At 61.5% G+C, this 111258-nt stretch carries 112 protein-coding genes, 2 tRNA genes and 1 other RNA gene (2 of these 115 running past the window's edge); 58 read left to right on the top strand and 57 right to left on the bottom strand.

The window, feature by feature from the left end:
• The 3 genes in view from KBW81_RS08225 to KBW81_RS08215 are tightly spaced (at most 30 nt apart) and all read right to left on the bottom strand, a layout consistent with a single transcriptional unit that may run on beyond the window.
• Window positions 1-342: the 5' portion of a phosphotransferase family protein gene (locus KBW81_RS08225; RefSeq protein ID WP_254248962.1), read on the bottom strand. 681 nt of this gene lie to the left of the window's left edge; the window shows 342 of its 1023 coding nt (coding positions 1-342); the start codon lies at window positions 340-342; the stop codon falls past the left edge of the window.
• Complete coding sequence (locus tag KBW81_RS08220) at window positions 343-1575, bottom strand: acyl-CoA dehydrogenase family protein (protein WP_254248961.1); 1233 nt, start codon at window positions 1573-1575, stop codon at window positions 343-345.
• 30 nt (window positions 1576-1605) lie between these two features.
• Window positions 1606-2076, bottom strand: a complete 471-nt coding sequence (locus KBW81_RS08215) for a MaoC family dehydratase (protein ID WP_254248960.1) — start codon at window positions 2074-2076, stop codon at window positions 1606-1608.
• A 123-nt stretch (window positions 2077-2199) separates the two neighbouring features.
• Between KBW81_RS08215 and gndA the strand changes: the two genes are divergently transcribed.
• The gene (gndA, locus tag KBW81_RS08210; protein ID WP_254248959.1) at window positions 2200-3600 is read left to right on the top strand and encodes an NADP-dependent phosphogluconate dehydrogenase; all 1401 of its coding nucleotides are present in this window, start codon (window positions 2200-2202) and stop codon (window positions 3598-3600) included.
• 11 nt (window positions 3601-3611) lie between these two features.
• Here the strand turns inward: gndA and KBW81_RS08205 are convergent, their stop codons facing one another.
• From KBW81_RS08205 to KBW81_RS08150, 12 genes are all read right to left on the bottom strand, one after another.
• Window positions 3612-4793 (bottom strand): M24 family metallopeptidase, encoded by a 1182-nt coding sequence (locus tag KBW81_RS08205; protein WP_254248958.1) that lies wholly within the window; start codon window positions 4791-4793, stop codon window positions 3612-3614.
• Window positions 4794-4831: 38 nt separating this feature from the next.
• The gene (phoB, locus tag KBW81_RS08200; protein WP_090191192.1) at window positions 4832-5518 is read right to left on the bottom strand and encodes a phosphate regulon transcriptional regulator PhoB; all 687 of its coding nucleotides are present in this window, start codon (window positions 5516-5518) and stop codon (window positions 4832-4834) included.
• A 4-nt stretch (window positions 5519-5522) separates the two neighbouring features.
• Window positions 5523-6233 (bottom strand): phosphate signaling complex protein PhoU, encoded by a 711-nt coding sequence (gene phoU, locus KBW81_RS08195; RefSeq protein WP_090191193.1) that lies wholly within the window; start codon window positions 6231-6233, stop codon window positions 5523-5525.
• A gap of 12 nt (window positions 6234-6245) precedes the next feature.
• Entirely contained in the window at window positions 6246-7046 is an 801-nt protein-coding gene (gene pstB / locus KBW81_RS08190) for a phosphate ABC transporter ATP-binding protein PstB (protein WP_090191195.1), read from the bottom strand.
• Between the two features lie 10 nt (window positions 7047-7056).
• Window positions 7057-8412 (bottom strand): phosphate ABC transporter permease PstA, encoded by a 1356-nt coding sequence (pstA, locus tag KBW81_RS08185; RefSeq protein ID WP_090191197.1) that lies wholly within the window; start codon window positions 8410-8412, stop codon window positions 7057-7059.
• Window positions 8409-9869 (bottom strand): phosphate ABC transporter permease subunit PstC, encoded by a 1461-nt coding sequence (gene pstC / locus KBW81_RS08180; protein WP_254248957.1) that lies wholly within the window; start codon window positions 9867-9869, stop codon window positions 8409-8411. Before pstC ends, pstA begins: the two co-directional genes overlap by 4 nt.
• Window positions 9870-9938: 69 nt before the next feature.
• The gene (locus KBW81_RS08175) at window positions 9939-10967 is read right to left on the bottom strand and encodes a substrate-binding domain-containing protein (protein ID WP_090191200.1); all 1029 of its coding nucleotides are present in this window, start codon (window positions 10965-10967) and stop codon (window positions 9939-9941) included.
• 228 nt (window positions 10968-11195) lie between these two features.
• The gene (locus tag KBW81_RS08170; protein ID WP_367305328.1) at window positions 11196-12224 is read right to left on the bottom strand and encodes an ATP-binding protein; all 1029 of its coding nucleotides are present in this window, start codon (window positions 12222-12224) and stop codon (window positions 11196-11198) included.
• Window positions 12225-12233: 9 nt separating this feature from the next.
• Window positions 12234-13430, bottom strand: coding sequence for a trans-sulfuration enzyme family protein (locus KBW81_RS08165; RefSeq protein WP_090191203.1), 1197 nt, complete (start codon window positions 13428-13430; stop codon window positions 12234-12236).
• Window positions 13430-13951, bottom strand: coding sequence for a gamma carbonic anhydrase family protein (locus tag KBW81_RS08160; protein ID WP_254248956.1), 522 nt, complete (start codon window positions 13949-13951; stop codon window positions 13430-13432). The genes KBW81_RS08165 and KBW81_RS08160 overlap by 1 nt, the downstream gene beginning before the upstream one ends.
• Complete coding sequence (gmk, locus tag KBW81_RS08155) at window positions 13948-14589, bottom strand: guanylate kinase (RefSeq protein WP_090191205.1); 642 nt, start codon at window positions 14587-14589, stop codon at window positions 13948-13950. The genes KBW81_RS08160 and gmk overlap by 4 nt, the downstream gene beginning before the upstream one ends.
• Before the next feature lie 4 nt (window positions 14590-14593).
• Window positions 14594-15481: a YicC/YloC family endoribonuclease gene (locus KBW81_RS08150; RefSeq protein ID WP_090191207.1), complete on the bottom strand. Its 888-nt coding sequence runs from the start codon at window positions 15479-15481 to the stop codon at window positions 14594-14596.
• Window positions 15482-15666: 185 nt separating this feature from the next.
• Between KBW81_RS08150 and KBW81_RS08145 the strand changes: the two genes are divergently transcribed.
• Window positions 15667-16347 carry a PAS domain-containing protein gene (locus KBW81_RS08145; protein WP_254248955.1) on the top strand — a complete coding sequence of 227 codons (681 nt, stop codon included), beginning with the start codon at window positions 15667-15669 and terminating at the stop codon, window positions 16345-16347.
• A 643-nt stretch (window positions 16348-16990) separates the two neighbouring features.
• Here the strand turns inward: KBW81_RS08145 and KBW81_RS08140 are convergent.
• Window positions 16991-18361 carry a class II 3-deoxy-7-phosphoheptulonate synthase gene (locus KBW81_RS08140; protein WP_090191210.1) on the bottom strand — a complete coding sequence of 457 codons (1371 nt, stop codon included), beginning with the start codon at window positions 18359-18361 and terminating at the stop codon, window positions 16991-16993.
• A gap of 192 nt (window positions 18362-18553) precedes the next feature.
• Here KBW81_RS08140 and KBW81_RS08135 point away from each other — a divergent pair, with 192 nt between their 5' ends.
• The 16 genes from KBW81_RS08135 (at window position 18554) to KBW81_RS08060 (ending at window position 31430) form a co-directional block, all read left to right on the top strand.
• Window positions 18554-19555, top strand: coding sequence for a GlxA family transcriptional regulator (locus tag KBW81_RS08135; protein WP_090191244.1), 1002 nt, complete (start codon window positions 18554-18556; stop codon window positions 19553-19555).
• Between the two features lie 117 nt (window positions 19556-19672).
• Window positions 19673-20869: an ABC transporter substrate-binding protein gene (locus tag KBW81_RS08130; RefSeq protein ID WP_254248954.1), complete on the top strand. Its 1197-nt coding sequence runs from the start codon at window positions 19673-19675 to the stop codon at window positions 20867-20869.
• A gap of 84 nt (window positions 20870-20953) precedes the next feature.
• Window positions 20954-21739: an ABC transporter ATP-binding protein gene (locus KBW81_RS08125; protein ID WP_254248953.1), complete on the top strand. Its 786-nt coding sequence runs from the start codon at window positions 20954-20956 to the stop codon at window positions 21737-21739.
• Window positions 21740-21854: 115 nt separating this feature from the next.
• Window positions 21855-22676 carry an ABC transporter ATP-binding protein gene (locus KBW81_RS08120; protein ID WP_175499398.1) on the top strand — a complete coding sequence of 274 codons (822 nt, stop codon included), beginning with the start codon at window positions 21855-21857 and terminating at the stop codon, window positions 22674-22676.
• A gap of 31 nt (window positions 22677-22707) precedes the next feature.
• A complete protein-coding gene (locus KBW81_RS08115) occupies window positions 22708-23718 on the top strand; it encodes a branched-chain amino acid ABC transporter permease (protein WP_090191214.1) in 1011 nt (336 codons plus the stop codon).
• A complete protein-coding gene (locus KBW81_RS08110; RefSeq protein WP_254248952.1) occupies window positions 23715-25049 on the top strand; it encodes a branched-chain amino acid ABC transporter permease in 1335 nt (444 codons plus the stop codon). Before KBW81_RS08115 ends, KBW81_RS08110 begins: the two co-directional genes overlap by 4 nt.
• A 79-nt stretch (window positions 25050-25128) precedes the next feature.
• Window positions 25129-25791 (top strand): phosphatidylserine decarboxylase, encoded by a 663-nt coding sequence (locus tag KBW81_RS08105; RefSeq protein ID WP_254248951.1) that lies wholly within the window; start codon window positions 25129-25131, stop codon window positions 25789-25791.
• Window positions 25792-25795: 4 nt separating this feature from the next.
• Entirely contained in the window at window positions 25796-26521 is a 726-nt protein-coding gene (gene pssA / locus KBW81_RS08100; RefSeq protein WP_090191217.1) for a CDP-diacylglycerol--serine O-phosphatidyltransferase, read from the top strand.
• A gap of 26 nt (window positions 26522-26547) precedes the next feature.
• Window positions 26548-27165, top strand: a complete 618-nt coding sequence (locus KBW81_RS08095) for a class I SAM-dependent methyltransferase (RefSeq protein ID WP_254248950.1) — start codon at window positions 26548-26550, stop codon at window positions 27163-27165.
• Between the two features lie 17 nt (window positions 27166-27182).
• Window positions 27183-27534, top strand: a transfer-messenger RNA (tmRNA) gene (gene ssrA, locus KBW81_RS08090).
• Window positions 27535-27638: 104 nt separating this feature from the next.
• Window positions 27639-28373 (top strand): phytochelatin synthase family protein, encoded by a 735-nt coding sequence (locus KBW81_RS08085; protein WP_254248949.1) that lies wholly within the window; start codon window positions 27639-27641, stop codon window positions 28371-28373.
• Window positions 28374-28390: 17 nt separating this feature from the next.
• On the top strand, window positions 28391-29041 hold the full coding sequence (locus tag KBW81_RS08080; RefSeq protein ID WP_254248948.1) for a DUF1194 domain-containing protein: 651 nt from the start codon (window positions 28391-28393) through the stop codon (window positions 29039-29041).
• Between the two features lie 67 nt (window positions 29042-29108).
• Window positions 29109-29582, top strand: a complete 474-nt coding sequence (locus tag KBW81_RS08075; protein WP_090191222.1) for an SspB family protein — start codon at window positions 29109-29111, stop codon at window positions 29580-29582.
• 36 nt (window positions 29583-29618) lie between these two features.
• A complete protein-coding gene (gene fumC, locus KBW81_RS08070; protein ID WP_090191223.1) occupies window positions 29619-31010 on the top strand; it encodes a class II fumarate hydratase in 1392 nt (463 codons plus the stop codon).
• A 10-nt stretch (window positions 31011-31020) separates the two neighbouring features.
• Window positions 31021-31203, top strand: a complete 183-nt coding sequence (locus KBW81_RS08065; protein WP_254248947.1) for a DUF4169 family protein — start codon at window positions 31021-31023, stop codon at window positions 31201-31203.
• Window positions 31200-31430 carry a ribbon-helix-helix domain-containing protein gene (locus tag KBW81_RS08060; RefSeq protein WP_254248946.1) on the top strand — a complete coding sequence of 77 codons (231 nt, stop codon included), beginning with the start codon at window positions 31200-31202 and terminating at the stop codon, window positions 31428-31430. Before KBW81_RS08065 ends, KBW81_RS08060 begins: the two co-directional genes overlap by 4 nt.
• Here KBW81_RS08060 and KBW81_RS08055 read toward each other — a convergent pair.
• The 3 genes from KBW81_RS08055 to KBW81_RS08045 are packed head-to-tail and all read right to left on the bottom strand — an operon-like array spanning window position 31427 to window position 34806.
• The gene (locus KBW81_RS08055; protein WP_254248945.1) at window positions 31427-32776 is read right to left on the bottom strand and encodes a cytochrome P450; all 1350 of its coding nucleotides are present in this window, start codon (window positions 32774-32776) and stop codon (window positions 31427-31429) included. The two genes, KBW81_RS08060 and KBW81_RS08055, sit on opposite strands and share 4 nt — an antisense overlap.
• Window positions 32773-34011, bottom strand: coding sequence for a hypothetical protein (locus tag KBW81_RS08050; protein WP_254248944.1), 1239 nt, complete (start codon window positions 34009-34011; stop codon window positions 32773-32775). The genes KBW81_RS08055 and KBW81_RS08050 overlap by 4 nt, the downstream gene beginning before the upstream one ends.
• Before the next feature lie 39 nt (window positions 34012-34050).
• Window positions 34051-34806 (bottom strand): cytochrome c biogenesis CcdA family protein, encoded by a 756-nt coding sequence (locus KBW81_RS08045; protein ID WP_090191230.1) that lies wholly within the window; start codon window positions 34804-34806, stop codon window positions 34051-34053.
• Between the two features lie 112 nt (window positions 34807-34918).
• Here KBW81_RS08045 and KBW81_RS08040 point away from each other — a divergent pair, with 112 nt between their 5' ends.
• On the top strand, window positions 34919-35146 hold the full coding sequence (locus KBW81_RS08040) for a sulfurtransferase TusA family protein (protein ID WP_254248943.1): 228 nt from the start codon (window positions 34919-34921) through the stop codon (window positions 35144-35146).
• A 76-nt stretch (window positions 35147-35222) separates the two neighbouring features.
• On the opposite strand, the gene KBW81_RS08035 is transcribed toward KBW81_RS08040, so the two are convergent.
• From KBW81_RS08035 to purC, 6 genes are all read right to left on the bottom strand, one after another.
• Window positions 35223-38093 carry an Rne/Rng family ribonuclease gene (locus tag KBW81_RS08035; protein WP_254249020.1) on the bottom strand — a complete coding sequence of 957 codons (2871 nt, stop codon included), beginning with the start codon at window positions 38091-38093 and terminating at the stop codon, window positions 35223-35225.
• 476 nt (window positions 38094-38569) lie between these two features.
• Window positions 38570-39901, bottom strand: a complete 1332-nt coding sequence (locus KBW81_RS08030) for a sigma-54-dependent transcriptional regulator (RefSeq protein WP_090191233.1) — start codon at window positions 39899-39901, stop codon at window positions 38570-38572.
• Window positions 39902-39912: 11 nt separating this feature from the next.
• Window positions 39913-41673 carry a sensor histidine kinase gene (locus tag KBW81_RS08025; protein WP_254248942.1) on the bottom strand — a complete coding sequence of 587 codons (1761 nt, stop codon included), beginning with the start codon at window positions 41671-41673 and terminating at the stop codon, window positions 39913-39915.
• A gap of 43 nt (window positions 41674-41716) precedes the next feature.
• Window positions 41717-42382: a phosphoribosylformylglycinamidine synthase subunit PurQ gene (gene purQ, locus KBW81_RS08020; protein ID WP_090191236.1), complete on the bottom strand. Its 666-nt coding sequence runs from the start codon at window positions 42380-42382 to the stop codon at window positions 41717-41719.
• A 102-nt stretch (window positions 42383-42484) separates the two neighbouring features.
• Window positions 42485-42715, bottom strand: coding sequence for a phosphoribosylformylglycinamidine synthase subunit PurS (purS, locus tag KBW81_RS08015; protein WP_090191238.1), 231 nt, complete (start codon window positions 42713-42715; stop codon window positions 42485-42487).
• A gap of 14 nt (window positions 42716-42729) precedes the next feature.
• On the bottom strand, window positions 42730-43491 hold the full coding sequence (gene purC / locus KBW81_RS08010) for a phosphoribosylaminoimidazolesuccinocarboxamide synthase (RefSeq protein ID WP_090191239.1): 762 nt from the start codon (window positions 43489-43491) through the stop codon (window positions 42730-42732).
• A gap of 134 nt (window positions 43492-43625) precedes the next feature.
• Here purC and KBW81_RS08005 point away from each other — a divergent pair, with 134 nt between their 5' ends.
• From KBW81_RS08005 to bmt, 3 genes are all read left to right on the top strand, one after another.
• On the top strand, window positions 43626-43940 hold the full coding sequence (locus tag KBW81_RS08005) for a DUF1476 domain-containing protein (RefSeq protein ID WP_254248941.1): 315 nt from the start codon (window positions 43626-43628) through the stop codon (window positions 43938-43940).
• Window positions 43941-44042: 102 nt separating this feature from the next.
• Entirely contained in the window at window positions 44043-45980 is a 1938-nt protein-coding gene (locus KBW81_RS08000) for a phosphatidylglycerol lysyltransferase domain-containing protein (protein ID WP_254248940.1), read from the top strand.
• Window positions 45889-46860 carry a betaine--homocysteine S-methyltransferase gene (bmt, locus tag KBW81_RS07995; protein ID WP_254249019.1) on the top strand — a complete coding sequence of 324 codons (972 nt, stop codon included), beginning with the start codon at window positions 45889-45891 and terminating at the stop codon, window positions 46858-46860. The genes KBW81_RS08000 and bmt overlap by 92 nt, the downstream gene beginning before the upstream one ends.
• Before the next feature lie 116 nt (window positions 46861-46976).
• Here the strand turns inward: bmt and KBW81_RS07990 are convergent, their stop codons facing one another.
• The gene (locus tag KBW81_RS07990) at window positions 46977-48056 is read right to left on the bottom strand and encodes a PA0069 family radical SAM protein (RefSeq protein ID WP_302059360.1); all 1080 of its coding nucleotides are present in this window, start codon (window positions 48054-48056) and stop codon (window positions 46977-46979) included.
• A gap of 145 nt (window positions 48057-48201) precedes the next feature.
• Between KBW81_RS07990 and KBW81_RS07985 the strand changes: the two genes are divergently transcribed.
• From KBW81_RS07985 to KBW81_RS07975, 3 genes are all read left to right on the top strand, one after another.
• Window positions 48202-48903, top strand: a complete 702-nt coding sequence (locus tag KBW81_RS07985; protein WP_090191670.1) for a corrinoid protein — start codon at window positions 48202-48204, stop codon at window positions 48901-48903.
• Between the two features lie 81 nt (window positions 48904-48984).
• Window positions 48985-49140: a hypothetical protein gene (locus KBW81_RS07980; RefSeq protein WP_175499455.1), complete on the top strand. Its 156-nt coding sequence runs from the start codon at window positions 48985-48987 to the stop codon at window positions 49138-49140.
• A 13-nt stretch (window positions 49141-49153) separates the two neighbouring features.
• Complete coding sequence (locus KBW81_RS07975; protein ID WP_254248938.1) at window positions 49154-49780, top strand: DUF1638 domain-containing protein; 627 nt, start codon at window positions 49154-49156, stop codon at window positions 49778-49780.
• A gap of 89 nt (window positions 49781-49869) precedes the next feature.
• Here KBW81_RS07975 and KBW81_RS07970 read toward each other — a convergent pair whose 3' ends face one another.
• The 4 genes from KBW81_RS07970 to purM form a co-directional block, all read right to left on the bottom strand.
• Window positions 49870-50277 carry a SufE family protein gene (locus KBW81_RS07970; RefSeq protein ID WP_090191673.1) on the bottom strand — a complete coding sequence of 136 codons (408 nt, stop codon included), beginning with the start codon at window positions 50275-50277 and terminating at the stop codon, window positions 49870-49872.
• Window positions 50278-50307: 30 nt separating this feature from the next.
• Window positions 50308-51465 carry a ribonuclease D gene (rnd, locus tag KBW81_RS07965; RefSeq protein WP_254248937.1) on the bottom strand — a complete coding sequence of 386 codons (1158 nt, stop codon included), beginning with the start codon at window positions 51463-51465 and terminating at the stop codon, window positions 50308-50310.
• A gap of 72 nt (window positions 51466-51537) precedes the next feature.
• Window positions 51538-52089: a phosphoribosylglycinamide formyltransferase gene (purN, locus tag KBW81_RS07960; RefSeq protein ID WP_254249018.1), complete on the bottom strand. Its 552-nt coding sequence runs from the start codon at window positions 52087-52089 to the stop codon at window positions 51538-51540.
• Between the two features lie 38 nt (window positions 52090-52127).
• On the bottom strand, window positions 52128-53168 hold the full coding sequence (gene purM, locus KBW81_RS07955; RefSeq protein WP_254248936.1) for a phosphoribosylformylglycinamidine cyclo-ligase: 1041 nt from the start codon (window positions 53166-53168) through the stop codon (window positions 52128-52130).
• A gap of 160 nt (window positions 53169-53328) precedes the next feature.
• Between purM and KBW81_RS07950 the strand changes: the two genes are divergently transcribed.
• The 5 genes from KBW81_RS07950 (at window position 53329) to KBW81_RS07930 (ending at window position 57666) form a co-directional block, all read left to right on the top strand.
• Window positions 53329-53580, top strand: coding sequence for a hypothetical protein (locus tag KBW81_RS07950; protein WP_254248935.1), 252 nt, complete (start codon window positions 53329-53331; stop codon window positions 53578-53580).
• Window positions 53581-53619: 39 nt separating this feature from the next.
• Window positions 53620-53695 (top strand) — tRNA-Ile (locus KBW81_RS07945).
• A gap of 487 nt (window positions 53696-54182) precedes the next feature.
• Complete coding sequence (locus KBW81_RS07940) at window positions 54183-54569, top strand: DUF302 domain-containing protein (protein WP_254248934.1); 387 nt, start codon at window positions 54183-54185, stop codon at window positions 54567-54569.
• Between the two features lie 2 nt (window positions 54570-54571).
• A complete protein-coding gene (locus tag KBW81_RS07935) occupies window positions 54572-55246 on the top strand; it encodes a TVP38/TMEM64 family protein (protein WP_254248933.1) in 675 nt (224 codons plus the stop codon).
• 86 nt (window positions 55247-55332) lie between these two features.
• On the top strand, window positions 55333-57666 hold the full coding sequence (locus tag KBW81_RS07930; RefSeq protein WP_254248932.1) for a heavy metal translocating P-type ATPase: 2334 nt from the start codon (window positions 55333-55335) through the stop codon (window positions 57664-57666).
• Between the two features lie 112 nt (window positions 57667-57778).
• Here KBW81_RS07930 and KBW81_RS07925 read toward each other — a convergent pair whose 3' ends face one another.
• From KBW81_RS07925 to KBW81_RS07915, 3 genes are read right to left on the bottom strand one after another with little or no spacing between them, the layout of a single operon-like run.
• Window positions 57779-59098: an MFS transporter gene (locus tag KBW81_RS07925; RefSeq protein WP_254248931.1), complete on the bottom strand. Its 1320-nt coding sequence runs from the start codon at window positions 59096-59098 to the stop codon at window positions 57779-57781.
• 15 nt (window positions 59099-59113) lie between these two features.
• Window positions 59114-59449 (bottom strand): YnfA family protein, encoded by a 336-nt coding sequence (locus KBW81_RS07920; RefSeq protein WP_254248930.1) that lies wholly within the window; start codon window positions 59447-59449, stop codon window positions 59114-59116.
• Window position 59450: 1 nt separating this feature from the next.
• Window positions 59451-59888, bottom strand: coding sequence for a MerR family transcriptional regulator (locus tag KBW81_RS07915; protein ID WP_254248929.1), 438 nt, complete (start codon window positions 59886-59888; stop codon window positions 59451-59453).
• A 94-nt stretch (window positions 59889-59982) separates the two neighbouring features.
• Between KBW81_RS07915 and KBW81_RS07910 the strand changes: the two genes are divergently transcribed.
• Window positions 59983-62208: a heavy metal translocating P-type ATPase gene (locus tag KBW81_RS07910; protein WP_254248928.1), complete on the top strand. Its 2226-nt coding sequence runs from the start codon at window positions 59983-59985 to the stop codon at window positions 62206-62208.
• A 109-nt stretch (window positions 62209-62317) separates the two neighbouring features.
• Here the strand turns inward: KBW81_RS07910 and KBW81_RS07905 are convergent, their stop codons facing one another.
• The 3 genes from KBW81_RS07905 to KBW81_RS07895 are packed head-to-tail and all read right to left on the bottom strand — an operon-like array spanning window position 62318 to window position 65034.
• A complete protein-coding gene (locus tag KBW81_RS07905; RefSeq protein ID WP_254248927.1) occupies window positions 62318-63025 on the bottom strand; it encodes a VIT1/CCC1 transporter family protein in 708 nt (235 codons plus the stop codon).
• A gap of 27 nt (window positions 63026-63052) precedes the next feature.
• A complete protein-coding gene (locus KBW81_RS07900) occupies window positions 63053-64378 on the bottom strand; it encodes a histidine kinase dimerization/phospho-acceptor domain-containing protein (RefSeq protein ID WP_254248926.1) in 1326 nt (441 codons plus the stop codon).
• On the bottom strand, window positions 64375-65034 hold the full coding sequence (locus tag KBW81_RS07895; protein WP_254248925.1) for a response regulator transcription factor: 660 nt from the start codon (window positions 65032-65034) through the stop codon (window positions 64375-64377). Before KBW81_RS07895 ends, KBW81_RS07900 begins: the two co-directional genes overlap by 4 nt.
• 152 nt (window positions 65035-65186) lie before the next feature.
• On the opposite strand from KBW81_RS07895, the gene KBW81_RS07890 reads away from it, so the two are divergent.
• From KBW81_RS07890 to KBW81_RS07870, 5 genes are all read left to right on the top strand, one after another.
• Window positions 65187-65504, top strand: coding sequence for a PepSY domain-containing protein (locus KBW81_RS07890; protein WP_254248924.1), 318 nt, complete (start codon window positions 65187-65189; stop codon window positions 65502-65504).
• 76 nt (window positions 65505-65580) lie between these two features.
• Window positions 65581-65952: a hypothetical protein gene (locus KBW81_RS07885; protein WP_254248923.1), complete on the top strand. Its 372-nt coding sequence runs from the start codon at window positions 65581-65583 to the stop codon at window positions 65950-65952.
• An 11-nt stretch (window positions 65953-65963) separates the two neighbouring features.
• Window positions 65964-66440, top strand: a complete 477-nt coding sequence (locus tag KBW81_RS07880) for a DUF2271 domain-containing protein (RefSeq protein WP_254248922.1) — start codon at window positions 65964-65966, stop codon at window positions 66438-66440.
• 14 nt (window positions 66441-66454) lie between these two features.
• Window positions 66455-68656 carry a PepSY domain-containing protein gene (locus KBW81_RS07875; protein WP_254248921.1) on the top strand — a complete coding sequence of 734 codons (2202 nt, stop codon included), beginning with the start codon at window positions 66455-66457 and terminating at the stop codon, window positions 68654-68656.
• The gene (locus KBW81_RS07870; protein WP_254248920.1) at window positions 68637-69584 is read left to right on the top strand and encodes an FAD:protein FMN transferase; all 948 of its coding nucleotides are present in this window, start codon (window positions 68637-68639) and stop codon (window positions 69582-69584) included. Before KBW81_RS07875 ends, KBW81_RS07870 begins: the two co-directional genes overlap by 20 nt.
• A gap of 284 nt (window positions 69585-69868) precedes the next feature.
• Here KBW81_RS07870 and KBW81_RS07865 read toward each other — a convergent pair.
• The 9 genes from KBW81_RS07865 to iscR all read right to left on the bottom strand — a co-directional run bounded on the left by KBW81_RS07865 (window position 69869) and on the right by iscR (window position 77536).
• Window positions 69869-69945: transfer RNA gene (locus tag KBW81_RS07865), tRNA-Arg, on the bottom strand.
• 52 nt (window positions 69946-69997) lie between these two features.
• Window positions 69998-71218, bottom strand: a complete 1221-nt coding sequence (locus tag KBW81_RS07860; RefSeq protein ID WP_254248919.1) for a cysteine desulfurase — start codon at window positions 71216-71218, stop codon at window positions 69998-70000.
• A complete protein-coding gene (locus KBW81_RS07855; protein WP_254248918.1) occupies window positions 71219-71800 on the bottom strand; it encodes a hypothetical protein in 582 nt (193 codons plus the stop codon).
• A complete protein-coding gene (locus KBW81_RS07850; protein WP_090185264.1) occupies window positions 71797-72294 on the bottom strand; it encodes a hypothetical protein in 498 nt (165 codons plus the stop codon). The genes KBW81_RS07855 and KBW81_RS07850 overlap by 4 nt, the downstream gene beginning before the upstream one ends.
• Window positions 72294-73574 (bottom strand): SufB/SufD family protein, encoded by a 1281-nt coding sequence (locus KBW81_RS07845; RefSeq protein WP_090185261.1) that lies wholly within the window; start codon window positions 73572-73574, stop codon window positions 72294-72296. The genes KBW81_RS07850 and KBW81_RS07845 overlap by 1 nt, the downstream gene beginning before the upstream one ends.
• The gene (sufC, locus tag KBW81_RS07840) at window positions 73574-74329 is read right to left on the bottom strand and encodes a Fe-S cluster assembly ATPase SufC (protein ID WP_090185259.1); all 756 of its coding nucleotides are present in this window, start codon (window positions 74327-74329) and stop codon (window positions 73574-73576) included. The genes KBW81_RS07845 and sufC overlap by 1 nt, the downstream gene beginning before the upstream one ends.
• Before the next feature lie 57 nt (window positions 74330-74386).
• Window positions 74387-75904, bottom strand: a complete 1518-nt coding sequence (sufB, locus tag KBW81_RS07835) for a Fe-S cluster assembly protein SufB (protein WP_090185256.1) — start codon at window positions 75902-75904, stop codon at window positions 74387-74389.
• Between the two features lie 21 nt (window positions 75905-75925).
• Window positions 75926-76960, bottom strand: a complete 1035-nt coding sequence (locus KBW81_RS07830; RefSeq protein ID WP_254248917.1) for a cysteine desulfurase family protein — start codon at window positions 76958-76960, stop codon at window positions 75926-75928.
• 105 nt (window positions 76961-77065) lie between these two features.
• The gene (gene iscR, locus KBW81_RS07825; RefSeq protein ID WP_090185253.1) at window positions 77066-77536 is read right to left on the bottom strand and encodes a Fe-S cluster assembly transcriptional regulator IscR; all 471 of its coding nucleotides are present in this window, start codon (window positions 77534-77536) and stop codon (window positions 77066-77068) included.
• A gap of 221 nt (window positions 77537-77757) precedes the next feature.
• Here iscR and KBW81_RS07820 point away from each other — a divergent pair, with 221 nt between their 5' ends.
• The 9 genes from KBW81_RS07820 to KBW81_RS07780 all read left to right on the top strand — a co-directional run bounded on the left by KBW81_RS07820 (window position 77758) and on the right by KBW81_RS07780 (window position 84444).
• Window positions 77758-78411 (top strand): alpha/beta hydrolase, encoded by a 654-nt coding sequence (locus KBW81_RS07820; RefSeq protein WP_090185250.1) that lies wholly within the window; start codon window positions 77758-77760, stop codon window positions 78409-78411.
• Window positions 78412-78415: 4 nt separating this feature from the next.
• Window positions 78416-78634, top strand: coding sequence for a hypothetical protein (locus tag KBW81_RS07815; RefSeq protein WP_254248916.1), 219 nt, complete (start codon window positions 78416-78418; stop codon window positions 78632-78634).
• A 112-nt stretch (window positions 78635-78746) separates the two neighbouring features.
• Window positions 78747-79898: an HD domain-containing protein gene (locus tag KBW81_RS07810; protein ID WP_254248915.1), complete on the top strand. Its 1152-nt coding sequence runs from the start codon at window positions 78747-78749 to the stop codon at window positions 79896-79898.
• A gap of 108 nt (window positions 79899-80006) precedes the next feature.
• Window positions 80007-80846, top strand: a complete 840-nt coding sequence (locus tag KBW81_RS07805) for a CPBP family intramembrane glutamic endopeptidase (protein ID WP_254248914.1) — start codon at window positions 80007-80009, stop codon at window positions 80844-80846.
• A gap of 63 nt (window positions 80847-80909) precedes the next feature.
• Window positions 80910-83129 carry a DEAD/DEAH box helicase gene (locus KBW81_RS07800; RefSeq protein ID WP_254248913.1) on the top strand — a complete coding sequence of 740 codons (2220 nt, stop codon included), beginning with the start codon at window positions 80910-80912 and terminating at the stop codon, window positions 83127-83129.
• Between the two features lie 162 nt (window positions 83130-83291).
• Window positions 83292-83447 carry a hypothetical protein gene (locus KBW81_RS07795; RefSeq protein ID WP_175499133.1) on the top strand — a complete coding sequence of 52 codons (156 nt, stop codon included), beginning with the start codon at window positions 83292-83294 and terminating at the stop codon, window positions 83445-83447.
• A 69-nt stretch (window positions 83448-83516) separates the two neighbouring features.
• Window positions 83517-83837 (top strand): TfoX/Sxy family protein, encoded by a 321-nt coding sequence (locus KBW81_RS07790; protein WP_090185241.1) that lies wholly within the window; start codon window positions 83517-83519, stop codon window positions 83835-83837.
• A 62-nt stretch (window positions 83838-83899) separates the two neighbouring features.
• A complete protein-coding gene (locus tag KBW81_RS07785) occupies window positions 83900-84073 on the top strand; it encodes a YqaE/Pmp3 family membrane protein (RefSeq protein ID WP_090185229.1) in 174 nt (57 codons plus the stop codon).
• Window positions 84070-84444 carry a DUF4112 domain-containing protein gene (locus KBW81_RS07780; RefSeq protein WP_254248912.1) on the top strand — a complete coding sequence of 125 codons (375 nt, stop codon included), beginning with the start codon at window positions 84070-84072 and terminating at the stop codon, window positions 84442-84444. Before KBW81_RS07785 ends, KBW81_RS07780 begins: the two co-directional genes overlap by 4 nt.
• A gap of 52 nt (window positions 84445-84496) precedes the next feature.
• Here KBW81_RS07780 and ndk read toward each other — a convergent pair whose 3' ends face one another.
• Window positions 84497-84919, bottom strand: a complete 423-nt coding sequence (ndk, locus tag KBW81_RS07775; protein WP_090185224.1) for a nucleoside-diphosphate kinase — start codon at window positions 84917-84919, stop codon at window positions 84497-84499.
• 162 nt (window positions 84920-85081) lie between these two features.
• On the opposite strand from ndk, the gene KBW81_RS07770 reads away from it, so the two are divergent.
• The 4 genes from KBW81_RS07770 to KBW81_RS07755 all read left to right on the top strand — a co-directional run bounded on the left by KBW81_RS07770 (window position 85082) and on the right by KBW81_RS07755 (window position 89795).
• Complete coding sequence (locus KBW81_RS07770; protein ID WP_254248911.1) at window positions 85082-86521, top strand: alanine/glycine:cation symporter family protein; 1440 nt, start codon at window positions 85082-85084, stop codon at window positions 86519-86521.
• Window positions 86522-86563: 42 nt separating this feature from the next.
• A complete protein-coding gene (locus KBW81_RS07765; protein WP_090185218.1) occupies window positions 86564-88417 on the top strand; it encodes an ABC-F family ATP-binding cassette domain-containing protein in 1854 nt (617 codons plus the stop codon).
• 155 nt (window positions 88418-88572) lie between these two features.
• Window positions 88573-89199: a MarC family protein gene (locus tag KBW81_RS07760; protein ID WP_254248910.1), complete on the top strand. Its 627-nt coding sequence runs from the start codon at window positions 88573-88575 to the stop codon at window positions 89197-89199.
• A gap of 17 nt (window positions 89200-89216) precedes the next feature.
• Window positions 89217-89795, top strand: a complete 579-nt coding sequence (locus tag KBW81_RS07755; RefSeq protein WP_254248909.1) for a retropepsin-like aspartic protease family protein — start codon at window positions 89217-89219, stop codon at window positions 89793-89795.
• Between the two features lie 129 nt (window positions 89796-89924).
• Here KBW81_RS07755 and KBW81_RS07750 read toward each other — a convergent pair whose 3' ends face one another.
• Both KBW81_RS07750 and KBW81_RS07745 read right to left on the bottom strand, forming a co-directional pair.
• Window positions 89925-90380, bottom strand: a complete 456-nt coding sequence (locus KBW81_RS07750) for a DNA polymerase III subunit chi (RefSeq protein WP_254248908.1) — start codon at window positions 90378-90380, stop codon at window positions 89925-89927.
• Window positions 90381-91847, bottom strand: a complete 1467-nt coding sequence (locus KBW81_RS07745) for a leucyl aminopeptidase (RefSeq protein WP_254248907.1) — start codon at window positions 91845-91847, stop codon at window positions 90381-90383.
• A 130-nt stretch (window positions 91848-91977) separates the two neighbouring features.
• Here KBW81_RS07745 and lptF point away from each other — a divergent pair, with 130 nt between their 5' ends.
• From lptF to rsmA, 6 genes are read left to right on the top strand one after another with little or no spacing between them, the layout of a single operon-like run.
• Window positions 91978-93108 (top strand): LPS export ABC transporter permease LptF, encoded by a 1131-nt coding sequence (gene lptF, locus KBW81_RS07740; protein WP_254248906.1) that lies wholly within the window; start codon window positions 91978-91980, stop codon window positions 93106-93108.
• A complete protein-coding gene (gene lptG / locus KBW81_RS07735) occupies window positions 93105-94199 on the top strand; it encodes an LPS export ABC transporter permease LptG (protein WP_254248905.1) in 1095 nt (364 codons plus the stop codon). Before lptF ends, lptG begins: the two co-directional genes overlap by 4 nt.
• Window positions 94199-96304: an LPS-assembly protein LptD gene (locus KBW81_RS07730; protein ID WP_254248904.1), complete on the top strand. Its 2106-nt coding sequence runs from the start codon at window positions 94199-94201 to the stop codon at window positions 96302-96304. The genes lptG and KBW81_RS07730 overlap by 1 nt, the downstream gene beginning before the upstream one ends.
• A gap of 39 nt (window positions 96305-96343) precedes the next feature.
• Window positions 96344-97528, top strand: coding sequence for a peptidylprolyl isomerase (locus tag KBW81_RS07725; protein ID WP_254248903.1), 1185 nt, complete (start codon window positions 96344-96346; stop codon window positions 97526-97528).
• A complete protein-coding gene (gene pdxA / locus KBW81_RS07720) occupies window positions 97525-98544 on the top strand; it encodes a 4-hydroxythreonine-4-phosphate dehydrogenase PdxA (RefSeq protein WP_254248902.1) in 1020 nt (339 codons plus the stop codon). Before KBW81_RS07725 ends, pdxA begins: the two co-directional genes overlap by 4 nt.
• A gap of 17 nt (window positions 98545-98561) precedes the next feature.
• A complete protein-coding gene (gene rsmA, locus KBW81_RS07715; RefSeq protein WP_254248901.1) occupies window positions 98562-99404 on the top strand; it encodes a 16S rRNA (adenine(1518)-N(6)/adenine(1519)-N(6))-dimethyltransferase RsmA in 843 nt (280 codons plus the stop codon).
• A 210-nt stretch (window positions 99405-99614) separates the two neighbouring features.
• On the opposite strand, the gene KBW81_RS07710 is transcribed toward rsmA, so the two are convergent.
• From KBW81_RS07710 to KBW81_RS07690, 5 genes are all read right to left on the bottom strand, one after another.
• Window positions 99615-100271 carry a DUF4167 domain-containing protein gene (locus tag KBW81_RS07710; protein ID WP_254248900.1) on the bottom strand — a complete coding sequence of 219 codons (657 nt, stop codon included), beginning with the start codon at window positions 100269-100271 and terminating at the stop codon, window positions 99615-99617.
• A 189-nt stretch (window positions 100272-100460) separates the two neighbouring features.
• Window positions 100461-101318: a peptide chain release factor N(5)-glutamine methyltransferase gene (prmC, locus tag KBW81_RS07705; RefSeq protein WP_254248899.1), complete on the bottom strand. Its 858-nt coding sequence runs from the start codon at window positions 101316-101318 to the stop codon at window positions 100461-100463.
• A complete protein-coding gene (prfA, locus tag KBW81_RS07700; protein WP_090185188.1) occupies window positions 101315-102370 on the bottom strand; it encodes a peptide chain release factor 1 in 1056 nt (351 codons plus the stop codon). The genes prmC and prfA overlap by 4 nt, the downstream gene beginning before the upstream one ends.
• Before the next feature lie 61 nt (window positions 102371-102431).
• Window positions 102432-102884 (bottom strand): DUF1499 domain-containing protein, encoded by a 453-nt coding sequence (locus KBW81_RS07695; RefSeq protein ID WP_254248898.1) that lies wholly within the window; start codon window positions 102882-102884, stop codon window positions 102432-102434.
• A gap of 81 nt (window positions 102885-102965) precedes the next feature.
• Window positions 102966-104117, bottom strand: coding sequence for a M20 aminoacylase family protein (locus KBW81_RS07690; RefSeq protein ID WP_254248897.1), 1152 nt, complete (start codon window positions 104115-104117; stop codon window positions 102966-102968).
• A 60-nt stretch (window positions 104118-104177) separates the two neighbouring features.
• Here KBW81_RS07690 and mazG point away from each other — a divergent pair, with 60 nt between their 5' ends.
• Both mazG and KBW81_RS07680 read left to right on the top strand, forming a co-directional pair.
• A complete protein-coding gene (gene mazG / locus KBW81_RS07685) occupies window positions 104178-105026 on the top strand; it encodes a nucleoside triphosphate pyrophosphohydrolase (RefSeq protein ID WP_254248896.1) in 849 nt (282 codons plus the stop codon).
• Window positions 105027-105077: 51 nt separating this feature from the next.
• A complete protein-coding gene (locus KBW81_RS07680) occupies window positions 105078-106082 on the top strand; it encodes a Fe(3+) ABC transporter substrate-binding protein (protein ID WP_254248895.1) in 1005 nt (334 codons plus the stop codon).
• Window positions 106083-106184: 102 nt separating this feature from the next.
• Here the strand turns inward: KBW81_RS07680 and KBW81_RS07675 are convergent, their stop codons facing one another.
• The 3 genes from KBW81_RS07675 to KBW81_RS07665 all read right to left on the bottom strand — a co-directional run bounded on the left by KBW81_RS07675 (window position 106185) and on the right by KBW81_RS07665 (window position 109693).
• Window positions 106185-106883: a haloacid dehalogenase type II gene (locus tag KBW81_RS07675; protein ID WP_254248894.1), complete on the bottom strand. Its 699-nt coding sequence runs from the start codon at window positions 106881-106883 to the stop codon at window positions 106185-106187.
• Between the two features lie 112 nt (window positions 106884-106995).
• Window positions 106996-108807: an ABC-F family ATP-binding cassette domain-containing protein gene (locus KBW81_RS07670; RefSeq protein WP_254248893.1), complete on the bottom strand. Its 1812-nt coding sequence runs from the start codon at window positions 108805-108807 to the stop codon at window positions 106996-106998.
• Window positions 108808-108955: 148 nt separating this feature from the next.
• The gene (locus KBW81_RS07665; RefSeq protein WP_090185364.1) at window positions 108956-109693 is read right to left on the bottom strand and encodes an RNA methyltransferase; all 738 of its coding nucleotides are present in this window, start codon (window positions 109691-109693) and stop codon (window positions 108956-108958) included.
• A 156-nt stretch (window positions 109694-109849) separates the two neighbouring features.
• Between KBW81_RS07665 and KBW81_RS07660 the strand changes: the two genes are divergently transcribed.
• Window positions 109850-110473 (top strand): thiamine phosphate synthase, encoded by a 624-nt coding sequence (locus KBW81_RS07660; RefSeq protein WP_254248892.1) that lies wholly within the window; start codon window positions 109850-109852, stop codon window positions 110471-110473.
• Between the two features lie 6 nt (window positions 110474-110479).
• On the opposite strand, the gene olsA is transcribed toward KBW81_RS07660, so the two are convergent.
• On the bottom strand, window positions 110480-111258 hold the 3' portion of the coding sequence (gene olsA / locus KBW81_RS07655) for a lyso-ornithine lipid O-acyltransferase (RefSeq protein ID WP_254248891.1). 16 nt of this gene lie beyond the right edge of the window; only the last 779 of its 795 coding nucleotides appear in the window; its start codon lies beyond the right edge, outside the window — the gene reads right to left on this strand; the stop codon is at window positions 110480-110482.

Here is a 111258-nt window from a genome sequence, read left to right as displayed (position 1 = left end):
ACGCGGGTCGTCAAAGCTGCGACCATCCACGTGGTCCATCAGATAGAACGGCGCGCCAATGACGCTCACGTCCTCGCACAGCAGGTGCATCTGCGGCACCGGAACGCCCGTCCCCTGCAACGCCTTTTGCACTGCAAATTCACGTTCAACCGCATGGGCTGATTTCAGCAGAACGCCCCCCGGTTTGCGGCGCAAGACATAAGACCCCGCTGAGGTATCCAGACGGAACGTCGGGTTGGACTGGCCGACTGCAAAGCGGTGCACCGTGACATCGCCGCCGAGCCCCGGCAGACGGTTATCAACCCAATCGGCGACGGCGGCTACATTAAGATCATCTGCCATCTATTTGGTGTCCTTCACATATTTCTTTAACTCTGCCCGCGCGACCTGCCTGCGGTGTACCGCATCGGGCCCATCGGCAAAGCGCAGCGTGCGCAGTTGCGTCCACATCCACGCCAGCGGTGTATCCTGCGACACGCCCATGCCGCCGTGCATTTGCATCGCCTCGTCCACCACGCGCAAAGCCATCAGCGGCGCTGCGACCTTGATCATGCTGATCCAAGGCTGCGCGGCCCGGGTGCCGGCAGTGTCCATCATCCACGCCGCTTTCAGGCACAGCAGCCGCGTCGCCTCTATCTGGATGCGGGCGTCGGCGATGATGTCAAAGTTCGCGCCCAGTTCTGCCAGCGGTTTGCCAAAGGCGCGGCGGCTCACAGCGCGTTCGCACAGCAGTTCCAGCGCCCGCTCTGCTTGACCAATCGCCCGCATGCAGTGGTGAATGCGCCCCGGCCCAAGACGGCCCTGCGCAACCTCGAACCCGCGTCCCTGCCCCAGCACCATTTGATCCGCTGGCACCCGTACGTCCTTGAATTCCAAATGCATATGCCCGTGCGGCGCGTCGTCATGGCCAAAGACCTGCATGGGCCGCAAGATGCGCAGACCGGGCGTGTCCATATCCATCAGGAACATTGAATGACGCTGATGTTTGGCAGCCTCTGGATCGGTCTGGGCCATCACGATGACCAGCTTGCAGCGCGGATCGCCTGCGCCGGAAATCCACCATTTCTCTCCGTTTAGGACATAGTCATCGCCGTCCCGCACCGCTTGCAATGCGATATTCGTGGCATCGGATGATGCGATATCGGGTTCCGTCATTGCGTAGGCAGAGCGAATTTCCCCAGCCAGCAAAGGCTTTAGCCAGCGTTCTTTATGTGCCGCGCTGCCGTAGCGTTCCAGCACTTCCATGTTGCCGGTGTCGGGGGCGTTGCAATTGAACACCTCGGCCGCGAGGGTCGATTTGCCCATTTCCTCGGCCAGATAGGCGTATTCGACGGTCGTCAGCCCGTATCCGGCGTCGCTGCCGGTCAGCCAAAAGTTCCACAAGCCGCGGTCCCGCGCGGTCTGCTTCAACCCCTCCATGATCGCGATTTGCCGGTCTGTCAGGGCAAAGCGGCCATCCGGATGCTTGCCGACTTCAGCGGCAAATTCCGCCTCGACCGGGGCGATCTGCGCGGCGATCATGTCCTTGATCGCGGCGATCAGGGGCGCGGCGCGGTCGCTGATCCCTAGGTCCATAACATGCTCCATCCCATTGTCATATTTATACTATTCCGCATCGACCAGATGCAGATGTATCCACTGCGCGACAAGCGCGGGCTTGTCTTGGCCCCGGATGATAACCTCCACATCCCACGTCACCTTGACCTGCCCCGGCTTGTCCGTGTCGACCGCCTGCACCTGCAAATCTGCGCGCACCTCGCTTCCTGCGGGCACTGGCGCAATAAACCGCAGCCGATCAAACCCATAGTTGATGCTAAGCCGCAGTCCGGCAAGCGGCGGCAGCGCCTGTTCGGCCATGACGCTAAGTAACGACAGCGTCAGAAACCCGTGCGCGACCGTGGTGCCAAAGGGGCCGTCCTTGGCGCGTTCTGGGTCGGTATGAATGAACTGATGGTCCTTTGTCAGCGCGGCAAAGGCGTCGATCATCGGCTGGTCAATCAGGTGCCAGCCTGACTGAAACGCTCGGCTTCCGGCCTGTGCGCGCAGCTGCGCAATCGTGATATGCGGCGTGGTCATCCGGGCCCTCTGATTGGCGTGGACCTGCACCTTATGCCGCTGCTGGCCGGGGGCAACCCTTGCGATATTGTTTCCCCGCCCCCTGCGCGGTAAACCCACCGCAACATTGGATTGGAGCGGTACATGAGCAAGAGTGAAATCGGCCTTTTGGGGCTTGGTACGATGGGCGCGGCGCTTGCGCTGAACATCGCGGACAACGGATTCGACATCGCCGTTTACAACCGTACCGCGCGCGTCACGCAGGATTTCAAAGCCACCGCTGGCGATCTGGCCCCGCGCATTACCGCGACTGAAACGCTGGAAGACTTCGTCGCCAGCCTCAAGTCGCCCCGCGCGATTATCCTGATGGTGCCTGCTGGCGATGCCGTTGACCAACAGATCGCGGCGCTGCGCCCGCTGCTGGATGACAACGACCTGATCATCGACGCTGGCAACGCCAATTTTCACGACACTAACCGCCGGGCCGAGGCGGCAGGCGATAAGCCTTTCCTTGGCATCGGTGTATCGGGCGGCGAAGAAGGCGCGCGCTTTGGCCCGTCGATCATGGGCGGCGGCAACAAGGCGTCTTGGGACCGGGTCGCCCATATCCTGACCGCGATTTCCGCCAAGCACGACGGCACACCCTGCGCCACCTGGATGGGCGAGCAAGGCGCAGGCCACTTCGTCAAAGCTGTGCACAACGGTATCGAATATGCCGATATGCAAATGATTGCAGAGGTTTATGGCATCCTGCGCGATGGTATGGGGCTAGACAACGCCGCGATCGCTGCCGTCTTTGACCGCTGGAATACTGGCCCGCTGGCGTCTTACCTGATCGAAATCTCGGCCCGCGTGGCAGAAGCCAAGGACACGGACACAGGCCGCCCGTTGCTGGATATCATCACCGATGCCGCTGGCCAAAAAGGCACCGGCCGCTGGACCGCGATCGAGGCGCAGCACCTTGGTGCCCCCGTCCCCGCGATCGAGGCTGCCGTCGCCGCCCGCAACCTGTCTGCCGCGCGCAATCTGCGCCAGACGGGCGAAGACATCTTTGGCGCCGCCCCGCAGGCACTGGACGGTGCTTTGACAGTCGACCAGCTGGAACAGGCGCTGATTGCCGGCAAGATCATCTGCTACGCGCAGGGCTTTACCATGATCAGCGGCGCGTCAGAGCAGTTTGGCTGGAACCTGCCGCTGCCAGAAATCGCCAAGGTCTGGCGTGCTGGCTGCATTATCCGGTCGGTGATGCTGGACGATATGGCGACGGCTCTTTCCGAAGATCCGGACAAAAACCTGATGTTTGCCAACACCTTCGCAGGCAACCTTAAGGCAACGCATGGCGCATTGCGCGCTGTTGTTGCGCAGGCCGCGCTGCATGGTCTGGCGGTTCCCGCGCTGTCATCAGGCCTTGCGTATTTCGACACCATGCGCACCCACCGCGGCACGGCGAACATGCTGCAAGGCCAGCGCGACTACTTTGGTCGTCACGGGTTCGAGCGACTGGACCGCGAAGGCAAAGGCTTTCACGGGCCTTGGGCAGACTAAGGCGAGCCTGTCTAAGGTTTGACCACCAAGCCGGGCGGCGTCGTCGTCAGACGTTCGCACCCGGTGCCCGTGATCAGGATCGGCTCTGTCATTTCGATCCCGCCGTCATCAAGCCAAAGCGCAGGCATGAAATGAAACGTCATGCCCGCCTTTAAAGCTGTCTTATCGCCCGCCCGCAGGGACATGGTGCGCTCTCCCCAGTCCGGCGGATAGGACATGCCGATGGCATAGCCGACGCGGCTGTCTTTGTGAAAACCGTGCTGGGCCAGCGTGCCGTTAAACACACGGGCCAAATCCTCGCAGCGCAGACCCGGGGCGGCCATGCCAAGGACGGCCTGCGTTGCATCCGCGACGGCGGCTTCGGCCTTGCGATACGTGTCGGGCACATGGCCAAGGAACAAGGTCCGCGACTGCGGGCACTGGTAGCGCCTGTAAGCGCCTGCAATCTCAAAGAAAGTAGGCACATCGCGCAGCAGCGGGCTGTCGTCCCATGTCAAATGCGGCGCGGTGGCGTCGCGGCCGGACGGTGCCATTGGCACGATCGCCGGGTAGTCGCCCCAGTGGCCCTCCGCCCCCTCGATCCCGGTCGCCATGATCTGTGCGACCAGCATGTTTTTCGGCATGCCCGCCTCTGCCACCTCTGCGATGTGCTGATGCATCCGGGTCACGATAGCGCCCGCGCGGCGCAGATAGGTGACCTCTGTCGGTGATTTTACGGCGCGGCACCAGTTCACAAGGGCGGTGGCATCGACCGCGTCCACGTGGGGTAAGTGGTTTAAGATCGTCTTGTAAGCAGCTGCGGTAAAGTAATAATTGTCGAATTCAAACCCAACGCGCCCACGATCCCAGCCGCAGGCTTTGATCAGCGCGCAAAGGTCCAGCATCGCGTGTTTGTCCGGGTTCTGGACATAGCTGTCGTCGTAGCCGTGGATCGCTGTGTCCGGCATCCAGACGGTGCGCAGCGCGCCTGCGGCGTCCATGCCGCGGCCCCACCACCGCGGCGGCCCGTCTGGGCCGACCAAGACGCCTTGATGCACATAGAACGACCAGCCGTCATAGCCGGTCAGCCAGCCCATGTTGCTGGGGTCCGTGATGAAAAGGACGTCCAGACCGGCGCGGTCCATTGCTGCCCGCACGCGGCCCAAGCGGTCCGCGTATTCGGCAGCGTCAAAGGCGGGGTTCGGGTGGGTCATAGATTACTATGATCCCGCCCTGCCCGTTCTGGCAACGATTATCCGAGCGCGTAGCCCGCGCCGCGCACCGTGCGCACAGGATCGCTGCCGCCGCAGGCAGTAAGCGCCTTTCGCAGGCGCCCGACGTGCACATCGACGGTGCGCGTGTCGACATAGATGTCGCGGCCCCAGACCCGGTCCAGCAGTTGATCACGCGACCACACCCGGCCCGGCTTTTCCATAAAGGTGGACAGCAGGCGAAATTCTGTCGGGCCGAGTTTTAGCGCACTACCGTCACGGCTGACGCGGTGGGTTTCGGCGTCCAGCAGGATGTCGTCAAACGCCAGCACCTGCCCCACAGTCGTTGGCCGCACGCGGCGCAGCTGGCTGCGCACGCGGGCCATCAGTTCGGTCACGGAATAGGGCTTGGTGACATAATCGTCCGCGCCGGTTTCCAAGCCGCGCACCTTGTCGACCTCTTCGGACCGGGCCGACAGCATGATGATCGCAATGCCGCGTGTGGCGGGGTCGACCTTGAGCCTGCGGCACACCTCGATGCCCGTCACGCGGGGCAGCATCCAGTCCAGCACGATGACGTCGGGCGGATCCTCTGAGACCATCAAAAGCCCCTCCTCGCCGTCTTCGGCGCGGGTGACGCGAAAGCCTTCGGCCTCTAGGTTATAGGCTAAAACCTCGCGTTGCGCTTCTTCGTCTTCGACGATCAGAACGTGGGGTTGGGATGCCATCGGTTCACTCCGGGTGAGTCATATAGGCGGTTTTGTCGCTTTTCGGGCGCGCCTCTTCGGGCATTTCGCCGGTGATCAGATAGATCACCTGCTCTGCCATATTGGTGGTCAGATCGCCCATGCGTTCGATGTTTTTCGCCATAAAATGCAGGTGCATACAGGCGGTGATGTTGCGCGGGTCTTCCATCATAAAGGTCAGGAATTCGCGGAACAGAGCGTTGTACATCTGGTCAACGTCTTGGTCGTGCTGGCGCACATCCTCGGCCATCTGCACGTCGCCTTTGACGTAGGCATCAAGGGTGTCTTTCAGCATGCCCTGCACTTCGCGGGCCATGCGGCGCAAGGACGCCTCTGCCCCGGCGATGGGCGACATGTCGACAAGAACGGACGTCCGCTTGGCCATGTTTTTCGCATAATCGCCAATGCGTTCCAGCGATGCCGCCAGACGCAGCACGGTAAGCAGCGAGCGCAGGTCTTTGGATACAGGGGCCCGCAGCGCGATTGTGCGGGCAGCGGCTTCGCTGATTTCCAGCTCCAGCGCGTCGATCACTTTGTCACCGGCGCGGACCTTTTGCGCCAGTTCCAGATCGCGTGTGGCAAGGCTTTCGGCGGCCTGCAGGATCGCGTCCTCGACCAGTCCGCCCATTTTCAGGATCAGCGTGGTGATCGCATCAAGATCGCGATCATACGCCGAGGAGATGTGTTGTTCGTGCATGTCAGCCGCTCCTTACCCGATCCGGCCCGAGATATAGCTCTCGGTGCGGGGGTCTTCTGGGTTGGTGAAAATCTTGTCGGTTTCGCCGTATTCCACCATGTCGCCAAGGTGAAAGAACGCGGTCTTTTGGCTGACGCGCGCCGCCTGCTGCATAGAGTGCGTGACGATGACGACGGAATAGTTCTGGCGCAGCTCGTCGATCAATTCCTCGACCTGCGCGGTGGCGATGGGGTCTAGGGCAGAGCAAGGCTCGTCCATCAACAGCACTTCGGGTTCTGTCGCCACAGCGCGGGCGATGCACAGACGCTGCTGCTGGCCGCCGGACAATCCGGTGCCGGGTTCATGCAGGCGGTCCTTGACCTCTTCCCAGATGGCGCCGCGGCGCAGGGCGCGCTCTACGATCTCGTCCAGGTCGGTCTTGTTGCGGGACATGCCGTGGATTTTCGGACCGTACGCCACGTTGTCATAGATCGACTTGGGGAACGGGTTCGGCTTTTGAAACACCATGCCGACCTTGGCGCGCAGCTGCACGGGATCGACGCGGGGATCAGTGATGTCTTCGCCGTCGATCAGGATGTTGCCGGTCACGCGGGCGATGTCGATGGTGTCGTTCATGCGGTTGATGCACCGCAGGAACGTTGATTTGCCGCAGCCCGACGGGCCGATAAAGGCGGTGACGGTCTTGTCTGCAATTTCCACGCTGACGTTTTTGATGGCGTGCTTTTCGCCATAATATACGTTCACGTCGCGGGCAGAGATCTTGATGTCTTGGGTTCCGGTCATGGCCCTATCCATATGATACATATCTTCCATTTCAGCACCCTTACCAGCGGCGTTCAAAGCGGCGGCGCAGAATGATCGCCACCGTATTCATAATCAGCAAGAACACCAACAACGTGATGATGGCCCCCTGCGCACGTTCGACGAAGGCGGGGTCAGCGCGCTGCGTCCAGTTGTAGACCTGCACCGGCAGGGCCGCGGCGGGGTCGAACAGACCCTCTGGCGGCGCACCCGGGAAGTCGCGCACGAAGGCAACCATGCCGATCAGCAGCAAGGGCGCGGTTTCACCGAGCGCCTGCGCCAGACCAAGGATCGTGCCGGTCAGGATACCGGGCAGCGCCAAGGGCAGGACGTGGTGGAACACGGTCTGCATCTTGGACGCGCCAATGCCAAGCGCGGCAGAGCGGATCGACGGCGGCACGGATTTCAGCGAGGCCCGCGTTGCGATGATAATCGTCGGCAGCGTCATCAGGGTCAGCACAAGGCCGCCCACGATGGGCGCGGATTTGGGCAGGCCTGCAAAGTTGATGAAAATCGCAAGGCCAAGGATACCGAACACAATCGACGGCACAGCGGCAAGGTTGGCGATGTTGACCTCGATGATATCGGTCCAGCGGTTCTTGGGCGCGAATTCCTCTAGGTAGATACTGGCCGCGACGCCGATGGGCAGCGCCAGAACCAGCACAACCATCATCATGTAAAGCGAGCCGATGATCGCGACGCCCAGACCTGCCGCCTCGGGCCGGTTTTCCGATGCGTCGGCGTTGGTCAGAAAGTCCCAGTTGAACTTGGTGCGCAGCACGCCCGCGTCTTTGAGCTGGTCGGCCAGTTGCAACTGCTCTGGCGTCACGTTGCTGTCCAGTTCGGCCGAGGCCATGGTCACGCGGCCTTTGAAATAGCCGTCGATGCGCCCGCCAGCGAGGAAGTCGAACGACACGGTGTCGCCGATTTCCTCTGGGTTGGCCAAAACATAGCGGCGCAGCTGGGCCGACCCTTCGGGAGAGATCAGCTCTGCCGCGGTCTTGGGTGTCATGCCTTCGACGCCGATGTTGTCTTTCTCGAACACCGTCTCGAACGCCTGTTGGATCAGCGGCGCGTAGCCAAAGGTCGATACCTTGGCGATATCCTCGATCGCGCCGGTGCCTTTTTTGTCCAGCTTGGCGGGGTCCAGATAGATGTCCATCGTGATGAACGTCTGGCGGAACGCGGACGATCCGTTGATCAGCACAGAGGCCAGCAAAGTCACCAACGCCAGCACCGCGATCCCGATGGCCAGCACGCCATAAAGGCGAAAGCGTTTTTCAGCGGCGTTGCGTTTCTTGGTGCGGGCGTCTTGCACCATCAGCGATGTTTTCTTGCGCGGGCCGGGGGCCGCGCCTGTGGTGTTCAGGTCGGTCATTCGTACTGCTCCCGGTATTTGCGCACGATAACCAGTGCGATGATATTCAGCCCCAGCGTCACGACGAACAGCGACAGGCCAAGGGCAAAGGCAACAAGGGTTTCAGGGGATGCAAATTCCGTATCGCCGGTCAGCTGGCTGACGATTTTCACGGTAATCGTTGTCATCGCCTCGAAGGGGTTGGCGCTGATCTTGGCCGCGGCCCCTGCCCCCAACACGACGATCATCGTCTCGCCAATGGCGCGGCTGGCGGCCAGCAGGATCGCACCGACGATGCCGGGCAGCGCGGCAGGCAGGATCACCTTGCGCACGGTTTCCGAATGGGTCGCGCCCAGCCCCGACGATCCGTCGCGCATAGCCTGCGGCACGGCGTTGATGACGTCATCGGACAGCGACGACACGAAGGGGATCAGCATGATGCCCATGACGACGCCAGCGGTCATGACGGAAGAGGACGAATTGCCAAGGCCCAAGGGCTGCGCAAAGTAATCGCGCAGCAAGGGGCCGACGGTGACAAGGGCGAACAGACCGTAGACGATGGTCGGGATACCGGCCAGCACCTCGATCGCGGGTTTCACAAAGGACCGCACCAACGGGCTTGCGTATTCCGCCGTATAGATCGCCGCCATCAGGCCAATCGGCACCGCAAACAGCAGCGCGATAAAGGACACGTACAGCGTGCCCCACAGCAGCGGCAGGATGCCAAGGTCAGAGCCGCCACGGAACTGCGGGTTCCACGTCATGGAGAAGAAGAAGTCTTTCGCCGGATACATCTGAAAGAAGTGATAGGTTTCGAACACCAGCGACAGCACGATGCCCACGGTGGTCAGGATCGCGATGCTGGAACAGGCGATCAGCAGCAGCTTGATCGCGTATTCCGACACGTTGCGGGCGCGGTATTCCGGGTTGATGCGGGTATAGGCATAAGCCGCCCCGGCCAGACTGGCGATGATGACCAGCACCGACCGGATCAGGTTCATCGTCGCTGTGGTGCCGCGATAGCTTTTGGCGGCCTCGAACACGCTGCGGTTCACGTCCGACCCCAGCGCCACGCCGACACCGGCCAGCAGCTTGCGCACGTCGACTTCTTGCGCGTCCATGGTAGCGATGTCAGCCTCGCTTTGGCCGCCGATGGCGACCAGCGTGTCGATGCCGCCTGAAATGCGGCGCACATCGGCCATCACCAGATCGCGCGAACTGCCCGCTGCGATATCAGCGGTGTCAATCAGACCAGAGGTGCGGTTTTCAACATAAAAAGGTTGCGCCAGCATCCAGACCACCAGCAACAGCAAGGCGGGGGCGGCAGCGAAAATAAAGACGGTTTGCCCGTAATAGCCGGGCAGCGAATGCAGCTTGCGCGGGTCGCCCCCTGCAGTGGCCAGTGCGCGGCGCCGTCCCACGACAAAGCCAGCAAAGGCGATCAGGACGACGATAAGAAAGACAAGACCGGCGCTCATGGCTGTTCCATTCGTTAGGCAGAAAAACGGGCGCCGCCAGAACTGGCCGCGCCCGCAGGTTTCGTTAGATTATTCCAGCGGACCCATTGGGGTCTCGGCTGCGACCATTTCCTGAACCATGGCCAGCTCTGGATCGGACACCAGACCGTAGGCCGCCAGCGGGCCATCGGGGCCAGCCATGTCATCGGACACGAAGAATTCGACGTATTCTTTCAGGCCGGGGATCACGCCCAGGTGTGCGTTCTTGACGTAAAAGTACAGCGGACGGGACACAGGGTAGTCGCCGGATGCTACAGATTCGGTCGTTGGGACAACGCCGTCCATCGTTGCGACCTGCAACTTGTCGGTGTTGTTTTCGTAGAAGGACAGACCGAACACGCCGACAGCTTCGGGGTTGGCCGCCAGACGGGCCAGTGTTTCGGTGTAGTCGCCGTCGATGTCCACGGACACGCCGTCAGTGCGCAGCATGTTGCAGCCGTCTTCGTCGCCAGCAGCCTCAAACGCTGCGGCAGCGCCAGTGGCTTCACAGCCAGCCGCGATGACCTTTTCGTCGAACACTTCACGGGTGCCGTGCTTGGTGCCCGGGATGAAGGCCAGGATGTCCTGCGCGGGCAGCTCGGCGTTCACGTCGGACCATGCAGCGTTCGGGTTCGCAACCAGTGCGCCATCAACCATGACCTGAGCGGCCAGAGCGTTGTACCAATCGGACGGCGTGAAAGCGAAAGCCGGGCCGTTGATGTCGGATGCAAAAACGATACCGTCATAGCCGAAACGGACTTCCATGACTTCGGTCACGCCGTTTGCGGTGCAGGTGTCGATGTCCGACTGCTTGATCCGAGAGGAGCTGTTGGCGATGTCGATGGTGTTTTCGCCCACGCCTTCGCACAGCGCTTTGCGGCCAGCGCCAGAGCCGCCGCCTTCGACAACGGGTGTCGGGAAATCAAAGTTCTCGCCAAATGCTTCGGCAACGATGGTGGCATAGGGCAGCACGGTGGAGGAACCGGCAATCTGTACGTTATCGCGGGACTGGGCGACGCCAGCAGTGGCAGTGACGGCAGTGATCGCAAAGGCAGAGGTCGCGATTTTCATGAAAGACATTTGTTGCTCCTGTCAAACTTCATGGGCTGCACCTTTTTGCGCAGCCGCTGCCGATCACCTAGGACCCGGCGACTACGCTTTTGTGACACTATTGTAAAAGTTATATGACAGCCGGAAAGCTGACGTTTCGTCAGCTATATAGTGTATGGGCATTTCGGCATGCGCATATCTAGTCAGCCCCGCAAGCGCAGGGGGATGAAATTCACAAATCGTTAAGGAATCAGCGGGTTATGACTGGGGCAGTATGACAGTGAACGTCGTGCCCTGCCCCAAAGCGCTTTTAATCAGCAACCGGCCCCGGTGGCGATTAATGATGTGTTTCACAATCGCAAGGCCAAGACCGGTGCCGCCAAGCGCCCGGCTGCGGTGCGTATCGACGCGGTAGAATCGCTCTGTCAGGCGCGGAATGTGATGCTGGGCGATTCCCGGGCCCCGGTCCTGCACATGCACAGCGATGCCTTTGGCATGCAGCGCATTATGCTGTGCGGGCGCATCCAGCGTGACCGTTAGGGTGCCGCCGGTGCCGCCATATTTCACAGCGTTTTCGATCAGGTTGCCAAAGACCTGCCGCAGCTGGTTCGTATCCCCCAACACGCTGGCCCCAGCGGTGTCATCGGTCAGGGTTACCTTCACCTGCGCCGCTGCAATCACCGGTTCCAGATCCGCCAGTGTCGCGGCCACCAGCGCGCCAATGGCGATGGCCTGAATAGGACGCTGACGCTCGCCTTCTTCCACGCGGGATAGCGACAGCAGGTCATCGACCAACTGGGTCATCCGCGCGCTTTCCCGTTCCATGATGCCAAGGAACCGCTCGCGGGCGGCGGCGTCATTGCGGGCGGCTCCGCGCAGGGTTTCGATAAAGCCCTGCAAGGCGGTCAAAGGCGTGCGCAATTCGTGGCTGACGTTGGCCACGAAATCGCGGCGGAACTGGCTGACCTCTTCTGCAGCGGTGCGATCCTCGAACGTCAGAACGATACGCCCTGCGTCGGGAATCACATGCACCGCCCAAGTCGTATCCCGCGCCCCGTCCCGGCCCAGCCAGCGCGTCTGCACCGCTTGGCCCGTGCGCATCGCGGTTTCAATCGCCTCGAGCGTTACAGGTTGACGCAGCGCGCTGATGAAATGTCGCCCCTTGATATGTTCGCCCAGCACTGCCGCCAGCGCCGGGCTAAGCCCTGCGACGATCTGGTTTTCGTCAATCAGCATCACTGGAAACGGCAGGGCGGATACGGGGATGGTGGCGGCAGTCATTGGCATGGTCGGGCCTTACGCGCCTTTGCTGGCGGCGGCGACGGCGGCGCCAAGTTCGCTGATCAGCAGATCCGCATCCTCGACCCCGACGGACACGCGGAAAAACCCTTCGGTGATCCCCAGCGCGGCGCGGCCTTCTGGCGTCAGGCCGCGGTGCGACGATGACGGCGGGTGCGACAGCGTGGTGCCGATGTCGCCCAGCGTCGGGGCAAAGGCGATATCAGGGGCCGCGCGGGTCAGCAGGTTCGCCGCCTCGCGCCCGCCATGCAGGGCAAAGGACACCATATTGCCGCCCTGCCCGCCCAGCAGCGCCACAGCGCGGTTGTGGTCCGGGTGATCGGAGCGGGTCGGATACAGCACCTTTGCCACGCCCGGCATATCCGCCAACGCATCGGCCAGCCTGCGCGCGTTATCCTGCGCCGCGCGGTGGCGCAGGTGGAACGAATGCAGGCCGCGTTCCGCCAGCCAGCAATCGAACGGGCTGGGCGTCAGGCCCCATGTGACATTGGCATCGTTGATCTGGCGGCGCAGGTCCGGGTCTTGCGTTGCGACATAACCCAGCGTGGCGTCCGAATGGCCGGCCAGCAGCTTGGTCACCGAATGCACGGTAATATCCGCGCCAGCGGCCAGCGGCAGGTATGCGGCAGGCGTGGTAAAGGTGTTGTCGACGACGACCAGAATGCCGCGCGCCTTGGCCATGGCGATGATGCCTTCCATATCCGCGACGCGGATGGTGGGGTTGGACACGACTTCGACAAGGATCATGCGGGTGTTGGGACGGATCGCCGCCTCCATCGCGCTGGCATCCGTGGGATCAGCCAAGGATGTCTCAATCCCCAAGCGCGGCAGGTCTTGCGCCATCAGACGCAGACTGCGGCCATACAGCTGATCGCCGCCCAGCACGTGATCGCCCGCCTTCAGCAGGCCCAGAAACACCGCGCCAATCGCCGACATGCCAGAGCCGGTGATGATCCCGCCGCCGGACGCCGGATCGACGCCTTCAAGCATGTCGATCTTTTCGGCCAGCACTTCTGCGTTAGGATGTCCTTCACGCGCATAGGTGTAGCCAGATGCGTCCGCATATTGCGCATCCAGCGCGTCGGGATCGGGGCTGCTGTACACGACGGACGGCTGCAGTGGCGTCACAACAGGACGCGACACGGACGTCGGCCAGCCGGTGCGGCGGACGATAGACTTCAAAGGGGCTTTCATCAGATTTCTTTCAAATCGCGGGCAAAACGCGCCGCATTTTCACTGTAATGAATGGCAGACGCACGCAGGCCGTCAATCGCCCGCTGGTCAAGGTCGCGCACCACCTTGCCCGGCGCGCCCATGACAAGGCTGCCGTCTGGGATGACTTTGCCTTCGGTGATCAGCGCGCCTGCGCCAATCAGGCAGTTTTCGCCAATCACCGCGCCGTTCAGCACCGTCGCGCCCATGCCGATCAGGCTGTTTGCACCAATGTTGCAGCCGTGCAGCATGGCCTTGTGGCCAATGGTGCAGCCCGCGCCAATGGTCAGCGGAAAGCCCATGTCGGTGTGCAGCACGCAGTTTTCCTGAATGTTGCTACCAGCACCGACCTGTATCAGCTCGTTATCGCCGCGCAGCACGGCACCGAACCAAACGCTACTGCCCGGCTCTAGCCGGACGCGGCCCATGACTTGCGCATTGGGGGCAACCCAAGCGTCATCGGCCAGCGACGGTGTCAGTTCGCCTAGGGCATAGATGGTCATTCGCCGCGCTCCTCAAATTCGCTTTGCAGGGTCCGGACGTGGTCCAGCAGGTCGGGTTGCTGCGCGCGGCGCAGACGTTCGGCGCTGATGATGGTGCGCAGTTTGTCTTCGGTCGCGTCCAGATCATCGTTCACAAGGACATAGTCGTAACCGTCCCAATGGCTGATCTCGTCCCAGCTTTTCTGCATCCGCTTGGTGATGGTTTCTGCGTCATCCTGCCCGCGCCCGACAAGGCGGCGGTGCAGTTCGGTGATCGACGGCGGCAGGATAAAGATCGACAAAACAGCGTCTTGCAGGTCGGAGTTGCTGATCTGCTGCGCGCCTTGCCAGTCCACGTCAAACAGCACATCGCGCCCCGCCTCGATCGCCTTTTGCACGGGCGCTTTGGGGCTGCCGTAGTAATTGCCGAACACCCGCGCATGTTCCAGCATGCCGCGATCATCGACCAGTTTGCGAAAGGCCGGCTCGTCTACGAAATGATAGTCGGTACCATCTACTTCGCCTGCCCGCGGTGCGCGGGTCGTGGCCGAGACGGAAAAGGACAGCGTGTCATCCCAGGCCATCAGGCGTTTCGCCAAGGTCGATTTGCCAGCGCCGGACGGCGACGACAGGATCACTAAAAGGCCGCGTCTTGCCAAGGGGTTACTCCACGTTTTGAATCTGTTCGCGCATCTGGTCGACGACCAGTTTCAGCGCAAGGCCAACCTGCGTCAGCTCCACGTCCTGCGACTTGGCGCAGAGCGTATTGACCTCTCGGTTGAACTCTTGCGCCAGAAAATCAAGGCGGCGGCCAGCGGGGCCGTCGTCTTCGATGATGTCCCAAGCGGCGGCGACATGCGCCTTGAGGCGGTCAAGCTCTTCGGTCACGTCCTGCTTGGTGGCCAGCAGCGCCAGTTCCTGCACCAGCCGCGCATCGTCGGCGGCGGTGACTTCCATGATTTTGGCATAGGCATCGCGCAGGGCGGTCCGGACCTTGGGCTTACGTGCCTCGGCCAGCGCATGTGCTTGGTCGATCAGCGCGCGGGTGCGGTCCAATTGGTCGGCGATGATATGCTGCAGCGCGGCCCCTTCATGGGCGCGCATTGCGGTGAAATCCGCCAGCAACGGACCAATGTCGGTGGTCAGCGCCGCGTGCAGGTCCGGATCGCTATTGGCCGATGCCGCCTGCCCCAAAACACCCCGCGCCGATAGCACGTCAGCCGCCGTCGGCTGGCCCAGCGTCACACCCGCAGCAAAGGCGCGTTCTTGTACCAGATCAAGGGCTTGCAGGACGCGGTCAAGCTGCGCCTCGTCGATGTTCAGCGCAGCCGCGCCATCGATGCGCGTCACCTTTAGGGTCACGGTCACGGTGCCCCGGTGCAGCGCCTTTCCCAGCGCTGTGCGCAGGGTCTGGTCCAGCTTGTCCATGCCGTCCGGCAGGCGCGTGCGGATATCCAGACCGCGCCCGTTCACACTGCGCAGATCCCAGTGCCAGCTGGCGGTATCGGACTGGCCGGTGCGGCTGGCATAAGCCGTCATCGAATGGGTCATTGCACTATCCCTGATTACACCGTCCCACCTAAGAGAATTCCAGCCGTGGGGGCAAGAGGCGGGCGGCGCCTTGAGCAGATTAACCCGTTAAGACTTTCTTAAGTGATTTTGCTTAGTTCAAAGTTTAATATTCTCTTAACGACATCGTCCACCCGCCGCATCAGCCGCACGGACCGGGTCACAATATGAAAGAGAGTTCTATGTTCAACGTCATCGACTTGCCCCGCCGCAACACATCGTCCCGCGTCCACACGCAGGTCGCGGCCCCCGGCCATCGCCTGCCAGAGGCAGAGCGCGCTGTGCTGAAGTTGCTGGAAGACGATTGGCGTCAGATTTGTAGTGGAGAGATCGTCCCGTCGCATGCGCAGCTTGACCCGCACGCCCTGCACAATGCGCTGCCTCATGCGTTCCTATTGCACCGCACGGCACCCGGCGCGGTGCGCATCCGGGTCGCTGGCCAGCGGCTGCATGATCTGCTGCGGATGGACCCGCGCGGTATGTCGTTCGGATCATTCTTTAGCGCCGCCGCGCGCGATACCGTGATGGATATCGTCGACACCGCCTTTGACGGCCCCGCAATCGTTGGCTTGCCGATGACCGCATCACGCGGGCTGGGCCGCAAACCGATGCAGGCAGAGCTGCTGCTGCTGCCGATGATGGACGCGCAGGGTCAGGTCACGCGCATGATGGGTGCGCTGGTCGCGGCTGGCCCGCTCAGCAATCGCCCCTATCGCTTTGATATCGCTGGCGATGCTGTGCTGCGTCACGACACGCTGAACCTGCCTTTCGTCGAACGCCGCGGCATCCGCGCCCGGCCTATTCCAACGGACAAGCCTAGTTTGCGGCTGGTGGTCGACAACGGGTAAGGCCAGCCTGCGCTGAAAAACGACCGGTTTCGGGCCTTAGCGCCTGTTTGCGGTCGGACAAAACCAAGTGCTGCAAGTGCAGATGATAAAACGCCTGCAGCCGCTAATTCGCTGAAATACACCTTGTGGTTGTGGTCTATATTTGCAATTCAGCACGTGGCTGTTGCTGAATTGAACGTCAGTCACGACACGCATTAAAGCCTACGTTTTCATTATTTTCTTTACGTCGCATCGAAAAATTCAATTCATTGATGGCTTTAACGCCAAATTATATTTGAGGGACCCATGGGACTGTTTTCATCGTGTAAGCGCGAGTGGTCAGGTTCGAGCCGTATTGCCGGGCTCAGCGGGCTTAGCCAAGTTTACGAACATACCTGCACAAAATGCGGAAAGAAGGGGCTTTGTAGTCCTGTCGTCGTGGATTCGGGGGTCGATTCGTATCAGCAATGCTCTGTTTGCAAACAGGTCACGGCCTAAGCGGGACGTCTTTTGAAATTAGACTGACTTTGACGTAAGCACCCGCCGTACTTACCATAGCCCGCTTTCTTACTTTAGATATTTCCAAAACCCCTTTTCACATTTCCGCAGCGCAAACAAAAAAGGCACCCCGCAGGGTGCCTTTTTCAGTTCTATGGCAGCAAGATTAGCTTGCCTTGGCTTGCGCCAGTTTCTCGCGGCGCTGACCCAGCTCTTCTGCGACCAGAAACGCCAGTTCCAGCGATTGGCTGGCGTTCAGGCGCGGATCGCAAGCGGTGTGATAACGGCTGGACAGGTCTTCGTCTGTAACAGCGCGCACGCCGCCGGTGCATTCGGTCACGTCTTTGCCGGTCATCTCGAAATGCACGCCGCCGGGCACGGTGCCTTCGGCGTTGTGGATGTCAAAGAATTCGCGGACTTCGCGCAGCACGGATTCGAACGGCCGGGTCTTGTAACCGGTCGACGATTTGATCGTGTTGCCGTGCATCGGATCGCAGGACCAGACGACCTTTGCGCCCTCTTCTTCCACGGCCTTGATCAGGCGCGGCAGGTGATCGCCAACTTGTCCGGCACCGAAGCGCGCGATCAAGGTCAGGCGGCCCGCCTCGTTTTCGGGGTTCAGCGTGTTCATCAGCGCCTTCAGGTGGCCAGATGTCATGCTGGGACCGCACTTTAGACCGATGGGGTTCATCACGCCTTTGCAGAATTCGACATGCGCGCCGTCGGGCTGACGGGTGCGATCGCCGATCCAGATCATGTGACCAGAGCCAGCCAGCCACTTGCCAGAGGTGCTGTCGATCCGCGTTAGCGCCTCTTCATACTCCAGCAGCAGCGCTTCGTGCGAGGTGTAGAACTCGACCGTTTGCAGCTCGTGGTTGGTCTCGGTGCTCAGGCCTGCGGCTTCCATGAAGTCGAGGGTATCGCTGATCCGGTTCGCCAGATCGCGGTACTTTTCAGCCTCTGGCTTATCGGTAAAGCCCAGCGTCCAAGCGTGAACTTTGTGCACGTCCGCATAACCACCGGTCGAGAATGCGCGCAGCAGGTTCAGCGAGGCCGCTGCCTGCAGATACGCCTGTTCCATCCGCGCCGGATCGGGGATGCGGGATTCGGGGGTGAAATCGAACCCGTTAATGATGTCACCGCGGTAGCTGGGCAGCTCTACGCCGTCCACAACCTCGGTCGGGGCGGAACGCGGCTTGGCCATTTGGCCTGCCATCCGGCCCAGTTTCACCACAGGCACCTTGGCACCGTAAGTCAGAACCATCGCCATCTGCAGCATCACCTTAAAGGTGTCGCGGATGCCGTCAGCGCTGAACTCAGAGAAGCTTTCGGCGCAATCGCCGCCTTGCAGCAGGAACGCTTCGCCCCGGCTGACCTTGCCCAGATGCGCCTTCAGGCGGCGCGCTTCGCCCGCAAAAACCAGCGGCGGATAACTGGACAGCTTCCCCTCGACCAGGCCAAGTGCGGCTGCGTCGGTATAATCAGGCATCTGAACCCGCGGCTTGTTGCGCCAGTCCGATTTTTTCCAGTCCGTCATCGTGCGTCTCCTGCTCTTCGCATTGCGAGGGGCGCTTATAGTCGCAACAGGCCACGGGGCCAATGGCAAATCTGGAAACCTTTGGGGGTCAAATGCGTCATAATATGTCGCGAAAAACAGATCTGATGACGATTGGCCCTTGCCGGGGCGCTGGGAAACCTTTTGGGTTTTCTTAACCTTACCGGAGACACCATGCAGGCCGCGCCCCAGATCCTTGATATTCGACACAGCGGCACGCCGCGGCGCTTTGTATTCGTGCTGCTGGATCAGTTCACCATGCTGTGCTTTTCCGCGGCCATCGAAAGCCTGCGCATTGCCAACCGGACCGCCGGGCGCAAACTGTATGACTGGACCATCGTTGGCGAAGGCGGCGTGTCTGCGACCTGTTCGAACGGCTGCACCTTTCAGCTGGACAGCGACCTGATCGAGCTGGACCGCGAAGACACGGTCATGCTGTGCGGCGGCGTTGATATTGCCGAAGCTACGACGCGTAAGATGTTGAATTGGCTACGAAGAGAAGCGCGCCGCGGGATTACCGTCGCGGGCCTGTGCACCGCCGGTTACACCATGGCCCGCGCCGGTTTGCTGAACGGGAAACGCGCAACGATCCATTGGGAAAATCAAGACAGCTTTCTTGAAGAATTCGAAGACGTTGACCTGACCAAGTCGATCTTTGTCATCGACGGAAACCGGATTACAACGGCGGGCGGCACGGCCTCGATTGACCTTATGTTAAAAATTGTCGCCGATGATCACGGCGAGGATCTGGCCAATGCTGTCGCCGATATCTTGATCTATTCGTCGATCCGCACCGACCAAGACACGCAGCGGTTGTCGATTCCCACCCGGATTGGCGTGCGGCACCCAAAACTGTCCCGCGTGATCCAGCTGATGGAAAACAATATCGAGGACCCGATCAGCCCCGCCACCTTGGCGCAAGAGGTCGGCATGTCGACCCGCCAACTGGAACGGCTGTTCCGCCGCTATCTGTCCCGCAGCCCTAAGCGTTATTACATGGAACTGCGCTTGTCCAAGGCGCGTAACCTGTTGATGCAAACGGATATGACGGTGATCAACGTGGCGCTGGCCTGCGGATTCGCCTCGCCCTCGCATTTCTCAAAGTGTTACCGCGCCCATTACGACACAACGCCCTACCGCGAACGCGGCAGCCACGGCGGTCGCACGCCGGTTTAACCTTTTGCAGGGCGAACGACGCGTGAATTGCGCAAATCCCGCACGAAGGCCGCTTCACAATCTGTTTACGCCTGCTAATCTGCGCGTCAGAACAAAAAACCAACTGGGAGAGTTAAGATGAACAAATTGTTGTTGGCCACTGCGGCCACTGCACTGATGTCGGGCGCGGCCTTCGCCGAATCCCACACCGGCGACGTCAAAATCGGGATCGAGCTGGGCTTTACCGGTCCGCTGGAATCCATCACCCCCGCAATGGCTGCTGGCGCAGAGCTGGCGATTGCTGAAGTCAACGCTGCTGGCACCCTGCTAGACAACGCGACTGTCACTGTCGTGCGCGCCGATTCCACCTGCGTTGACGCTGGTGCCGCAACTGCCGCTGCCGAAGGTCTGGTCACAGGCGACAAGGTCAACGCGATCATGGGCGCTGACTGTTCCGGCGTGACCGGCGCGGTTCTGCAGAACGTCGCACGCCCCAATGGCATCGTGATGATCTCGCCCTCCGCGACATCGCCTGCTTTGTCCGCTGCTGAAGACGACGGCCTGTTCTTCCGCGTGGCACCGTCCGACGCGCGTCAGGGCGAAGTCATGACCGACGTTCTGGTTGAGCGCGGCGTCAAATCCGTCGCTGTGACCTACACCAACAACGACTACGGCAAGGGTCTGGCCGATGCATTCCAAGCGTCCTTTGAGGCTGCTGGCGGCGAAGTGACGATTTCCGCAGCGCATGAAGATGGCAAAGGCGATTATTCGTCCGAAGTCGCAGCCCTTGCAGCTGCTGGCGGTGAAGCGCTGGTCGTGGCCGGTTACACCGACCAAGGCGGCAAAGGCGTGATCCAGAACGCTGTCGACACCGGCGCGTTTGAAACCTTCGTTCTGCCCGACGGCATGGTTGGCCAGCAGTTGGTTGACGATATCGGCGATGCACTGAACGGCTCTTTCGGTCAGCTGCCCGGCACTGACAGCTCTGGCGCGGAAACGTTCCTGGCGATGGCAACCGAGGCTGGCTTTGACGGCACCGGCGCTTACGCGCCTGAGTCCTATGACGCCGCTGCATTGATCATGCTGGCAATGGAAGCTGCTGGGTCCAACCAGTCCGCTGACTTCAAGGACAAGGTCATGGACGTCGCCAACGCACCCGGCACCGAGATTTTCCCGGGCGAGCTGGCCAAGGCGATCGAATTGCTGAAAGCGGGCGAAGATATCGACTATGTCGGTGCGACTGCAGTCGAGCTGATCGGCTCTGGCGAATCCGCTGGTAACTTCCGCGAGATTGAAGTCAAAGACGGCGCAATCGAGACCGTTAAGTACCGCTAAACGCGGACTATTGCGGCGCGAGAGCAATCTCGCGCCGTTTTCATTTGTTATATCTGCGGCCATGCCGCGCCGCCGGGGACCTGCATGATTGTTGTTGAAAATCTGGTGAAAACCTTTGGTGGTTTTCGCGCCGTGGATGGGGCGAGCCTGAGCATCGCCGAGGGCTCTATCACCGGTCTGATCGGTCCAAATGGCGCAGGAAAAACCACGCTTTTCAACGTGATCGCGGGCGTTCTTCAACCAACGTCTGGCCGCGTGGCGATGCAGGGCCACGATATCACCGGCCTTGCGCCGCATGATCTGTTCCACCGCGGTTTGCTGCGGACCTTTCAGATCGCCCATGAATTTCCGTCGATGTCTTGCCGCGAGAACCTGATGATGGTCCCGGGCGGGCAATCGGGCGAAACCTTGTGGAACACCTGGTTTGGCCGCAAGCGGATCGCAGACGAGGAACGCGCGCTGAGGGCCAAGGCCGACGAAGTGCTTGATTTCCTGACCGTATCGCATCTGGCCGACCATAAGGCGGGTCAAATCTCTGGCGGGCAGAAAAAGCTGCTGGAACTGGGCCGCACCATGATGGTCGACGCCAAGATCGTGTTTCTGGACGAGGTTGGCGCTGGCGTGAACCGCACGCTGCTGAACACCATCGGCGATGCGATCATTCGCCTGAACAAAGAGCGCGGCTATACTTTTGTTGTGATTGAGCACGACATGGATTTCATCGAACGCCTGTGTGATCCAGTGATCTGCATGGCCGAAGGCAAGGTTTTGGCGCAAGGCACATTGGCCGAGATCAAAGCCAACGAGCAGGTGATCGAGGCCTATTTGGGCACCGGTCTGAAGAATAAAGATCAGGTGGCAACCGTATGATAAACCTACGTTTGTTGCTGGCGGTGTCAGGGGGCTGTCTGCCCCCTCTGCGCGTGCGCGCATTCACCCCCGAAGGTATTTGTGACCAGAAGAAGACCCGGATGGGGGATATGGCATGACGGATAATCCTTATCGGGATGATCGCGGAAATAATGATCGCTCGATCACCAAATCGGGTGGCGGCGTGGCGCAACCTGTGACGTCTGGACAAAGCAGCCCCGCGCCGGGCACGCCGTTTCTGATTGGCGATGCGATGACGGGTGGTTACGGCAAGGGGCCGGATATCCTGCACAGCTGCACCATCGCGGTCGAGCCGGGCGAGATTGCGGTCATTGTCGGCCCCAACGGCGCTGGTAAGTCCACGGCGATGAAGGCGATGTTCGGGATGCTGGATGTCAGGTCCGGCCGCGTGATGCTGGACGGCGAAGATATCACGGCCCTGTCCCCGCAGCAGCGGGTGGTCAAGGGCATGGGCTTTGTCCCGCAGACGCATAACATTTTTACGTCGATGACGGTGGAAGAGAACCTAGAGATGGGTGCCTTTATCCGCCGCGACGATTTTCGCGATACGATGGCGCAGATCTATGACCTGTTTCCGATCCTGAAGGAAAAGCGCCTTCAGCCCGCAGGCGAGCTTTCGGGCGGTCAGCGCCAGCAGGTCGCCGTTGGCCGCGCGCTGATGACCAAGCCGAAAGTGCTGATGCTGGACGAGCCAACCGCTGGCGTCAGCCCCATCGTCATGGATGAGCTGTTTGACCGCATCATCGAGGTTGCGCGCACCGGTATCCCGATCCTGATGGTGGAACAGAACGCCCGGCAAGCGCTTGAAATTGCAGATAAAGCCTATGTTCTGGTACAGGGCGCGAATGCCCATACCGGGACGGGGAAAGAGCTGCTTGCGAACCCAGAGGTTCGCCGCAGCTTTCTGGGGGGATGACAATGTTTGACCATTTGACCAAGGACCAGCCATGGAATTTCTAAACGGACTGGTGTTCCTGACCAACTTCGTCATCGTCCCTGCCCTTGCTTATGGCGCGCAGCTTGCCATTGGCGCGCTTGGCGTCACGCTGGTCTATGCGATCTTGCGGTTTTCCAACTTTGCCCATGGCGACACCATGGCCTTTGGCACGGCGGTCACGATCAAGGTGACGGCGGTGTTGGTGGCGATGGGGATCACGCTGGGGCCGTTGCCGACAGCGCTGCTGGCGATGCCGGTGGGGATTTTGGCGACCGGGCTTTTGGTGCTGGGCACCGACTGGCTCATTTATAAGTTCTACCGCCAGCAAAAGGCCAAGCCGGTGATCCTTGTGATCGTGTCGCTGGGTGTGATGTTCGTGATGAACGGGCTGACCCGGGTCTTTATCGGCGTGCGCGATATTCAGTTTGCTGATGGTGCGCGTTTCCTAATGACGGTCCGCCAGTTCAAGGACTGGACCGGGCTGGATGAAGGTCTTGCCATCAAGACCACGCAGGCGATCACGCTGGTGACGGCGGCCATTACCGTGGCGGCGTTGTTCTGGTTCCTGAACAAGACCCGCACTGGCAAATCCATGCGCGCCTTTTCCGATAACGAGGATCTGGCATTGCTGTCCGGCATCGACCCCGACCGCGTCGTGCGCGTCACATGGTTGATTGTGGCGGCGCTGGCGACGATTGCGGGCGTTTTGTACGGTCTTGATAAGTCGTTCAAAGCCTTTACCTATTTCCAGCTGCTTTTGCCGATTTTCGCAGCGGCCATTGTGGGCGGCATCGGCAACCCGGTGGGCGCGATTGCGGGCGGTTTCCTGATCGCCTTTGCCGAAGTCACCGTGACCTATCCGCTGAAAAAGGTACTGACCTACTGGCTGCCGGACGGGATGGGGCCGGATGGCCTCGTGCAGCTGCTGTCTGGTGACTACAAATTCGCGGTCAGTTTCATGATCTTGCTGATCGTGTTGCTGTTCAAACCGACCGGCCTGTTCAAGGGGCAAAACATATGACCGATACACTGCGTACCAGCCTTTTTGCGGTTTTCGTCGCCCTGCTGATTCTGGGCACCGGGTTTTTGGATAACTGGAACCTTGCGCTGGTCATCCTGAACTATGGCCTGATTTCCGCGATCATGGCGCTGGGGGTGAACCTGCAGTGGGGCCTTGCGGGTCTGTTTAACGTGGGCGTCATGGGCTTTGTCGCGCTTGGTGGCCTTGCCTCTGTTCTGATCACGATGCCTCCCGTGACCGAGGCGTGGGCCGCTGGCGGCGGGCGTGTGTTGCTGGGGCTTGCGATTGGAGCGGCGGCGATTGCCGTGCTGGTCACGCTTTACAAGCGTATGGCCAAGGGCCGGACGCGCAATCTGGTGATGATCGTGCTGAGCATCGCGGGCTTTTTCGCCTTTCGCACCGTGTTCGACGGCGGCGTGTCAGCCATTGAAAGCGTGAACCCGTCGCTGTCCGGCTATTTGGGCGGCCTGAACTTTGGCGGCGACGCCGGCCGCGATTGGTGGTGGATGCCGATCATCGCTTGGCCCATCGGCGGCTTGCTTGCCGCGGGTGCGGCTTGGGCGATTGGCAAGGTGGCGCTAGGGCTGCGGTCTGACTATCTGGCCATCGCGACCCTTGGTATCGCCGAGATTATTGTCGCTGTCCTGAAGAACGAAAACTGGATGTCGCGCGGCGTGTTGAACGTCACCGGCCTGCCCCGTCCTGTCCCGTACGAGACGGATTTGCAGGTCGATCCCGCCTTCGTCGCGGCGGCAAACGATCTGGGCATTGATGCGACCACAGCATCAACGCTCGCGGTCAAACTGCTGTATGCGGGCCTGTTTTCCGTGTTCCTGATTGTGCTGCTGCTGCTGGCGCAGCGCGCGCTGCACAGCCCTTGGGGCCGCATGATGCGCGCGATCCGCGATAATGAAGTCGCAGCAGAGGCGATGGGAAAGGACGTGACCCGCCGGCATTTGCAGATTTTCATCATCGGCTCGGCCATTTGCGGGCTTGCGGGCGCGATGATGACGACGCTGGACGGGCAGATGACGCCTGCCGCCTATCAGCCGCTGCGCTTTACCTTTCTGGTCTGGGTGATGGTGATTGTCGGCGGGTCCGGCAACAACATCGGCTCTGTGCTGGGGGGCATGTTGATCTGGTGGCTTTGGGTGGCTGTGGGTGAATATGGCCCCGATCTGATGATCTGGGCGACCTCTGCCCTGCATGCCGATAGCGCGCTGAAGGCAAGCCTGATCGATTCCGCGCCGCAGATGCGGTTCTTGGTGATGGGCACTGTTTTGCTGCTGATTTTGCGCTTTAGCCCGCGCGGGATTTTGCCCGAAAAATAGACGCAGGGCGTCAATCGCCTTGCGTTCGCGCGCCCTGCCCCTATGACGGATGCGACCGTTAAGGGGCAGGAGCGACGCGATGGACATGGCCAGCACTTTCATCAAACCGATGCATCCAGAGGGGCGCAAGTTTGTCGCGATCTTTGCGGTGATCGCCTTGATCCTATTCGTGATTTGGGAACCGCTGGGCTGGTTGGGCGTGTTGATGACCGTCTGGTGCTATTACTTTTTCCGTGACCCAGAGCGTGTGACGCCGGACCGTCCTGACCTTGTGATCAGCCCCGCTGACGGCATCATTTCCCTGATTGAACCCGCTGTCCCACCAGCAGAGCTGGGCATGGCCGACACGCCCCTGACCCGCGTCAGCGTGTTTATGAACGTGTTCAACTGCCACGTGAACCGCGCGCCTGTGGGCGGCACGGTGCAGGCCATCGCGTACCGGCCCGGCAAGTTCTTTAACGCATCCCTTGATAAGGCCAGCGTCGATAACGAGCGGAACTCTGTCCGCATCACGATGGCCGACGGGCGCGACATCGCCGTTGTGCAGATTGCTGGCCTTGTGGCACGGCGCATCGTCTGTTTCACCAAGCCGAACGAAGTTCTGGCGCCGGGCGAACGGTTTGGTCTGATCCGCTTTGGCTCTCGGCTTGATGTCTATCTGCCGGAGGGCGTGGCGCCGATGGTCGCCATCGGCCAAACCATGGTTGCCGGTGAAACTGTCATCGCCGATCTGAAGGCCTGAGGTTATGGCCCGCGCCCCGCGCCGCGACGTCGCCCTGCTGCAACTGTTGCCGAATGCGCTGACGCTGACGGCGATTGGTGCCGGGCTGTCGGCGATCCGGGCTGCGGTCGAGCATGACTTTAAGACCGCCGCCTTGCTGCTGCTGTTTGCCGCCTTGCTGGACGGGGTGGACGGGCGCCTTGCACGAATGCTGGGCAGTCATTCCAAGGTCGGGGCAGAGCTGGACAGCTTGGCCGACTTCGTCAACTTCGGCGTCGCCGCGCCGTTGATGCTCTATTTCTGGGCGCTGCAGGACTATCGCAAGATCGGCTGGATCGCGGTGCTGATCTTTGCGGTCTGCTGTGTGCTCCGGCTGGCGCGGTTCAATGTGGATGCGAAATCCGGGGACGCGGTAAAAACCTCTGACGATTTCATCGGGGTGCCATCGCCTGCGGGCGCGATGCTGGTCCTGCTGCCGATGTTCACGTCCTTCGCGTTTGCCGACGCAGCCTTGCTGCCGGACCCGTTGCTTTGCGTCTATATGGCGGCGATCGGGCTTTTGATGATCAGCGGCATTCGCACGTCATCGTTTAAATCGCTGCGCATCGCGCCGGGCAATATCCGCTATGTTTTGCTGGGGGCCGTCGTGCTGATTGCCGCCGTGCTGACCTATCCTTGGATTACCTTGGTCGCCCTGTGCGCGGCTTATATCGTCGGCGTCGTCTGGGGCAGTTTGCGCCGCCCCGGCTGATTTTCAACTGCGCTTATGGGATCATTATGGATATCTCTGCTGTCGAAAAAAGCTATGCCCGCTGGGCCCCAGTCTATGATCGTACCTTTGGCGCGCTGACCACGATCGGCCGCAAGCGCACCGTTGGCTATATCTGCGAACGCGGCGGCGACGTGCTAGAAGTCGGGGTTGGCACGGGCCTAGCGCTGCCGCTGTATGACGACCGCGTCAGCGTCACGGGGATCGATTACAGCACCGATATGCTGGCCAAGGCCCGGGCGCGCATCGCGGGTGCAGGGCTGTCCCACGTCAAAGAGCTGCGCCAGATGGACGCGCGTACGCTAGATTTCCCTGACAACAGCTTTGACACGATTGCGGCCATGCATGTGCTGTCCGTCGTGCCAGAGCCAGAGCGCGTGATGACCGAGATCGCACGCGTGTGCAAACCCGGCGGGCAGGTTGTGATTGCGAACCATTTCCAGCGCGACAAAGGATTTCTGGCCGGGGTCGAACGGATCTTTGCCCCGCTTGAAAACCTGCTGGGCTGGCATTCGGATTTCCGGATGCAGACGGTGCTGTCGGATACGCGCCTGTCCGTGCTGACGCAGCACGCGCTGCCACCGCTGGGGATGATGACGTTTTTGGTGCTGCAGAAGGCCGTGTAAGCAAAAGGCGACCCGCGCCCCTTGCCACCGCCCGCATAGGCCCCTATCTGTAAGGTGTCCTTCGGGACTATGGACATAAACGCGCTCGTAATAAGCGGATCGGACCCGGGGGCGGTACCCGGCGTCTCCACCAACACTCTGGTCATTTGCCAGCGATGGGGACGAAATAGGATCGACGAACGTCTAAAGGGGTTATGCTTTGGCTCGGTGAGTTACCACCGTTATCGGTACAAAAAAGCTAGTTGCAAATGACAACAAAGCACCGATGGCCCTCGCAGCGTAAGCTGTGCGGAATATCGAAACCTTAAGCCCTGCGGTTTTGCGACCGTAGGCGGGGTCCGCAGGTACCTGGCAACAGAAACCTGCACCTACCCCCCCCTCCACTTCATTTTTGCCCGCCATTATCTGGCTTCCGCGTGCGATGCTGCAGGTCTAGCCTGCTGGTAAAATCGCCAGTTGTGAAAGGGTCATCAATGCGTCTGGTTCTTCCTCTTATCCTGCTTGCTGCGCCGCTTGCCGCGCAGGATGCCGCGCCAAAGCTGGGGCCAAACGCGGTGCCAATCACATCGGACAATGCCTATTTGCGCAGCGCGGATGCCCCCGATTATTGGGCCTTTGCGCCATTCGTGAAGCCGCAGTTCACCACCTCTGCCTGTTCTATCGCCACCGTGACTGCCGCGCTGAACGGGCTGACCGGCCTTGCGCCACATGCCGAAGACATGGTGATGACGCAGCAAGCCCTGCTAGAGCTGACAGACGATGCCACATGGTCTGCCTTATCAGCCGAAGGCGGCGACGGCGTCATGTTTCAGCAGTTGGTGGACTACACCAAGCTGGCGCTGACCAAGACGGGCATGGACCGCACCGTCACCGCATTGCATCCCGCCGAAGTCACGCCAGAGACGACCGAACAAGTCCGCGCCATGCTGGCCGCGAATGAAGCCAGCGCCGACAACGCGCTGCTGGTGTATTTCAACCAAGGCGTCGTGACAGGTGATTGGGACGGCCCGCACATCGCATTGATCGGGGCATATGACGCGGAAAAGGACGCGGTTCTGATCCTTGAAGTCGATCAGGAATGGTACATCCCTTATTGGACGCCCGTTTCCGTATTGATGGACGCGATGGTCAAACCGACCAGCGCCGAACATGGCCCGCTGACAGGTGAAACCGGCGGGTTCGTGATGATCGAAGCCGCCGCCGTGTGATGGGTAGGGTGACGGGTTTGCGCGGCAGTTTGGCGCTGTGTCTGGCCCTGCTGCCGTCCCTGCCCGCCAAGGCTTGCGACGTCGCGCTGTTGCTCGCGATTGACGTGTCGAACTCTGTCGATTCTGCTGAATATCGCCTGCAAGTTGACGGTCTGGCCGATGCGCTGACCGATCCTGCGATCATCGACGCGCTGGTGGCGGGCAATAGCGCAATCAGCGTGGTGCAGTGGTCTGGCATCGACCGGCAAAGCGTCACCCTGCCGTGGAACCGTATCGCCACCGCCCGCGATGTGGCCGCCTTGTCGCAATCCGCCCGCCTGATGCCCCGCGCCTATACCCTGTCCGGCACCGCCCCGGCCGAGGCGATTTTGTTTTCGCTGGCCAACTTCGGCCCCGTGGCCGATTGCAGGCGCCGCGTCATTGATATTTCCGGCGATGGCACGCCAAATATCGGCGCAGATGTGGCGTCAGCGCGCCAGCAGGCGCAGCGGGACGGGATCACAATCAATGCCATCGCCATCGAATCCATGGGCCTTGCCATCACAAATTTCTATGCGCGCCAAGTCATTACCCGCGACGGCTTTGTCGTGACTGCACGGCGGCACCGCGATTACCCGCGTGCGATCCGCGCCAAGATCCTAAGAGAGCTGACAAAGGCCATCAGCTGACCGTCTGCCCTTTCATCCCGCCAAGATTTGGGTATTGTACCGCCGAACGGACAAAGGAAGACACGGCATGTCGCGGACTATCGACTATGGAAACCTGATGCACCGCGCCATGCGGAGTCTGATCCAAAACGTGTTGACGGACATCCAGAAGACCGGACAACTGCCCGGCGCGCACCATTTTTTCATCACCTTCGACACCCAGCACCCGGATGTCGAAATCGCCGATTGGCTGTCTGACCGCTATCCGGGAGAGATGACAATCGTGATCCAGCACTGGTTCGACAACCTTGAAGTCACCGACGAAGGGTTTTCGATCACGCTGAACTTTGGCAACGCGCCAGAGCCGCTGTATATCCCCTATGACGCGATCAAAACCTTCGTCGATCCATCGGTCGAATTCGGTCTGCGGTTCGAAACCCAGCCCGAAGACGGCGATGATGACGACGGCGCAGAGGCGCCCATGGACGAGATGGTCGAGCCTGAAGAAGACGCGCCCCGCAAGGACGCCGAAGTCGTCAGCCTTGATAAATTCCGCAAATAAGCGGGCAATTCCTAAAATAACAGCCGGGACAGACCTATGACCGATCAACGCTCCGAATCTGACAGCTTCGGCCCTATTGACGTGCCAGCAGACCGCTATTGGGGCGCGCAGACCCAGCGCAGCCTGCTAAACTTTCCCATCGGTTGGGAAAAGCAGCCCGTCGCCATCGTGCGCGGCCTTGGCGTGATCAAGCAGGCTTGCGCCACCGCCAATATGGCGCGCGGCAAGCTGGACGCGAAGGTCGGTGATGCCATCGTCGCCGCCGCAAAAGAGGTTGTCGCCGGCAAGCTGGACGATCATTTCCCGCTCGTGGTCTGGCAGACGGGCTCTGGCACGCAGTCGAACATGAACGCGAACGAGGTGATTTCGAACCGCGCGATTGAAATGCTGGGCGGCACGATTGGGTCCAAGGATCCGGTGCACCCGAACGATCACTGCAACATGGGTCAGTCGTCTAACGACACCTTCCCAACCGCAATGCACATCGCCGTGGCGCGCACCGCCCATGACGTGACCCTGCCCGCGCTGGAACACCTGCACGCCGCGCTGCAAGCCAAGGTCGAAGAGTTCAGCGATATCATTAAGATCGGCCGCACCCACACCATGGACGCGACGCCGCTGACACTGGGCCAGGAATTTTCCGGCTACACCCACCAAGTCGCCATGGGCATCCGCCGCATCAAGGCCGCGCTGCCTGCGATTTATGAGCTGGCCCAAGGCGGCACTGCCGTCGGTACCGGTCTGAACACCCCCGTTGGTTGGGGCGAAACCGTCGCCGCCGAAATCGCTGACATCACCGGCCTGCCCTTCGTCACCGCGCCGAACAAGTTCGAGGCGCTGGCCGCCCATGACGGTCTGGTCGAGATTTCAGGCGCTTTGAAAGTCGTCGCCTCGTCCCTGTATAAAATCGCCTGCGACATCCGTTTCCTCGGCTCTGGCCCGCGCTGCGGTCTGGGCGAGCTGATCTTGCCAGAAAACGAGCCGGGCTCGTCCATCATGCCGGGCAAAGTGAACCCGACGCAGGTCGAGGCGATCACGCAGGTCTGCGCCCATGTCATGGGCAACGACGCCGCGGTCGGTTTTGCAGGCAGCCAGGGCCATTTCGAGCTGAACGTGATGAAGCCGATGATGGCCTATAACGTGCTGCAATCGCTGCAATTGCTGGGCGACGCGTCGATGGCGTTTACCGACAACTGCGTCGTGGGCATCAAGGCCGACCGCACCCGGATTGAAAAGCTGATGCGCGAATCGCTGATGCTGGTGACCGCGCTGGCGCCGACCATCGGCTACGACAACGCCACCACGGTCGCGAAAACCGCGCATAAAAACGGCACCACGTTGAAGGAAGAGGCGATTGCCTTGGGCTTTGTTGACGCCGAAACGTTTGACCGCGTTGTGCGCCCCGAAGACATGATCGGCCCGAAGTGAACGGCCCAAAATGAACGCCAACACACCGATCAACCTGAACAAGGTGCGCAAGGCCCGCGACAGGGCCACTGAGAAGGCAGAAGCCGACGCAAACGCGGTCAAATATGGCCGCAGCAAGGCTGAACGCATGCTTGACGCTGCCCGCGCTGACAAGGCGCGGACCGCGCTCGATCAGGCTAAGTTCGAAGAATGAAACCCCCGGTGCCCGCCCGCCCGGTCAAGCACTCCTTGACCTTAAGCGGGCACCGGACCTCTGTCTCGCTCGAAGATGCGTTCTGGCAGGCGTTCCGCGCCATGGCGGATCGCGACGGGTTGACGATCAATGCGCTGGCCGCGCAGATCGACGCGGATCGCGGCGATATCGGTCTTGCTTCTGCCATCCGGGTGCATGTGCTGCGCGATGCGCAACGGCGCGATTAACGCGGGCTGATCCGCAGCCACATGCCATTTGCCGTGCGTACGGTCAGATGGGCGACGGGCACGGGCGGGCGGTCTGGCACCAGTTCGAACCGATAAGCCGCCAACATTTGCGCCAATAAAACAACGCCTTCAATCATCGCAAAGCCTGCGCCGGTGCAGACCCGCGGTCCGGCTGAAAACGGCATATAAGCCGTGCGCTGCCCTGTTTTGCCGTTCTCGGTCTGCCAGCGGGTTGGGTCGAAATCGTCAGGCCTGTCCCATATCCGTTCGTGCCGGTGCAGGTGCCACGGCGACAGCACGACCTGCGCGCCGGGTTTGACGTCGCGCTTGCGAAACACTTCTGACCGCGTGGTTTCGCGCACCATCATCGGCACGGGGGGATACAGCCGCAGGCTTTCGCGGAACACGTCGCGGGTAGCTTTCAGCGTCGAAAGTCCGGCAAATTCGCCGTCCCACGCTTGCGCCTCTTCTGCGAGCTTCTCCTGCCACTCTGGATGCATCGCCAGTAAATACAGTGTCCACGCTAGCGCAGCGGCGCTGGTTTCGTGTCCGGCCAGAAAGAAGATCGCGACCTGATCGACCATCTGCGGCACATCAAAAGTGTCGCCCGTATCAGGATCAGCCGTCGTCATAATCTTGGTCGCCAGATCATCCGGCGCGGTGCCATCCGCAATCTGCGCCAGCCGCGCGGCGGTCATGTCGGTGATCAAACTGCGGATCAGCCGCGCCGTCGCCCGCGTGTCGCGGCGAAAAAACCGCGGCATCCAGCGCGGGCCCGGGATGAAGGCGGCAAGGTTCAGGATCGGCTGGGTGCGCTGGTAGGTCTTGAAGGCGTCGAACACACGGGTCGCAATCTGGTCTTCGATCGGGACGGAAAACAGCGTGCGAAAGATCACGTCAGCTGCGGCGTGGCTCGTCTCTGGCTCTATATCGCGCGGGGTGCCGTCGGCCAGTGGGGCCATGCGGGTGACCGCCGCCGCCCCCGCCGCCTTGATCGCCGGAAAGGTATCGCGCAGCCGCCCGCCCGCAAAGGCGGGGTCAATAATGCGGCGTTGTTGCTTCCACAAATCGCCGTTGGTTAGGAAAACCGAGTCCCCCAGCAAGGGGCGCAGCCCTGCGCCGATCCGGTCCGATTTGGGGAAATTATCGGGGCGTTCGTTCAGCACCAGCCGGATCAGCTCTGGATCATTCACCATATAGCTGCGGAAAAACGGGGTGCGAAACTCTGCCATCCACGCGCGATACAGCTTGGCGGGCTGCGCCGACAGAATATCTGCGCGGAACAGTTTGAGGTAGCGAAACAGCGATACCTTGTCCGGCCGCGCCGGGGGTTTCGCCGGAATCACGGGGCCATATCCGTGTATTTCGACGCTGGCACATCGATGCGAGAGGCCGAGGGCGCGCGGCCCTTATAACGATCGCCCAAGGTCAGCGGCCCTGCGGTGATGCGGAAATAGTCATAGTCGCCGGGCCTATCAAAGGCGCAGAGGTACTGAAAATGCAGACGGAAGAACTTCCAGCGCAATTCTTGCCAGCGTGCGGGCGACAAGGTTTTCGTAAAGGCGGCAGAGATGACCAGCGGCCAGCGCTTGTCCTTTGGCGCGACGCCAGACACCTCGACCGGATCGCACAGGGCAAAGGCGCAGCCGTCGCCGGGCGCTGTGACGTCGACCCACGGCATGTCCACGCGGGACAGATCGTGCAAATCGCGGCGCAGGCGCGTGGCGCCGCGCAGGAATGACACCATCGGCACCACCTGCCCCAGCGACAGGAACGACAACGCCGGACCATCCGTTGGCACCCGGCCCGCGCGGTGCAGATCGGCAAGGATCGACACGCCGAGGTGCGCGCCGGATGAATGACCGACGACCAGCACTTCGTCCACGTCGGTCGCCAAGGCCGCTGCAATCTGGTCCGCGAACGCGGCCATGCGCTCTTCAAGTGCTGGCGGGTTGGCCCCGTTCCAGCGGGCGGAATAGGCGTAGTCGTGCATCAGGTAATAGGCGAAAAACTTGCCGTCCTTGCGCTTGAACCAGCGCAAGACCCAGACGGCGACCCCTGCCCAAACGGCGTAGGACACCAGCGTCAAAATACTGCCCAGCAGGCCGGACACGGGGATCAGGCCCAGCAGTTTCGCGGCCAAGCCGCCCAGCAAGATCGCTACTAAAAGCTGCACAAGCAACATGCCCACGGGATAAAGCGCCGCAATTACGGGCCCTTTGCGCAGCCACATCAGCCGCCGCAGCGTGCCGCTGGCAATATAGGTGAAGGCCGTGCGCAGCAGTTGGCCGTAGGTCGCGGGGATCGAATGGGACATGCTGCTGCTCACGATGTCGGACCAGACCAGCACGTCGACCTCTGCCTTCACCTGCGCACCGTCCATTCCGGCAGCGACGCGCCAGCCATAGGTCTTGCCGCGCGGCTTGGGGGTCAGCGTCAGGTCATAGCCGCTGATCGCCGCCTGCGCGGTGCCTTCGGTGCGGTAAAGCTCGCGGTAGCGGCGGGGATGAATCGGGTCATAGCCGGGGATGTAGAACACCCGCCGGCGGCGTACGGTTTGCTGATCTTCATGCTCGGTCATGCGCGCACCCTAGCGGGGAATGCGGGCGAAATTAAGCCGTTATCCGATCGCACCCAGCGCTGGAAACCGTTCCAGCAGCCAAAAACTGAAGGCGCTGAATTGGCCCGTGACCATCATCAGCCCGACCGTCCACAGCAGCAGGCCAGAGGTGCGTTCAATCCGCGCCATATGCCGCTTCATCCAGGCCATCGGCCCCTTCAGGCGCGGGAAAAATGCAGCGACTGCTAGGAACGGCAGACCCAGCCCCAGCGCATACATCGCCAGCAAAAGCGTGCCACGCCCGACGTCGCCCTCTGACGCAGCAAGTCCCAGAATCGTGCCAAGGATCGGGCCAAGGCAAGGCGTCCAGCCAAAGGCGAAAGCAAGGCCAAGTACGTAGGCGCCAAACGCGCTGCCACCGTTATCGCCGGTTGCGACTCGCGCTTCGCGGTCTAGGAACCCAATCCGGAACACGCCGATAAAATGCGCGCCAAAGATCATGACGACGACGCCTGCGATGGGCACGAACCAGCCCTGCCATTGCAGCAAAGCCCGCCCCAGCGTCGAAAACGCCATGCCCAGCAGTAGGAACACCGTCGATAGCCCCAGCACAAACATGAATGCGGCCACCATTACCCGCCTGCGCGCGGCGGCGGTCTCGTCCAACTCGGTCACTGACACGCCGCCCATATAGGCCAGATACGGCGGCACGATCGGCAGCACGCAGGGCGATAGGAACGACAACAAGCCGGCGACAAGGGCGATGGCCATGGCGGGCACAAGGCTCGCGTCCATTAAGGCGATATTTTCGAACATGGGACCTCTTTGCGCGTGTTGGGATAGGCTTAGGCCATCGCGGCCCCCGCGTCACGCCGCGCGGTGTCACGAGGGCGTTTACAAAATGACACATCCGCCCTAGCGATAGGGCATGGATTATGATGCTGAACTCGACGCCACCGGGCTGCTGTGCCCCCTGCCCGTTCTTAAGGCGCGCAAACGCCTGTCTGCACTGGCCAGCGGCCAAGTGCTGCGGATGTGCGCGACCGATCCCGCCGCGATTATTGACGTGCCGCACTACTGCTTTGAGGCGGGCCATACGCTGGCCCTGACGCAGGATGAAGGCGACGTTCAGGTGTATTTTATCCGCAAGGCGTAAGCGGCCAGCGCCCTAATCAATAGCAAAAAGGCGGACCTTGCGGCCCGCCTTTTTCATGTCTTGGGGTGCGCTGACCTTAACGGCCCAGCGACCACCAGCCGCGCTTTTTCGGCTTATCTTCTGCCTCTGGTGCCTCGGCTTCTGGCGCAGGCGTTGGTTCCGGCGCAGGTGCTGGCGTTGCCACAGGCTCTGGCGCTGCAATCGGATCAGACTTCACCTCTGGCGCAGCTTGCGCTGCGGGTGCCGGGGTTGCCTCGACCGGGGCTGCTGGCGCAGGCGTTTCAGCCACTGGCGCGTCGGCAACCGGTGCTTCAGCCACAGGCGCATCAGCCGTCACAGCAGGTACGTCCGTTGGTGCATCGACCTCCTCTGATGCGGCCTCAACCTTGGGCTTGCGCGCGCGGCTACGGCGGGCTGGCTTTGGCTTTTCCGCAGGCGCGTCGGCATCTGCCTCTGCGTCTGCCGGAGCCTCTGCGCCTTCGGCAACCTCTGCTTTGGGCTTGCGGCGGCTACGGGTCCGCTTTGGCTTTTCTGCTGGTGCCTCTGCGTCAGCGTCTGCTGCCGGTGCGCCTGCTACAGCATCAGCGGCTGCTGCCTCTGCGGGTGCTTCGGCGTCCGTTGCAACAGCGTCAGCCTTGGGCTTGCGGCGGCTACGGGTGCGCTTGGGCTTTTCGGCGGGCGCATCGGTGACGGCTTCTGCCTGAGCTGCAACAGCGGGGGCGTCCGATTCGGCATCATCGGCTGCGTCATCGTCCTGATCGGAGTCGGCGTCGTCGTTGCCGTTCTCGTTCTGATCGCCGTTTTCACCATTCTCGCCGTTCTGGCCGCCCTTGCGCCGCCGACGACGACGCCGCTTTTTACGAGGCTGGCCATCGGCGTCTTCTTCGCTCGCGGCCGAGGTTTCGCTGTTTTGCTGCGCAGGCGCTTCTTCGACTGCGACAACAACCTCTTCTTCGACCTCGTCAAAGACCTGCTCGTCCGCCAAATCCTTAGCGTCCATCACGGGTGCGACGAAGGGCAATGCCTCAGGGACAACCCGCGTCGCGGTCTTGAACTTGTCGATCGCGAAATCAGGCGACACCAGCGTCAGGTCACATTCGACGCGTACGGACATGCCATACTGCGCCTCAATCCCGGCGACGTGGTCACGCTTGCCGTTCATCAGCACGTTGGCGATGGACACCGGCGCACGCACCAAGACTTCTTTGGAACGGCCGCGTGTGCCCTCTTCTTCGATCTGGCGCAGGATGTTCAGCACGACGTTGTCGTCGGACCGCAGCAGGCCAGTGCCATGGCAATGGCTACACGGCTGCGTCGTCGCCTCTAGCATACCGGGGCGCAGACGCTGACGCGACATTTCCAGCAGACCGAACCCAGAGATCCGGCCGACCTGAATACGTGCGCGGTCGGTTTTCAGCGCGTCCTTGAACCGCTTTTCCACCGCGACGTTGTTGCGACGTTCATCCATGTCGATGAAGTCGATGACGATCAGACCCGCCAAGTCACGCAGACGCGCTTGGCGTGCCACTTCGTCAGCAGCCTCTAGGTTGGTTTTCAGCGCGGTTTGTTCGATCGAGCCTTCTTTTGTGGCCCGGCCAGAGTTGACGTCCACGGCGACCAGCGCCTCGGTCACGCCGATGACGATATAACCGCCAGAGGGCAGCTGCACCGTCGGGTTAAACATGCCCGACAGATAGCTTTCGCACTGGTAGCGGGCGAACAGCGGCATCTGTTCAGCGTATTGCTTCACGTGCTTGGCGTGGGATGGCATGATCATCCGCATGAAGTCTTTCGCGTTGCGATAGCCTTCTTCGCCAGCGACGATGACTTCGTCGATGTCCTTGGAATACAGATCGCGGATCGTCCGCTTGATCAGATCGCCCTCTTCATAAATTTTCGCGGGGGCGATGGATTTCAGCGTCAGCTCGCGGATGGTTTCCCACATGCGCTGCAGATATTCATAGTCGCGCTTGATCTCGTTGCGGGTACGCTGGCTGCCAGCGGTGCGGATGATCAGACCGGCGCCTTCGGGCACCAGCATCTCGCCTGCGATTTCCTTCAGCTTTTTGCGGTCGGCCACGTTGGTGATCTTGCGGGAAATACCGCCGCCACGTGCGGTGTTCGGCATCAGGACGCAGTAACGGCCAGCCAGCGACAGGTATGTCGTCAGCGCCGCGCCTTTGTTGCCGCGCTCTTCTTTGACGACCTGTACCAGCATGATCTGGCGGACTTTGACGACCTCTTGGATCTTGTAACGCTTGGGGCGCGGCTTGCGCACGGGGCGCACGTCGTCGCTGTCGTCAGCGCTGTCGACATTTTCGATCTCGGATGGCTGATCATCGTTGTCGTCAGCGTTGTCAGCCTGATCGTCGTCATGCACTTCATCGCTGGCAGGGGTGTCGACGGGAGTCTCTGCGACCAGTTCCATCGGGCTGGACCCCTCTTCGGGATCGTCCAGGTCAATGGTTTCCATGCCCGCGATGTCGCGGGTGGCGGTCGCATCATCAGATGCGGTGTTGGCAGCACGGCCACGGGTCCGGCGCGTGCGGCGCACACGCGGCTTGGGCGAAGCGTCGTCCGCGTCAGTGTCAGCACTGGCCTCAGAGGCGTCCGCGTCTGCGTCGTCCTCTTCCTCAGCCTTTTGGCTGGCGGCATAGGCTTTTTCTTCGGCGATCAGTGCCAGACGGTCAGCGACCGGGATCTGATAGTAATCGGGGTGAATTTCCGAGAACGCGAGGAAGCCGTGGCGATTGCCGCCGTAGTCCACAAACGCGGCCTGTAACGACGGTTCGACCCGCGTTACTTTGGCTAGATAGATGTTTCCAGCAAGCTGACGCTTGAACTGGCTTTCAAAATCAAATTCTTCGACTTTGTTTCCGTCGACCACAACAACGCGGGTTTCTTCCGCGTGGGTGGCATCGATTAGCATTTTCTTCATGTTGTCCATTCGCATGACGCGGCAATTCGGCCCCGGGGGGCGCAGCAGTGCGGCTGTCATGTCTGATTAAGGCGATGGGTGCGCAGGCCACGACAATGCCCCTTGGGGCGTCTGTCTGGTGGTCACTGTTCTGCGCGCCTCGCATCGCGGTCCTTGTCTGACCCACGTGACGCGGGCCTGTTTAATGCCCGGTCACAATAATAAACATGCGAGCCAAGGGCGTTCTTTTGACCGTTTCGGGTCATAGTCAGCTGACCCTGTCCACCGGCTTTTGCCGCGCGGGATAGGATCAGAGAATCTCACCGGGATTTTGCGCATATCGTCATGCCAACCGCCCGTAGAACATACATAGGGGGTTATGGTGTCATAAGACAATCACAAAGTGCGTGCAGCCTTGGCGGCTGGGGGGGGACCGCGCCCTTAAACGCAAGAACGCCGCGCCCCACTACGGGACACGGCGTTATCGCTAACACGGTGCTGCGTGCTTACAGATAGTCAGAGCGGGACAGCGTGTATTTCGCCATCTTCTCGTTCAAGGTCCGGCGCGGCAGGCACAGTTCTTCCATCACCGCAGTGATAGAGCCTTTGTGCCGGCGCATGGTGTTGTCGATCAACATCCGCTCGAACGCCTCGACGAATTCCTTCAGCGGCTTGCCTTCGGTGGTCATCGCCGGGCGGCTGTCGTCGCTGTCGGCCATCAGCAAGGATGCGATGGATCCCGTGCCGCGCCGGTTCTGCAATACGGCGCGTTCGGCGACATTGATCAACTGGCGCACGTTGCCCGGCCAAGGCGCCTGCAACAGCTGCGCCGCCTCTTGGGCGGACACTTCTGGCGCGTCGCAGCCGTATTCTTCGGCGAACTGGTCAGACAGACGGGTGAACAGCGTCAGGATATCCTCTCCGCGCTGGCGCAGCGGCGGCACGACAATGCGCAGGGCGCTGATGCGGTAATACAGGTCTGGCCGCAGCACGGATTCGCAGGTCTTGTCTTGTTCCTGCAGGTTACAGATTGCGACAATGCGGGTTTCGGCGGGCGTGCCTTGGTCGTTGATTGCTGTCAAAAGCCGCGCTTGCAGCGTCTGGCTCAGGCTCTCGATATCCTCCAGCACCAGTGTGCCGCCGCGGGCTTCTTCAATCGCGGGGATCGGCTCTTCCTCGCCCGCAGGGCCGAATAGGCGGCGGGTCAAGGTTGCCTCGTCAAAGGCGGCGCAGGCGACCAGGACGAACTTTTTCGTGGCCCGCGCACCAACGGCATGCAGGGCGTGGGCGACCAGCGTTTTGCCGGTGCCGGTTTCGCCTTCGATCAGGACGTGACCATCGGCCTGCCCCAGATCAAGGATGTCTTCTTTCAGCCGTTCCATCGGGGCGGACTGGCCCATCAATTTCTTGATCAGCGCTGATCCGTCGGACAATTCCTTGCGCAGCGCGCGGTTGTCCAGCGTCAGGCGCCGAGCGTTGCAGGCTTTCTTTGCCAGTTCTGTCATGCGGTCCGGGTTGAACGGCTTTTCCAGAAAATCGAAGGCACCGACGCGCATCGCCTCGACCGCCATGGGCACATCGCCGTGGCCTGTGATCATGATGACAGGCAGCGCCGAATCGACGCCGCGCAGCTTTTTCAGGAACTGCATGCCGTCCATGCCGGGCATTTTCACGTCGCTGACGACAATGCCGGGGAAATCCGCACCAACCACGCGCAGCGCTTCTTCGGCGCTGGCATAGGCTTCGGTTTCGAATCCTGACAGGGCCAGCCATTGGCTGATCGACTGCCGCATATCCTTTTCGTCATCCACGATGGCGATTTTCATGGCTTTGCTCATGGATCTGATCCTTATTCCGCGGCTTTTGCCGCTGTCTTGAGGCGGGGCAACTGTACCTCGAACACGGCACCGCCGCCTGCCCCGTTCCGCGCGGTCATACGTCCGCCCAGATCGTTCACGATGCCCGACGAAATCGCAAGGCCAAGGCCTACGCCGTCGCCGGGCTGTTTGGTTGTGTAAAACGGCTCGAACAGCGAATCGAGGTCGTCGATCCCGCTGCCATTATCGCGCACGGTCAGCGTCACCGTTTCACCCAGTGCCAAAATAACGTCGATGCGCGGGTCGGCCACTGTTTTTGTGGCGTCAATCGCGTTGCGCAGCAGGTTAATGATGACCTGTTCCAACCGCAGGCGGTCGCCAAAGATCATCGCCGGCTCGCCCGGTAGCGTGCGGCTGATTTCAACATAGCGGTTTTTCAGCTGCGGTTCCATCATCGACAGCGCAGATGACACAGCGGCGCGGGTGTCGACCTCTTCAAACGCGTCAGAGCCTTTGCGGGCATAGGATTTCAACTGCCGCGTGATCGCGCCCATCCGGTCGATCAGGTCGTCAATGCGTTGAAACGACGACAAGGTTTCCTCTGGCCGCTTGCGCTGCAGCAGCAGGCGCGCGCCCGCCAGATAGGTCTTCATCGCGGCCAGTGGCTGGTTCAGCTCGTGGCTGACGGCGGCTGACATCTCGCCCAAGGCGGCGAGTTTTGACGTTTGCGCCATGGTCTGTTCGGCGACCTCAAGGTTGCGCTCTACCTGCTTACGCGCTGCGATTTCGCGTTGCAGCGCAGCGTTCAAGGCGCGCAGTTCGGCAGATTCGCGTTCAAAGACGGCGACCCGGTTGGTGGCCTTGCGGGACGCGAACCAGAACATCATCGCCAAAAAGATCGCGAATCCCATGACTTCTAGCGCCAGCACGCCGTTCACCCGTTCGCGCACCGACGAATAGGCGGTGTAGCTGACCATGCGCCAACCTTGGAACGGCACGCGCGCCTCGCGGCGCAGCACGGCCTCACCGCGCAAATAGGCATCGATGGGCAGCGCGGCCCAGTCTTGCGTGGCGCGCAATGCAACCTCGATCGCGGTCGGCGGGGTTTGACGGCGCAGGGCCTCTGCCTCGTCCAGGCCGCGCCAGCGCTGTTCGGTGGTCAGGATAATATTGCCTGTGCTGTCAGTGACATAGACCGCATCGGACACACTGGCCCAGCTGCGTTCCAGCTTGGCCAGATCGACGGCAACCTGAATGACGCCCATGGTCGAGCCGTTCTGATCGATCCGCCGGGAATAGACGAAACTATAGCCGCCCTGAGGCGACTCGCCGAGGGTAAACACCGTCGCATTACTGCGCAGCGCGTTCACAAAAGACGTGTCAGATCGGTGCTGTTCCCCCAGCCGGTTCCGGTCCGTCGCCGCGACCGCACGCCCGTCCTTATCCAGCAACATCAAGGACGCCGCGCCAATTTCATCAACGAACGACAGCAGCCGCTGCGTCGACAGCGCATAGTTATTGGCCGACAGGGCCTGAATTAGATCAGGGTCACGGGCCAAAAGTTGCGGCACAATGGAATTGCGCTGCAGCTCGCTCATCAAGTTGGCGACATAAAAGGTCAGGCGGACTTCGGCCCGGTTCCGGGTCGTTTCCGTGAAGCGCTGGGTGAGCAGCAGATTCGTGGTATAAATCGTCACCATGCCCAGCAGGCACACCACAATGACGCTGAGCCGCAAAAGCCAACGGCCCTGCCGCAGCGTGCCGGTCTGTGTGGTGAATTCCGCGTGGCTCATTAGCTTTAGATAGGCTGGGTGCACGCGCCCGGCAAGCCAGCGATCACGCGTCGGCGAGTTGCTGCACAAGCCCGCGGAACAAGGCCAGACCGTCGGTATTGCCGGTGGCCGCGTCAACCGCCCGTTCGGGGTGCGGCATCATTCCCAGCACACGGCGATTCTCGCTTAATACGCCAGCGATCGCATTGCGGCTGCCGTTGAAGTTATCGGCATAGGTGAATGCGATGCGGTCTTGGTCGCGAAGCTGGTCCAGCACCGCATCTTCGGCGGTGTAGTTGCCGTCGTGGTGCGCTACGGGCAGTGTGATCGTCGCGCCAGCGGTATAGCCGCCGGTAAAGCCGCTATCAGAGGTCGCAACCGTCAAGGGTGTGGATTTACAGACAAATTTCAGCGCCGCATTACGCATGAGTGCGCCGGGCAGCAGGCCGGTTTCGGTCAGCACCTGAAAGCCGTTGCAGACCCCCAGCGCATAACCGCCCCGTTCCACATGCCGCTTAAGCGCCTGCGAGACGGGCGAATTCGCCGCAATTGCGCCGCAGCGCAGATAGTCACCAAAGGAAAACCCGCCCGGCACCGCGACCAGATCGACATCGCCGATCTCTGCATCCTTGTGCCAGACCATCGTCACATCGGCCCCAACCTTGCGCAGGGCCACAGCCATGTCGCGGTCACAGTTCGATCCGGGGAAAACAAGGACGGCAGCCTTCATGCGGGTAGCTCCTGAGAAGTGTTTTTCGAACCGCAGCAACGCCTTGCGCGCGGTATTTTAAAGCGACCGGCAGGCTGTGTGCCGCGCCGGTCGCCCCTAAGCTTACAGAATTTCGATCCGGTAGGATTCGATGACCGTATTGGCCAGCAGCGCTTCGCACATCTCTTTGATGCGCGCCTCGGTGGTGCCGTCGGCCAGATCCAGTGCGATCACTTTGCCCTGACGGACGCCGTTGACGCCCTCAAAGCCCATCGCACCCAGTGCGTGACGCACGGCTTCGCCCTGCGGGTCCAGCACGCCGTCTTTCAGCATCACATGAACATTGGCTTTCATGATGTTGATATCCTTTAGTTAATCAGCGTGGGCTTGGGCCGGTGAGTCACATTGCTGGGCAGAACGCCCAAACGCCGCGCGACTTCGGTGTAAGCGTCAGCGAGGTTGCCAAGGTCTTGGCGGAACACGTCTTTGTCCAGCTTCTGGCCGGTTTCAATGTCCCACAGACGGCAGCAATCTGGGCTGATCTCGTCTGCGACGACAAGGCGGGGGAATTCGTTGTCCCACACGCGGCCGATTTCGATCTTGAAATCGATCAGCTTGATACCGACGCCGTACATCACGCCCGACATGAAATCGTTCACCCGCAAGGCCATAGAGACGATATCGTCCATGTCCTGCTGGCTCGCCCAACCAAAGGCGATGATGTATTCCTCTGGCACCAGCGGGTCGCCCAGCTTGTCGTCTTTATAGGAAAACTCGACAATGGGGCGCGGCAGGGCGGCGCCCTCTTCCATGCCCAAACGCTTGGCCATCGATCCGGCGGCAAAGTTGCGCACGATGACTTCCAGCGGAATAATCTCGACCTGGCGGATCAACTGCTCGCGCATGTTTAGGCGGCGAATGAAATGCGTCGGGATGCCGATGTTGCCAAGGCCGACCATGAAATACTCGGACAGGCGGTTATTCAACACGCCTTTGCCCTCGATCACGTCCTTTTTGGCACCATTGCCAGCGGTCGCGTCGTCCTTAAAATACTGGACATAGGTCCCCGGCTCTGGACCCTCGTACAGGATCTTTGCCTTGCCTTCGTAGATCAATTTGCGGCGTGCCATGAAAAGCCTCACGTCTGGGGGCGGCCCCGTTGGCGGGCCACCGCTCTGCGCCTCTTACGCCAAGCCCCCCTTGCGGGCAAGTCGCGCGGACCCCATAGTTTGCCTAACGGAACCCGCAGACAGGATTTTGCCCGATGACGAGCATGAAAGACCGCGAAAACGCCTTTGAAAATAAATTCGCCCATGACGCAGAGATGCAGTTCAAGGCCGAAGCCCGCCGCAACAAGCTGCTTGGCCTGTGGGCCGCAGACCTGATGGGCAAATCTGGCGATGACGCGATGACCTACGCCAAAGAGGTGATCAAGTCCGACTTTGAAGAGGCCGGCGACGAGGACGTGTTTCGCAAGGTCCACGGCGATCTGGGCGACAAAGTGTCAGAGGCCGATTTGCGCGCCAAAATGGCAGAGCTGACGATCGAAGCCAAAGCGCAGCTGATCGACGAAGTCTAAAATTAACGCATCAAGACCGGGAGGGGGCCGCGCGCAGCGGATCTTTACCCGGTCTTTATTCCTTACCGTCTAAGCCTTCTGACAACTGGTCAGAGGTGTTTTATGCGGCGTGGATCAACGACCGCCCGTGCGCGGGCTTTGCGGCTGTTGGTGCCTACGGCAGGCTTCGGCATTGCGATCTGGGCCTATCTGCAACTGCCGCCCGGCGCGGCTATGACAGCGTTCGCTGGCTTGCCTGATATCCCGCTCTGGCGCTGGGGGCTTGCGCTGGCCCTGACAGGCCTGAGCTATGTGGTCGTCGGCCAGCTAGAATCGCTTTGGCACGTGGCCCTGCGTGTGAATTCACAGCCCTATACGGCGCGGCGCACGGGCCGCATTGCGATTGCGATTGGGCAATGCGTCGGGATGGCCAGCGTTGTGGCCGGATTGGTGCGCTGGCACCTCTTGCGCGGTGTGGCGCAGACTGGCGATGTGGCGCGCGTGTCTTTGGCGGTCTCGCTGTCCTTTACACTTTGCATGTCAGTTTCGGCGCTGCTGGCGCTGTGGTGGATCGCCTTGGCGGCGTTTCCCGCGCTCTCTTGGCCCATGGTGCCTGTGGTCGCGGCGGTGATGGGGCTGGCTTTGTGGCGCTATGGTCCCAAGCTGTGGGCGCAGCGCCGATTGGCCGCTGGGGTGATGATCTGGACTCATGCCGATCTGCTTTGCGCGGGCCTTGCCTTTGCGGTGTTCCTGCCCGGTGACTTGCCGCTTTTGCAGGTCTTAGCGGTGTTCACCTTAGCTTTCGGTGCGGGGCTCGCGACGCATGTGCCAATGGGAATCGGGGCGTTTGATCTGATTGTCATCGCCTTCCTGCCCGCGCCCACAGCTGCGCTTCTACCCGCATTACTCGCGTTTCGCCTGACCTATTTCGTCGTTCCCGGTGCCGTTGGCCTTTATGCGCTGACCCGGCCGCAAGCGCTGCCCGGTCGCAGCACCCTGCGGCAGTTTCTGCACAGCCATGCCCCCGCATTATGGAGCTTGGCCGACCAAGGGGCCTCTGTCTGGCGCGACGCTAGCGGCGCTGCCCTTGTCGGCCATACCCCCGTCGCCCGCGTCATTATTGGCGAGCCGTCAGGTGCCCTGCCCCATGCCCTGCGCCGCATAGCCCGTTACAAATGCAGCGCCCGCACCGCCGCCAGCCTGCGCAAGCGCGGTTGGTCCACCATGCGCATCGCGACAGAAGCATGGATCGATCCGAGCACTTGGACTTTGGATGGCCCCGAAAAATCCACCCTGCGGCGCAAATTGCGACAGGCGCAGACTAGCAGCGTGAGCGTGCGCCAAATCGACCCGCGCGATATGCCCCGCGACCTGACCCGCGTGGCGCAGGCCTGGGCCCGTGCCAGCGGGGGCGAGCGCGGTTTTTCCATGGGCCGCTTCACCCTCTCCTTGCTAGATGCGCAGGCCGTCTTTGCTATCTTCACCGATGGCACCCTACACGGTTTTGTGACCTTTCAAACCGGCCCCCAAGACTGGTGCCTTGACCTGATCCGCCACGACGGCACCCTGCCCGCAGGCGCTGTACCTGCCGCGATGATTGCGGGATTTGCGGCGGCCAAAGACGCGGGCGTGGCAGAGGTCACCCTTGCCGCCACGATCGCCCAAACCGGCCCCTTCGGCTGGCTTGGCCGCCGCCACGCGGGCCTTGCGCAATTCAAACGCAGCTTTGGCCCGCAGTGGCGCCCGCTTTACCACGCGGCCCCGGGACCGCTGCGGTTTTTCTGGACCGCATCCGCCGTGTTGTGGTCCGTCCAGCGCCCCCTTGCGCGCCTGACAACTTGGGTCCGGCAATTGTCTTTTACCCCGCTTCGTGCGACGGAAGGGACCAATGTCCGCACCGGACCCACGCCAAAGACTGAGGCCACACATGACAAACGCATTCGCCCAACTTCTCGCCGCGCGCGACTGGATCCTCGCCGATGGCGCAACCGGGACCAACCTGTTCAATATGGGGCTTTCTTCCGGCGACGCGCCAGAGATGTGGAACGTCGAACATCCTGACCGGATCGCAAAGCTGTACCAGGGTGCCGTCGATGCCGGCTCTGACCTGTTCCTCACGAACACCTTTGGCGGCAATGCCTCGCGTCTGAAACTGCATGACGCCCAAGGCCGCGTGATGGAGCTGAACAAAGCCGCCGCTGAAATCGGCCGCGAAGTCGCCGACAAATCCGGCCGCACTGTGATTGTGGCCGGCTCTGTTGGACCAACCGGCGACATCATGGCCCCCATGGGCTCCCTCACCCACGAAATCGCAGTCGAAATGTTCCACGAACAAGCTGAAGGCCTCAAGGCCGGCGGCGCCGATGTCCTGTGGGTCGAAACTATCTCTGCGTTCGAGGAATATGCCGCTGCCGCCGAGGCGTTCAAACTGGCAGATATGCCATGGTGTGGCACGATGTCCTTTGACACCGCTGGGCGCACCATGATGGGCGTCACCTCGCGCGACATGGTAAAGTCCGTCGGCAAGCTTGACTACAAACCGCTCGGCTTCGGCGCCAACTGCGGGACCGGTGCCTCCGACCTGCTGCGCACGATCCTTGGCATGGCCGACGCGGAACCCGATCTGCCTCTCATCTCCAAGGGCAATGCTGGCATCCCGAAATACCACGACGGCCATATCCACTATGACGGCACGCCAGAACTGATGGCCGACTACGCCGAACTGGCCCGCAATTGCGGCGCTAAAATCATCGGCGGCTGCTGCGGCACCACGCCAGAGCATCTGCGCGCCATGCGCGAAGCACTGGAAACCCGCCCCAATGGTGACCGTCCCAGCCTCGACGATATCACCTCCGCTTTGGGGACATTCTCGTCCGAATCTGACGGCACCGACGGCAACGGCCCCGTCCGCGCCGCCCGCCGCGGCAAACGTCGCGGCTGATCGCCCGCAGGACCCGGCGGCAGGACCAACCCCTGCCGCCACCTCTCTGTTTTAAAAATATCCCCGCCGGAGGCTCGGCCGTCAGGCCGACGGCCACCTTTGCCCAGCACAGCAGATCAAAGAAGCGATAGCTGATCACCCGGCTGCGGCGGCACCGCAAATAGGTCCGTGCGCAAAGGCACGAGCGTGCGGTCCAGCCCCAACCGCCGCGTCGCCAGCACGAAACGCTGCCGCAGCAAACGTGCCCATTCGCCCTGCCCGCTCATCCGCGTTCCAAACGCAGGATCGTAATCCAGTCCGCCGTGCAATTCGCGCACCCGCCCCATGATCCGCGCCGCCCGGTCCGGATAGGCTTCTTGCAGCCAATCGCGAAACAAGCCCGATACCTCACGCGGTAAGCGCAAGACGATGGATGACGCCGCCACGGCCCCCGCCTGCGCCGCCGCTTGCAAGATGGCTTCTAATTCGTGATCCGTCAGTGCCGGAACGACTGGCGATACCATGACCCGTACATCAATACCCGCATCGCTCAGCGCCCGGATTGCGCGCAACCGCACCGATGGTAAGGGCACGCGCGGTTCCATCGCGCGGGATGTAGCCGGGTCCAGCGTCGTGACTGAAATCCCGACCCGCACCAAGCCCTTCGCCGCCATCGGCCTCAGAATATCAATGTCGCGGGTGATCAGTGCACCCTTGGTGATGATCGCAACCGGGTGATTAAAATCCGACAACACCTGCAAGAGGCCGCGCATAATCTTACGGTCTCGTTCGATCGGCTGATACGGATCTGTGTTGGTGCCAATCGCGATCGTGCGCGGCACATAGCGTTTGGCCCGCAACTCGCGCTGCAGCACCGCGGGCGCATCTGGCCGGGCAATCAGCCGCGTTTCAAAATCAAGCCCCGGCGACAGCCCCAAATAGGCGTGGCTGGGCCGGGCGTAGCAATAAATGCACCCATGCTCGCAGCCGCGATATGGGTTAATCGACCGATCAAATGACAAATCAGGCGACCGGTTCTGCGTAATGACGGTGCGCGGCACTTCCTCGGTGACTTGCGTGCGCAGCACGGGAAGTTCGTCATCATTGGCCCAGCCGTCATCCACCCCCTCACGGGTGTGGGTGTCAAACCGGACGTCCGGGTTATCCATCGCCGCCCGGCCGCGCCGGCGAAATTGTGGCCTTACTTCGTATTCCATGCCAAAAAATAAAACAAACAGTGAACATGAGCAAGCGTAGGTCGGTCTCATTCGCGGACATGTCGCAAATTATCGCGTGTCGCTCTGGGCAAAGGCGCATGACGAAACTACAATTGGATCAAAGCTGTGCCATAAGGATCACCCCATGTCGGACGACGACGAAATCATCCTCGCAGACCTGAACGACGAAGACCTCGTCGCCCAGATGTTCGACGACCTTTACGACGGCATGAAAGAAGAGATCGAGGAGGGCGTTAACATCCTCATCGGTCGCGGGTGGGAACCCTACCGCGTGCTCACCGAAGCGCTTGTCGGCGGCATGACCATCGTGGGTGCCGACTTCCGCGACGGCATCCTGTTTGTGCCCGAAGTGCTGCTGGCTGCCAACGCAATGAAGGGCGGCATGGCCATCCTGAAACCACTGCTGGCCGAAACCGGCGCGCCAACTATCGGCAAGATGGTTATCGGCACGGTCAAAGGTGACATCCACGACATCGGCAAAAACCTTGTCGGCATGATGATGGAAGGCGCCGGCTTTGAAGTCGTCGACCTTGGCATCAACAACGCCGTTGATGGGTATATCGACGCGCTGATCGCGGAAAAGGCTGACATCCTTGGGATGTCCGCGCTGCTGACGACCACGATGCCCTACATGAAGGTCGTGATCGATACGCTGATCGAAAAAGGCATGCGCGAGGATTACATCGTTCTGGTCGGCGGTGCCCCCCTGAACGAGGAATTTGGCAAGGCCATTGGTGCCGACGCTTACTGCCGCGATGCGGCGGTTGCGGTCGAAACCGCCAAGACCTGGATGGCCCGTAAGCATAATCGTGCGAGCGCAGGCTAGCCTGGTTTAAGAATGCCGTCGATTTGACTGGACGTAACGGACTTCTTCCTAGACCTGTTAGGGACTGGGAGGGAGTTTACCATGCGTACTGGACCATTCCTACTTTTGATCGCGACCGTCATGTGCCTTGCCGCCCTGACCATTTGGCTTGCCCAAATGTCCGGAGCCTTGGCCTTGCTGCCTGCCATCGGCACTGTGGGGCTGATCCTCACGGTCCTGATTCGCCGGGTGCAATAGCGGCGACTGCGCCATGAGCGATCTTGACGCCCAACTGACAGACGCCGGCTTGCAACCGTCCGGCGGCGGCAAGGTTTTGCTGCTTGCCTGCGGTGCGCTTGCCCACGAAATCCTAGCCCTGCGTGCCGCAAACGGCTGGGATCACCTTGATCTGCAATGCCTGCCCGCGATCTATCACAACCACCCCGAACGCATTACCCCCGCGATTCGCGCTGCGGTCGCGGCGCATAAAGACAGCTACCAACGCATCTTTGTCGTCTACGCCGATTGCGGCACCGGGGGGCTATTACAAGCCGCCTGCGCCGAGATGGGAGTGGAGATGATTTCCGGCCCGCATTGTTACAGCTTTTTCATGGGGAATGAGGCGTTTGCGGCGGCGGATGACATGACCGCCTTCTACCTGACCGACTTTCTTGCGCGCCAATTCGACGCCTTCGTCTGGCGCCCCCTTGGCCTCGACCGTCATCCGCAATTGCTGGATACTTATTTCGGTAACTACACCAGCCTGATCTATCTGGCCCAGACTGACGATGCCGCCCTCACCGAAAAGGCCCGTCAAATCGCAGCGCGCATGGGCCTCACATTCATTCACCGCCGCACGGGCTACGGCGATCTGACCAGCGCTTTGGCGCAGGCCTAACCCTTCTTCTGGTCAAAAATACCTCGGGGTGTGGGGCAGCGCCCCACCATCCGAATTTACACCGTAAATTCGGACGCAAACGCCCACTATTAACCTGCAGCAGAGACCAAACGAATCCGGTCCACCATGGCCCGTAGCCCGTTTGAGCGCTGCGCCGACAAATGATCCGTCAGCCCCAGCCGCCCCAGTTCTGCCGGGGCATCAATCTGTCCGACCTGCGCCATGGGCACACCGTCATACAGCGCCCCCAAAATCGCCACTAGCCCGCGCACAATCATCGCATCGCTATCGCCACGAAAATGGAACACGCCGTCCTCTGGCAGCGGCACCAGCCACACTTGGCTAGAGCAGCCGTCGACCTTCGTCGCTGGCACTTTGAACGCATCGTCCAGCGCTGGCATCGCTTTGCCCATGTCGATGACATGGCGATAGCGGTCTTCCCAATCGTCTAGAAAGTCGAAGGTTTCCACAATCTCTTCAAAGGCTTCGGTCGCCATTAAGGCTCTCCTGTCTGTCAGTTTTGTGGATTAACGCGGCACCGTCACAACACGTTGGCCATCGACCGCCAGCGCCACCTTGCCCTGCGTCAGCAGCAGCGCATCGCGGCCGAACACCTCGTTGCGCCAGCCTTTGAGCGCAGCAATGTCGCGCTGTCCGGCTGCCAGCAGGTCCAGATCGGCAGAGGACGCGATCAGCTTTTGCGCCACATCTTCCTGATCCGATTTTGCCTTGAGTAGGACGCGCAGCATGTCGGCAATCGCCGGGTTCACCTGCAACTTTTCGCGGCTCAGGTCGGGCTTGGGCAGCTTGTCGTTCGGCATGGCAAGACCATCCTTTACCGCCTTCAAAATACCGTCCGCAATCTCGCCGCGCCGCGCTTCACGCAGCAACAGGCGCATCCGGCCAAGGTCAGCCTCGGTTGCGGGCTTGGCGCTGGCCACTTCGACCAATGCGTCATCTTTGTACACGCGGCTTCGCGGCACGTCCCGTTCCTGCGCATAGGTTTCGCGGAACCGCGCGAGTTCGCGCACAATGCTTAGGAACCGGCCAGAGTTCGTGCGGGTCTTCACCTTCTCCCACGCCGTATCGGGATCGGTCTGATAGGTGGCAGGATCGTTCAGTACCGCCATCTCTTCGTTGACCCATTTCTGGCGGCCAGTGCTGCGCAGACGGTCCGACAAATATTCATAGATATCGCGCAGATAGGTGACATCGCCCACGGCATATGTCTTTTGCGCATCCGTCAGCGGGCGGCGGGACCAGTCGGTAAAGCGGCTCGACTTATCGACACCATCTTTGCAAATTTTGCGCACTAGCGTCTCGTATCCGGCTTGATCGCCAAAGCCGCAAACCATCGCCGCGACCTGCGTGTCAAACAACGGGCTGGGAATCAGTTGGGCATCGACCCAAAAAATCTCAAGGTCTTGGCGCGCGGCATGGAACACCTTGACCACGCCTTCGTCGCGAAACAGCTCGTACAGCGGCTCGAGTGATAGACCTTCGGCCAAAGGATCGACCAAGACTTCGTCATGGCCGTCCTCGTCCTGCCAGGCCAGCTGCACAAGGCACAGCTTGGCGTAATAGGTCCGTTCACGCAGAAACTCTGTATCAACAGTCACATAGGGGCGTTTGGCGGCTGCGGCGCAAAAAGTGGCCAGCGCCTCGGTCGTGGTAATGGTCTGCATGAGTGCCTTGTCAATCAGGGCCGCGGCAGCGCGGACACCCCCTGATAAGCGATCACGCAGGCGTTGAAAACCCTAGCCTTCTAGCATGACTGGCGTGCGGTCGCCCGCCAGATAACGGCGCAGCACAGCTGGATAAAGCTGATGCTCGAGCGGCAGCAGCCGCTCTGCCAAAGACTGCGGCGTATCGCCCGCCCGCACGTCCATCCGCGCCTGCCCAAGGATCGGCCCATCGTCCAGATCGGCGGTCACCTCGTGCACGCTGCAGCCGTGCTGCGCATCGCCTGCTTCTAGTGCGCGCGCGTGCGTATGTAGGCCCTTATATTTCGGCAAAAGCGACGGGTGGATGTTCAACATCCGCCCCGCCCATTTCGCCGTAAAGCTGGGCGTCAGGATCCGCATGAAGCCTGCCAGCGCAATCATCTCGATGCCGGCCTCTTCCAAAACCACTTGAAGTTCGGCCTCGAACCCCTCGCGATCTTTGGGAAAATCGCGGTGATCCACCACGGCGGTCGGGATGCGCAGCGCATTCGCCTTTAGCAAACCGCCAGCGCCCGGATCATTCGCAATCACCAGTTTCGCGCGCCCCGGATGATCGCCTACCATGTCTTTGGCCAGCGCGACCATATTGGACCCGCCGCCAGAGATCAGAATGCCGACCCGTTTCACTTCAGATCGCCCGTGTACCGCACGCCAGCGCCGTTCGCGACATGGCCAAGACGGTGGACCGTCTCGCCTGCTTCGGACAGCAGCGCAGTCAGCGCATCGGCGCGGTCAGCTGATACGACCAGCACCATGCCGATACCTGCGTTAAACGTCTTGAGCATTTCAGCCGTGGCGATATTGCCGACCTGCGCCATCCAGCCAAACACGGGCGGCAGCGACCAAGAGGTCAAATCAATTTCGCAGCCCAGATCATCCGGCAACACGCGCGGCAGGTTTTCTGTCAAACCGCCACCCGTGATATGCGCCAAGGCATGCACGCCGCCCGCCCGCACCGCAGCCAGCGCGGGTTTGACATACAGGCGTGTCGGCGTCAGCAAAGCCGTGCCCAAGGGCGCATCAGCAAAAGGCGCCGCGTCGTCCCATGACAGGCCGGACGCCTCTACAATGCGCCGCACCAGGGAATAGCCGTTGGAATGCACACCGTCGCTGGCCAGGCCAAGCAAGACATCGCCCGCGGCCACACCGCTTGGCAAATCTGCCCCGCGCTCCATCGCGCCGACAGCAAAACCAGCCAGGTCAAAGTCGCCGCCATGATACATGCCCGGCATCTCGGCGGTTTCGCCGCCGATAAGGGCACAGCCAGAGGCTTCACAGCCCGCCGCGATGCCTTCGATAATGCGGGTGGCCGAGTCCAGCTCCAGCTTGCCTGTCGCGAAATAATCCAGGAAAAACAGCGGCTCTGCGCCTTGGCAGACCAGATCGTTGACGCACATGGCGACCAGATCGATCCCGATCGTGTCCACATTGCCCGTATCAATCGCAATCCGCAGCTTGGTGCCAACACCGTCGGTGGCCGCCACAAGGATCGGGTCAATATAGCCCGCACCCTTCAGGTCAAACAGCGCGCCAAAGCCGCCAAGCCCGGCCATTGTGCCAGAACGCTGCGTGCGTTTGGCCGCTGGCTTGATCCGTTCCACGAGTGCGTTACCTGCGTCGATATCCACACCGGCGGCGGCGTAGGTCAATCCATCTGTCGTCATTTTGCGATCCCCGCGTCTGCCCAGTCCCTGACCCCCGCGCGATACCCCAAGCCGCGCTTTGGTGCAACGCCGCAACACGCCCTTGCAATGCGCGAAATTCCGCCGATGTGATGCAACCTTTTCGCGGCTGCGCAGTTATACTCACATGATGATACAGCGCATGATCCCCCTCCTCGCCCTTTTGGCCTCTCCTGCTGCGGCGGAAATTGTCCCTATGGACTTTTCCCCGATGGAGGACGGCCCCTGGATCGAATTGCCCGAAGGGGCCGCCTTTAACACCGCGCCGCCCACGTATGACGACATCATCGCGATGTCGGACCTTGACGGCGACCCCAGCGTGACCACCGCGAAAGAGCATGAAATGATCGCTTTGCTCAGCCAAGTCCTTGGCGCGTCTCCGATCACCAACTGACTTGACCCCGCCCGCCCATCCGCTATGCCTGCACGCGGCGGGCCTGTAGCTCAACGGTTAGAGCAGAGCGCTCATAACGCTTTGGTTGCGGGTTCAAATCCTGCCGGGCCTACCAACCGCCATCCCAATAGCACTACAACGAATCCAAAGGGCCAAGGCCCTTCATTCTTCTGGTCAAAAATACCTCGGGGGTTTGGGGGCTGGCCCCCAATGCAACACCTGCAAAGTACATCTCCCCTGCGCGTTTAGAAATCAACACCCCTGCGCCGCGAAAATATGGCGCGGCAGCTTGATCGACATCAACATCGGATCGCCTTGACCCGATTATAGTGATGATCTTCCGCGCGGACAGTTTTGACTGTGACCTGAGGGGGCGGTTTATCCGTCGCGTCCAGCCGGCCAAGGCAACCCGCGACGACGATTATCCGCAGACGCGGGATCGCGGTACCTTTGAAAGGATAATGCGATGATGCACGATTATGGAATGGGCTACGGCACGGGATATGGCCTGATCTGGACGATATTGCTGGTCGTGATCGCTGGCGTCGCGATTGTGGCACTGCTGAAATACATCAAGAAATAATACCCGAAGGAGAAACGCTATGACCTACACAATCAATCGGACCATCACCGGATCAGACTTTGAAGAGGTGGATGCCCGCACGCGTAAGGCGCTTTCTGATGCGGGGTTTGGCATCCTGACGGAAATCGACGTCGCTGCGACAATGCACAAGAAGCTGGACATCGACATGGACGCTTATCGCATCCTCGGGGCCTGCAACCCGCAGATGGCCTATCAGGCGATCCAGATCGAGCCGCGCGTGGGGGCCATGCTGCCATGCAACGTCATCCTGCGTGCGACAGAGACCGGTATCGAGGTCAGCGCCATCGACCCCGTCATGTCGATGCAGGCGATCGATAACGCAGACCTACACGCCGTTGCGGGCAAGGTCCGCGACCTTCTAAAAGCTGCGGTCGCGGCGATCTAATCATGCGCATCCGTGCCGGTCTTGTGGCCGTCGTTATGATTGGGGCGGTCGTCGCACTGTGTGTCTGGTGGTTCGCGCCGTCCATTCTGACCGACGCAAAGCGGCTGATGGACCGCGATACACTGATGGCGTTTGTGGCGCAGGCCGGGCTTTGGGGCCCGGTGCTGATTGTCAGCTTAATGGTGGTCGCAGTGGTGGCCAGCCCGCTGCCCAGTGCGCCCATCGCACTGGCGGCGGGCGCGGCTTACGGGCATCTTTGGGGCACCGTTCAGGTTGTTCTGGGGGCAGAGCTGGGTGCGCTGATTGCCTTTGGCCTTGCCCGGGTGCTGGGGCGCGATGCGCTGCGCCACATGTTCGGCGACAAGGTTGACGCAGGATTGCTCGGCTCGCAAAATGCCCTCATGGCAACGGTCTTTGCCAGTCGTTTGATGCCTTTTGTGTCTTTTGACCTGATCAGTTACGCGGCAGGCCTAAGTGGTCTGCAGCCTTGGCGCTTTGCCGTCGCAACATTGGCGGGCATCGTTCCCGCCAGTTTCGTGCTTGTGTATTTGGGCGGCGAGGCTGCAAGCGGCGACATGGGCCGGGCCACTTGGGCTGTTCTGGGACTTGGGCTTTTCACCGGATTACCCCTGCTTTGGGTCGCAACCAAACGGGGCGCGCAAGGCGACCGGACCTGACGATCGCGATCTGACCATACGGATTTGAAATCTGGCAGCGGATGGCCTGCGCAAGCCATCACAACACAGCAGAAAGTTGGCACCACATGGACCACGCGCATGATATGACGAAAGAGCCTGCCCCAGCGGGGGCGGACACGGCGACGGACCCGGTCTGCGGCATGACGGTCACCATCAAGCCAAAGGGACGGTCAGAGACGTATCAGGACCAGACGTTCCATTTCTGCTCTGACAAATGCCAAACAAAGTTCAAGGGCGATCCTTGGTTTTATGCCAGTGGCCGGGCTGCGGACAAACCCAAGGTTGTCGTCGCCGGCACGCAGTATACCTGCCCGATGCACCCCGAAATCGTCCGCGATGCGCCGGGGGCCTGCCCGCTGTGCGGCATGGCGCTGGAACCGATGACGCCCACGGATGAACCTTCGCACGAGCTGGTAGATTTCACCCGCAGGCTCTGGATCTCGGTCGCGGCAGCGGTGCCGCTGATTGTGTTGACGATGGGCGGTATGGTCGGCCTGCCGATCCGCGACTGGCTGGGGCATCAAATCGCGGCCTATTTGGAATTTCTGCTGGCGACCCCAATCGTGCTGTGGGCGGCATTGCCATTCTTCCAGCGCGGCTGGGATTCCGTCGTCAACCGCAGTCCGAACATGTGGACCCTCATCTCGCTTGGCGTCGGGTCCGCCTATACCTATTCGTTGTTCGCCACCTTCCTGCCGGGGGTGTTTCCCGCGATCTATCGCACGGATGGCGGGGTCGGCACCTATTTCGAGGCGTCTGTCGTCATCGTCGCCTTGATCTTTGTCGGTCAGGTGCTGGAATTGCGCGCCCGTGAACGCACCGGCGACGCGATCCGTGCCCTGCTTGATCTGGCACCGAAAACCGCCCGGCGCATCACGCCGGACGGCGACGAATACGACGCCCCGCTGGAAAACGTCATGGCCGGCGACCTGCTGCGCGTGCGGCCGGGGGAAGCGGTGCCGGTCGATGGCGAGGTCACGGACGGCCATTCGTCCTTTGACGAAAGCATGATCACCGGCGAAGCGCTGCCGGTCGAAAAGGCCAAGGGCGACACCGTCACGGGCGGGACGATCAACAAGACCGGCACAATCGCGATGAAGGCGACCAAGGTCGGCGCGGATACCGTGCTGTCCAAGATCGTCGAGATGGTGTCGAACGCCAAACGGTCCCGCGCGCCGATTCAGGGTCTGGCTGATCGGGTTTCGGCCATTTTCGTGCCAACTGTCGTGGGTGTGGCGCTGCTGGCCTTTGCCGGGTGGTTCATCTGGGGGCCGAACCCGGGGTTCGTCCATGCCATTGCCGCAGCTGTGTCGGTGCTGATTATCGCCTGCCCTTGCGCCTTAGGGCTCGCCACGCCGATCTCGATCACGACGGCGGCGGGACGCGGGGCGCAGGCGGGTGTGCTGATCAAGGACGCCGAGGCGCTGGAACGCATGGCGCGGGTCGACACCGTGATCGTGGACAAGACCGGCACGCTGACTATGGGTAAGCCCGAACTGACAGATGTTGTGGCCTTTGACGGCGCGACGCAGGACATCGTGCTGTCGCTTGCGGCCGCGTTAGAGCACGCATCAGAGCATCCTTTGGCAGAGGCCATCGTCGCCGGGGCCAAGGCCCGCGGGATCACGCCGTGGACCGCCACCGATTTCGAAGCGGTGACAGGCAAAGGCGTGAAAGGAACCGTCGACGGTCAGGCCATCGCCTTTGGGAATAGCGCGATGATGCAGTCCCTTGGGCTGGACACCGATGCGGCGACCGCCGCCGCCGAGGCGTTGCAAGAAGACGGCAAGACCGCGATGTTCCTTGCGCGCGACGGTGTGCTGATCGGGATCGTGGCCGTGGCGGACCCGATCAAAGACACGACCGCAGCGGCCCTACGCAGCCTGCACGATTTGGGCCTGCGGGTCATCATGGCCACGGGCGACAATGCCCGCACGGCGCAGGTCGTGGCCGACCGCCTTGGCATCGACGAAGTGCGCGCTGGCGTGCTGCCCGAAGACAAAAAGGCGCTGGTTGACCGCCTGCGCAGCGAAGGGCGCTTTATCGCCATGGCTGGCGACGGTGTGAACGATGCCCCCGCACTGGCCGCTGCCGATGTGGGAATCGCCATGGGGACCGGCGCTGATGTCGCGATGGAAAGTGCCGGGATCACGTTGCTGGGCGGCGATTTGACCGGCATCGTGCGGGCACGAAAGCTGGCAGTGGCGACCCTACGCAACATCAAGCAGAACCTGTTCTTTGCCTTTGCCTACAACGCCATCGGTATCCCGATCGCGGCGGGTCTGCTTTATCCCGTGTTCGGCGTCCTGCTGTCACCGATGATTGCTGCCGCCGCCATGAGCCTGTCTTCGGTTTCCGTCATCTCGAACGCCCTGCGTTTGCGCCGGGTCAAGCTGTGAGCGGGGCGCGGCACCGGGCGCGGCGGCCCGTGCCGCACAAGGCGCGCGGGATGACGACGCTGAACGTGCAAGCCTTCGCCTGAGGGCTGCCCCTTGCGCGGTACTTGCCGCGTCAGGTCATGCGCGACCAGTGCGGGTGCAGATCATCCACCGTCACGGGATGCGCGTGACGGTGCCCCGTGTCTGCATCCCGCAGATGTGGATGGTCTGCCGGCAGATCGTCGTGCCGATGCACAACGGGACCCTCTGCCGCTGCGGGCCACAGGATCACGGCCAGCACAACCGACGCGGCGGCGATCACGGACAGCACCGCAAATGTCGGTCCCATGCCGACCCGTGCCCCAAGCCAGCCCGCCAGCGGATAGGTGATTAACCAGCAGCCGTGCGACAGCGCGAACTGGGCGGCAAAAAGCGCGGGTCGATCCTCTGCCATAGCGGATCGCCGCAAAAGGCGCCCCGACGGCGTTTGGACCACCGCATAGCCAAGGCCCAGAATGACCCACAGCGCTACGATGCCGCCAAACCCCGCCGCTATCAGGATGGGTCCCGCAATCAGGCCCGCCGTCAGCACAATCGCGCCGCCCAGCATCACCGGACGGTCGGGGACCCGGTCCAGCAGGCGCGGCAAGGTCAGCGCGGCCAGCATCGACCCTCCCCCAAAGGCCGCCAGCGCCAAGGCGACTTGGCTTTGCCCCAAGCCCAGATCGGCCTGCACGATCACCACCGTATTGACGATTACCATCGCGCCAGCCGCTGCAACGCCAAGGTTCAGCGCCAGCAAGCCGCGCAGGCGGGGCGTCGCCAGATACAGCCGGATGCCGCGGGTCGTGCGGCTCCAGATACTGCGGGCGACCTCTGGCGCGGGACTTGGCAACGTCACCGATACCACCAGCGCGGCAGAGGCGAGGAAGCCGATCACCGTGCCGCCAAACAGCGCCGGAAAGCTGACCAGCGTCAGCAAGGCGGCTGCAAGCATGGGCGAGATCAGGTTTTCCAAATCATAGGCCAGCCGCGACAGCGACAACGCGCGGGTATAGTCCCGCTCATCCGGCAGCACATCCGGGATCGTCGCCTGAAACGTCGGCGTGAAACCAGCCGACGCAGCCTGCAAGGCAAAGATCAGCACATAGACCTGCCAAACCTCGGTCACGAAAGGCAAGGCAAGCGCGACCGCCGCGCGGATCAGATCCAGCGCGACCAGCATGCGGCGGCGCGGTAACCGTTCTGCAAAGGCTGCGGCGATGGGGGCCAAGACGACGTATGCCACCATCTTGATCGCAAGCGCCGTGCCCAGCACCACCCCGGCATCCGCCCCCGCCAGATCATAGGCCAACAGACCCAGCGCAACCGTCGCAAGGCCAGTGCCCAGCAAGGCGATGACCTGCGCGGCAAAAAGGTGGCGATAGGTCCGATTGGCGAAAATTTGCAGCATAACTTGTTTCGTCCTTTAGGTGGCGCGCGGCGCAAGCAAGATAATCCCGGCGCCGATCAGGCAAACGATAGCACCCGTGACATCCCATGTATCGGGCCGCCGTCCCTCTATCACCCAAAGCCAGACCAGCGAGGCCGCGATATAAACCCCGCCATAGGCCGCAAACGCACGTCCGGCGGCATCGGACGGCGATAGGGTCAGCAACCCTGCAAAGACCGCAAGGGACATCAGGCCGGGCAACAGCCAATAGGCCGAAGCGCCTTGCCGCATCCAGGCCCAGACCGCAAAACATCCGGCAATTTCGGCCAAGGCCGCGATGGCATAGATCGCAAGGGTGGGAAACGCTGTCATCCTAAACGCCCTGCCCCGTCCGGGCCTGATGGTCCTGCGCACAAAGACAATGATCGCTAAGCACCTCGATGACGCGGCAATCGGCGATGGTCCCTTTGGCGCATTGCGTGATCATGCGTTCCAATTCTGCCTGCAAGGCGGTCAGCCGCGTGATGCGCTCTTTGACCGCGACCAGTTGCTGTGTCGCGATCACGTCGGCCGCTGCGCAGGACTGGCTTGGGCTATCCGACAGACTCAGCAGGTCGCGGATCGCGTCTAGCGGAAAGCCAAGGTCGCGTGCATGGCGGATGAACGCCAGCCGTTCGCGCGCTTTCGCCCCGTACAGGCGCTGGTTCCCGGCGCTGCGTTCAGGCTCTGGCAGCAGTCCGATTTGTTCGTAATAACGAATGGTCGGCACCTTCACACCCGCCGCCTGCCCCAGTTTTCCGATCGTCAGCATAAGAAACCTCTTGAAGCTATAGTCACTAGAGACATTAGGTTGGTCGCTGAAGTGATACAAGCACCCGCATTCGCGGCACGAAAGGCGTAATCAAATGAGCAATGTGACCAGCTGCGAATGGACCGTGACCGGCATGGACTGCGCGTCCTGCGCAGGCAAGGTCAGAGGCGCAGTAGAACGTCTGCCGGGGGTCACTCAGGTCGACGTGGCCCTGATGGCCGAACGTCTGCGTCTGACGCTGGACGAGGCGCAGACCCCCCGTGACGGCGTGGTGGCTGCGGTGCAAAGACTGGGCTTTGGCATCGCCCCCAAAGGTCAGGCGGCCCCCCGCAGGGGCTTTGTCATGCCAGACGGTGCCTTTCCCGCGCCCGCAACTGGCGCGGATCACCTTGCGCCTGACGGTGCCCAAACCGGTCCGGCCACGGCGACGAGCACGGTGCGTCCTGACCCGTCATGGTATCAGACCGCCAAGGGGCGACTGGTGATCGGCACTGGTCTTTTGCTGGTTGTCGCTTGGGCGGTGAAACTACTTGCGGCGCCCCAGATCGCACAGGGGGCCTTTGTGATCGCCACGCTAATCGGCATCGCGCCGATTGCCCGGCGCGCGGTGAACGCGGCGCGGGCCTTTATGCCGTTCACCATTGAAATGCTGATGACCATCGCCGCCACCGGTGCGCTGTTCATCGGTGCCGCAGAAGAGGCGGCGCTGGTCGTGTTCCTATTCGCTGTGGGCGAAGTGCTGGAAGGCGTTGCCGCAAACAAGGCGCGGGGCGGGATCAGGGCGCTGGCGCAACTGGTGCCGAAAACGGCCCTGCTAGAGGTTTCGGGCCGCACGCGCGAAGTGCCCGCCGAAAGCCTGATGATCGGCCAGATCGTGCTGGTCCGTCCCGGCGACCGGGTGCCAGCGGATGGCGAGGTGATTGAGGGCGTGTCCGGTGTCGATGAAAGCCCCGTTACCGGTGAAAGCGTGCCGAATCTAAAAGAGCCCGGCCAAGCGGTCTTTGCCGGGTCTATCAACACCGAAGCGGCCCTGCGGGTGCGCGTGACTAAGGCCGCAGAGGACAACACGATCGCCCGCATCGTGCGTCTGGTCGAGGAAGCAGAAAGCGCCCGCGCCCCGACCGAACGGTTCATCGACCGGTTCAGCCGCGTCTATATGCCCGCCGTGGTGGGCGCCGCGTTGTTGGTGGCCATCGTGCCGCCATTGGCCTTTGCGCAGCCGTGGGACACTTGGGTCTACCGTGCCTTGGCGCTTTTGCTGATCGGTTGCCCCTGCGCGCTGGTCATCTCGGTTCCGGCGTCCATCGCGTCGGCGCTGTCAGCGGGCGCGCGGCACGGTATCCTGATGAAGGGCGGCGCTGTGATCGAGGCTGCGGCGCGCACGACCCATGTCGCCTTTGACAAGACGGGAACGCTGACGGTCGGGTCCCCGCGCATCACCGACATCGTGCCAATGACCGGAACGCAGCAGGATGTTCTGGCGCTTGGCGCAGGGATCGAGGCGGGCGCAAGTCATCCGCTGGCGCAGGCGATCCTGACCCGCGCCGCTGCGGATGGCATCACGCCCCTCGCCGCGACTGCCGCCCGCGCATTGCCCGGCAAAGGGGCCGAGGCCATCGTCGGCGATGCTTTGGCGTGGATCGGATCGCCGCGTTTTGCCGCTGACTCTGGCGTGCTGAACGCCAAGGCGCGCAGCACGGCCACCGCATTAGAGGAGGCCGGAAAGACGGTCGTCGCGGTCTTTCGGGCGGACCTATTGGTCGGCCTTGTGGCCCTGCGCGACGAACCCCGCCCCGAGGCCAGCGACGCCGTGCGCCAGCTCAGGGCGCTTGGTATCGCCGCTGTGATGCTGACCGGCGACAACAGCCGCACCGCCGCCGCAATATCGCAAACGCTTGGGATCGATCACCGCGCTGACCTGATGCCAGAAGACAAGGTCACGGCGATCCGCGCGCTGGCGGCCCAAGGGCGCGTGATGATGGTCGGCGACGGGATCAACGACGCGCCTGCGCTTGCCTCGGCCCATGTGGGCGTGGCGATGGGGTCCGGCACCGACGTGGCGCTAGAAACCGCCGATGCCGCGATGCTCCGCAACCGGGTGACGGATGTTGCGGGCACAATCCGGCTGGCCCGGGCCACGATGGCGAACATTCATCAGAACGTGACAATCGCGCTTGGGCTGAAGGGCGTGTTCCTGATCACGACCGTTCTGGGCATGACGGGCCTGTGGCTCGCGATCCTTGCCGATACAGGCGCGACGGTCCTTGTCACGCTGAACGCCCTGCGCTTGCTGACCTTTGATCCGGACAAAGAGCGGTAGGCGGCCGGCTTAGGCAATGCCCCGAGCCGGCTGCCAAGCCGCATCAATTTCCGCATCGGCCGCAATGCAGCGCCTGTCTGGTGTCTGAACGCGGCCGATCAGTAAAAGCTTAGACGCTGACCCCAAACAGGCTTCCGACGCCTGCGGTAATTGCCATCGCCGCTGCGCCCCAGAACAGGACCCGTGCGGTCGCGCGTGGTTTTGGCGCGCCGCCGACGTGCGCGCCAATTGCGCCAAGGCCTGCGAGACAAATCAGTGTCGTGATGACGACCACCGGAATGATCTTGTCGCTTGGTGCCAAAATCGCAGCGGCAAGCGGCAATGCTGCGGCGACGGTGAACGTCAGACCCGAGGCGATGGCCGCTTGTAGCGGGTTGGCGGTGTGGACTTCGGATAGTCCAAGCTCGTCGCGGACATGCGCGCCAAGCGCGTCTTTTTCGGTCAGTTCACGCGCAACCAAAGCGGCTGTTTCCTTCGTCAGCCCGCGCGTTTCATAGATCGAGGCAAGCTCGGCCTCTTCTGCTTCGGGCGTATCGATCAGCGCCTGTTTTTCGCGGGCAATATCTGCGCGTTCAACATCGGACTGCGAACTGACCGACACATATTCGCCTGCGGCCATCGACATCGCACCTGCGGCAAGGCCCGCCGCCCCGGCCACCAAAATGGCAGTGGGGTTCGGGTCTGCTGCGGCCACACCGACGATCAAGGACGACACCGAGACGATGCCGTCATTTGCGCCCAAAACGGCAGCCCGCAACCAACCAGCGCGATTGATATAGTGCAGTTCGACATGGGCAGATTCGTAGGGCGCGTTCATGGAATTCTCCAACTGTTGAAACGATGGTCAGGCGGTGTGCCCAAGCTTGATTGATGCGCGGAAACCGCGATTTGTGTCTGAAAGGGGCGAGACGATTTTCAATGTCGACGAGGTCCGTTCTGCAATTTTTTGCACGATCGCAAGCCCAAGACCGCTGCCAACACCGGCAGTATCGCCGCGGATAAAGCGTTCCTGCAATGTTTGAAGCGTGGCGGGCGGAACAGCAACGCAGTCATTTTCGACATGCAGCCAGCCGTCCCCTGACACCATGACATAAACCGGCGCATCGCTGCCATGGCGAAGCGCATTTTCGATCAGGTTACGCGCCACGATGGCCACGGCATCCGGGTCGATGTCACACTGCACCGCTGTGGCTGGCAGGTTCAGATCAATGCGCGCGCGGTCAGCGCGGGGCAGATCATCGACAACAAGGCGCACAACGACGCGCGCGTCATGCGGGGTGCCCGCAAGCAATTGCGCGCCCTCTGCGCGGGCCAGTTGCATCAGCTTTTCCGATAGCTGTGTCAGGCGCTTCAAGGTGTCTTCAATCGCCTCTGCGCGGCGCATGGTTTCGGGTTCGTCGGTGTGTTTGCGCAGCAGCTGCACCTGCGCAATCGCCCCCGCCAATGGCGTACGCAGTTCATGGGCCGCGTTGGACGCAAAGCTGCGTTCCGCATCGAATGCCGCGTTCAGACGCCCAAAAAGCTTATTCACGGTGCTGGCAATCGGTTCCAGTTCCGTCGGAAGGGTATCAAGGCTCAATGGTGCCAGGTCATTTGCGTCGCGCCTGGCCAGTTTGTCGCGCAATTGCCCCAAGGGGCGCAGTCCAAGCCCCAAACTATAAGCAATCCCTAAGATGCTCAGCGGGATGACAGCCAGCAGCGGCAGGGCCAGCCCCAACGCCAATTCGCGCGAAACGCTTTGCCGGTGGGCAAGCGGCTCTGCGATGGTCAGGGTGATCGTGCCCCGCACCGCGGCTTCTTGGTAAAACCGAAAGCCGTCCGTCTGATGAAAACCGTTTTGCGCGAAAGTCGGAAATAGATCAGGATCGGCCCGGTGAGAGCTTAGCAGGATACGACCCTGCGTATCGCGCACCAGATAGGTGAAGTATTCGTCATGCGCATCCAGCGCCGTAATATGCTGCGTCAGCCCTTCCTCCTCGCGGCCAAGGACGTCGACAACGGCCAGTTCAAGGATGCGCTGGCCTGTTTCCTGCAAGGCTGAATCAAAGACTTCATCCATCTCGCCGGACAACTGGCGCGTCGTGACCGCAGCGGTCGCTAGCCACATCAGCATCACCAAAAACGCCAGCGCCAAGGTCGTTCTGAACCTGATGGACCTTGGCCGTTTCATGCCTGCGACAACCGGTAACCAAGGCCGCGTTCTGTCGTGATGATGCTCGCACCCAGCTTTTTGCGCAGGCGGCTGATGTGAACTTCGATCGCGTTGCTCTCAATGTCGCTGTCAAAGGAATAAAGCCGTTCCTCTAACTGCGCCTTTGACAACAGCTGTGCCGGGTTCTGGACAAACGCCTCGAACAGAACCCATTCCCGCGCCGTCAGCGGGATGGCTTTGGTGCCGCGCGTCACGCTGCGCGCCGCGGTATCAATGGTCAGGTCATGCAGCTTTAGCACGGGGTTCGGGTTGCCGGAATAGCGCCGCGCGACCGCTCCGATCCGCGCAGAAAGCTCTGCCAGATCGAATGGTTTGATCAGGTAATCATCTGCACCGGCATTTAATCCCTCAATCCGGTCCGATATCTGGTCCATCGCGGTCAGGATCATGACGGGCACTTTGCTGCCGGACTTGCGCAGCGATTTCAGGAACACGATCCCGCGCCCATCGGGCAACATCAGATCAAGCAACAGCAGGTCGAATTTGGCGCTGGCAAATGCATCGCCAGCCGCATCCAGACGCATCGCCCAGTCAACACTATGGCCGTCACATTCGAGCTGCTCACGGATGGCCGCGCCGATGACCTTGTCGTCTTCGATAAGCAAGATGCGCATTGGGGTCCTTGATCTACAGATCGGATGGTCGGGCCTTTCGGCTACAGACTCAACCTGACGGTATCCTGAAGCACTTTTATGTTTTGCGTAAGGCTCCCGTCAGAATGGCGATCCATAAGTCATGCATGATGATTGCAACCGGAGTGCGCCCCATGGCCCATATCGCGACATATGCCCTTGCTTTGGCTTTGCCATGGGCCGGATCAGCGCAAGCCAGCGTGCGCTGTGATATTCCCATGACCCAGTGGCAGCCCCGCGATGCGGTCGTCCAATTGGCCCAGCAAAACGGCTGGGACGTCCGCCGTATCAAGATCGACGACGGCTGTTATGAAATCTACGCGACAGACGCTGATGGCCAGACATTCGAGGCCAAGATCAGGCCGGACACGCTGGCGATCATCGAAATCGAATCCGATGATGACGACGACCATGACGAACGCGGCGATCACGACGAACGCGGCGACCACTAACACCCCCATCAATTTGGGCTGCCCTAACCTGCATGTTCTGCGGGGGCTGCGCCCGTTTGCCTTCAGGAGACATCAGATGAAATTCCCCCTTTCCATCATTGCAGCGGCGCTTGGGTCGACCGCGGTCTTTGCTGCGCCAATTGCCGCGCTGTCTGCGCAGCCCGTTCCCGCAGCCGGGCAAAATATGACGGAGCCTTTGGCGCTGAAGGTGGGCGCAGATATCGACACCGCGCGCTGGCTTCATCTGATCAGCGGCGATGACGATGATGATGATGAGGACGACGATGATGACGATTGTGACCACGAAGATGACGAGGACGAGGACAGCGAAGATCGGACAGACGATTGCGATGGCAATGCACTGACAGCGCCGCAATCCGGGGCATCTGCGCCGCCTGCCAACGGGTTGTTTACGCCCGGCACAGCCCCGCAAGTCACATCAAACTGAAGGATATCAAAATGACAACGAAATCAGTTCTTGCTGCACTCGTGCTGTCGACTGCCATGACTGTGCCCGCACTCGCGCAGGCAAAGACGGTCAACCTTAAGGCCGACCTGACCCAATACGGCGGCCGCGGGGCATATCTTGCGATCTATGTGACAGATGCCGCGGGCGACTATGCCGGCAGCCTTTGGATGGCAGGGGGAAAGTCAAAGTATTACAAGCACCTGTCCGACTGGGCGCGCCTATCGGGGGGCAGCGCCGATCAGGTCAGCGGTATCACCGGTGCCAGCGTTGGCGAAGGTCAGACGCTGGAATTGTCGATGGATCTGGCCGATGCCTTGTTCGATGCGGGGTATACCCTGCACATCGATGCATCTGTCGAAGACATGCGTGACAGCCCCAATGAAATCGCGGTGCCGTTGACAACGGATGGGGCTGGTGTGGCCGCCCATGGACGGCGCTACGTCTCTCGCTTCCAGTACGACTTCTAGGCCGAGGCAGTCCCATGATCCGCAAGCTTCACCGTTGGCCCGGCCTTCTGGCAGCAGTCCTTTTGATCGTGCTGGCGTTCAGCGGTTCGGTTTTGTCAGTGTTTCCTGCGATGGAACGCATTGCTGCACCAACCGCCACGCAGGATCAGTCGGTGGCGGAGCTTGCGCGTTTGGTGATCGCCGCGCATCCCGGCGTCGAGCAGATAAAGCGTTCGCCTTCTGGCAAAATCACGGTTTGGTGGTTCGAGGGCAATACCCCGGGTGCCGCAAGAGTTGACCCGGCAACGGGCAAGGACATCGGCAGCGCGGACCCTTCAGCGGTAGAGCAATGGTTCACCACATTGCACCGGTCTTTGTTTCTGGATGATACCGGCCGGATCGTCATGGCCATCGCCGCAGCTGCGATGCTGACGCTGACGCTGTCAGGCACCTTGTTGACCCTGCGGCGCGTGGGCGGCTGGCGGCATTGGTTTTCGCGCCAGCGCGGCCCCCGTGCAGGGCGGTTGCATACTCAAATTGCCCGCGTTGCTGCGCCCGTATTATTGCTAAGCGCGCTGACCGCCCTTTGGATGGTGGCATCGACGTTTGACCTTTTGCCCAGCGACGAAGCCAGTCCCGTATTTCTAGCGCAGGTGACCAACCAGACTGGCTTTTCGGTTGCAGACATCGCGACGTTTCAGGCAACCCCCGTAACCGACCTGCGCGATCTGACATTCCCCGCATCAGATGACGCCAGCGACGTTTTTACCCTGACGACAGCACATGGCGCGGGCTATATCGACCAAGGCAATGGCGCCTTGCTTGACTGGGCGACGCCGGGCCCTTGGACCCAAGTTTGGGAATGGGTTTATCTGCTTCATACGGGGCAAGGCGCGGCCCTTTGGGGGCTGATCTTGGGGCTGATTGTCCTGTCAGTGCCTGTCTTGGCCGTCACGGGCACGCTGAGTTGGGTCAATGCCCGCCGCGGCCGTCCGCGGCTGCATGGAACGGTCTCTGCGGCGCGGGCGCAGTCGGTTATTCTGGTGGGAAGTGAAGGCGGTAGCACATGGGGCTTTGCCGCGACACTGGCCAAGGCACTGCAGGCCGCGGGGCAAAGTGTGCATGTCGCCAACCTATCCGATTTCGCGCCGCAGCGGTATCAAGCTGCCCGCCAAATCATTATCATGACGGCAACTTGGGGTGATGGCGCGGCACCTGCTTCGGCTAAGGGTGTGCTTGAAAACATGGCCCATATGCAACCGACAGTGCCACTGGCTGTGCTTGGCTTTGGCGATCGGAGTTTCCCCGCATTTTGCGCCTTTGCGCAGGATGTCGAAACAGCGGCTGTGCAAAACGGGTGGTCGCTTTTGCTGCCACTGGATCAAATCGATCGCCAGTCACCGCAAGACTTTGCGCGATGGGGGCGCAACCTTGGGGCCGTTCTGGATCTGCCATTGGAGCTGAACCACCAACCTGCCCCGCCGCGCGCCACTGCCCTGACATTGATCTCTCGGCGGGACTACGGCGAGGCCATTCAGGCACCTGCCGCCATTCTGCGCTTTGCCTTGCCCAAACAGACGTTTTGGCAGCGGCTGATCGGGCCGCGTTTCGGGCGATTTCAGGCCGGTGATTTGCTGGGGATCGTGCCCCAAGGTGCCAGCCTGCCGCGATATTACTCACTCGCGTCCAGTCACAAAAATGGCTTTGTCGAAATTGCCGTGCGCAAACACCAAGGCGGGCTGTGTTCGGGGCAATTAATCGCGCTTGAGCCGGGGCAGCAGGTGATGGGGTTCATTCGCCCCAATCCTGACTTCAAGCCAGACAACCGCAAAACGCCGCTTATCTTGATTGGTGCAGGCACCGGAATAGGCCCCCTTGCTGGCTTTATCCGGGATCAAGGCGCGCAGCGTCCAATCCATCTGTGGTTCGGCGCGCGTCATCCAGATACTGATTTCCTTTACGGCGAGGACCTGAACCAATGGGCCGATCAGGGCGCATTGTCAGGTCTGCACACAGCATTTTCACGCAGTGGGCAGCGCCATTATGTGCAAGACGCCCTACGCCAAGATGCGCAATCGCTACGCGACCTGATCGCGAATGGTGCAAAGATTATGGTCTGCGGCGGCCGCGACATGGGCGCTGGTGTGCGCGACGCGATCACCGATATCATGGCACCGCTTGGCATGTCTGCAGCCACCCTTAAATCACAAGGACGCTATGCCGAAGATGTCTATTGAACCCGCGCAACACCTGATTGAAGGGCGCACCATGGGCACAACATGGTCCGTGCGCCTTGCCGAAGACTGCGGCGTCAGCCAAGCCACCTTGCAGACCGCATTCCAGCGCGCGGTTCATCAGGTCGATATGCAAATGTCGACGTGGAGCCCGCACAGTGATCTGATGCGCCTGAATGCGGCACCCGTTGGGGATTGGGTACCTTTGCCAAAGCACCTTATGGCGGTGCTGACAGCAGGCCTTGCGATTAGCCGCGACACCAAAGGCGCGTTTGAGATGAACGTCGGTGATGCGGTGCGGGCCTGGGGATTTGGCGCGGATCAAATCAACCTAGACGCCATCCGGGCCGCCAGCGGCTGCGCACGTATCCCCGCAACCCAGACGCTTATCTTGGATGCGGGTAACGGGCGGGCTCAAAAGACAGCTCCGCTGGCGGTTGATCTATCAGGCATCGCCAAGGGCTATGGGGTGGACCGCTTGGCATTCGTGGCCGCCGGGTTTGGGATCAAACACGCGCTTTGCGCGATCGATGGAGAGGTCAAGGCCGTGGGCACCCAAACCTGCGGCACACCGTGGCCGGTTGGGATCGAGGTGCCAGACACGCCAGATCGAAAAATGCATTCTGTCTTGGGCCTTGCGGATATGGCCGTGGCGACGTCAGGCGATTACCGCCATTTCGTCGAAGTGAAAGGCACCCGTCTAAGCCACACAATCGACCCCCATCGCGGCGCCCCTATCGTGAACGCGCCAGCATCAGTGAGCGTTCTGGCAAAATCGTGCATGCAAGCCGATGCAATGGCGACGGCGCTGATGGTTATGGGAAGTGTGGAAGGCCACAAATTCGCGATGGAAAACGAGATAAGCGCGTTGTTTTTAACGCGTAAGGCGGGAAACGTCGACGCAATTGGAACAGGGCTATTCGTAGAATAAGATGCGTATCGCCGCCTGTAGGTTGGCTTGTAAGATCTTCTCTCGGTTTGGATTAACGAGCTTGAACAGGCAACCTGAACGAACCTAGGCAATCGGATCCATGTTTTTAACACTATCGAAGACATGACAGCGGACATTGACCAATCGCGCCCCCTCAATCCGCCCGTTGTTATCGTCAATCAGGTTGGCACAAGACGTTAACAATGATTGGCCGGCTGCGAACCAAGAGCGTCGGCCGCCAAGCATTTCCACTCTAAAGTGAAACGCTAAATGGATGGGGAATTTGGTGCACCCGACTGGATTCGAACCAGTGACCTCTGCCTTCGGAGGGCAGCGCTCTATCCAGCTGAGCTACGGGTGCATACAAGCGCGTCTATAGCGTTGCGGCGACGAGGCCGCAACGCCAAAAGCCATTAGGCGAACAGATCGTGGCACAGTTCCAGCGCATCGACCAGCGCGTCGACTTCCGCCGTTGTGTTATAGACGCCAAAGGATGCGCGGCAGGTCGCCGTCAGCCCAAGGTGGTCCATCAACGGCATAGCGCAATGCGATCCGGCGCGGACGGCCACGCCCTTTTTATCCAGCACGGTCGAGATGTCGTGCGCATGCGCAGGCCCATCCAGCGTAAAGCTGAAAATCGCGCCCTTATCAGGTGCATTGCCCTGCACCTGCAGCCAATTCAGGCCTGCAAGCCGCGTCTGCGCATAGTCGCGCAGCCCGGCCTCGTGCGCGGCGATGTTGTCCATCCCGACATCCATCATCCAGTCCAGCGCGACGCCCAGACCGATGGTCTGAACGATTCCCGGCGTGCCCGCCTCGAACTTCATCGGCGCGTCGTTATAAGTGACCATATCGCGGCCAACCTCGCGGATCATATCGCCGCCGCCCAGAAACGGACGCATCTCGCTCATGCGGTCAGGGTGCACATAGATCGCCCCAGACCCGCTTGGGCCATACAGCTTGTGCCCAGTGATCGCATAGAAATCACAGCCCATGTCCTGCACGTCGACGGGCATATGCACCGCCGCCTGCGATCCGTCGACCAACACGGGCACACCTTTTTCATGCGCGCCGGCACAGATCGCCTTTGTATCGACCAGCGTGCCCAGCACGTTCGACATCTGGGTAATCGCGACCAGTTTCGTCTTTGGCCCGATGGCATCAATCACGGCTTGCGGATCAAGCGAGCCATCAGCGGCGCAATCCACCCACTTCAGCACAACACCCTGCCGTTCGCGCAGAAAGTGCCAGGGCACGATATTCGCATGGTGTTCCAAAATGCTTAACACGATCTCGTCGCCCGCCTGCAAACGCGGCGCGGCCCAGCCGTAGGACACCATATTGATGCCTTCGGTGGTGCCAGAGTTCAGAATGATATCATCCTCGGACTTTGCATTTAAAAAGCGTGCGATCTTGCCGCGCACGCCCTCGTAATGGTCGGTCGCAACATTAGAAAGGTAGTGTAAGCCGCGGTGAACATTGGCATATTCGTTTTCGTACATATGCGTCATGGCGTCGATCACCGCGCGCGGCTTTTGCGCGGACGCGCCATTGTCCAGATACACCAACGGCTTGCCGTTCACTTCGCGGGACAGAATAGGAAATTGGGCGCGAATTGCGTCAACGTCGAACATCTAAAGGGTGCCTCCTTGCAGGGTCACGCCGATCAGGGACAGCAACAGCGCCAGCCCGAATGAAATACCAACGACCCCGATAACAACGGTCGCCAGCGCTTTGAAAAGGTTGTCAAAACCGTGCAGCACGTTGACCAGATGCAAAAGCGAAAACACCAGCCACGCAAGCCCGGCCAATGTAACAATCCCCGCAAGCGGAGGAAACAGCAGCAGTGTCGCAGTCTGGGCCACTTGGATCAGCAGCGCCATCGATTGCCACCAAATCACCAACAACAGCGCCGCGCTAAAACGCCCGGTCCCGCCCAGCATGCGCCCGGTCAGTTGCAGCGCAAAGACCATCATCAGCAAGGACGCGCCAAGGATCACCGTCAGCGCAAAAGGCGTGGCGCGCAGCAATTCTGCGTCTGCGGGGGACAAATACAGCCCAAGTTCCAGCATCAGCACCGACAGCACTGTCACTAGCGCGACCATGCTAAACAGCGCATCTCGGCTTAAACCGATCGAGATCAGCGCCTGTGCGACGCCAGCCGGGTCACGCAAAGACCGCCCGATCCATTGGCCAATCCACTGTCCCGACGTCATTGCTCTGCCTCATAAAGTGACAGCGCCCAGATCCAGCCAAAGGCCAAAACCCAAGCCGCGCCGATCACATGGGTGCCGGCCACCTGCCCCAAAAATCCAGCCATCAGGCCGTAAAGCAGCAGCAAGGGCACGGATGCCAGCAGCGACCAGAACAGCGCCAGACGCGCGGTGTAATGCGTGCCGCGCCCGCGAAACGCCTTTGCAATCAGATGGCTGACAGCCGCCAGCGCATAAAACGCCAACGGCCAGACGGTGATCCAGGCGAATAGCTCGTATGTCATCATCTGCATCAGCTCTCGCGGTTCTGCGCCGGGGGCAAGGTCGAAGCCCGCCGCCGCACGTGTCAGCCGCGGCCATTGCGCAACGAACACCAGCAGGCAGAACACGATCAGATAGGCCAAGGCCCGGTCTTCACGCTTTCCCTTTGCCAGCAAGCCGCGCATTACGATGCGCGGCCCGCGCCACGTGCGGATGATGTCAGATGTGACGGCCATCAGCTTTGGTGGCGATCCAGCCAACCGGCCAGCCGATCCCGCAGATCATCACCAAGAGATTCGTCATCAATCTCTTGCAGCGCCTCGGCCAAGAACGACAGCGTCAGCAGGGTCGTCGCCGTCTTATGCGGTACACCGCGTGACCGCAGATAGAACAACGCATCCTCGTCGATCGCACCGGATGTGGACCCGTGTGAACAGGCCACGTCATCGGCATAAATCTCAAGCTCTGGCTTGGCGAGGAACTGGCTATCGCCGTCCAGCAGCAGTGACTGGCTGATCTGATAGCCGTCGGTTTTCTGCGCGCCATGCTTTACAAGGATTTTGCCCTGAAACACGCCAACCGCACCGTTGCGCAGGACTTTCTTAAAGACCTGACGCGACTCGCAGCCGACCGCATCGTGGGTGATGAAGACGGTGTCGTCGTGGTGGAAACCCTCGCCGTCACCGACGCAGGCACCCGCCACGTGCGCCGTCGCATCGTCGCCGACGATGTCCATGATGCAGTCGTTGCGGGTCAGCGCGCCGTTTATCGATAGGGTAAAGGACTTGAACGTCGATCCGGTCCCGATGCGCGTAAAGGTGTGCGTGTTCATCCGGCGGCCCGTATCACGGCCCTGCGCACGCACATGGTGGAACGTGGCGCCATCAGCGACATCGACTTCCATGTTCGACATGAACCGTGCAGCCCCAGCGCCGCTTTCCAGCAGCGTAAAGGTCGCGCCTGCGTCTAGCTTGACCACATGATGCAGGGCCACATCGGCGCCCGCATCTTTGCGATCATAGCGGACATGAACAGCACGGGCCGCGTCGCCCGTGACGTGGATCAGCAAGCCGTCCGTCGCCATGGCCGTGGTCAGCGCCGCCAGCGGACGCTCGACCGGGGATTGGCCGCGCGCTTCCAGTGTGCCCAGCAGATCGCCAGCCCAAGTGATATCCTGCGCCTGCGCCAGCCGCGTGATGGTCACGCCAGCAGCTTCCAGGTCGTCCGAGGCATCTGCATCGAACGCGCCATCCACAAAGACCGCCATCAGCGCATCCGCGCCAGCAAATTCGCGGTCCGAGGCATCTGCCAGATCAGCCGAGATGACAGCGGTATCCGTCAGCGTTGTCGGATCGGAAAACTTCCAATACTCGTCGCGCCGCGCGGGCAAGCCCATCGCGGACACCCGGGCCAAGGCCGCTTTGCGCGCCTTTGTCAGCCAAGCCGGCCCGTCCGGCAGCGTCACCGCTGCCAAACGCGCGTCGGTCGCGTCCTGTTTGCGTTGCGGCAGGGCCATTAAGCGTCCTCCGCCAGCAAATCGGCGTAACCGTTGTTTTCAACTTCAAGGGCCAGCTCTGGGCCGCCCGACTTGATGATGCGGCCGTTCGACATGATGTGCACGACGTCTGGTTTGATATGGTCCAGCAGACGCTGGTAGTGGGTGATCACAAGGAAAGACCGCCCTTCGGACCGCAGCGCGTTCACACCGTCAGCCACCAGCTTCATCGCGTCCACGTCAAGACCGGAGTCGGTCTCGTCAAGGATGCACATCTTTGGCTCTAGCATCGCCATCTGCAGGATCTCGTTGCGCTTTTTCTCGCCGCCAGAGAAGCCAACGTTCACAGGACGCTTCAGCATCTCGGCGTCGATCTTCAGGTCCTTCGCCTTGGCGCGGACTTCCTTCAGGAAATCACCTGCCGACAGCTCTTCTTCGCCGCGCGCTTTGCGCTGTGCGTTCACAGCTGTGCGCAGGAACGTCATGTTGCCAACACCCGGAATTTCCACCGGATACTGGAACGCAAGGAACAGGCCCGCCGCAGCACGCTCTTCCGGCTCCATCGCCAGCAGATCAACGCCGTTCAGCGTCGCCGTGCCGCCGGTGACGGTATAGCCATCCTTGCCGGACAGCACATAAGACATGGTCGATTTGCCAGAGCCGTTCGGCCCCATGATCGCATGCACTTCGCCTGCAGGGACGGTCAGATCGACGCCCTTCAGGATCGACTTGTCTTCATCTTCCAGATCGACCTTCAGGCCTTTAATTTCCAACATATTCTTCTCCTTCACGGTCCCGCAGGACCCGTCTTTTCCGCGCCCCTGAGGGCAAATTTATCCGACAGAACCTTCAAGCGAGATCGCCACCAGCGCCTGTGCTTCCATCGCGAATTCCATCGGCAGCGCTTGCAGCACTTCCTTGCAGAACCCGTTCACAACCAGCGCGACGGCCTCTTCCTCGTCCATCCCGCGCGAGCGGCAGTAGAACAGCTGCTCGTCATCGACCTTGGACGTGGTCGCCTCGTGCTCCACACGGCTCGAGTTGTTCTTCACCTCGATATACGGCACCGTATGCGCGCCGCACTCAGATCCGATCAAAAGGCTATCGCACTGCGTATAGTTGCGCGATTCCTTCGCCTTAGGGTGCATCGACACAAGGCCGCGGTACGTGTTCTGCGCCTTACCAGCAGAGATACCCTTGGACACAATCCGCGACTTCGTGCGCTTGCCCAGGTGGATCATCTTGGTGCCGGTATCGGCCTGCTGCATGTTGTTCGCGATGGCGATGGAGTAGAATTCACCTTGTGAATCGTTGCCCCGCAGAATGCAGCTTGGATACTTCCACGTCACGGCAGAGCCTGTCTCGACCTGCGTCCACATGATCTTGGACCGATCACCACGGCAATCGGCGCGCTTGGTGACGAAGTTATAGATGCCGCCCTTGCCTTCTGCGTCGCCGGGGTACCAGTTCTGCACCGTGGAATATTTCACCTCGGCGTCTTCCTCGATGATGATCTCGACCACAGCTGCGTGCAGCTGGGCGACATCACGCTTGGGCGCTGTGCATCCTTCAAGGTAGGACACGTAGGACCCCTTGTCGGCGATGATCAGCGTGCGTTCAAACTGGCCGGTGTTTTCCGCGTTGATCCGGAAATAGGTGCTCAGCTCCATCGGGCAGCGCACACCGGGCGGGATGTAAACGAACGAGCCATCGGAAAACACAGCCGAGTTCAGCGTCGCATAGAAGTTGTCCGTCACCGGCACGACCGTACCAAGGTACTTCTTCACCAGCTCCGGATGCTCGCGGATCGCTTCAGAGATCGAGCAGAAGATCACGCCAGCCTTCATCAGTTCCTTCTGGAACGTCGTGCCGACGGACACCGAGTCGAACACCGCGTCCACAGCAACCTTGCGGCCCTCGTCCGGCACAGCGCCTTCGACACCGGCCAAGATCGCCTGCTCGGACAGCGGAATACCCAGTTTCTTATAGGTCTCCAGCAGCTTAGGATCGACCTCGTCCAGCGACTTGGGCTTCACTTCCATGCTTTTGGGGCGGGCGTAGTAATACAGATCCTGAAAATCGATATCCGCAACCTTCAGCATCGCCCAGTTCGGCACGGTCATGCCTTCCCAGCGCGCAAACGCGTCCAGACGCCACTGTGTCATCCACTCGGGCTCTTCGTTCTTGCCGGAAATCAGTTTGACGATATCGGTGTTCAGGCCCTTGGGGGCATAGTCCATCTCGATTTCGTCGTCGTTCCAGCCGTACTTATAAGCACCCGACAGCTGAGCGACCGCATCCACGGTCTCTTGATCTACGCCTTCTTTGACGTCCACATCCATTGCAGCCATTTTACTCACCTCTCTTGCAGCTCACGCCGCCATCATCCGTTTGGCCCGTGCGCACCATGCCTCAGCAAAGCGCAGAACCTCGTCTTCCGTCGTCTCGATTCCCAGCGATACGCGCAACGCGCAGCTCGCCTGATCGACATCGTATCCCAGCGCCGTCAACACGGGCGACGCCCGCACCTTGCCGCTGCTACAGGCAGAGCCTGCCGATACGGCAAACCCCGCCAAATCCATGGCCATCACCTGCGTCTCGCCGCGCCAACCGGGGCAGATCATGCAGGTGGTGTTCGGCAGCCGGTGCACATCATTCCCGACAAAAATAGTATGCGGAGCCTGAGCCGCAACCGCCTTTTCTAGAATATTTCTAAGTTCCGCAACCCGGTCCCAGCGCCCCTGCGCCAGATCATCCTGCGCCGCAGCGGCGGCAGCGGCAAAACCGGCAACCCCGATGATATTCTCGGTCCCAGACCGCCGCCCCATTTCTTGACCTCCACCGCGCAATTGCGCTGGCAGATCAAAGCCTTGCGGCATGATTACCGCACCAACGCCCTTGGGGCCACCAAACTTATGCGCCGATAAGAACACAAGTGCGACACCCGCCCAAGCATAGGAAAACGCCACCCGGCCAAAGCCTTGAGTAATATCGCTCACCGCCAGCCCCTCTGGCAGTTTCTGCACAATCCCCGTCTCGGAATTGGCAAGCTGCACCACAGACTGCGCCGGATCGCTGACCTGCACCTGCCCGCCGCTGACGGGCAAATCACAGGTCGCCCAAGCGCGCACCGCTTCATGTTCCAGATCAGACCCATGCAGACCGCGCCCGGCCAGCGCCAAAGCAGATGCCTCGGTCGCGCCAGACACAAACACAACATCCGCCTGCCCGGCCCCGACGGCCTCGGCCACCTGCGCCCGGCACCGCTCTAGCAAGGATCGCGCCGCCCGGCCTTCGGCATGCACGGAACTGGGATTGCCGACGACATCCATCGCCGCAATCATCGCCTCCCGCGCCGCGCTGCGCAAAGGCGTCGTCGCATTATGATCCAGATACACGCGGCTCATGGCTTCATCTTGCTGAAAATACTCCGGGGACGGCGCGCCAGCGCCGGGGGCAGAGCCCCCTCTTCGACACGCCGGTGCAGAACGCCATTTGTGCCTTTGCCCAAATCACGCATCCCCCACCTCATCGACCACCTCGAACAGCGCCGGGACCGCCGGACACGGGGCCATGGCGTTGCCCACAACATCGCTCAGCCGCGTCTGGTGCAGAAACACATAAACATGCGCGCTCAAGCCCTCCCACAGCCGGTTGGTCAGCGACTGCGCCCGCGACCCAGAGGCCCCGCCAGAGGCGCCAGCGCCCTTGTGCATCGCACTGACCGTCTCATCCACTGCGCCCAGAATATCGGCGACGCGAATGTCCGACGCAGCCCGCGCAAGGCGATAGCCGCCGCCCGGCCCGCGCACCGATTCCACGAGCCCCTCACGCCGCAGCTTCACGAAAAGCTGCTCTAGGTAGGGCAGACTGATGTCCTGCCGTTTGGCGATCTCGGTCAGGCTGACCAGGGTGCCACTGGGTTGCAGCGCCAGATCGGCCAGCGCGACCATGGCATATCGCCCCTTCGTGCTCAGTTTCATCTTAACGCCTCCCGGTTCCGCTCAAACCCATAGCTGCTCAAACCCATAACTGCATAAACCCAGAACTGCATAAACATTGACGAAACGCCCCCGCCTGATTAGGTCACCCTCAATCCGGCCGCGCGGGACACCTCGTGCGGATTTAGAATCTTTCTAAGGTGCCTGAGCGTTTTCGTCAAGAATACGAACGCCGCCCGCGCACCGCAGCAGTTGGAACGCCCATGCCCGAAGTCATCTTCCCCGGTCCAGAAGGCCGCCTTGAAGGCCGTTATCACCCGCAAAAGGACCGTGATGCGCCGATCGCTATCGTGCTGCACCCGCATCCGCAGTTCGGCGGGACGATGAACAACAAGGTCGTCTACAACCTGCATTACGCCTTTTATAACATGGGCTTCACTGTGCTGCGGTTTAACTTCCGCGGCGTCGGACGCTCTCAGGGTGAATACGATCAAGGCATTGGCGAGCTCTCTGACGCCGCCTCCGCCCTCGATTATCTGCAGTCGATGAACAACAACGCCAAGCATTGCTGGGTCGCTGGTTTTTCTTTTGGCGCGTGGATTGGCATGCAGCTTTTGATGCGCCGCCCGGAAATCACAGGCTTCATTTCCGTCAGCCCGCCGGCGAATATGTATGACTTCAGCTTCCTTGCGCCCTGCCCGGCGTCTGGCCTGATCATCAACGGCGCCGCCGACCGCGTCGCGCCGCCGGCCGATACGGTGACCTTGGTCAACAAACTGCACGACCAAAAAGGCATCACCATTACCCACGAAGAAGTCCCCGGCGCGGGTCACTTCTTTGAGGATCCGCACATGGACCCGATGATCGGTTCGGTCAAAAGCTATGTGCGTCGTCGCCTGACAGAAAACACCCGTTAAGCGCATGTCATATACCGATGATGTCGCCCTCGATCTGGCCAAACTGGCACTTGATGACGCCGCCCGCTCTGGCGACGAGAAAATCGTCGACCAAATCGGAGAGATCTTGGGCGCATCGTCCCAGACCTTGCAGGAAAGTTATCTGATGTTCGTGCGTGTGCGCCGGGCAGAGGCGCGGGCGCGGGCCTTGCTCGATTCGCGCAAGGATAAAACGACTGAATAACCCCTCGCGCGGTGCGGTATACGCGCCGCGCGGTTAAGGTCTAATATTGTAAGGCATGGGAAATATAACTTAATATGTCCATGCGAAACATTTACGAATTGAAATGTATCTCATGCCTGCTTCCCACGACCGCCTGACCCGCCAACTCGCCTTTTTGTCAGAGGTCGATCAGCTTAAATCCGTCGTCCGCGCCAACGCGCTGATGGACGGATCGCGCCGGGAAAACGCGGCAGAGCATAGCTGGCACCTTGCGCTTTGGGGCCTTGTCTTTGACGCCCCCGCCGCGACCATCAACATGGCCTTGCTGCATGACATCGTCGAGGTGGACGCGGGCGATCACCCCATCCACATCCCCCAGGACCACGCCGCGATTGCCATCAAGGAACGCGCCGCCGCAGATCGCCTGTATGCAATCCTACCCGATGACCAGAACGCCCTGTTCCGCGCCCATTGGGAAACGTTCGAGGATGCCGCGACCGAGGCGGCCCAGCATGCCCGCACGCTCGATATGGCGCAGCCCCTGATGCAGGAACTGCTGAACATCTCGCAGACCGAAGTCGACCGCGACATCATTCGCGCCTTGCTGGCCACGGGGCGTCCATCCGCCCTCGCCGATGACTGGCCGGCGCTTTATGCCTACGCCCTTGGCCTGCTGGACCGCACCAATCCGCGCCTTGATGCGGAAACCGCTGCCCGCCTGCGGTTTCTGGCAGAGGCGGATAGGCTGAAAACCGAACTGCGCGCCACGACCCTGTTTGACGGCTCGCGCCGCGAAAACAGCGCGGAACACAGCTGGCACCTTGCGCTTTACGCCCTGACGCTGGCCGAACACGCCGTGCGCCCGGTGGATGTGGACCGCGTCATTGCCATGCTGCTGATCCACGATCTGGTGGAAATCGACGCAGGCGATCTGCCGATCCACACAACCGCCAGCGACCAAGGCGCGAAAGAGGCGGAAGAGCACGCCGCCGCCATCCGTCTGTTCGGCCTGCTGCCCAAAGCTCAAGGGGCGGCCCTGCACGCGCTGTGGCACGAGTTCGAGGCGGCCGAGACGGACGACGCGATTTTCGCCAAGGCGCTTGACCGGGTGCAGCCCGTCATGGCGAACCTTGCGACGGGCGGCGGCACTTGGCCGACCTACAACGTCACGCCTGCGCAACTGCAAACCCGTGTCGGCGTCAAAGTCCAACGCGGCGCGCCCGCAGTCTGGTCCGCGCTCGAGGCGCAGATCGACGCGTGGTTCACGGCGGACCAGATCGCGTAAAGCACACTTGGCACATTCCGGTGATCGCGGCTGTCAGGCGCTAATCCGCGCTGGCACGCAAGATACCTGCCTGCCATAACCGCGCGATTGCAAGGTAAAGGCAGACAGATGCGCCCGTTTTCAACCTATGGCAGCCGCCACCCCTTTGCCGCCGCGATCACCGTGTTGGCCCTGACGATGGGCTGGTTCATCCTGCCATTGCTGCTGCGCGGTCCGGTGGATGTCACCAACGGCACTGGCGTCGTCGATATGTCGAATCTGCTGCCCTTTATCGTGAACGAAGCCATCTTGGTGCTCGCGCTGTGCCTGATCGTGGGTTTGCTGCGCTGGGGGCACGCGACTGGCCTGTCGGGTCCAGTTGATCCGGCGGGCATGCGCCTTGCGCTGTTTATCCTGACGCCGCCGGTGTCGATTGTGGCGGTCACATGGTTGGGTTTTGTGTCGCTGGAAGGCGGGGATGTCATGCGGTCCGCGCTCTGGCCCATCGCCACCCTCGCCCTGATGGTCGGCCTGTTCGAGGAGCTGTTGTTTCGCGGTGTCCTGCTGCACGGCCTGCGGGCTAAGTTCAGCGCAGGCTGGGCGATCTTGGCCTCTGGCGTGGTTTTTGGTCTGTTCCACGGCGTCAACGCCCTTGCCGGGCAGGATCTGACCGTCACCGCAATCCAGATTGCAGGCGCTGGGGGGCTGGGTCTGTTCTTTGGCGCGGTCACGGTGCAAGCCCGCAGCGTCTGGCCAGCGGTGGCCTTGCATGCCTTGTGGGATGCCTTTGCCTTGTCTGCGCCGGTCGCTTTTGACCTGCTGCCGCAGTCCGATACCATGGCCGCACCGCAGCCCGGTTTGCCCGCGCTGATTATGCCTGCGCTACTCAGCCTTGCGGCATGGATTATCCATCGCCGTTGGTGTAAGCGGATGGCGCGCGCAGCTTCAAACCAATTTGACAGTAATTGACACTGGACAGACAAGGTCAAGGGGCATAGGGCGACAAGCTGACTTATTCCGGACCCATATCCCATGATCGATACACTCGCCCGCGCCCTTGCAGATAAGGGCTATGATGCCCTCACACCCGTGCAGGAGGCCGTGACGGATCCCGATCTGGATGGTCAGGACCTGCTGGTCAGTGCCCAGACCGGCTCTGGCAAAACCGTCGGCTTTGGCCTTGCCATCGGTAAAACGATTCTTGCCGAAGACGGCACATTCGGCCCGGCTGGCCGCCCTCTTGCCCTGATCGTCGCCCCAACGCGCGAACTGGCCTTGCAGGTAAAGCGCGAATTGTCGTGGCTGTATGCTGGCACCGGCGCAGTTCTGGCGTCCTGCGTTGGCGGTATGGATGTGCGCGACGAACGCCGCAGCCTTGATCGCGGCGCGCATATCGTCGTCGCAACGCCCGGCCGCCTTGTCGACCACGTCAAGCGCAGCAATATCGACCTGTCCGACATCCGCGCCATCGTCTTGGACGAAGCGGACGAGATGCTGGATCTGGGCTTTAAAGAAGACCTAGAGTTCATTCTTGGCGAAGCCCCGCCCGAGCGCCGCACGCTGATGTTCTCGGCCACGGTGCCTGCAACCATCGTCAAGCTGGCGAAATCCTATCAGCGCGATGCTGTCCGCGTCACCACGGTGACGAAAGAAGGCCAGCACGCCGATATCGAATACCGCGCCCTAAGCGTCGCGCAGCATGACGGCGACAACGCCATCATCAACGTGCTGCGGTTCTACGATGCGCCCAACGCCATCGTTTTCGCCAACACCCGCGCCATGGTCACACGCCTGACCACCCGCCTAAGCAACCGTGGATTTTCCGTGGTCGCCCTGTCCGGCGAGCTGTCGCAGCAGGAACGGTCCCACGCGCTGCAAGCCATGCGCGATGGCCGCGCAAAGGTTTGCGTAGCAACCGACGTTGCTGCCCGCGGTATCGACTTGCCGAACCTAGAGCTGGTGATCCACGCCGAACTGCCGACCAATGCCGAAATCCTGCTGCACCGCTCTGGCCGGACCGGCCGAGCTGGTCGCAAGGGTATCTCTGCCATGATCGTGACGCCGAAAATGCGGCGCCGGGCAGAAAACCTGCTGACATGGGGCAAGCTGCAAGCGACCTGGGCGATGGCACCAAGCGCGGATGAAATCCTGCGCAAGGATGAAGAGCGTCTGCTGAATGACGAAATCTGGGGCGAAACCTTTACCGAAGACGAAAAGGCATTCGCGAGCCGTCTGCTGGAACTGCATGAGCCAGCACAAATCGCTGCCGCCTATCTGCGTGTGTATCAAGGCAAGCAGTCCGCGCCAGAAGACCTGAGCGCCGTCAACGCCCCCGCACCCCGCGATGGCAGCGACAAGGCCCCGCGCGAGCGTAAAGAAACCTTTGGCCCGTCCAAGTGGTTCCGCGTTGATGTGGGCCGTGACCAAAAGGCCGAGGCCCGTTGGTTGCTGCCGATGCTGTGCAAAGCTGGCGACATCACCAAGAAAGAAATCGGCGCAATCCGCATCCAAGCGGACGAGACTTTTGTCGAGATCGCCGAAGGTGCCTCTGCCGCGTTCATCAAGGCTGTTGGCCCGGACATGGTGCTAGAGAATCAGGCCAAGCTGAGCATCGTTGACGGTGTGCCGCAGATCAGCGATCGCGGCCCGCGTCCCGATAAAAAGGCGTATACGCCGCGTGACAATGATGCGCCCCGCGCACCGCGTCCGCCCCGCGCCCGCGACACCAGCCCGCCGCCGCCCAGCCGTCAGGATGACGTGGCCGCCATCGCGCCAAACCGCGATGATAGCGCCAAGGCGCGCAAGCCGCGTGCCAAGCCAGAGCGCAAGGATCACGGCGATGCGCTGGTCGATCTGAACAAGCCACGCGGCGCAAAGCCTGTGTGGAAGGGCAAGTCCGACGACGCGCGCCCTGCCCGCGCGCCCTACCGCGCTGATGGCGACGCCAAGCCTGCCTATAAGGGCAAGTCTGACGGTGCCCCCGGCGGCAAGCCGGCATGGAAAGACAAGGGCGACAAGCCTGCGTACAAAGGCAAATCGGACGGCAAGCCGGGCGAAAAGCCCGCGTGGAAAGGCAAGTCCGAGGGCAAGCCTGCGTGGAAAAAGCCTGACGGTGCCCCTGCAAAGCCAAAGGCCAGCGCATCGGACACATCCAAGCGGTTCGTACCCCCGGGCGGCAAACCTGCTGGTAAGCCCGCTGGTAAGTTCGGCGGCAAAGGCAAGCCCGGCGGAAAAGCGCCGTTCAAGCGCTAAGCCACGAAAGGGTGAGTTTCGGATCGGTTAACAATGCCTTAATTCCGCCCCAATTCGGCCCTGACATAAACATGATCCGGGCCGAAATTGACTTCATCGCCCAATAAGAGGCGATGGGTCGGGAAACGAAAAGAACGTCGGCAACAATTTAGGACCACCTTCATGGCCAGCCAGCATTCCGCCCAATCAGAGGCAGAGCAACAACAGCAGCAGGGCGGAAACTCCGTCCCGTCGCAGCAAACCGGCACCCCAGTGGCGCCGCAGTTTGAGCAGCAGCAGGCAAACACACCGATTATTCGGGACTTTGCCAGCATCTAAATACATAGAACCGGATCGCCGCGGGAATTTCCCTCGACGGTCCGGGTTTCTTTGGTGATAGTGGTGAGTATGACCGCCATATCGACAATCAAAAATCTTGGCCCCGCGATGGAAACTGCATTGATTGATGCAGGCATCCCTGACGCGGAAACCCTGCGCGATCTTGGCGCGGATGCAGCCTATGCCAAGCTGCTGGAAAATGGGCAGCGCCCACATTTCATTGGATATTACGTGCTGCACATGGCGCTTCAGGGGCGACCTTGGAACGACTGTCAGGGCGCTGAAAAAGACGCGTTGCGTGTCAGCTTTGACGCTCTTTGCGCCAAATACGTCGATCAGGCCCGCACAGAGCTTGAGGCGTTCATGAACCGGATCGGCGTGCGTAAATAGTAAGGTCGGAACATTGCGCGGGGCTTGCGCATTAACTTGGTGAATAATCAAGGAGGCCCATCATGGACCTGGTCCGCATCATCCTATCCGTTCTGATCCCGCCGCTAGGCGTTTTCCTAAAAGTTGGCTTTGGCAAGCATTTCTGGCTGAACATCATTCTGACATTACTGGGCTACATCCCCGGTCTGGTCCACGCGATCTGGATCATTGCCCGCACTGAACCGGTGTCGGCATGAACGATCATCACACACGCCTAGAGCGCCTAGAGAAGATGGCGCACCGCATGGATACGGCGATCCGGGTGCCGATCATTGGCCTGCGCATCGGTTACGATTCGATCATTGGCCTGATCCCCGGCGTCGGCGACATCCTGACGCTGGCCCCGTCCGCTTGGATCATCATCGAGGCAAAGCGCATGGGCGCATCGCCACATGTGATCGGCCGGATGGCGGCGAATACAGCGACGGATACGCTGGTCGGCATGATCCCTATCTTGGGCGATCTGTTCGACGCGACGTTCAAATCCAACCGCCGCAATGTCGCGATCCTACGCGAACATCTGGAACGCAAAGGGGCCGTCCCAGCAGGACAGCCCCAATACGCCTGAGTTATCAGGCAAAGATGACGAAAAGGCGGGCGCTGTGCCCGCCTTTTGCGTTTTAGCCAACCAGTTCAAGACCGGAGAAGAAGAATGCGATTTCTTCTGCAGCGGTTTCTGGCGCGTCGGAACCGTGGACGGAGTTTTCGCCGATGGACAGCGCGAATTCCTTGCGGATCGTGCCGGCAGCAGCGTCTGCTGGGTTCGTTGCGCCCATGACGTCACGGTTCTTCTGGATTGCGTTCTCGCCTTCCAGAACCTGCACAACGATCGGCTCGGAAATCATGAACTCGCACAGTTCGCCAAAGAAAGGACGCTCGGAGTGCACGCCGTAGAACTGCTGTGCCTGAGCCAGCGTCATCTGGATACGCTTGGATGCGACAACGCGCAGGCCAGCTTCTTCGAACTTGGCGACGATGGCGCCGGTCAGGTTACGCTTTGTGGCGTCGGGTTTGATGATCGAGAATGTGCGCTGGATAGCCATGATATGATTCTTTCGGTTGGTGGACGGGCGCGGTGCGCCCGGCGTGAAAACTGGCGCTGCCCTAACATGGGCGCGGCACGGTGAAAAGCGGCGATGCTTGCCTTTCCGCAGCACACGTTTAGGTGGTGGCCTGCATAAAAATCAATCACGAGGGGTAAGGCGATGAATCTGGTCGTCGATTTTCTAAACAACGTGCTGTGGGGCTATGTGCTGGTCTATGGCCTATTGGCCGTCGGCCTGTTTTTCACGGTGCGACTGGGCTTCATCCAGTTCCGCCACTTCCCCGAGTATTTCCGCGTCATCATCGGATCGCGCGAGACATCAAGCGATGGAATCACCCCGCTGCAAGCGCTGACCATTTCGCTGGCCAGCCGCGTTGGCACCGGAAACCTAGCCGGGGTCGCGGTCGCGATCTATCTGGGCGGACCGGGTGCGATTTTCTGGATGTGGATGGTGGCGCTGGTCGGCATGGCGACGGCTTACGCCGAATCGACACTGGCGCAGCTGTATAAGGTCCGCAACGCCGACAGCCAGTATCGCGGCGGGCCTGCATTCTACATGGCGAATGGCGTCGGGTCCAAAACGATGGGCTATGCCTTTTCCATCTGCCTGATCCTGTCCTTCGGTCTGATCTTCTCGGCGGTGCAAAGTAATTCGATATCAGAGGCGATGACGCAGGCCTTTGGCGTGCCGGGCATCGTGACGGGCCTTGTGATTGCGACGCTGGCGGGCATCGTGATCTTTGGCGGCATCCGGTCCATCGCCAATGTGGCAGAGAAGATCGTGCCCGCCATGGCAGGCATCTATCTGCTCGTCGCGATCTATGTGCTCGCGATCCACATCACCGAAGTGCCCGCCATGCTGGCGCTGATCGTGAAATCGGCCTTCGGGTTCGAACAGGCCGCTGGCGGCTTTACCGGCGGGATCATGGCCGCGCTGATGAACGGCGTGAAACGCGGCCTGTTCAGCAACGAGGCTGGCATGGGCTCTGCCCCGAACATCGCGGCGGCTGCGGTGCCAAGCCCGCATCACCCCTCCAGCCAAGGTCTGGTGCAGGGCTTGGGCGTGTTCATCGACACCTTGCTGATCTGCACGGCGACGGCGCTAATGATCCTGCTGTCTGGTGCGGTGGATTACGGCCCTGATGGCGCGCAAGGCATGGTCCTGACGCAGAACGCCCTGTCCGAACACATCGGCAGCGCAGGCCCGATCTTTATCGCCGTGGCGATTCTGTTCTTTGCCTTCACATCCATCATCGGCAACTATTCCTACTCGGAATCCGCGATGGAGTTTCTGGGCCTTGGCGGGCGCACACCCCTGCTGATCTTGAAAACGGCGGCGATGGGCATGGTGATTTGGGGTGCGGTGCAGCCTGTGTCGGCGGTGTTCAATCTGGCGGATGCCAGCATGGCGGTGATGGCGACGATCAACCTTGTGGCCATCCTGATCCTGTCGGGCACGGTTAAACGTCTGACAACAGACTACTTTGCGCAGAAAAAGGCCGGCAAGGTGCCGCTGTTCCGCATTAAGGAACACCCCGATATGGGCCACGGCATTGATCCGACGATCTGGAACCGCGACGTCGCAGCAGAACGGCAATAAACCCCGCTTTCCCATGGCCGCCGCCTCTGCTATGCGGCGGCCATGCTCAAAATCTCAGACATCACATATTCCGTCGAAGGCCGCACGCTGCTGGAAAACACCAGCGTCACCATTCCCACGGGTCACAAGGTTGGACTGGTCGGTCGCAATGGCACCGGCAAGACGACACTTTTCCGCATTATCCGTGGCGAGATGATCCTCGACACCGGCACGATTTCCCTGCCTCGCGGCTGGAAGATCGGTGGCGTCAGCCAAGAGGTGCCCGGTAACGAGGTGTCCTTGCTCGACACCGTGCTGCGCGCCGACGTAGAGCGCGAGGCGCTGCTGGCCGAGGCCGAAACCGCCACCGACCCGATGCGCATCGCAGACGTGCAAACGCGCCTTGCCGATATCGACGCATGGAGCGCCGAAGGCCGCGCATCCACGATCCTCAAGGGTCTGGGCTTTACCGACGAAGAACAGCGCATGCCCTGCTCTGCCTTCTCTGGCGGTTGGCGGATGCGTGTGGCCTTGGCCGCCGTCCTGTTCTCCGAACCTGACCTGCTGTTGCTCGACGAGCCGACCAACTACCTCGACCTTGAGGGCGCGCTCTGGCTTGAAGCCTATATCGCCAAGTACCCTCATACCGTGCTGATCGTCAGCCACGACCGCGAATTGCTGAACCGTTCTGTCGGCGGGATCCTGCACCTCGAAAACAAGGGCCTGATCTACTACACAGGTACCTACGACATGTTCGCCCGCCAGCGCGCTGAAAAGATCGCGCTGCTGACATCGGCCGCGAAAAAGCAGGACGCCAAGCGCGAACACCTGCAAAAATTCGTCGACCGGTTCAAGGCAAAGGCATCCAAGGCCAAGCAGGCCCAGTCCCGCGTGAAAGCGCTGGAAAAGATGGAAACGATCCGCGTCCCCGCTGACGCGGCCCGCACCGTCTTTACCTTCCCCGAACCAGAAGAGCTGTCGCCGCCCATCATCAGCGTCGAAGGCGGCGCTGTGGGTTACGGCAACACCATCGTGCTGCACGACCTGAACCTGCGCATCGACCAAGACGACCGCATCGCCCTGCTGGGCCGCAACGGCGAGGGTAAATCGACCCTGTCCAAGATGCTGTCGAACCGGCTGGAATTGGCGCGTGGCACCATGGTCACGTCCAACAAGTTGCGCATAGGCTTTTTCGCCCAGCACCAGGTGGACGAGCTGCGGATCGAAGAAACCCCGCTGGAACACCTGCTGCGTGAACGCGCCGAAGAAGGCCAAGCGAAGCTGCGCGCGCGCCTTGCAGGCTTTGGCCTTGGCGCTGACCAAGCCGATACCGCCGTGGGCCGCCTGTCGGGCGGTCAAAAGGCGCGTCTGTCGTTGCTGCTCGCCACCCTGCCCGCGCCGCACCTGCTGATCCTCGACGAGCCGACGAACCACCTTGATATCGAATCGCGCGAAGCCTTGGTCGACGCGCTGACCGCCTATTCCGGTGCCGTCATCCTTGTCAGCCACGACATGCACCTGCTGTCGATGGTCGCCGACCGGCTGTGGCTGGTCAAGGGCGGCAACGTCACGCCCTATGACGACGACCTTGACGCCTATCGCCGCATGTTGCTGACGCCTGAAAAGCAGCAGGAAAAAGCCAAGCCCGCTGCCCCGAAGGTCAAAAAAGCGACCCGAGAGGAAATCATGGCGCTCCGCTCTGACGCCCGCAAAGGCGAAGAACGGGTCAACAAGATCAACGAAATGCGCGATAAGCTGGCGAAAAAGCTCGCCGACCCAGCGCTCTACGATGACAGCCGCATTGGCGAGCTGGCAACCTGGAACAAGAAATACGCCGAGGTCATGGAAGGCCTCGGCCGCGCCGAAGCCATGTGGATGGCGGCTCTTGAAAAGCTGGAAAAAGCCGAAAAAGGCTGAACCTTGGCCAAGCGCGGCACCCTGCCTCGCTTTTTCGAAAAATACGCCCGCCGGAGGCATCCACCCCTTGCCCCCGGCGGCCCCTCTGCCTCAGCATGCCCCCATATCACCTTGCAAGATAAACTCCCGCCGGAGGCAAACCAAAGGCCGCACCCATGACCGACCTGCCCGCCCTGATCGCCGCTTTTACGGCTATGTTCATCGTGATCGACCCGATCGGTTTGGCGCCGCTCTTCATCGCAATGACCCAAGGCATGACCCAAGCCCATCGCCGTGCGATTGGGGCCCGCGCCTGCCTTGTCGCGATTGGTCTGCTGCTGATGTTCGCCTTTTTCGGCGAGTCGCTTCTGGAATTTATCGGCATCTCGATGCACGCCTTCCGGATCGCGGGCGGTGTGCTCTTGTTCATTACCGCGCTCGACATGCTGTTCGAACGACGTCAGGCGCGGCGTCAGGACAATGCGGATGACGCGATTGACCCCGCACACGACCCTTCAATCTTTCCCCTCGCCATTCCGCTGATCGCCGGGCCCGGCGCGATCGCCACGATCATCCTGCTAACGGGTCAGGCAGACGATGCCATGGGCTTTGGCGCGGTGCTGGGTGTGATGATGATCGTCATCGGCATGGTGTTCGCCATGTTTATGGCGGCCGGCCTGCTGGAAAAGATGCTTGGCAAAACCGGCATCAACGTTGTGACCCGCCTGCTGGGCATGTTGCTGGCGGCTCTGTCGGTGCAGTTCATACTGGACGGGCTCGAGGGTTTCGGTCTGGCAGGCTAACCCCTATATGCTAACGCATGAATACTGATCAAATCATCCAAATTAGCTATCTGACCCTGATGGGCGGCGCGATAGCGGCCAGCTATTTCGTCAGTCAGCGGGGCCAGATGGGTAAAGTCGCGCAGCAAGCCAGCATTTGGGGCCTTATCTTTGTGGGCGTCATCGCAGCGGCAGGCCTGTGGGGCGATATCCGCGGCAGCGTTGCGCCGCAGCAAAGCATCACGGCAGGCGGTGCCATCACCTTGCCGCGCCAATCCGACGGTCATTTTTATGCGCGGCTGGATGTGAACGGGCAGCCGATCACGTTTATGGTCGACACCGGGGCCTCTCAGGTCGTGCTGACGCAGGATGATGCGCAGCAGGCCGGGATTGATACAGACGCGCTGCGCTATCTGGGACAGGCCAGCACCGCCAATGGTGTGGTGCGCACGGCGCAGGTCACGCTGGGCCAAGTCACGCTGTCGGATGTGACACTGGCGGATGTGCCTGCGGTGGTGAACGAAGGGCAGATGGATGGCTCGCTTCTGGGGATGACCTATTTGCGCAATTTCAGTAACATCCAGATCAAAGACGATGCGCTGATTTTAACAAGGTGACACCATGCGACTGACCCTGATCCTGATGCTGGCCCTTGCGGGCTGCGCTGCGTCAAACCAACTGCCAGAAGACTTCGATCCGACCTACACGTTTTAACCCGCACGGTTTGCGGCACCCAAAGGCTCCACTTACCCAGCTTCGGCCTTTTTGATCCAGCGGCCGTCGTCTTGCGCCCAGTACTGCGCCGCAACCGCAGCGCCCGTCAGCGATTTCCACTGACCGCGCGCATGTTGCAACGCGTCGCCGTCGTGACCGTCGAACATGATGCAGGCGCGCTGCGCGCTTGCGATCTCGGCCGGTGTCAATTCGGCCCCATCCACGCTGATTACGCAGTCGAAACCGTCTGACGGAATATCCGCGCCCAGCAGGATCGGCTGGTCCGCGTCCTGCGACCCAGTCAGCCCGTGGGCGCGAAAGCTATCCTCTGGTCCGTTCCACAGCACCTTGTCCAGCCGGTCCAGCAGCGCCGGACGGCGGCCCCGGACCAGCACCCGCCAGCCCTGCGCGCGGGCCCGGTCAAGGATCTGCGGCAGGGCGTCTTCCAGCGGGCTGTCGGTCAGGTGGTAGAAATAGACGGCGCCCATTTAGCCCTCGAACTTGTCGGCGATCAGGCGGTTCAGCGCCATGACGCCCCAGCCCGTCGCACCCTTGGGGGCCAATGCCGTTTCGGATTTGACTGACGCGACGCCAGCGATATCCAGATGGCACCACGGCGTGTCCGGTTTGACAAAGCGCTGCAAGAATTGGCCAGCGGTGATCGACCCGGCATAGCGGCCGCCAGTGTTTTTCATGTCGGCGATGTTGCTGTCGATCAGCTTGTCATAGGCCGGGGCCAGCGGCATGCGCCACGCGCCCTCGCCCTCGGACCCGGCGGCCTTGAGGAACGCGCCCGCCAGATCGTCATTGTTGCTGAACACGCCGGCGTTTTCATGGCCCAAGGCCACCAGCATCGCGCCGGTCAGGGTGGCAAGGTTGATCATGCCGCAGGGCTTAAAGCGGTCCTGCGCGTACCACAGCACGTCCGCCAGCACGAGGCGGCCTTCGGCGTCGGTGTTGATGACTTCGATCGTGTCACCCTTCATCGAGGTCAGCACATCGCCGGGGCGATACGCGGTGGATGACGGCATGTTTTCCACAATGCCCACAAGGCCCACGACATTCGCCTTGGCCTTGCGCAGCGCCAGCGTGCGCATCACGCCCGCCACCACGCCCGCGCCGCCCATGTCCATGGTCATGTCTTCCATGCCCGCCGCGCCCTTGATGCTGATGCCGCCGGTGTCGAACACGACGCCCTTGCCGACCAGCGCGAAGGGGGCTTCGTCCCCGCCGCCGTTCCACTGCATCACGACAACCTTGGACGGGCTGGCAGAGCCTTGGCCGACGGCCAGTAGCGCGCCCATGCCAAGCTTTTTCAGGTCATCCTCTTCGAGGATCTCTACATCAAGGCCAAGGTCCTGCATCGCGGCAAGGCGTGCGGCAAAGTCGTCGGTGGTCAGCACGTTGGCCGGCTCGTTCGTCAGATCGCGGGTAAAGAACACGCCTTCGGCGATGGCCATGCCGGTTTTTGCGGCCTTTGCGGTGGCTTCGGGATCGTCCACCAGCAAGGTGATCGCGCCGGGTTCGGATTTGGTGCCGGATTTATGCGCGTTGAAGTCATAGCTGCGCAGCGCCAGACCCAGCGCGATATCCTCTGCGCGGGCGGTTTTGCCCAGCAGGACGGTCAGCGCGTCCTTGCCCTGCGCCTTGGCCAATTGGGCGCCAATGCGGCGGGCGATGGTCTGGTCCGGTTTGGCGGGGGATTTCACGACCAAGACGGCATCAGCAGCCAAACCTGCGGGGAACGACAGGCGCATGACGTCGCCGTCTTTTGCCTTGGCAAAGGCGTCGCTCTCAGCGGCGCGGGTCAGCGCCTTGCGGGTCAGGGCGTTCACTTTGCGCGCGCCTCCGTCCATTTTACCATCAGGCGTGACCAGAACGGCCAGCAGACCGGTCAGTTCAGCGAAGGTATCAAGGTCTGCGGCGTCAAAGCGGATATCGGCGATCTGGGTCATGGGGGCCTCTTGGCTGTGGCAACTCGTTTGCCCCTAGCTAGCGGCCCTGCGCCGCAATGGCCAGTTTGCAGTTTCGGTGGACGCGGCCTTGGTCTAGTTTGCCGCAACCGCTGCGCAGGAAGTAATCCCCTTGGCCCGTTTCGACCGCTACATGATCAGCCAGCTGATGTTGACCTTTGGCTTCTTTAGCCTTGTGCTGGTGCTGATCTATTGGATCAACGCCGCTGTACGTTTATTTGACCAGCTGATCGCTGACGGTCAGGGCTTTGGCGTGATTATTGAACTGATCATGCTATCGCTGCCCAATGTGATCCGGCTGGCGCTGCCGCTGTCAGCCTTTGCCGCATCGGTCTATGTGACCAACCGCATGAGCCAAGATAGCGAGCTTGTCGTGGTGCAGGCGACGGGGTTCAGCCCGTGGCGCATGGCGCGGCCGGTGCTGTCGTTTGGATTGATTGTGGCGCTGCTGATGTCGGTGCTGATGCATATCTTGGTACCGCTGTCGTCCACGATCCTGAACGAGCGGCAAGCCGAGATTGCCCAGAACATCACTGCCCGCATCCTGACCGAGGGCCAGTTCATCGAACCCACCGACGGGATCACCGTCTACATCCGCGCCATCACGCCAGAGGGCGAGTTGCAGGATGTGTTCCTGTCCGACCTGCGCGATCCTGAAAGCCAAGTCACGTATACCGCGCGGCGCGCCTACCTTGTGCGCAACGACGGCGATGCGCAGCTGGTGATGGTGGACGGTATGGCGCAAAACCTGCGCGGCCCCGATCAGCGGCTCTTCGTGACAGAGTTTGCGGATTTTTCCTATAATATCGGCAGCATGATGAACATCACACCGCGCACCAACCGCAATTCGCGCGAGGTGATGACCTGGGATCTGCTGTCGCCCACTCCGGCCTTGGCAGCCGAGACCGGCCGCACAGAGGCACAGTTGGTGACAGAGGCGCATGACCGCATTTCCCAATCCGTGCTGGGCACCGTGGCGGCGCTGCTTGGGTTTTCGGCCTTGATGATCGGCAGCTTCAGCCGCTTTGGTGTTTGGCCGCAGGTGATCTTTGCCATCGTGTTGATCATCGTGATCAAGTCGCTTGAAACGACGGGTCTGAACATGGCGCGCACGTCGCCGCAGATGTGGTTTGCCAGCTATCTGGCCGTCGTCGCGGGCTTCGCGATGATCTGCACCTTGCTGTTCGTCGCATCCCGCCCCTATCTGTTCAAACGCAAACCTAAGCTGGGGGCTGCGGCATGATCCTTGATCGGTATTTCGCCCGGCGGTTCGCCTATATCTTTGGCGCGATCTTTGGGATTTTTGCGATTATCCTGACGTTTTTAGGACTGGCCGACAACCTGCGCCGCTATGGCGGCGATGCGGGCAGCTTTGGCGATATCCTAGATCTGGCGCTGCTGGATGCGCCCAGCGGTGTGTATCAAATCCTGCCGCTGATCATGATTATCGCCAGCATTTCGATGTTCCTTGGGCTTTCCCGGTCGTCAGAGCTGGTGGTCACACGCGCGGCGGGGCGGTCTGGCTTGCGGTTGCTGCTGGCCCCGCTGATCGTGTCGGTCCTGATTGGCGCGATCGGGGTTGCCGTGATGAACCCGGTTGTTGCCGCGACATCGCGGGCGTTTGAAAGCAAGGTTGCCACGCTGCGCGGCGGCGGATCGGTGCTGTCGCTGTCATCCTCTGGCCTATGGCTGCGGCAAGGCGATGACACCGGGCAAACGGTTATTCACGCGGCCCGCACCAACCTGTCGGGCACGACGCTGTGGGATGCGACGTTCCTGACCTTTGCCCCGGACGGGATGCCGCAATCGCGGATCAAGGCAGATATTGCCGTGCTCAATAACGGCGCATGGACGCTCAACGGGGTTAAGACATGGCCGTTGAACACGGCCGACACGCCAGAGGCGGCGGCGACGGTGTCCGCCACGGCCAGCATTTCGTCCAGCCTGACGGCGGACCAGATCCGCAATAACTTTGGCACGCCCAGTTCAATTTCGATCTGGGACTTGCCTGCCTTTATTCAGCGGCTGCAATCGGCAGGGTTTTCGGCGCAGCGCCATATCGTCTGGTTGCAGATGGAACTGTCGCAGCCGCTGTTTCTGGGGGCGATGATGCTGATCGGTGCGGCCTTTACCATGCGCCCGCAGCGCGGCGGCAAGGTGGGCCTGAATGTGATGAGCGCGATCTTGCTGGCCTTTACGATCTATTTCATCCGCAACTTCGCTCAGATATTGGGTGAAAACGGCGATGTGCCGGCTGCGCTGGCCGCTTGGGCACCGCCGCTGGCGGCGGCAGGTGTTGCCTTGGGGATTTTGCTACAACGCGAGGACGGTTAATGCGGTTTTTCGGAACACTTGTGGCCGCACTGGCTTTGGCCCCGCAGTTTGTGGCGGCCCAGATGGCGGCGACTTTGGTGGCCGACACGGTCGATATCGTGGAACGCAATCGCCTGATCGCCACCGGCAATATCGAGGTGCTGTACGACGGCAATCGCCTGCAGGCCAGCCGCATTACCTATGACAAACCCAGCGACCGTTTACTGATCGAGGGGCCGATCCTGATCACCGGCGCGGACGGCGAAATCCTGACTGCAGATCAGGCCGACATCGATCCCAAGCTGGAAAACGGCGTCCTGCTGGGCGCGCGGCTGGTGCTGGACCAGCAGCTGCAACTGGCTGCGAACCAGATCGACCGGGCGGACGGGCGTTACAGCCAGCTTTACAAGGCGGCGGTGACATCCTGCCAAGTTTGCAGCGGAGAGGCCCCCTTGTGGGAAATTCGCGCCGAAAAGGTGCTGCATGACGAAGACGCGCAGCAGCTGTATTTCACCAATGCGTCCTTTCGGATTAAGGGTCTGCCAATCCTCTACCTGCCCTATATGCGCCTGCCCGACCCGACGAACACACGGGCGACGGGCCTTTTGATCCCGCAGATTGTCACCAACGATTCGCTCGGGTTTGGGCTCAAGGTGCCCTATTACATTGCGCTGGCGGATGACCGTGATTTGCTGCTGACGCCGTTCCTTGCGACGGAAACCACCACCCTTGGCCTGCGCTATCGGCAGGCCTTTGCGGCGGGCGATGTTACGATCACCACCTCGGTGTCAGAGGATAGCTTGAACGACGACAGCGATCTGCGCGGCTACTTGTACGCGACAGGCGACATTGACGTCGGCGGCGGTGTGAAGCTGCAATTCGACATCCAGACCGCCTCTGACAGCTCATACCTGAGCGATTATAGCATCAGCGACACGGACCGGCTGTCCAGCATTTTGGCGCTGACCAAGGTGACGGATGATTTCGCGGCCTCTGCCAGTCTGTCCTATTACCAGACCCTGCGCGATGACGAAGAAAACGCCAGCCTGCCGCCTTTGGTCGGGGAAAGCGCCTTTGTCCGGCGCTATTATCCCGCGATTGGCGGCACGGTCACGCTGGGCGGCAGCATCGACACCCTGCTGCGCTATGGCGAAGCGATCGGTGATGCGGGGCGCGATATGACCCGCACCGGCGTCACGGCCAGTTGGTCCAAGGACTGGCTGTCATCGACCGGCGTGCTGCTGACGACCACGGGCGCGCTAGAGGCTGACGTCTGGCAACTGAATGACGCCGTCGACTATGATCCAACGCTGGCGCGGCTGGTGCCCTATGTCCAAGCCGAACTGCGCTATCCGTTGGTGCGCAGCAATGGCAAGACGCGGCATGTGCTGGAGCCGGTGGCTGCGCTGACCTATTCCCACCCCGTCGGCGATCTGCCCCCGAACGAGGATAGCGCCCGCCCGGAACTGGACGAAGGCAACCTGCTGTCGCTGACGCAATTCAGCGGCCAAGACGCGGCAGAGGCATCGACCAAGCTGGCACTAGGGCTAACCTGGACGCGCAGCGGGTCAGAGGGCGTGACATCGCAGCTGGGCTTTGGCCGCATTCTGCGCAGCGACACCAACCGCGCCTTTACCCTGACCTCTGGTCAGCGCGATGCGGCCTCTGACTGGCTGGTCGCGGCCCAGATTGCATTGCCGCGCGGGCTGACCTTTGACGCGCGCGGCTTGTTGCAGGACGATGGCACGACCACGCTGGCCACGGCGCGGGTGTTCTGGAACCGACCAGACGTGCAGCTGGCGGGCGGCTATATCTGGCAGGCCGCCGATAACAATATCGACAGACCGGTGGTGTCCGAATACAGCCTAGAGGGCGCGGTTGACGTGTCGGATACGTGGAATCTGGGCTTTGACGCGCGATATGACGTCGCCCGCGACAGTCCGGTCAGCGCCGGGATCGACCTAGGGTGGAGCAACGAATGCGTCACCGTCTCGCTTTCGGTCTCGCGCAGCTATGCGTCTTCCACTACGGTAGAGCCGACGACGGATTACGGGCTGTCGGTGGAATTGCAGGGCTTTTCGGCCAATGGCATGCCCCAAGTGACGCCCGCCACCTGCCAGAACTAGTACTGCCAGAACTGATCACGACGATAGGACCCCGACCCGATGCGCCTGACCACTCTTTTGACCGCCCTCATGCTGCCGCTGCTGGCCGCGCCCGCCGCCGCACAAGGCCAATTCTCGCCTGCGATTACGGTGAACAACACCGCCATCAGCGGCTACGAACTGGACCAGCGCGCCAAGCTGCTGACCCTGTTCCGCACGCCGGGGAATGCGAACGATCTGGCGCGCGAGCAGCTGATCGAGGAAGCGCTCAAGCAAGAAGAGATGGACCGCGCCGGTATCCGGATCACCGCCGAACAACTGGCGATTGAGGTTGAAGCCTTTGCCAGCCGGGCCGATCTGTCGCCGGCGCAGTTCACCGGAATTTTGGCGCAGAACGGTGTGGCCGCGTCCACGCTGGAACAGTTCGTCAAGATCGGTGTGACGTGGCGCGACTTTATCCGCCTGCGGTATGCGTCGCAGGCGCAGGTGTCCGACGCGGACATCGCCCGCAGCCTCAGCCAGCAAGGCGGGACTGGCGATGCGCTAGAGGTTCTGCTGACCGAGATCATTATTCCCGCCCCGCCGCCCCGTGCGGCGCAGGCCAATGCGATTGCCAGCGGCATCGCTGAAACGCGCTCGCAAACCACATTCGAGGCAGCGGCGCGTCAGTATTCCGCCCTGCCCAGCCGCAACAATGGTGGCCGGTTGAACTGGCTGCCGCTGTCGAACTATCCGCCCGCGTTGCAAGGCCTGATCTCTGGTCTGTCGGTGGGTGAAGTCACAGCGCCGATCCAGATCCCGAACGGTGTTGCCCTGTTCCAGATGCGCGGTATCCGCGAGGTGCCGCAGGCGCGTCCGCAGCCGACCAGCATCGACTATGCGGCGATGCAATTCGCCGATCTGGCCGCCGCGCAGACCGCCAAGCTGTCGGTTGATACCTGCGACGACCTTTATGGTCTGGCCAAGGGTCAGCCTGCCGACGCGCTGCTGCGGGATGATGTTGCGCCTGCGCAGATCTCTCAGGGGATTGCGTTGGAATTGGCAAAGCTGGACCGGGATGAAGTGTCTGTAACGGCGACGGGCGGCGGCGCTGGGGCGCAGCTGGTCATGCTGTGCGGTCGCACCTACGGCGACGGGCTGACTGATCCTGACGCACTGCGCGCCAGCCTGCAAAGCCAGCGGCTAGAGCAGTTTGCCCAGGCCTTGCTGGCAGAGCTGCGTGCGGCGGCCCTGATCCGCTCGTGACCGCAGTTGCCGCGCCCGGCGCGCCGATTGTCATCAGCTGCGGCGAACCTGCCGGAATTGGACCAGAGGTCGCAGCGGATGCATGGCGGGTTTTGGGCGGCGACATGGCCCTGCTGTGGATCGGTGATCCGCGTCATTTGCCCAGCGGTACGCCATATCGCGAAGTGACGGATGCAGCGCAGGCCTATGGGCCCTGCCCTGATGCTTTGCCCGTTTTGGCGCGCGACTTTGGCGCGCCGCGCGTGCCCGGCACGCCGAACCCCGCGCATGCCCAAGGCGTGATTGATGCAATTGCCGATGGCGTAGGTCTGGTGATGGCGGGCGCGGCGCGGGCGATCTGCACGGCCCCGATTTCCAAGGCGGCGCTGATCGACGGCGCTGATTTCGCCTACCCCGGACATACAGAGTTTCTGGCGGCCCTTGCGGGGGATGTGCCTGTCGTGATGATGCTGGCCTGCACCGAATTGCGCGTGGTGCCTGCGACGATCCACATCCCGCTGAAAGACGTCGCCGCTGCGCTGACGCCCGCCGTGCTGCGCGATACGCTGCGGATCACCCGCGACGCGCTGATGCGTGATTTCGGCGTCACAGCGCCCCGGATCGCTGTCGCGGGCCTGAACCCGCACGCGGGCGAAGACGGCAAGATGGGCACGGAAGAGCGCGAGATGATCGCGCCGCTGCTGGACGCGCTCCGCGCCGAGGGGTTTGATTTGGCTGGCCCCTTGCCCGGCGACACCATGTTCCACGCCGCCGCCCGCGCAGGTTACGACGCAGCGGTCTGCATGTATCACGACCAAGCGTTGATCCCGATCAAGACGATTGATTTTGCGGGCGGTGTGAACGTCACGCTGGGCCTGCCGTTTGTGCGGACGTCGCCGGATCATGGCACGGCTTATGGTATTGCGGGTCAGGGCGTGGCAGATGCGACGTCAATGATTGCGGCGCTGCGGATGGCGCGTGATATGGCAGATGCCCGGATGGGCGCAGCTGCCGGAGCCTCCGGCGGGAGTATTTAAAGCAAGATGATGATGATATGAGCCAGATCGATAACCTGCCGCCATTGCGGAGCGTGATTGAGACGCATGGGATCGCAGCGAAGAAATCGCTGGGGCAGAACTTTTTGCTGGATTTGAACCTGACCGCCAAGATTGCGCGGATGGCAGGGGATCTGAAGGGGTCTGATATCCTTGAGATCGGCCCCGGCCCCGGCGGGTTGACCCGCGGGTTGCTGGCCGAAGGCGCGCGGCGCGTCTTGGCGATCGAGAAAGACGAGCGCTGTATTGCGGCGCTGGAGGAGATTGCAGCGGTCTATCCGGGGCAGCTCGAGGTCGTGAACGGCGATGCGCTAGAGATTGACGTGGCGGGGCGGTTGCAGGCCCCGATCCGCATCGCGGCGAACCTGCCCTATAATATCGGCACAGAACTGTTGGTGCGGTGGCTGTCGCCGCCGACCTGGCCGCCGTTTTGGACCAGTCTGACACTGATGTTCCAGCGCGAGGTTGCACAGCGGATTGTGGCGATGCCGGGCGACAAGGCTTACGGGCGCCTTGCGCTGCTGGCCCATTGGCGCACGGATGCGCGGATCGTGATGGACCTGCCGCCAGAGGCGTTTTCGCCCCCGCCTAAGGTCAGCTCTGCTGTTGTGCATTTGACCGCCCTGCCTGCGCCCCGTTATCCGGCCGATCCGGTGATGCTGAACCGGGTTGTGGCAACGGCGTTTAACCAGCGGCGCAAGATGTTGCGTTCCGCGCTGAAGCCGATGGGCGGCGATGTCGAAGGGCATTTGACGGCCGTTGGCATCGTGCCGACTGCGCGCGCGGAAGAGATTGGGCTAGAGCAGTTTTGCGCGTTGAGCCGGAGCTTTAGCGAGGCCTGATTGGGGGATGGGTGTTTGGGCCGCTCTGGGTTTTGATTCGGGCGTTGCATCGGGGCTCTGCCCGTCGCCGGCTGGTTCTTGAACCAGTGGCACACCAACCGGCGCCCCCCGAGGTATTTTTGACCAGAAGAAAGCGGACCCGAAGACGCAGAAAAGGGCGCGGCACTATGATGTGCCTGCGCCCTTTGTCATTTGTATAGATGGAGCGGTTTACTCGGCGCTGTCGCTTGACGGGGCAGCGGCGGGTGCGTCGGTGCTTGCCTCTGGCTTGGGGCGCGGTTTGCGCGGGGCGCGAGGTTTGCGCGCGCGGGGCGCGGGTGCGTCGCCGTCAGTTGGTGCGGCTGGCGCGACCTCTGCAGCGGGGGCCGCTTGTGGGCGGGGCTGCGGCTGCGGCTGCGCTTCGGGTGTGTCGACAAGACCGCTGTCATCAGAATCAGGCTGGGCGTCGCTGCCGCCAGAGGCATCTTCTTGTGCGCGCAGGCGTTCATTGCGTTCCCGGTCACGCTCTGATTGGCGCTGGCGGTTCAGCTCTTCTTGCTCGGTGCGTTCGCGGTCACGTTCGGCCTGACGCTGGCGATTCTGCTCTTCTTGCTCTTCGCGCAGGCGATCAACTTCGCGCTGTGCCTCGGCCAGCATCCGCAGATAATGTTCGGCGTGTTGCGCGTGGTTTTCCGCGTTCACACGGTCGTTCGACAGCTGCGCATCGCGGTGCAACTGGTTGTATTTTTCAATGATCTGCTGAGGCGTGCCGCGCACCTTGCCTTCGGGGCCGGAGCTGTCGAACACCCGATTGATGATGCTACCGCCGGTCGGGCGATTGTTGTTGCGGTTCTTATTGCCCCGCGACCGTGACTTCGATGATCTCATGAATGAACTTCCGTCAAGCCCTTGGCTTTGTTGCGCTTGTTCCCGATGCGACCACGCCGTGTGCGCGGTGGGGACCCAAGCGGTGTCTGGCGGCAAAACCGGAGCGAGCGCTGAAGCACTCTGCGCGCCGGTAGAGCTGAAATTGCACGTTGGCGGCCTTTACGCAAGATAAAAACGCGAAATGGTGGGTCAAAGCAACGCGCTGCGCGGTTTTTGTCCAGCAACGACACGGTCGCGGCCGTCAAAGTCTGGGGTGACGGTAATTGTTTCGAAACCGATGCGGGTGAACATGTCTGCAACGGCGGGTCCTTGAGTCGGACCAATTTCGACAATCAGCCAACCGCCTTGGACCAGATGCGCCGGGGCTTTGCTGGTGATTTGGCGGTAGGCGGCCAGCCCGTCGCCTTCGTCGGTCAGGGCCAAGCGGGGTTCGTATAGGCTGACACCGGGATCAAGGACGGCGTATTCGTCCAGCGTGATATAAGGAGGGTTGGACACGATCAGATCAAAGGCGGCGGTGCTGGCAGGCAGCGCATCCAGCCAGCTGCCCGCGTGGAACTGGACGTGATCGCCAAGGCGCAGGGCGGCGGCATTGCGCATAGCGACAGCCAGCGCGGCGCGGGACAGGTCAGTGCCGATACCAAAGGCCGTCGGTCCGCGTTCTGCCAGCAATGTCAGCAGGATACAGCCCGAACCTGTGCCAAGATCAAGCAGGCGTTGCCACGGGCGCGCGAGGGCGGCCTGTATCAGGATTTCGGTTTCCGGCCGGGGGTCTAGAACGTCTGGCGTCACCTCAAACGTGCGGCCATAGAATTGGCGGGTGCCGGTCAGGTGGGATACAGGCACGCGGCGGGCGCGTTGGTCGATGATCTGGGTGTAAAGCTGGGCCAGCCCGGGGGCGACCGGATCTTGCGCGATCAAGGTGATGCGGCTGGCGTCGATGCCAAGGACATGCGCCGCAAGGCGGCGGGCATCGCGGGGGGCGCCCTCGATTCCCGCGGCGGTCAGCGTTTGGGCGGCCTGCCGCAGCAGGTCGGACCAGATCACGCGCCCATCTCTGCCAGAAGTTGCGCCTGCGCGTCCGATTGCAGCGCATCAATGATGGCGTCCAGATCACCCTGCATCACCTGCCCCAGCGCGTAGAGCGTCAGGTTGATGCGGTGATCCGTCAGGCGCCCCTGGGGGAAGTTATAGGTGCGAATGCGTTCTGATCGGTCGCCGGTGCCGATCTGCGCCTTGCGGTCGGCAGAGCGTTCGCCGTCAACGCGCTGACGTTCGAGGTCAAACAGCCGGGTGCGCAACACGTTCATCGCGATTTCGCGGTTCCGGTGTTGGGATTTTTCGGCGCTGACGACGATGATTCCCGTCGGGATATGGGTGATGCGCACAGCCGAATCGGTGGTGTTGACGTGCTGGCCGCCTGCCCCGCTGGCGCGCATCGTGTCGATGCGGATGTCAGTGGATGCGATCTGAACGTCGACCTCTTCTGCCTCTGGCAGCACGGCGACGGTGGCGGCAGAGGTGTGGATGCGCCCGCCCGATTCTGTTTCGGGCACGCGCTGCACACGGTGGACGCCGGATTCGTATTTCATCCGCGCAAAAACGCCGTCGCCAGCGATGCGGGCGGTGACTTCTTTGATCCCGCCCAGCTCTGTGTCGCTTTGGTCGAGGATTTCGAACTTCCAGCCCTGATTTTCCGAATAGCGCTGATACATGCGCAAAAGGTCAGCGGCGAAAAGCGATGCTTCGTCGCCGCCCGTGCCGGGGCGAATTTCCAGTAGCGCGGGGCGTGCATCGGCGGCATCTTTGGGCAGAAGGGCCAGCTGCACGGCCTTTTCCGACACGGCAAGCTGGTCACGCAGGCCGGGCAGTTCCTCTTCGGCCATGCGGCGCATTTCGGGATCTTTAAGCAGATATTCGGTGTCGTCGATCTGCTGCACAAGGTCCTGATAGGCACGCAGCGTGCCGACCACGGGGGTCAAGTCGCTGTATTCTTTGGCCAAGGCAGCAATATCTGCCCCGGCAATGTCGCCGGACATCTTCGCCTCCAGGAACTGGAAGCGGTCAATGATTTGGGCCATGCGGTCTGCGGGTATCATGCGGATCAGGTGGCAGGCTGCGCCGCGCCCGTCAAGAGGGCTGACGGGTCAAGAAGGCCGATCAAGAGGCCGGCACGACCAGCGGACCAAGCTGGGTCAGCCAGCCTTCGACGCGGTCGCGGTTCACGCCGAGGTCGGATTTGCCAAAGCGGGACGCGCCGCGGATCACCAAAAGCGGGCCGCCTTCGCTGTCGATCACGGTTGCGGTGGTGTAATCGGGATAGCCCATCAGGGCCGAGCGGGTTTCGTAGGTCACAAGACCTTCGGCGACAGAGCCTGCGATGATCTGTGTCCGCTCTGTTTTCAAGGCGACGGCGTTGACCGCTTGCAGGATGTCGGTCGCGGGCGTCGTGATCTGGCGGGCGGCCTTAAAGCTGTTCGATGTTGCGGTATCGCCCGCCTCTGTCGCGATTGGCGCAACGGCGAATCGTGCAAGGTCCGTTGGCGACAGGCGGACATAGGCGGCGCCCGCGATGGCCAGGACGCAGGCCCCAAGCAACAGTTTCTTAAACATATTAGTATCCTTTGGTTCAGGCACATATGGGGGCGCGCCCCGGCCAGACAACCGGGACGCGGACGCAAGACTGCGGCAGGCCTAAAGCGGTAGCGCTTTTTCGATCAGGCGGGCAAAGAATGTCGCCCCATAAGCCGTTGTTTCGTCGTTATAATTGTACTTTGGGTGATGCAGTCCGGCACTGTCGCCATTGCCGATGAACAGATAGGCGCCGGGGCGCGCCTCTAGCATGTAGGAAAAATCCTCTGCACCCATGTCGCGGGATACGGTGGTGTCACAGCTTGTGATGTCCGCCGCGACGCTGGCGGCAAAGGCGGTGCAATCCGGGTCGTTAATCGTCGCCGGATCGCCGTTGCCATAGTCCAGCGTCGCGGTGACGCCAAAGCTGGCGGCCTGCCCGTCCACGATGGCCTGCAGCCGGCTCATGACCATTTGCTGCACCGCAGGATCAAAGGTGCGCACGGTGCCGTTGATCATGGCCGTGTCCGGGATCACGTTAAAGACTGAGCCTGCGTGGATTTGCGTGACCGAGATCACCAGATCGTCCAGCGCATAATGATTGCGGCTGACGATGGTCTGGATCGCCTGCACCATGCTGACGGCGGCGGTGATGGGATCGACGGTGTCTTGCGGGAATGCACCGTGGCCGCCTTTGCCATTGATCTTAATCGTAAATTCATCAACGGCCGCCATGATCGGACCGGGCGTGGTGTAAAATTCGCCCACCGGGGTGCCGGGGGCGTTGTGCAGGGCGTAGACCTCGGCGATGTCGAAGGTATCAAAGATGCCTTCCTCACGCATGACCTTCGCGCCAGAGCCGTTCTCTTCGGCGGGCTGAAAGATCAGGGCGACGCGGCCCGCAAAATTGCGCGTCTCGGTCAGGTATTTCGCCGCCCCCAGCAGCATGGTTGTGTGACCGTCGTGGCCGCAGGCGTGCATCGCGCCGGGGTTGGTGCTGGCGTAATCAAGGCCGGTTTCCTCGGGCATCGGCAGCGCATCCATATCGGCGCGCAAGCCAATGGTGCGGCCCGGTTTCTGGCCGTTGATGATCGCGACAATACCCGTGGTGGCGATCCCTGTGTGAATCTCGTCCACGCCGATTTCGCGCAAGCGGTCCGCGACAAAGGCAGAGGTTTCGTGCAGGGCAAATTGCACTTCGGGGATCGTGTGCAGATGGCGGCGCCATTCCGCCAGCATGGCTTGGCTGTCGGCGATGGAATTCAGGACGGGCATGGCTGGCACTCTGGCTTCAGGGGAATTAGCATGTTGTTACCTAGAACAAAGGCCCCTGCAATGCGTGATGATGCCCTGATCCATGACCCGAATGGCGGAATGCCGCGCCTACTGGCGATCATGCGTGCGCTGCGCGATCCTGTCGCAGGTTGTCCGTGGGATATCGAACAGGATTTCAGCACGATTGCGCCCTACACGATTGAAGAGGCTTACGAGGTCGCGGACGCGATTGAGCGCAAGGCCTGGGGTGAATTGCGCGGAGAGTTGGGCGATCTGCTGCTACAATCGGTCTATCACACCCAGATGGCGACAGAGGCCGCGCTGTTCACCTTTGACGACGTGGTGCGCGATATCAGCGACAAGATGGTCGCGCGGCATCCGCATGTCTTTGGGGACGAATCGCGCGATAAATCTGCCGATCAGCAAACGGCCGATTGGGAAAAGATCAAAGCGGCAGAGCGCGCAGCCAAGGCCGAGGGGCGCACGCTGGACGGCGTGGCACTTGGCCTGCCAGCCTTGATGCGGGCGGTAAAACTGCAAAAGCGGGCCGCGCGGGTGGGCTTTGATTGGCCTGACGTCGGCCTTGTCGTGGACAAGATCGCCGAAGAAGCCGCAGAGCTGATCGAGGCCCGCGACGAATTGACACCAGACAAGGTGGCCGAGGAATACGGCGATCTGCTGTTTGTCATGGCTAACCTTGGACGCCACCTTGGCGTGGACCCAGAGGAAGCCCTGCGCGCGGCAAATGCCAAGTTCACAAGGCGCTTTGGCGCGGTCGAGGATGCGCTGGCGGCCATCGGGCGCACGCCGGCGCAGTCCGATCTGGCCGAGATGGACGCGCTGTGGGACGCGGCAAAAGTCGCTGAACGGGCGGCTGAATATTGCCTGACTAATTCAGACAGGTATTGACCAAAGCAAAAGAGTCGGGTTTACGGTGCTTAACTGAAATTGGAGAGCACGATGACCCTTCGCACCATCCTTCTGGCCACTGCTGCCAGCGCCTGCGCCCTGCCCGCCCTGGCTGACGTCAACATCTATACCACGCGCCAGCCAGAGCTGATCCAGCCGGTGATGGACGCCTTTACCGCTGACACCGGCATTGCGGTGAACCTCGCGTTTGTGAACGATGCGTTGATTGAACGGCTGAAGGCCGAAGGCGCGCGCAGCCCTGCCGATCTGGTGATGACTGTCGATATCGCCAATATGCAGCGCGTTGTGGACTCTGGCACCGTGCAACCGGTCGAAAGCGAGATCCTAAACGCCGCCATCCCCGCCAACCTGCGCGCCGCCGACAACACGTGGTTCGCCCTGACCACCCGCGCCCGCATCGTTTATGCCAGCAAAGACCGCGTCGCGGACGGCGAGATCACGACCTACGAAGACCTTGCCGACCCCAAGTGGAAGGGCCGTCTTTGCACCCGTTCTGGCCTGCACGACTATAACCTTGCGCTGCTGTCCGCCTATATCGCCCACCACGGCGAGGCTGAGGCCAAGGTCTGGGCGCAGGGTCTGAAGGACAATCTGGCGAAAAAGCCCGAAGGCAATGATCGCTCTCAGGTGAAATCGATCTGGGCCGGTGAATGCGATATCTCGCTCGGTAATACTTATTACATGGGGCAAATGCTGGCCGATCCAGAGCAGATCCCTTGGGCGGAAAGCGTCAGCATCCGCTTTCCGACGTTTGCGGACGGCGGCACGCATGTGAACATCTCTGGCATCGCGATGACGAAAAGCGCGCCAAACAAAGCCGAAGCGCAGCAGTTGATGGAGTTTCTGGTGTCCGCCGAGGCGCAGGAAATCTATGCCGACGTGAACAACGAATACCCCGTGCTGGACGGCGCGCCGCTGTCCGATCTGGTGGCCAGCTGGGGCACCTACGACGTCGATGACATCGACCTGACCGAAGTGGCTGGCCACCGTGCCGCCGCACTGCGGATCATGGAAGAAGTGAACTTCGACGGGTAATAAGTAGCCGTCTTGGGGGATCGGCCGGCTACGCCAGCCGATCCGCGGGGGCGCTGCCCCCACACCCCCGAGGTATTTTTAACCAGAAGAAAGCGGACCCGGTTAAGTCGCTTGGTGCGCTGCGATGATTTGATCGGCAAGCGCGTCAAGGCTTTGCGCGATGAAATCGGGTTGCGGCATGTCTGGCACATCAAGCGTGCTGTTGTGCGGGCGCGCGATAAAGGCACCGCTGCAGCCAAACGCTTGCGCGCCGATGATATCCCACAGATGGCAGGCCACCATGCACATGTGTTGCGGCTCCACCCCGTAGGCCTGCGCGACCATGTCATAGGTCTTGGGGTGCGGCTTGTAGACGTTGAGGTCGGCAATGCTGAAATTGCGGTCAAAGAAGTGGTTGATCCCCGCTTTTTCCAGCGGTGTTGGCGACGGCGATGGCGCTGAGTTCGTCAGCGTCACCAGCGTAAACCCGGCGCTTTGCAGTTTTGTCAGCGCAGGGGCCACGTCGGCATAGGCGGGCATGGCGGTGATCAGCGACTTAAGCTCTGCGATATCGTCGTCCGTGATGGCCACGTCATGGTTCGCGCCGACCATCCGTAGCGTGCTGCCAGCAAGCGCGCCAAAGGGCGCGTAGCGGCCAGACAGGGTCAGGGCCTGCGAATATAGGATCAGTTCAGGAAACCATTCGCGCAGCACTTCAGCCTTGCCAAACAGCCGCGCGAAAAGCGGCGCAAGCGTGGTGATGTCCAGCAGCGTTTCATTGACGTCAAAGACGATCAACTTGGTGGCAGTGGGATCAGACATCTTGGCGCTCCATGCTTTGGCCCTGCGGTTTCGCTTGGATTTCAAGCGGGTGCTGGGCTTTTGCAACATGTAGGCCAAGGCCGCGCGCAGGCAAACCCTGCGCGCGCGCCATTTAGCTTGCGGCTTTTTCTTCCAGCGCCAGCCATTCGGCCTCGACCTCTGCCAGCTTGGAATGGCGGTCGGTCAGCGCGTCGGTCGCTTTTTCGAACTTGACCGGATTCTGTGTGAACAGATCAGGATCGGCCATTAGCGTTTCCAGCTTGGCAATCTCGGCCTCGAGCCGGGCAATCACGCCGGGCAGTTCTTCCAGACGGTGCTTTTCGGTGAAGGACAGGCCAGTCTTGCGCGCGACAGCCTGCGGCTGCTTGCCCGACTTCGACAACTGCTTGCCGACAGAAGACGCCGCCTTGATCCGGTCGCCGCGCTGGTTCTGATAGTCGGTCCAGCCGCCGGCATAGACTGTTGCCTGCCCGTCGCCTTCCATCGCCACAGTCGTGGTCGCGGTGCGGTCAAGAAAGTCGCGGTCGTGGCTGACCAGCAGCACGGTGCCGTCGTATTCGCCCAGCAGGTCCTGCAATAGGTCCAGCGTTTCGATGTCCAAATCGTTGGTCGGCTCGTCAAGGATCAGCAGGTTGCTGGGCTTCGCCATCAACCGCGCCAGCAGCAGACGCGCCTTTTCGCCGCCCGACAGGGCACGCACTGGGGCGCGGGCCTGCGCTTCGTCAAACAGGAATTCCTTGAGGTAGCCAACGACATGCTTGGGAATGCCGCGCACCATGATCTGGTCGGCCTTGCCGCTGACGCCCATCTCTGGATCGTTCACAAGGTTGTCCCAAAGCGTCATGTCGGGATCAAGCTGCGCACGCGTCTGATCGAACAGCGCGATTTCCAGATTGGTGCCCAGTTTGACTGTGCCCTCGTCCGGCTCAACCTGGCCCAGCAACATCTTGATCAGCGTGGTTTTTCCAACGCCGTTCGGGCCGACAAAGGCAATCCGGTCGCCGCGCTGGACGGTCAGATCAAGCCCCTGCACAATCGGCTTTTCGCCGAAAGATTTGAACAGACCAAACGCCTCGACCACCTTCTTACCAGACGTCGAGCCGCCCTCGAACGCCATCGCAGCCGCGCCTTGGCGCTGGATCTGGCCCGCACGTTCGGCGCGCAGGTCCTGCAGCGCCCGCACGCGGCCTTGGTTGCGCTTACGCCGGGCAGAGATGCCCTCGACCGCCCAACGCGCCTCGGCTTTGATCTTGCGGTTTAGCTTGTGGCGCTGCTGGTCTTCTTCTTCCCAGATCCGGTCGCGCCACGCCTCAAAGCCGTCGAAACCTTCCTCGGCGCGGCGGACCTCGCCCCGGTCGACCCACAGCGTCGCGCGCGTCAGATTGCGCAGAAACGCCCGGTCGTGGGAAATCAGAACATAACCGGCCTTGGTGGACTTCAGCTCGGCCTCTAGCCAGGCAATTGCTTCGATATCAAGGTGGTTCGTCGGCTCGTCCAGCAGCATCAGCTCTGGCGCTTCAGCCATCAGTTTCGCCAGCGCTGCGCGGCGCTTTTCGCCCCCCGATGCGGTCGCAACCAGACCTTGAGGGTTAAACTTCAGCCCCTCGGCCACCATCTCAACACGGTAGGCCTCGTCGATATCAAGGCCAGACGCGGCGTAGTCGCCAAGCGTCTCGAACCCTTCCATCGTGGGGTCCTGTTCCATGTAACCGACGCTGACCCCAGGGGCCGCGGTGCGCGCCCCCGAATCCGCCTCGATCAGGCCGGCCATGATCTTCATCAAGGTCGATTTGCCAGAGCCGTTGCGACCCACAAGGGCCACCCGGTCACCTGGCTGAACCACCATGGACAGGTTTTCAAAAATAGGATCGCCGCCAAACGTAAGCGAGATCTCGGAGAGCTGTAAAAGGGGTGCGCGTGCCATGCAGGCCTGCTACGCAAGGCCCGCGCAAAGCGCAAGCCCCTGCATCATCGTACCTTGCTTACAACGCACCCGGAAGCGGACCGCCGGCATTCATCTTGCCAAAAATACTCCCGCCGGAGGCACCTGCCCCGGCCCCAAGCTGTTCCGCTCAATCCTTATCCCGCCAGCGCACCATCTGCCGCATCATCCCGTGCATCATGCGCACGTCGTGGCTGGTCATTGGCATCCGGCTCCACAGATTACGCAGGTTCAGCTTCATGCTGTCTGCCTTGTGCTCTGGGTAAAAGAACCCCGCCTTTTCCAGCGTGTCTTCATAATGCTCGGCAAGTTTTTGCACTTCAATCGTCTCGGCCAATTCGGGCTGGCCAAAGGCTTCGCGCAATCCTGATCCTTGGCAACGCTGCCATTCATAGGCCGTCAACAACACGCATTGGCCAAGGTTCAGGGACGCAAACTGCGGGTTCACCGGGACCGAGATAATGGCATTTGCCTGCGCGACGTCGTCGTTTTCGAGCCCGGCCCGCTCTGGCCCGAACATCACCGCGACCTTTTCGCCGCGGGCGATGCGGGCGGCGGCGTCAGCCATCGCCTCTTCTGGCGTCAAAACAGGCTTGGTCAACTCACGCGGGCGCGCGGTGGTGGCATAGGTATAGTGGCAATCGGCCAGCGCATCCGCGGTGGTATCGAACAACTGCGCCTCGTCCAGCAGACGGCCCGCGCCGGACGCCATGGCGACGGCGCGTTGGTTGGGCCAGCCATCGCGCGGCGCGGTGATGCGCATCCGGTCCAGCCCGAAATTCCACATCGCGCGGGCGGCGGCGCCGATATTCTCGCCCATTTGCGGGCGGATCAGGACAAAGGCGGGTTGGGGCGTGGTGCTGGGCATGAAGCGCTCCGGAAAAGTGATCCGGGTCTGATAAGCCGCCCGCGCGGCCAAGACAAGCAAGCCGCCCCCGCGATTTCACCGCGCAGGCAACCGCGACGTAGCCAAGCCGCGCAAAGAGCGTTAGAACGCGGCAACCTTCATACCCGGATGCCTGCTATGACCGACGCTGACGACCTGCCACAACTCTACCTGATCACCCCGACAGAGCTTGATCTGGACACCTTCCCTGCCCGCCTTGCCGCCTGCCTTGATGCGCAGCAAATCGCCTGTGTGCGCCTGTCGCTGGCAACCCGGGACGAGGATAAGATCGGCCGCGCCGCCGATGCGATCCGGGCCATTACATCAGAGCGTGATGTCGCCTTGGTGATCGAGCGCCACGTGCAGATGGTCGCCCGCCACGGTCTTGACGGTGTGCACCTGCTGGACGGCGCGCGGTCACTCCGCGCTGTGCGCAAGGAACTGGGCGAAGACGCTATCGTTGGCACCTTCTGCGGCCAATCGCGCCACGACGGCATGACGGCGGGTGAATTGAACGCCGATTACGTCAGCTTTGGCCCCGTTGGGGAAACCGCCCTTGATGACGGCAGCCGCGCCACACTAGAGCTGTTCGACTGGTGGTCCAAGATGATCGAAGTCCCCGTCGTCGCAGAAGGCGCGCTGGATATCGAGCTGATCCGTGCCGTCAGCCCGCACGTCGATTTCTTCGGCATCGGGGACGAGATTTGGGGCACCGACGATCCCGCCCTGACCCTGCGCCAGATGATCGGCGCGATGTCCTAAACCGGCCTAAAGCGCGGATCTGACCTGATCGGTCAGATCCTGCGCCAGCGCCTTGCGATCCATTCCAGCCGCCAAATCACGCGGCGGATGATAGGTCACACGGACCTGCCCTTGGTTTGGCAGCGCCAGCGTCGCCAGCAGGTGCGGTGCGAAATCCATATCACCCCACCAGCCATAGGCGCGGCGGTCAGCGCCGTCCGGCGCCTTATAAGACAGCGTCACAGGCTGGACATGCATCCCCTTCGCAATCAGCGGCGCAAACAGGACCGGCTTGAACGGCAGCACCTGCGCGCCGTCGCTGGACGTGCCCTCTGGGAAGAAGACCAGCGTTTGACCAAGCTCTAACCGCGCGGTCAGCAGGGCCACGTCCCGCGCCGCCGCCTTGCGGTCGCGGGTGACAAAAACTGTGCCAGTGGCGCGGGCTAGCCAACCGATGCCGGGCCATTTCGCGACCTCTGCCTTGGACACAAAGACCACGCAGCCGCCCGCGTTCAGCACAAAGATATCCAGCCAGCTAATGTGGTTCGCCACCAGCGCGCCGCCCTGCGGCATCGGCGTGCCCTGCGTGATGCGCGGCAGGCCCATAAGCCACAGCGCGCCCCGGCACACACCCCGCGTGATATGCGGCGTCCACGGGCGGCGGGGGCCGTGAAACGCCGCCTCAAGCGGGCGCAAGGCCAGCAACACAGCGAGCCCGCCAAAGACCAGCGTGCCCATCGGCACGGCGCGGCGCAGGATGCGCAGCACGGCGCGGGGCGTCAGGGGGACATGCGCGGGCGGGTCCG

The sequence above is a fragment of the Loktanella salsilacus genome, from assembly GCF_024206795.1.
Classification (GTDB): domain Bacteria; phylum Pseudomonadota; class Alphaproteobacteria; order Rhodobacterales; family Rhodobacteraceae; genus Loktanella; species Loktanella salsilacus.
Note: the sequence above shows the minus strand (reverse complement) of the source record. Positions and strands in the feature narration are given on the sequence as shown.

What these genes read in the sequence shown, in the direction of transcription:
- KBW81_RS07770 (WP_254248911.1), top strand. Translation starts at nt 85,082, where the DNA reads ATGAATCTGGTCGTCGATTTTCTAAACAACGTGCTGTGGGGCTATGTG.
- KBW81_RS08175 (WP_090191200.1), bottom strand. Translation starts at nt 10,967, where the DNA reads ATGTCTTTCATGAAAATCGCGACCTCTGCCTTTGCGATCACTGCCGTC.
- KBW81_RS08095 (WP_254248950.1), top strand. Translation starts at nt 26,548, where the DNA reads ATGGATATCTCTGCTGTCGAAAAAAGCTATGCCCGCTGGGCCCCAGTC.
- KBW81_RS08085 (WP_254248949.1), top strand. Translation starts at nt 27,639, where the DNA reads ATGCGTCTGGTTCTTCCTCTTATCCTGCTTGCTGCGCCGCTTGCCGCG.
- pssA (WP_090191217.1), top strand. Translation starts at nt 25,796, where the DNA reads ATGGCCCGCGCCCCGCGCCGCGACGTCGCCCTGCTGCAACTGTTGCCG.
- pstB (WP_090191195.1), bottom strand. Translation starts at nt 7,046, where the DNA reads ATGGAAGATATGTATCATATGGATAGGGCCATGACCGGAACCCAAGAC.
- KBW81_RS08220 (WP_254248961.1), bottom strand. Translation starts at nt 1,575, where the DNA reads ATGGACCTAGGGATCAGCGACCGCGCCGCGCCCCTGATCGCCGCGATC.
- fumC (WP_090191223.1), top strand. Translation starts at nt 29,619, where the DNA reads ATGACCGATCAACGCTCCGAATCTGACAGCTTCGGCCCTATTGACGTG.
- KBW81_RS08140 (WP_090191210.1), bottom strand. Translation starts at nt 18,361, where the DNA reads ATGACGGACTGGAAAAAATCGGACTGGCGCAACAAGCCGCGGGTTCAG.
- rnd (WP_254248937.1), bottom strand. Translation starts at nt 51,465, where the DNA reads ATGCAGACCATTACCACGACCGAGGCGCTGGCCACTTTTTGCGCCGCA.
- KBW81_RS07925 (WP_254248931.1), bottom strand. Translation starts at nt 59,098, where the DNA reads ATGCTGCAAATTTTCGCCAATCGGACCTATCGCCACCTTTTTGCCGCG.
- KBW81_RS07950 (WP_254248935.1), top strand. Translation starts at nt 53,329, where the DNA reads ATGATCCCCCTCCTCGCCCTTTTGGCCTCTCCTGCTGCGGCGGAAATT.
- iscR (WP_090185253.1), bottom strand. Translation starts at nt 77,536, where the DNA reads ATGAAACTGAGCACGAAGGGGCGATATGCCATGGTCGCGCTGGCCGAT.
- pstA (WP_090191197.1), bottom strand. Translation starts at nt 8,412, where the DNA reads ATGACCGACCTGAACACCACAGGCGCGGCCCCCGGCCCGCGCAAGAAA.
- purC (WP_090191239.1), bottom strand. Translation starts at nt 43,491, where the DNA reads ATGGCACGCCGCAAATTGATCTACGAAGGCAAGGCAAAGATCCTGTAC.
- KBW81_RS08145 (WP_254248955.1), top strand. Translation starts at nt 15,667, where the DNA reads ATGAAAGAGAGTTCTATGTTCAACGTCATCGACTTGCCCCGCCGCAAC.
- KBW81_RS08065 (WP_254248947.1), top strand. Translation starts at nt 31,021, where the DNA reads ATGAACGCCAACACACCGATCAACCTGAACAAGGTGCGCAAGGCCCGC.
- KBW81_RS07820 (WP_090185250.1), top strand. Translation starts at nt 77,758, where the DNA reads ATGCCCGAAGTCATCTTCCCCGGTCCAGAAGGCCGCCTTGAAGGCCGT.
- sufC (WP_090185259.1), bottom strand. Translation starts at nt 74,329, where the DNA reads ATGTTGGAAATTAAAGGCCTGAAGGTCGATCTGGAAGATGAAGACAAG.
- KBW81_RS08215 (WP_254248960.1), bottom strand. Translation starts at nt 2,076, where the DNA reads ATGACCACGCCGCATATCACGATTGCGCAGCTGCGCGCACAGGCCGGA.
- prfA (WP_090185188.1), bottom strand. Translation starts at nt 102,370, where the DNA reads ATGATACCCGCAGACCGCATGGCCCAAATCATTGACCGCTTCCAGTTC.
- KBW81_RS07800 (WP_254248913.1), top strand. Translation starts at nt 80,910, where the DNA reads ATGATCGATACACTCGCCCGCGCCCTTGCAGATAAGGGCTATGATGCC.
- KBW81_RS08045 (WP_090191230.1), bottom strand. Translation starts at nt 34,806, where the DNA reads ATGTTCGAAAATATCGCCTTAATGGACGCGAGCCTTGTGCCCGCCATG.
- KBW81_RS08205 (WP_254248958.1), bottom strand. Translation starts at nt 4,793, where the DNA reads ATGACCCACCCGAACCCCGCCTTTGACGCTGCCGAATACGCGGACCGC.
- mazG (WP_254248896.1), top strand. Translation starts at nt 104,178, where the DNA reads ATGCGTGATGATGCCCTGATCCATGACCCGAATGGCGGAATGCCGCGC.
- KBW81_RS08035 (WP_254249020.1), bottom strand. Translation starts at nt 38,093, where the DNA reads ATGGACAACATGAAGAAAATGCTAATCGATGCCACCCACGCGGAAGAA.
- KBW81_RS07670 (WP_254248893.1), bottom strand. Translation starts at nt 108,807, where the DNA reads ATGGCACGCGCACCCCTTTTACAGCTCTCCGAGATCTCGCTTACGTTT.
- KBW81_RS08040 (WP_254248943.1), top strand. Translation starts at nt 34,919, where the DNA reads ATGGATTATGATGCTGAACTCGACGCCACCGGGCTGCTGTGCCCCCTG.
- KBW81_RS07970 (WP_090191673.1), bottom strand. Translation starts at nt 50,277, where the DNA reads ATGGCGACCGAAGCCTTTGAAGAGATTGTGGAAACCTTCGACTTTCTA.
- KBW81_RS08115 (WP_090191214.1), top strand. Translation starts at nt 22,708, where the DNA reads ATGGAATTTCTAAACGGACTGGTGTTCCTGACCAACTTCGTCATCGTC.
- KBW81_RS07900 (WP_254248926.1), bottom strand. Translation starts at nt 64,378, where the DNA reads ATGAAACGGCCAAGGTCCATCAGGTTCAGAACGACCTTGGCGCTGGCG.
- KBW81_RS07805 (WP_254248914.1), top strand. Translation starts at nt 80,007, where the DNA reads ATGCGCCCGTTTTCAACCTATGGCAGCCGCCACCCCTTTGCCGCCGCG.
- KBW81_RS07815 (WP_254248916.1), top strand. Translation starts at nt 78,416, where the DNA reads ATGTCATATACCGATGATGTCGCCCTCGATCTGGCCAAACTGGCACTT.
- KBW81_RS08150 (WP_090191207.1), bottom strand. Translation starts at nt 15,481, where the DNA reads ATGACCCATTCGATGACGGCTTATGCCAGCCGCACCGGCCAGTCCGAT.
- KBW81_RS07760 (WP_254248910.1), top strand. Translation starts at nt 88,573, where the DNA reads ATGACCGACCTGCCCGCCCTGATCGCCGCTTTTACGGCTATGTTCATC.
- KBW81_RS07785 (WP_090185229.1), top strand. Translation starts at nt 83,900, where the DNA reads ATGGACCTGGTCCGCATCATCCTATCCGTTCTGATCCCGCCGCTAGGC.
- KBW81_RS07690 (WP_254248897.1), bottom strand. Translation starts at nt 104,117, where the DNA reads ATGCCCGTCCTGAATTCCATCGCCGACAGCCAAGCCATGCTGGCGGAA.
- KBW81_RS07745 (WP_254248907.1), bottom strand. Translation starts at nt 91,847, where the DNA reads ATGACCCAGATCGCCGATATCCGCTTTGACGCCGCAGACCTTGATACC.
- KBW81_RS07830 (WP_254248917.1), bottom strand. Translation starts at nt 76,960, where the DNA reads ATGAGCCGCGTGTATCTGGATCATAATGCGACGACGCCTTTGCGCAGC.
- KBW81_RS07725 (WP_254248903.1), top strand. Translation starts at nt 96,344, where the DNA reads ATGCGCCTGACCACTCTTTTGACCGCCCTCATGCTGCCGCTGCTGGCC.
- KBW81_RS07850 (WP_090185264.1), bottom strand. Translation starts at nt 72,294, where the DNA reads ATGGCCGTCACATCTGACATCATCCGCACGTGGCGCGGGCCGCGCATC.
- KBW81_RS07675 (WP_254248894.1), bottom strand. Translation starts at nt 106,883, where the DNA reads ATGTCTGATCCCACTGCCACCAAGTTGATCGTCTTTGACGTCAATGAA.
- KBW81_RS07910 (WP_254248928.1), top strand. Translation starts at nt 59,983, where the DNA reads ATGAGCAATGTGACCAGCTGCGAATGGACCGTGACCGGCATGGACTGC.
- purQ (WP_090191236.1), bottom strand. Translation starts at nt 42,382, where the DNA reads ATGAAGGCTGCCGTCCTTGTTTTCCCCGGATCGAACTGTGACCGCGAC.
- KBW81_RS07920 (WP_254248930.1), bottom strand. Translation starts at nt 59,449, where the DNA reads ATGACAGCGTTTCCCACCCTTGCGATCTATGCCATCGCGGCCTTGGCC.
- KBW81_RS07980 (WP_175499455.1), top strand. Translation starts at nt 48,985, where the DNA reads ATGCGTACTGGACCATTCCTACTTTTGATCGCGACCGTCATGTGCCTT.
- phoU (WP_090191193.1), bottom strand. Translation starts at nt 6,233, where the DNA reads ATGCACGAACAACACATCTCCTCGGCGTATGATCGCGATCTTGATGCG.
- rsmA (WP_254248901.1), top strand. Translation starts at nt 98,562, where the DNA reads ATGAGCCAGATCGATAACCTGCCGCCATTGCGGAGCGTGATTGAGACG.
- KBW81_RS08075 (WP_090191222.1), top strand. Translation starts at nt 29,109, where the DNA reads ATGTCGCGGACTATCGACTATGGAAACCTGATGCACCGCGCCATGCGG.
- KBW81_RS08130 (WP_254248954.1), top strand. Translation starts at nt 19,673, where the DNA reads ATGAACAAATTGTTGTTGGCCACTGCGGCCACTGCACTGATGTCGGGC.
- KBW81_RS08005 (WP_254248941.1), top strand. Translation starts at nt 43,626, where the DNA reads ATGACGAGCATGAAAGACCGCGAAAACGCCTTTGAAAATAAATTCGCC.
- KBW81_RS08000 (WP_254248940.1), top strand. Translation starts at nt 44,043, where the DNA reads ATGCGGCGTGGATCAACGACCGCCCGTGCGCGGGCTTTGCGGCTGTTG.
- KBW81_RS07990 (WP_302059360.1), bottom strand. Translation starts at nt 48,056, where the DNA reads ATGGAATACGAAGTAAGGCCACAATTTCGCCGGCGCGGCCGGGCGGCG.
- KBW81_RS07940 (WP_254248934.1), top strand. Translation starts at nt 54,183, where the DNA reads ATGACCTACACAATCAATCGGACCATCACCGGATCAGACTTTGAAGAG.
- KBW81_RS07975 (WP_254248938.1), top strand. Translation starts at nt 49,154, where the DNA reads ATGAGCGATCTTGACGCCCAACTGACAGACGCCGGCTTGCAACCGTCC.
- KBW81_RS07665 (WP_090185364.1), bottom strand. Translation starts at nt 109,693, where the DNA reads ATGCCCAGCACCACGCCCCAACCCGCCTTTGTCCTGATCCGCCCGCAA.
- KBW81_RS07710 (WP_254248900.1), bottom strand. Translation starts at nt 100,271, where the DNA reads ATGAGATCATCGAAGTCACGGTCGCGGGGCAATAAGAACCGCAACAAC.
- KBW81_RS08030 (WP_090191233.1), bottom strand. Translation starts at nt 39,901, where the DNA reads ATGAGCAAAGCCATGAAAATCGCCATCGTGGATGACGAAAAGGATATG.
- sufB (WP_090185256.1), bottom strand. Translation starts at nt 75,904, where the DNA reads ATGGCTGCAATGGATGTGGACGTCAAAGAAGGCGTAGATCAAGAGACC.
- KBW81_RS07935 (WP_254248933.1), top strand. Translation starts at nt 54,572, where the DNA reads ATGCGCATCCGTGCCGGTCTTGTGGCCGTCGTTATGATTGGGGCGGTC.
- KBW81_RS08060 (WP_254248946.1), top strand. Translation starts at nt 31,200, where the DNA reads ATGAAACCCCCGGTGCCCGCCCGCCCGGTCAAGCACTCCTTGACCTTA.
- KBW81_RS07860 (WP_254248919.1), bottom strand. Translation starts at nt 71,218, where the DNA reads ATGTTCGACGTTGACGCAATTCGCGCCCAATTTCCTATTCTGTCCCGC.
- KBW81_RS07765 (WP_090185218.1), top strand. Translation starts at nt 86,564, where the DNA reads ATGCTCAAAATCTCAGACATCACATATTCCGTCGAAGGCCGCACGCTG.
- gndA (WP_254248959.1), top strand. Translation starts at nt 2,200, where the DNA reads ATGAGCAAGAGTGAAATCGGCCTTTTGGGGCTTGGTACGATGGGCGCG.
- KBW81_RS08050 (WP_254248944.1), bottom strand. Translation starts at nt 34,011, where the DNA reads ATGACCGAGCATGAAGATCAGCAAACCGTACGCCGCCGGCGGGTGTTC.
- KBW81_RS07680 (WP_254248895.1), top strand. Translation starts at nt 105,078, where the DNA reads ATGACCCTTCGCACCATCCTTCTGGCCACTGCTGCCAGCGCCTGCGCC.
- KBW81_RS07930 (WP_254248932.1), top strand. Translation starts at nt 55,333, where the DNA reads ATGGACCACGCGCATGATATGACGAAAGAGCCTGCCCCAGCGGGGGCG.
- KBW81_RS07890 (WP_254248924.1), top strand. Translation starts at nt 65,187, where the DNA reads ATGGCCCATATCGCGACATATGCCCTTGCTTTGGCTTTGCCATGGGCC.
- purN (WP_254249018.1), bottom strand. Translation starts at nt 52,089, where the DNA reads ATGGTCGCGCTGGCCAAAGACATGGTAGGCGATCATCCGGGGCGCGCG.
- KBW81_RS08160 (WP_254248956.1), bottom strand. Translation starts at nt 13,951, where the DNA reads ATGACCATCTATGCCCTAGGCGAACTGACACCGTCGCTGGCCGATGAC.
- phoB (WP_090191192.1), bottom strand. Translation starts at nt 5,518, where the DNA reads ATGGCATCCCAACCCCACGTTCTGATCGTCGAAGACGAAGAAGCGCAA.
- KBW81_RS07795 (WP_175499133.1), top strand. Translation starts at nt 83,292, where the DNA reads ATGGCCAGCCAGCATTCCGCCCAATCAGAGGCAGAGCAACAACAGCAG.
- KBW81_RS07885 (WP_254248923.1), top strand. Translation starts at nt 65,581, where the DNA reads ATGAAATTCCCCCTTTCCATCATTGCAGCGGCGCTTGGGTCGACCGCG.
- KBW81_RS07660 (WP_254248892.1), top strand. Translation starts at nt 109,850, where the DNA reads ATGACCGACGCTGACGACCTGCCACAACTCTACCTGATCACCCCGACA.
- KBW81_RS07790 (WP_090185241.1), top strand. Translation starts at nt 83,517, where the DNA reads ATGACCGCCATATCGACAATCAAAAATCTTGGCCCCGCGATGGAAACT.
- KBW81_RS08165 (WP_090191203.1), bottom strand. Translation starts at nt 13,430, where the DNA reads ATGAAAGCCCCTTTGAAGTCTATCGTCCGCCGCACCGGCTGGCCGACG.
- purM (WP_254248936.1), bottom strand. Translation starts at nt 53,168, where the DNA reads ATGACGACAGATGGATTGACCTACGCCGCCGCCGGTGTGGATATCGAC.
- KBW81_RS07880 (WP_254248922.1), top strand. Translation starts at nt 65,964, where the DNA reads ATGACAACGAAATCAGTTCTTGCTGCACTCGTGCTGTCGACTGCCATG.
- KBW81_RS08110 (WP_254248952.1), top strand. Translation starts at nt 23,715, where the DNA reads ATGACCGATACACTGCGTACCAGCCTTTTTGCGGTTTTCGTCGCCCTG.
- KBW81_RS07905 (WP_254248927.1), bottom strand. Translation starts at nt 63,025, where the DNA reads ATGAACGCGCCCTACGAATCTGCCCATGTCGAACTGCACTATATCAAT.
- KBW81_RS07915 (WP_254248929.1), bottom strand. Translation starts at nt 59,888, where the DNA reads ATGCTGACGATCGGAAAACTGGGGCAGGCGGCGGGTGTGAAGGTGCCG.
- KBW81_RS07695 (WP_254248898.1), bottom strand. Translation starts at nt 102,884, where the DNA reads ATGTTTAAGAAACTGTTGCTTGGGGCCTGCGTCCTGGCCATCGCGGGC.
- KBW81_RS07845 (WP_090185261.1), bottom strand. Translation starts at nt 73,574, where the DNA reads ATGGCCCTGCCGCAACGCAAACAGGACGCGACCGACGCGCGTTTGGCA.
- pstC (WP_254248957.1), bottom strand. Translation starts at nt 9,869, where the DNA reads ATGAGCGCCGGTCTTGTCTTTCTTATCGTCGTCCTGATCGCCTTTGCT.
- KBW81_RS07730 (WP_254248904.1), top strand. Translation starts at nt 94,199, where the DNA reads ATGCGGTTTTTCGGAACACTTGTGGCCGCACTGGCTTTGGCCCCGCAG.
- purS (WP_090191238.1), bottom strand. Translation starts at nt 42,715, where the DNA reads ATGAAAGCCAATGTTCATGTGATGCTGAAAGACGGCGTGCTGGACCCG.
- KBW81_RS08135 (WP_090191244.1), top strand. Translation starts at nt 18,554, where the DNA reads ATGCAGGCCGCGCCCCAGATCCTTGATATTCGACACAGCGGCACGCCG.
- ndk (WP_090185224.1), bottom strand. Translation starts at nt 84,919, where the DNA reads ATGGCTATCCAGCGCACATTCTCGATCATCAAACCCGACGCCACAAAG.
- KBW81_RS08120 (WP_175499398.1), top strand. Translation starts at nt 21,855, where the DNA reads ATGACGGATAATCCTTATCGGGATGATCGCGGAAATAATGATCGCTCG.
- KBW81_RS08105 (WP_254248951.1), top strand. Translation starts at nt 25,129, where the DNA reads ATGGACATGGCCAGCACTTTCATCAAACCGATGCATCCAGAGGGGCGC.
- KBW81_RS07750 (WP_254248908.1), bottom strand. Translation starts at nt 90,380, where the DNA reads ATGGGCGCCGTCTATTTCTACCACCTGACCGACAGCCCGCTGGAAGAC.
- KBW81_RS08025 (WP_254248942.1), bottom strand. Translation starts at nt 41,673, where the DNA reads ATGAGCCACGCGGAATTCACCACACAGACCGGCACGCTGCGGCAGGGC.
- KBW81_RS07780 (WP_254248912.1), top strand. Translation starts at nt 84,070, where the DNA reads ATGAACGATCATCACACACGCCTAGAGCGCCTAGAGAAGATGGCGCAC.
- KBW81_RS07855 (WP_254248918.1), bottom strand. Translation starts at nt 71,800, where the DNA reads ATGACGTCGGGACAGTGGATTGGCCAATGGATCGGGCGGTCTTTGCGT.
- KBW81_RS07895 (WP_254248925.1), bottom strand. Translation starts at nt 65,034, where the DNA reads ATGCGCATCTTGCTTATCGAAGACGACAAGGTCATCGGCGCGGCCATC.
- KBW81_RS08125 (WP_254248953.1), top strand. Translation starts at nt 20,954, where the DNA reads ATGATTGTTGTTGAAAATCTGGTGAAAACCTTTGGTGGTTTTCGCGCC.
- KBW81_RS07755 (WP_254248909.1), top strand. Translation starts at nt 89,217, where the DNA reads ATGAATACTGATCAAATCATCCAAATTAGCTATCTGACCCTGATGGGC.
- lptG (WP_254248905.1), top strand. Translation starts at nt 93,105, where the DNA reads ATGATCCTTGATCGGTATTTCGCCCGGCGGTTCGCCTATATCTTTGGC.
- KBW81_RS07870 (WP_254248920.1), top strand. Translation starts at nt 68,637, where the DNA reads ATGCCGAAGATGTCTATTGAACCCGCGCAACACCTGATTGAAGGGCGC.
- KBW81_RS07985 (WP_090191670.1), top strand. Translation starts at nt 48,202, where the DNA reads ATGTCGGACGACGACGAAATCATCCTCGCAGACCTGAACGACGAAGAC.
- KBW81_RS07875 (WP_254248921.1), top strand. Translation starts at nt 66,455, where the DNA reads ATGATCCGCAAGCTTCACCGTTGGCCCGGCCTTCTGGCAGCAGTCCTT.
- KBW81_RS07810 (WP_254248915.1), top strand. Translation starts at nt 78,747, where the DNA reads ATGCCTGCTTCCCACGACCGCCTGACCCGCCAACTCGCCTTTTTGTCA.
- KBW81_RS08170 (WP_367305328.1), bottom strand. Translation starts at nt 12,224, where the DNA reads ATGCCAATGACTGCCGCCACCATCCCCGTATCCGCCCTGCCGTTTCCA.